At 64.1% G+C, this 85,450-nt stretch carries 80 protein-coding genes and 1 pseudogene; 43 read left to right on the top strand and 38 right to left on the bottom strand.

The features are described from left to right. Positions 1 to 110 precede the first annotated feature (110 nt). Both ACWGS9_RS24010 and ACWGS9_RS24005 read right to left on the bottom strand, forming a co-directional pair. The gene (locus ACWGS9_RS24010) at positions 111 to 809 is read right to left on the bottom strand and encodes a GntR family transcriptional regulator (protein ID WP_454507587.1); all 699 of its coding nucleotides are present in this window, start codon (positions 807 to 809) and stop codon (positions 111 to 113) included. A 160-nt stretch (positions 810 to 969) separates the two neighbouring features. After that, a complete protein-coding gene (locus ACWGS9_RS24005; RefSeq protein ID WP_454507586.1) occupies positions 970 to 1,752 on the bottom strand; it encodes an SDR family NAD(P)-dependent oxidoreductase in 783 nt (260 codons plus the stop codon). Positions 1,753 to 2,001: 249 nt separating this feature from the next. Here ACWGS9_RS24005 and uxuA point away from each other — a divergent pair, with 249 nt between their 5' ends. Beyond that, entirely contained in the window at positions 2,002 to 3,186 is a 1,185-nt protein-coding gene (gene uxuA / locus ACWGS9_RS24000; RefSeq protein ID WP_454507585.1) for a mannonate dehydratase, read from the top strand. Between the two features lie 6 nt (positions 3,187 to 3,192). Here the strand turns inward: uxuA and ACWGS9_RS23995 are convergent, their stop codons facing one another. After that, complete coding sequence (locus ACWGS9_RS23995; protein ID WP_454507584.1) at positions 3,193 to 4,005, bottom strand: helix-turn-helix transcriptional regulator; 813 nt, start codon at positions 4,003 to 4,005, stop codon at positions 3,193 to 3,195. A gap of 118 nt (positions 4,006 to 4,123) precedes the next feature. Here ACWGS9_RS23995 and ACWGS9_RS23990 point away from each other — a divergent pair, with 118 nt between their 5' ends. From ACWGS9_RS23990 to ACWGS9_RS23955, 8 genes are all read left to right on the top strand, one after another. Next, a complete protein-coding gene (locus ACWGS9_RS23990; protein ID WP_454507583.1) occupies positions 4,124 to 5,260 on the top strand; it encodes an ABC transporter ATP-binding protein in 1,137 nt (378 codons plus the stop codon). Beyond that, a complete protein-coding gene (locus tag ACWGS9_RS23985) occupies positions 5,241 to 6,404 on the top strand; it encodes an ABC transporter substrate-binding protein (protein ID WP_454507582.1) in 1,164 nt (387 codons plus the stop codon). The genes ACWGS9_RS23990 and ACWGS9_RS23985 overlap by 20 nt, the downstream gene beginning before the upstream one ends. 77 nt (positions 6,405 to 6,481) lie before the next feature. Next, a complete protein-coding gene (locus ACWGS9_RS23980; protein WP_320310326.1) occupies positions 6,482 to 7,345 on the top strand; it encodes an ABC transporter permease in 864 nt (287 codons plus the stop codon). Next, positions 7,345 to 8,157 carry an ABC transporter permease gene (locus tag ACWGS9_RS23975; RefSeq protein WP_454507581.1) on the top strand — a complete coding sequence of 271 codons (813 nt, stop codon included), beginning with the start codon at positions 7,345 to 7,347 and terminating at the stop codon, positions 8,155 to 8,157. Before ACWGS9_RS23980 ends, ACWGS9_RS23975 begins: the two co-directional genes overlap by 1 nt. Before the next feature lie 11 nt (positions 8,158 to 8,168). Next, the gene (locus ACWGS9_RS23970) at positions 8,169 to 8,930 is read left to right on the top strand and encodes an SDR family NAD(P)-dependent oxidoreductase (protein ID WP_454507580.1); all 762 of its coding nucleotides are present in this window, start codon (positions 8,169 to 8,171) and stop codon (positions 8,928 to 8,930) included. 388 nt (positions 8,931 to 9,318) lie between these two features. Then, on the top strand, positions 9,319 to 10,689 hold the full coding sequence (locus ACWGS9_RS23965) for a glutamine synthetase family protein (protein WP_454507579.1): 1,371 nt from the start codon (positions 9,319 to 9,321) through the stop codon (positions 10,687 to 10,689). A gap of 2 nt (positions 10,690 to 10,691) precedes the next feature. Beyond that, the gene (locus ACWGS9_RS23960) at positions 10,692 to 11,990 is read left to right on the top strand and encodes an NAD(P)/FAD-dependent oxidoreductase (RefSeq protein ID WP_454507578.1); all 1,299 of its coding nucleotides are present in this window, start codon (positions 10,692 to 10,694) and stop codon (positions 11,988 to 11,990) included. Between the two features lie 90 nt (positions 11,991 to 12,080). Then, a complete protein-coding gene (locus ACWGS9_RS23955) occupies positions 12,081 to 12,884 on the top strand; it encodes a DeoR/GlpR family DNA-binding transcription regulator (RefSeq protein WP_454507577.1) in 804 nt (267 codons plus the stop codon). Here ACWGS9_RS23955 and ACWGS9_RS23950 read toward each other — a convergent pair. The 6 genes from ACWGS9_RS23950 to ACWGS9_RS23925 all read right to left on the bottom strand — a co-directional run bounded on the left by ACWGS9_RS23950 (position 12,881) and on the right by ACWGS9_RS23925 (position 18,776). After that, positions 12,881 to 13,384, bottom strand: a complete 504-nt coding sequence (locus ACWGS9_RS23950; RefSeq protein WP_454507576.1) for an L-2-amino-thiazoline-4-carboxylic acid hydrolase — start codon at positions 13,382 to 13,384, stop codon at positions 12,881 to 12,883. The genes ACWGS9_RS23955 and ACWGS9_RS23950 overlap by 4 nt on opposite strands. A gap of 64 nt (positions 13,385 to 13,448) precedes the next feature. Next, positions 13,449 to 14,225: an ABC transporter ATP-binding protein gene (locus tag ACWGS9_RS23945; protein ID WP_454507575.1), complete on the bottom strand. Its 777-nt coding sequence runs from the start codon at positions 14,223 to 14,225 to the stop codon at positions 13,449 to 13,451. Next, positions 14,222 to 15,082 carry an ABC transporter ATP-binding protein gene (locus tag ACWGS9_RS23940; protein ID WP_454507574.1) on the bottom strand — a complete coding sequence of 287 codons (861 nt, stop codon included), beginning with the start codon at positions 15,080 to 15,082 and terminating at the stop codon, positions 14,222 to 14,224. Before ACWGS9_RS23940 ends, ACWGS9_RS23945 begins: the two co-directional genes overlap by 4 nt. Further along, the gene (locus ACWGS9_RS23935) at positions 15,079 to 15,909 is read right to left on the bottom strand and encodes an ABC transporter permease (RefSeq protein WP_454507573.1); all 831 of its coding nucleotides are present in this window, start codon (positions 15,907 to 15,909) and stop codon (positions 15,079 to 15,081) included. Before ACWGS9_RS23935 ends, ACWGS9_RS23940 begins: the two co-directional genes overlap by 4 nt. Next, positions 15,906 to 16,892, bottom strand: coding sequence for an ABC transporter permease (locus tag ACWGS9_RS23930; RefSeq protein WP_454507572.1), 987 nt, complete (start codon positions 16,890 to 16,892; stop codon positions 15,906 to 15,908). The genes ACWGS9_RS23935 and ACWGS9_RS23930 overlap by 4 nt, the downstream gene beginning before the upstream one ends. A 273-nt stretch (positions 16,893 to 17,165) precedes the next feature. Further along, a complete protein-coding gene (locus tag ACWGS9_RS23925; RefSeq protein WP_454507571.1) occupies positions 17,166 to 18,776 on the bottom strand; it encodes an ABC transporter substrate-binding protein in 1,611 nt (536 codons plus the stop codon). Between the two features lie 332 nt (positions 18,777 to 19,108). On the opposite strand from ACWGS9_RS23925, the gene ACWGS9_RS23920 reads away from it, so the two are divergent. Further along, positions 19,109 to 20,299, top strand: a complete 1,191-nt coding sequence (locus tag ACWGS9_RS23920) for a M24 family metallopeptidase (RefSeq protein WP_454507570.1) — start codon at positions 19,109 to 19,111, stop codon at positions 20,297 to 20,299. A 75-nt stretch (positions 20,300 to 20,374) separates the two neighbouring features. Here the strand turns inward: ACWGS9_RS23920 and ACWGS9_RS23915 are convergent, their stop codons facing one another. Genes ACWGS9_RS23915 through ACWGS9_RS23905 form a run of 3 tightly spaced genes read right to left on the bottom strand, consistent with a single transcriptional unit; the run spans position 20,375 to position 22,906 of the window. Further along, positions 20,375 to 20,791: a cupin domain-containing protein gene (locus ACWGS9_RS23915; RefSeq protein WP_454507569.1), complete on the bottom strand. Its 417-nt coding sequence runs from the start codon at positions 20,789 to 20,791 to the stop codon at positions 20,375 to 20,377. Positions 20,792 to 20,795: 4 nt separating this feature from the next. Next, positions 20,796 to 21,698 (bottom strand): phosphoenolpyruvate hydrolase family protein, encoded by a 903-nt coding sequence (locus tag ACWGS9_RS23910; RefSeq protein WP_454507568.1) that lies wholly within the window; start codon positions 21,696 to 21,698, stop codon positions 20,796 to 20,798. Between the two features lie 11 nt (positions 21,699 to 21,709). Further along, positions 21,710 to 22,906: a Tm-1-like ATP-binding domain-containing protein gene (locus ACWGS9_RS23905; RefSeq protein WP_454507567.1), complete on the bottom strand. Its 1,197-nt coding sequence runs from the start codon at positions 22,904 to 22,906 to the stop codon at positions 21,710 to 21,712. Between the two features lie 155 nt (positions 22,907 to 23,061). Between ACWGS9_RS23905 and ACWGS9_RS23900 the strand changes: the two genes are divergently transcribed. The 7 genes from ACWGS9_RS23900 to ACWGS9_RS23870 all read left to right on the top strand — a co-directional run bounded on the left by ACWGS9_RS23900 (position 23,062) and on the right by ACWGS9_RS23870 (position 29,786). Continuing rightward, a complete protein-coding gene (locus ACWGS9_RS23900) occupies positions 23,062 to 23,757 on the top strand; it encodes a TetR/AcrR family transcriptional regulator (RefSeq protein WP_454507566.1) in 696 nt (231 codons plus the stop codon). Positions 23,758 to 24,110: 353 nt separating this feature from the next. Further along, positions 24,111 to 25,427 carry an ABC transporter substrate-binding protein gene (locus tag ACWGS9_RS23895; RefSeq protein WP_454507565.1) on the top strand — a complete coding sequence of 439 codons (1,317 nt, stop codon included), beginning with the start codon at positions 24,111 to 24,113 and terminating at the stop codon, positions 25,425 to 25,427. A 74-nt stretch (positions 25,428 to 25,501) separates the two neighbouring features. Continuing rightward, complete coding sequence (locus tag ACWGS9_RS23890) at positions 25,502 to 26,407, top strand: carbohydrate ABC transporter permease (RefSeq protein WP_454507564.1); 906 nt, start codon at positions 25,502 to 25,504, stop codon at positions 26,405 to 26,407. Between the two features lies 1 nt (position 26,408). Continuing rightward, positions 26,409 to 27,365, top strand: a complete 957-nt coding sequence (locus ACWGS9_RS23885; RefSeq protein ID WP_454507563.1) for a carbohydrate ABC transporter permease — start codon at positions 26,409 to 26,411, stop codon at positions 27,363 to 27,365. Next, positions 27,362 to 27,598: a hypothetical protein gene (locus ACWGS9_RS23880; RefSeq protein WP_454507562.1), complete on the top strand. Its 237-nt coding sequence runs from the start codon at positions 27,362 to 27,364 to the stop codon at positions 27,596 to 27,598. The genes ACWGS9_RS23885 and ACWGS9_RS23880 overlap by 4 nt, the downstream gene beginning before the upstream one ends. Next, on the top strand, positions 27,595 to 28,701 hold the full coding sequence (locus ACWGS9_RS23875; protein ID WP_454507561.1) for an ABC transporter ATP-binding protein: 1,107 nt from the start codon (positions 27,595 to 27,597) through the stop codon (positions 28,699 to 28,701). Before ACWGS9_RS23880 ends, ACWGS9_RS23875 begins: the two co-directional genes overlap by 4 nt. Then, positions 28,701 to 29,786, top strand: coding sequence for an ABC transporter ATP-binding protein (locus ACWGS9_RS23870; RefSeq protein ID WP_454507560.1), 1,086 nt, complete (start codon positions 28,701 to 28,703; stop codon positions 29,784 to 29,786). Before ACWGS9_RS23875 ends, ACWGS9_RS23870 begins: the two co-directional genes overlap by 1 nt. A gap of 37 nt (positions 29,787 to 29,823) precedes the next feature. On the opposite strand, the gene ACWGS9_RS23865 is transcribed toward ACWGS9_RS23870, so the two are convergent. Next, positions 29,824 to 30,255 (bottom strand): DUF4437 domain-containing protein, encoded by a 432-nt coding sequence (locus ACWGS9_RS23865; protein ID WP_454507559.1) that lies wholly within the window; start codon positions 30,253 to 30,255, stop codon positions 29,824 to 29,826. A 108-nt stretch (positions 30,256 to 30,363) separates the two neighbouring features. Further along, a complete protein-coding gene (locus ACWGS9_RS23860; protein ID WP_454507558.1) occupies positions 30,364 to 31,335 on the bottom strand; it encodes an AraC family transcriptional regulator in 972 nt (323 codons plus the stop codon). Between the two features lie 171 nt (positions 31,336 to 31,506). Here ACWGS9_RS23860 and ACWGS9_RS23855 point away from each other — a divergent pair, with 171 nt between their 5' ends. Next, positions 31,507 to 32,721 (top strand): MFS transporter, encoded by a 1,215-nt coding sequence (locus ACWGS9_RS23855; RefSeq protein ID WP_454507557.1) that lies wholly within the window; start codon positions 31,507 to 31,509, stop codon positions 32,719 to 32,721. A 100-nt stretch (positions 32,722 to 32,821) separates the two neighbouring features. Here the strand turns inward: ACWGS9_RS23855 and ACWGS9_RS23850 are convergent. Continuing rightward, positions 32,822 to 33,166: pseudogene (locus ACWGS9_RS23850) on the bottom strand (GFA family protein); the annotation flags it as partial. Between the two features lie 174 nt (positions 33,167 to 33,340). On the opposite strand from ACWGS9_RS23850, the gene ACWGS9_RS23845 reads away from it, so the two are divergent. Beyond that, positions 33,341 to 34,636, top strand: coding sequence for an amidase (locus ACWGS9_RS23845; RefSeq protein ID WP_454507556.1), 1,296 nt, complete (start codon positions 33,341 to 33,343; stop codon positions 34,634 to 34,636). An 83-nt stretch (positions 34,637 to 34,719) separates the two neighbouring features. Here ACWGS9_RS23845 and ACWGS9_RS23840 read toward each other — a convergent pair whose 3' ends face one another. The 4 genes from ACWGS9_RS23840 to ACWGS9_RS23825 all read right to left on the bottom strand — a co-directional run bounded on the left by ACWGS9_RS23840 (position 34,720) and on the right by ACWGS9_RS23825 (position 38,701). Then, positions 34,720 to 35,700 (bottom strand): hydroxyacid dehydrogenase, encoded by a 981-nt coding sequence (locus ACWGS9_RS23840; protein WP_454507555.1) that lies wholly within the window; start codon positions 35,698 to 35,700, stop codon positions 34,720 to 34,722. 167 nt (positions 35,701 to 35,867) lie between these two features. Continuing rightward, positions 35,868 to 36,584, bottom strand: coding sequence for a FadR/GntR family transcriptional regulator (locus tag ACWGS9_RS23835; protein WP_320216915.1), 717 nt, complete (start codon positions 36,582 to 36,584; stop codon positions 35,868 to 35,870). A 2-nt stretch (positions 36,585 to 36,586) separates the two neighbouring features. After that, entirely contained in the window at positions 36,587 to 37,756 is a 1,170-nt protein-coding gene (locus ACWGS9_RS23830) for a mandelate racemase/muconate lactonizing enzyme family protein (protein ID WP_454507554.1), read from the bottom strand. Positions 37,757 to 37,813: 57 nt separating this feature from the next. Next, on the bottom strand, positions 37,814 to 38,701 hold the full coding sequence (locus tag ACWGS9_RS23825; protein ID WP_454507553.1) for a sugar phosphate isomerase/epimerase family protein: 888 nt from the start codon (positions 38,699 to 38,701) through the stop codon (positions 37,814 to 37,816). A 402-nt stretch (positions 38,702 to 39,103) separates the two neighbouring features. Between ACWGS9_RS23825 and ACWGS9_RS23820 the strand changes: the two genes are divergently transcribed. The 3 genes from ACWGS9_RS23820 to ACWGS9_RS23810 all read left to right on the top strand — a co-directional run bounded on the left by ACWGS9_RS23820 (position 39,104) and on the right by ACWGS9_RS23810 (position 42,569). Further along, positions 39,104 to 40,159: a sugar phosphate isomerase/epimerase family protein gene (locus ACWGS9_RS23820; RefSeq protein WP_454507552.1), complete on the top strand. Its 1,056-nt coding sequence runs from the start codon at positions 39,104 to 39,106 to the stop codon at positions 40,157 to 40,159. Positions 40,160 to 40,305: 146 nt separating this feature from the next. Further along, the gene (locus ACWGS9_RS23815) at positions 40,306 to 41,493 is read left to right on the top strand and encodes a Gfo/Idh/MocA family protein (RefSeq protein WP_454507551.1); all 1,188 of its coding nucleotides are present in this window, start codon (positions 40,306 to 40,308) and stop codon (positions 41,491 to 41,493) included. A 224-nt stretch (positions 41,494 to 41,717) separates the two neighbouring features. Next, positions 41,718 to 42,569: a sugar phosphate isomerase/epimerase family protein gene (locus tag ACWGS9_RS23810; RefSeq protein WP_454507550.1), complete on the top strand. Its 852-nt coding sequence runs from the start codon at positions 41,718 to 41,720 to the stop codon at positions 42,567 to 42,569. A 228-nt stretch (positions 42,570 to 42,797) separates the two neighbouring features. Here ACWGS9_RS23810 and phnE (ACWGS9_RS23805) read toward each other — a convergent pair whose 3' ends face one another. The 9 genes from phnE (ACWGS9_RS23805) to ACWGS9_RS23765 all read right to left on the bottom strand — a co-directional run bounded on the left by phnE (ACWGS9_RS23805) (position 42,798) and on the right by ACWGS9_RS23765 (position 51,093). Continuing rightward, complete coding sequence (gene phnE / locus ACWGS9_RS23805; RefSeq protein WP_454507549.1) at positions 42,798 to 44,162, bottom strand: phosphonate ABC transporter, permease protein PhnE; 1,365 nt, start codon at positions 44,160 to 44,162, stop codon at positions 42,798 to 42,800. A gap of 1 nt (position 44,163) precedes the next feature. Continuing rightward, positions 44,164 to 45,123, bottom strand: coding sequence for a phosphonate ABC transporter, permease protein PhnE (gene phnE / locus ACWGS9_RS23800; RefSeq protein ID WP_454507548.1), 960 nt, complete (start codon positions 45,121 to 45,123; stop codon positions 44,164 to 44,166). Between the two features lie 114 nt (positions 45,124 to 45,237). Beyond that, a complete protein-coding gene (phnD, locus tag ACWGS9_RS23795; protein ID WP_224518348.1) occupies positions 45,238 to 46,146 on the bottom strand; it encodes a phosphonate ABC transporter substrate-binding protein in 909 nt (302 codons plus the stop codon). A gap of 140 nt (positions 46,147 to 46,286) precedes the next feature. After that, a complete protein-coding gene (gene phnC, locus ACWGS9_RS23790) occupies positions 46,287 to 47,144 on the bottom strand; it encodes a phosphonate ABC transporter ATP-binding protein (protein ID WP_454507547.1) in 858 nt (285 codons plus the stop codon). Between the two features lie 177 nt (positions 47,145 to 47,321). Beyond that, positions 47,322 to 48,032, bottom strand: coding sequence for a DUF1868 domain-containing protein (locus ACWGS9_RS23785; protein WP_454507546.1), 711 nt, complete (start codon positions 48,030 to 48,032; stop codon positions 47,322 to 47,324). Positions 48,033 to 48,099: 67 nt separating this feature from the next. Next, positions 48,100 to 48,714 carry a DapH/DapD/GlmU-related protein gene (locus ACWGS9_RS23780; protein WP_454507545.1) on the bottom strand — a complete coding sequence of 205 codons (615 nt, stop codon included), beginning with the start codon at positions 48,712 to 48,714 and terminating at the stop codon, positions 48,100 to 48,102. Further along, positions 48,711 to 49,418, bottom strand: a complete 708-nt coding sequence (gene phnL, locus ACWGS9_RS23775) for a phosphonate C-P lyase system protein PhnL (protein ID WP_454507544.1) — start codon at positions 49,416 to 49,418, stop codon at positions 48,711 to 48,713. Before phnL ends, ACWGS9_RS23780 begins: the two co-directional genes overlap by 4 nt. A 2-nt stretch (positions 49,419 to 49,420) precedes the next feature. Further along, complete coding sequence (phnK, locus tag ACWGS9_RS23770) at positions 49,421 to 50,197, bottom strand: phosphonate C-P lyase system protein PhnK (RefSeq protein ID WP_454507543.1); 777 nt, start codon at positions 50,195 to 50,197, stop codon at positions 49,421 to 49,423. After that, entirely contained in the window at positions 50,194 to 51,093 is a 900-nt protein-coding gene (locus tag ACWGS9_RS23765) for an alpha-D-ribose 1-methylphosphonate 5-phosphate C-P-lyase PhnJ (RefSeq protein ID WP_454507542.1), read from the bottom strand. Before ACWGS9_RS23765 ends, phnK begins: the two co-directional genes overlap by 4 nt. A gap of 59 nt (positions 51,094 to 51,152) precedes the next feature. Between ACWGS9_RS23765 and ACWGS9_RS23760 the strand changes: the two genes are divergently transcribed. Beyond that, positions 51,153 to 51,344, top strand: a complete 192-nt coding sequence (locus ACWGS9_RS23760) for a hypothetical protein (protein WP_454507541.1) — start codon at positions 51,153 to 51,155, stop codon at positions 51,342 to 51,344. Positions 51,345 to 51,346: 2 nt separating this feature from the next. On the opposite strand, the gene ACWGS9_RS23755 is transcribed toward ACWGS9_RS23760, so the two are convergent. Genes ACWGS9_RS23755 through phnG form a run of 3 tightly spaced genes read right to left on the bottom strand, consistent with a single transcriptional unit; the run spans position 51,347 to position 53,536 of the window. Beyond that, positions 51,347 to 52,462, bottom strand: coding sequence for a carbon-phosphorus lyase complex subunit (locus ACWGS9_RS23755; protein ID WP_454507540.1), 1,116 nt, complete (start codon positions 52,460 to 52,462; stop codon positions 51,347 to 51,349). Between the two features lies 1 nt (position 52,463). Further along, entirely contained in the window at positions 52,464 to 53,075 is a 612-nt protein-coding gene (gene phnH / locus ACWGS9_RS23750) for a phosphonate C-P lyase system protein PhnH (RefSeq protein ID WP_454507539.1), read from the bottom strand. Continuing rightward, complete coding sequence (phnG, locus tag ACWGS9_RS23745) at positions 53,075 to 53,536, bottom strand: phosphonate C-P lyase system protein PhnG (protein ID WP_454507538.1); 462 nt, start codon at positions 53,534 to 53,536, stop codon at positions 53,075 to 53,077. Before phnG ends, phnH begins: the two co-directional genes overlap by 1 nt. Positions 53,537 to 53,661: 125 nt before the next feature. Here phnG and phnF point away from each other — a divergent pair, with 125 nt between their 5' ends. Next, complete coding sequence (phnF, locus tag ACWGS9_RS23740; RefSeq protein ID WP_454507537.1) at positions 53,662 to 54,408, top strand: phosphonate metabolism transcriptional regulator PhnF; 747 nt, start codon at positions 53,662 to 53,664, stop codon at positions 54,406 to 54,408. A gap of 293 nt (positions 54,409 to 54,701) precedes the next feature. On the opposite strand, the gene ACWGS9_RS23735 is transcribed toward phnF, so the two are convergent. The 5 genes from ACWGS9_RS23735 to ACWGS9_RS23715 form a co-directional block, all read right to left on the bottom strand. Next, positions 54,702 to 55,718, bottom strand: a complete 1,017-nt coding sequence (locus ACWGS9_RS23735) for a zinc-binding alcohol dehydrogenase family protein (RefSeq protein ID WP_454507536.1) — start codon at positions 55,716 to 55,718, stop codon at positions 54,702 to 54,704. A gap of 70 nt (positions 55,719 to 55,788) precedes the next feature. Continuing rightward, the gene (locus tag ACWGS9_RS23730; protein WP_454507535.1) at positions 55,789 to 56,754 is read right to left on the bottom strand and encodes an ABC transporter permease; all 966 of its coding nucleotides are present in this window, start codon (positions 56,752 to 56,754) and stop codon (positions 55,789 to 55,791) included. Beyond that, the gene (locus ACWGS9_RS23725) at positions 56,751 to 58,304 is read right to left on the bottom strand and encodes a sugar ABC transporter ATP-binding protein (protein ID WP_454507534.1); all 1,554 of its coding nucleotides are present in this window, start codon (positions 58,302 to 58,304) and stop codon (positions 56,751 to 56,753) included. Before ACWGS9_RS23725 ends, ACWGS9_RS23730 begins: the two co-directional genes overlap by 4 nt. 159 nt (positions 58,305 to 58,463) lie before the next feature. Next, complete coding sequence (locus ACWGS9_RS23720) at positions 58,464 to 59,459, bottom strand: ABC transporter substrate-binding protein (protein ID WP_454507533.1); 996 nt, start codon at positions 59,457 to 59,459, stop codon at positions 58,464 to 58,466. A gap of 340 nt (positions 59,460 to 59,799) precedes the next feature. Beyond that, positions 59,800 to 61,305 carry a UxaA family hydrolase gene (locus ACWGS9_RS23715; protein ID WP_454507532.1) on the bottom strand — a complete coding sequence of 502 codons (1,506 nt, stop codon included), beginning with the start codon at positions 61,303 to 61,305 and terminating at the stop codon, positions 59,800 to 59,802. 259 nt (positions 61,306 to 61,564) lie between these two features. Here ACWGS9_RS23715 and ACWGS9_RS23710 point away from each other — a divergent pair, with 259 nt between their 5' ends. From ACWGS9_RS23710 to gndA, 6 genes are all read left to right on the top strand, one after another. Then, on the top strand, positions 61,565 to 62,467 hold the full coding sequence (locus ACWGS9_RS23710; protein ID WP_454507531.1) for a GntR family transcriptional regulator: 903 nt from the start codon (positions 61,565 to 61,567) through the stop codon (positions 62,465 to 62,467). A gap of 147 nt (positions 62,468 to 62,614) precedes the next feature. After that, complete coding sequence (locus tag ACWGS9_RS23705) at positions 62,615 to 62,962, top strand: DUF2946 family protein (RefSeq protein WP_454507530.1); 348 nt, start codon at positions 62,615 to 62,617, stop codon at positions 62,960 to 62,962. Positions 62,963 to 63,051: 89 nt separating this feature from the next. Continuing rightward, positions 63,052 to 63,597, top strand: coding sequence for a copper chaperone PCu(A)C (locus ACWGS9_RS23700; protein ID WP_454507529.1), 546 nt, complete (start codon positions 63,052 to 63,054; stop codon positions 63,595 to 63,597). A 34-nt stretch (positions 63,598 to 63,631) separates the two neighbouring features. Then, complete coding sequence (locus ACWGS9_RS23695; protein WP_454507528.1) at positions 63,632 to 64,150, top strand: YcnI family copper-binding membrane protein; 519 nt, start codon at positions 63,632 to 63,634, stop codon at positions 64,148 to 64,150. A gap of 53 nt (positions 64,151 to 64,203) precedes the next feature. Continuing rightward, positions 64,204 to 65,841, top strand: a complete 1,638-nt coding sequence (locus ACWGS9_RS23690) for a copper resistance CopC/CopD family protein (protein ID WP_454507527.1) — start codon at positions 64,204 to 64,206, stop codon at positions 65,839 to 65,841. A 104-nt stretch (positions 65,842 to 65,945) separates the two neighbouring features. Next, positions 65,946 to 67,391, top strand: a complete 1,446-nt coding sequence (gene gndA / locus ACWGS9_RS23685) for an NADP-dependent phosphogluconate dehydrogenase (protein WP_454507588.1) — start codon at positions 65,946 to 65,948, stop codon at positions 67,389 to 67,391. A gap of 315 nt (positions 67,392 to 67,706) precedes the next feature. On the opposite strand, the gene ACWGS9_RS23680 is transcribed toward gndA, so the two are convergent. Further along, on the bottom strand, positions 67,707 to 68,750 hold the full coding sequence (locus tag ACWGS9_RS23680) for a LacI family transcriptional regulator (RefSeq protein ID WP_454507526.1): 1,044 nt from the start codon (positions 68,748 to 68,750) through the stop codon (positions 67,707 to 67,709). A 386-nt stretch (positions 68,751 to 69,136) separates the two neighbouring features. Between ACWGS9_RS23680 and ACWGS9_RS23675 the strand changes: the two genes are divergently transcribed. From ACWGS9_RS23675 to ACWGS9_RS23640, 8 genes are all read left to right on the top strand, one after another. After that, complete coding sequence (locus ACWGS9_RS23675; RefSeq protein WP_454507525.1) at positions 69,137 to 70,375, top strand: ABC transporter substrate-binding protein; 1,239 nt, start codon at positions 69,137 to 69,139, stop codon at positions 70,373 to 70,375. An 85-nt stretch (positions 70,376 to 70,460) separates the two neighbouring features. Then, complete coding sequence (locus ACWGS9_RS23670; protein WP_454507524.1) at positions 70,461 to 71,354, top strand: carbohydrate ABC transporter permease; 894 nt, start codon at positions 70,461 to 70,463, stop codon at positions 71,352 to 71,354. Further along, positions 71,347 to 72,279, top strand: coding sequence for a carbohydrate ABC transporter permease (locus ACWGS9_RS23665; RefSeq protein ID WP_454507523.1), 933 nt, complete (start codon positions 71,347 to 71,349; stop codon positions 72,277 to 72,279). Before ACWGS9_RS23670 ends, ACWGS9_RS23665 begins: the two co-directional genes overlap by 8 nt. After that, complete coding sequence (locus ACWGS9_RS23660) at positions 72,279 to 73,388, top strand: ABC transporter ATP-binding protein (protein ID WP_454507522.1); 1,110 nt, start codon at positions 72,279 to 72,281, stop codon at positions 73,386 to 73,388. Before ACWGS9_RS23665 ends, ACWGS9_RS23660 begins: the two co-directional genes overlap by 1 nt. A 37-nt stretch (positions 73,389 to 73,425) precedes the next feature. After that, positions 73,426 to 74,178: a sugar phosphate isomerase/epimerase family protein gene (locus ACWGS9_RS23655; RefSeq protein ID WP_454507521.1), complete on the top strand. Its 753-nt coding sequence runs from the start codon at positions 73,426 to 73,428 to the stop codon at positions 74,176 to 74,178. A gap of 6 nt (positions 74,179 to 74,184) precedes the next feature. Beyond that, the gene (locus tag ACWGS9_RS23650) at positions 74,185 to 75,327 is read left to right on the top strand and encodes a Gfo/Idh/MocA family protein (protein WP_454507520.1); all 1,143 of its coding nucleotides are present in this window, start codon (positions 74,185 to 74,187) and stop codon (positions 75,325 to 75,327) included. Between the two features lie 110 nt (positions 75,328 to 75,437). Continuing rightward, positions 75,438 to 76,484 (top strand): L-glyceraldehyde 3-phosphate reductase, encoded by a 1,047-nt coding sequence (mgrA, locus tag ACWGS9_RS23645; RefSeq protein WP_454507519.1) that lies wholly within the window; start codon positions 75,438 to 75,440, stop codon positions 76,482 to 76,484. A 150-nt stretch (positions 76,485 to 76,634) separates the two neighbouring features. Further along, positions 76,635 to 77,039, top strand: a complete 405-nt coding sequence (locus ACWGS9_RS23640) for a Fur family transcriptional regulator (RefSeq protein WP_041003614.1) — start codon at positions 76,635 to 76,637, stop codon at positions 77,037 to 77,039. Positions 77,040 to 77,258: 219 nt separating this feature from the next. Here ACWGS9_RS23640 and polA read toward each other — a convergent pair whose 3' ends face one another. Next, on the bottom strand, positions 77,259 to 80,219 hold the full coding sequence (gene polA / locus ACWGS9_RS23635) for a DNA polymerase I (RefSeq protein WP_454507518.1): 2,961 nt from the start codon (positions 80,217 to 80,219) through the stop codon (positions 77,259 to 77,261). A 422-nt stretch (positions 80,220 to 80,641) separates the two neighbouring features. Between polA and ACWGS9_RS23630 the strand changes: the two genes are divergently transcribed. From ACWGS9_RS23630 to ACWGS9_RS23610, 5 genes are all read left to right on the top strand, one after another. Next, positions 80,642 to 82,027: a M20/M25/M40 family metallo-hydrolase gene (locus tag ACWGS9_RS23630; RefSeq protein ID WP_454507517.1), complete on the top strand. Its 1,386-nt coding sequence runs from the start codon at positions 80,642 to 80,644 to the stop codon at positions 82,025 to 82,027. Positions 82,028 to 82,222: 195 nt separating this feature from the next. Continuing rightward, positions 82,223 to 82,846: a ribonuclease D gene (locus tag ACWGS9_RS23625; protein WP_454507516.1), complete on the top strand. Its 624-nt coding sequence runs from the start codon at positions 82,223 to 82,225 to the stop codon at positions 82,844 to 82,846. Between the two features lie 67 nt (positions 82,847 to 82,913). Next, positions 82,914 to 83,114: a hypothetical protein gene (locus ACWGS9_RS23620; protein ID WP_454507515.1), complete on the top strand. Its 201-nt coding sequence runs from the start codon at positions 82,914 to 82,916 to the stop codon at positions 83,112 to 83,114. A 54-nt stretch (positions 83,115 to 83,168) separates the two neighbouring features. Further along, positions 83,169 to 83,315, top strand: coding sequence for a hypothetical protein (locus ACWGS9_RS23615; RefSeq protein WP_320215419.1), 147 nt, complete (start codon positions 83,169 to 83,171; stop codon positions 83,313 to 83,315). Between the two features lie 47 nt (positions 83,316 to 83,362). Then, positions 83,363 to 85,330 carry an acyltransferase family protein gene (locus ACWGS9_RS23610; RefSeq protein WP_454507514.1) on the top strand — a complete coding sequence of 656 codons (1,968 nt, stop codon included), beginning with the start codon at positions 83,363 to 83,365 and terminating at the stop codon, positions 85,328 to 85,330. Positions 85,331 to 85,450: the final 120 nt, after the last annotated feature.

The raw sequence follows: 85,450 nt of genomic DNA, 5'->3' as shown, positions 1-85,450 counted from the left end.
GCGGTCATGCGAAAGATCGTCGTCACCCTAAACGCTAGGCTCAGAGACGCCGCCATTCCTCAGAGTTGATGACGAAGTTGGGACGCTTTCGGCCAATCTCGAAGGCTTTCCTAATTCCGCAGTTCCGTGAACTTGATCTGCTTAAGAATGTGCGCGGCACCCTCGTCGATGTCGCGCACGATGGCCGCGCGGGCCCGCTCGCCGTCCTGGGCCTCGATCGCCGCCACGACTTCCTCGTGATAGTCGATGCCGAGAATGCCGGCGAGGTCGTCCTCGAAGCCGATACGCAGGTTGCGGAGGAAAGGTCCGACCTGCATCCAGACAGTCTCGACCAGGAAGATCATCTGCTCGTTGCCGCAGTGGCGATAGATCGAGAATTTGAAGTCGTGGTTCTTGCGCAGATAGTCGTCGATGTCGCCGCTGCGGGCGGCCTGGGTGAGCTCGGTGCAGTGGCGGCGAATGGCACGCAGATTGTTGCCGTTGATGAGCTTGGTGGCGAGCTCGGTGGCCGTGCCTTCCAGGATCTTGCGGACGTCGGTCAGCTGCCGGAACCGATCGGCCGATATGGTCGGCACCTCGACGCTGCCGTTCGGCATCGGGCTCAGCGCCCTGAGCGCCTGCAGCCGCATGAAGGCGCTGCGCACCGGCATGTCGCTGGTGCCGAGCTCCTTGGCGAGCTTGCGCGAGGTCAGCTTCTGGCCCGGCTGGAGCTGGCCCGACATCAGCGCCCGCACCAGTTCCAGATAGACTTTCTCATGCAGAGGTACTGTGTCGAGGGCAGTCAGTCCGAATTGTGTTTTGTCGGCCATTGGCTATGCGCTACTTCATTCGTCCTGAAATCTTCGTCGCGTTATCCGCCGCCGTGATACCTGGCCGCCAGCTCTTGTCGCCGCACGATAGACGGTTAACGCGCGCCGCCACAAGGGAGAGTACTCCCAGCCTCGCCACCGCTTCATCGCGATTGATGCACTATCTCACGCCGATACCCGCCAAGAGGCCGCCGTCTATTCTGTAATCGGCGCCGGTGCAGAAGCTTGCCTTGGATGAGCAGAGGAAGGCGATCAATTCCGCCACTTCTTCCGGCTCGCCGATGCGGCCGATCGGGTGCGCTTCGCCGAAGCGCCTGAAGGCTGCTTCGACATCCGCGTTGGGGTCGTCGGCGCGCGCGGCCCGTTCGAGGATAGGGGTGCGAATGGATCCCGGGCTGACGGAGTTCACGCGAATGCCCTTTCGGGCATAATCGAGCGCCAGCGAGCGCGTCAGCGTGTGGATGGCGCCCTTGGTGGTGGCGTAGGCGGCGACATTCTCCTGGCAGGCAGTGCCTTGCACCGAGGCGACGTTGACGATGGCGCCGCCGCCGCGCTTGATCATTTCGGGAATGCCGAAACGGGCGGTGAGGTAGATCGACCCGACATTGACGGACATCGCCCGGTTCCAGGTCTCGAAATCCGTCGTCGTCGCCGTGCCGTAGGGATGCACGGCCGCCGAATTGACGATGGCGTCCAGCCCGCCTAATTTCGCGACGCCGGCGGCGATCGCCCTCTCGACCTGGTCGGGCACGGCAACATCCGTGACGAGCACGAGCGCGGCGGCGCCGGCGCGATTGAGCTCGGCCTGCAGCATCGCGTTGGCGCCGGCATCGATGCCCAGCGCGATGATCGCGGCGCCGCCTTCGGCAAGACGGCGCGCGGTTGCCTCGCCGATGCCGGTCGTTCCCGTCACCAGCGCGACCTTGCCGTCGAAATCGTTCATGGACAAACTCCTGCAATGATGGACGAGGCGCCTGTCGGTGGTAAGTCGCAAGGCGCCGCAATCACCTGATTTGACGGCCATTGTCATCCGACAATATGGTCGATCGCAACCACACCAAAGCGCGCCGCGCTGAGATGGATTCGGTTGACGCGCTTTACGTCTTTGTTTTGATGCATGCCAGGTCCCAAAGCCGCCGCGCACTTTAGGCGACGTGCATTGAAGCGCATCGCAATGCTTTGAGAGGCAGTCATGGAACAATGTTGGCGCTGGTACGGTCCGAACGACCCGGTCACGCTCGATCACGTTAAACAGGCGGGTGCTGCAGGCATCGTCACGGCGCTGCACAACATCTATGACGGCAGCGCCTGGCCGCCCGAGGCCATCCTCGAGCGCAAGCGCATCATCGAGGCGGCGGGCCTGACATGGTCGGTGGTGGAAAGCATTCCCGTCCACAACTCGATCAAGACCGGAACGCCTGAACGGGAGCATTACACCGGCTGGTACAAGGACACGATCCGGGCGCTGGCCAAGGCCGGCATCTCCACCATCTGCTACAATTTCATGCCGGTGGTGGACTGGACGCGCACCGATCTGATGTACCGGTTGCCGACCACCGGTTACGCGCTGCGCTTCGATGCCCTCGACTTCGCCGCCTATGACGTCTTCGTGCTGAAGCGACCGAATGCCGAGGCGAGCTATAGCCCGGCCCGGCTCAAGGAGGCGGAAACGCGGCTCAAGACCTTAAGCAGCGAAGACATCGACAGAATAGAGCGCAATCTGATCGCCGGTCTGCCGGCCACCGAGCGCACCTACAATCGCGAGACGATGCGCGATGCGCTCGCCGACTATGCGGCGATCGGCCCGGCCGAACTGCGCGCCAACCTTGCCTGGTTCCTGAAGGAGATCATCCCCGCCGCCGAGGAAGTCGGGGCGCGCATGTGCATCCATCCCGACGATCCGCCCTTCTCGCTCTACGGCCTGCCGCGCGTGGTCTCCACCGCCGATGATGCGCGCTTCATCCTGGGGACGGTCGACAGCCCGTCGAACGGGCTGACCTTCTGCACCGGCTCCTACGGCGTGCGCGCCGACAACGACCTGGTCGCGATGATCGAGGAGTTCGCGCCCCGGATTCATTTCGCGCATCTGCGCAATGTCACGCGCGAAAAGGATGGCTCCTTCTACGAGGCGGAGCATCTGGAAGGCTCGACCGACATGGCCGAGGTCATCCTGGCGCTGATGAAGGAAGAGGCGCGCCGTCGCAAGGAGGGCCGGAGCGACTGGCGCATCCCGATGCGGCCGGACCACGGCCATTTGCTTGCCGACGACATCGGCAAGACCAAAATCAATCCCGGCTATTCGCTGATCGGCAGGCTGAAAGGTCTTGCCGAACTGCGCGGCATCATGCGGGCGGTGGAGCGGTTCAAGTTGACTTGAGGCCGGCTATCCGATCCGCGCGTCGATGATCTCGACGAAGCGCGCGAAGAGGCCGGCCTGCGACTTGATCTTCAGCTTGCGGTAGATGTTACGGCGATGGACCTTCACGGTCCCCGGCACGATCCTGAGCGCCCTGGCAATCGATTCCGTGGAATGGCCCTGAAGCACCAGGTCGACCACCTGCTTTTCGCGTGACGTCAGCGACAGGCTCTTCCAGATATGGGCGCGGTCGAGCTCGTTGGCCATCGTGACGGCTTCGCCGGAGGGTTGGGCCGCAACCTCGTCGGCGGGCAAAGCCGGCCAGCGCTGCTTGCACAAGCCGATCACCGTGGGCGCCATATCGCGCAGCAATCTGGCGTCGGCGGTTCCGAATGGCCCGGTGGCGCGCAGCCGCATCAGCGACAGCACCAGCGCGTCCTTGCCGGCCAGCGGCACGAAGAAGCCGACCTCCTCGGCGAGGCGGGTCTGGCTGTAATAGGAGCGGTAGTATTCGCTGGCATAGAAGCGGTCCGGCGCCAGCTCGCGCATGCGCCAGAAACCTTCCTTGCGCTCGACCGCGGCGTGGTGGAACGGGTCGAGCAGATAAGGCCCTTCCTGGTAAAGCGCGACGAAGATGTGGCTCTCCGCCGGCGAGAAGGTTTCGAACAGCAGCGGCGGCCGCGCAGCACCCCGATAGCCGAAGATCACGCAATGATCGAGCCGGACATGTCCGCGCAGCCAGCCGACGATCGCCTTGCCGAAATGGTCACCGCCGGTCTCGCGCGACGCGGCGATCACGCCGGCTAAAGCGTTGTAGTCGTCACTGCGGGAGGCGGCCAATTCATACCCCTCTAAATGATAAAATCAGCTAAATATACCACCCGCGAGGTATATACTAGGCGCCATTGGCTCTGCTAGCGTCAAGACATTGCCTCACGCTGTCGCTGGAGCCCGTGGCTTGACTGCTGTGCCCGATATCGAGTTTCGCGCGGTCACCAAGCGCTACGGCGCCGTCACGGCGGTCAGCGGCATCGACCTTGCCATCCCGCCTTCCGCCTTCATCGCGCTGCTCGGCCCGTCCGGCTGCGGCAAGACGACGTGCCTGCGCATGATCGGCGGTTTTGAGCAGCCGAGCGAGGGCCAGGTGCTGATCCGCGGCCGCGACATGGCCGGAACGCCGCCCTACCGGCGCCCGGTCAACATGGTGTTCCAGCAATATGCGCTGTTCCCGCATCTCGATGTCGAGGACAACATCTCCTACGGGCTGCGTCAGGCGAGGCCGCGGCTGTCGTCGCGCGAGATCAGCCAGAGGGCGGGCGAGGCGCTTTCGATGGTGCAGCTCGCCGGCTACGGCCGCCGCAAGATCCATGAGCTTTCCGGCGGCCAGCAGCAGCGCGTCGCGCTCGCCCGGGCGCTGGTCAACAAGCCGGCGGTGCTGCTGCTCGACGAGCCGCTGGCCGCGCTCGACAAGAAGCTGCGCACCGACATGCAGATCGAGCTGCAGAACCTGCAGCGCGAGATCGGCATCACCTTCGTGCTGGTCACGCACGACCAGGAGGAAGCGCTGTCGATGAGCGACTTCGTTTGCGTCATGAATGGCGGCCGCGTCGTCCAGCTCGGCCAGCCGAGCGAGATCTATGACGAGCCCGCCGATCTGTTCGTCGCGGATTTCGTCGGCAAGACCAATCTCATCAGCGGCAAGGTGGCCGGTCTTTCCGGCGACCTGGTCGATATCGCGCTTGCCGACGGCACGGTAATTTCGGCGCGCAAGCGGGTACCGCTCAGCCGCGGCGCGGCCGTATCCGTCAGCCTGCGGCCGGAATCGCTCAGCCTCTCGGCGCCGGGAGGCGGCGCCTTGAAAGGCATCGTGCGCAACCGGATTTTCCTGGGCTCGACGGCGGAATACGCGATCGAGGTCCAGGGCATCGGATCGCTGCTCGCCAAGGCCGACCACGTGATCGGCCAGGGCAATCTCTTCAAGCCGGGCGAACCCGTCGCCATCGGCTTTGCCGCCGGAGCGCCGCTGGCGTTTCCGCACGCCAAGAACAACGGGACAAACCAGAGGGAAGACCAACATGCCGAAATCCTATCGTGACGGACTGCCGATAAGCCCCGATAATTTCGTCGATCAGTTGATGCGCCTGAAGCGCGGCTCGATCAGCCGTCGCGACTTCCTCGGGCTCACCGGCCTCGGCGTCGCCACCGCGGTCATGGCGCGCGAGCTAGGCATCATGCCGACGCGGGCCTTTGCCGCCGAGAGCCTGGGCGACCGGATGTCGATCGCTACCTGGCCGAATTACCACGATCCGGCGACCTTCGAGAACTTCAAGGCCGAGACAGGCGTCGCCGTCGAGGTCAACGTCTTCGGGTCGAACGAGGAGATGCTGGCTAAGCTGCAGGCCGGCGGCTCGGGCTGGAGCCTGTTCGTGCCGACCAACTACACCATCTCGACCTACAAGAAGCTCGGCATCATCGAGCCGCTGGACATGGCCAAGCTCGGCAATTTCGACGGCACCAAGGAAGATGCGCGCTTCACCGCCGAAGGCACGGTCGATGGGACGATCTACGCCGTGCCGAAGAATTGGGGCACGACCGGCTTTGCCGTCAACACCAAGAAGCTCGCCAAGCCGATATCGAGCTGGAAGGAATTCTGGGACACGGCCATGGCGGAAGGCGACGGCCGCACCATGGTGCACGACTATCAGCTGACCACCATCGGCAACGCGCTAAAATATTACGGCTATTCCTTCAACTCGCTGAAGCAGGACGAGCTCGCCAAGGCCGAGGAGCTGCTGCTCAAGGTCAAGCCGCATCTGTTCGCGGTGTCGAGCGACTACCAGCCGGGAATGCGTGCCGGCGATGCCTGGATGACGATGTGCTGGACCAATGACGGCGCGCAGCTCCATCGCGACATCCCCGAAATCGCCTATGTGCTCGGCAAGGAAGGCGGCGAGATCTGGACCGACTTCTACGCCATTCCGAAGGATGCGCCGAACAAGCAGGCCGGCTATGCGCTGCTCAACTATCTGATGAACCCGAAGGTCGCGGTGAAGGAGCATCTGGCCAATGGCGCGCCTTCGACCGACGCCCGGGTCAACGCACTGCTGCCCAAGGAAGTGCTCGACAACCCGATCCTTTATCCGGCGGCCGACCTGTTGAAGCCGCTGGAATTCGGCGCCGCCGCGACGCTGACGGATCCCGGCCGCGCCGAGCTGATGGCACGCTTCAAGTCGGCTTGAGCGAGACCGCCCACAAACCAGAACCAGACACTGCGACCGGCGGACGAATGTCCGCCGGCGCCCAACCGGTTTTCCCGATGCGCGGCAGTCTCTTTCGCAAAAATCTCGTGACGGCACTGCTGCTTGCGCCGGCTGCGCTGTGGCTGGTCGTGTTCCTGGTGCTGCCCTTCGTCGCCATCGCCATTTTCAGCGTTGGCGAGCGAGCGCCGGAAGGCGGCTATCAGGCAGCGCTGACGTTCGCGCAATATGCCAACCTGCCGGCGCGAGCGACCGCCTTCTGGAACACGATGGTGCTGGCGCCGGTCGGCGCTTTGGCCTGCCTGCTCGTCGCCTATCCGGTCGCCTACTATCTGGCGCTGCGCGCGCCGCAGCGCTGGCGGCTGATCCTGCTCGCGATGATCGTCATTCCGTTCTGGACCAGCCTTCTGATGCGCACCTATGCCTGGATGTACATTCTCGGCGGGCGCGGCATCCCGGCTTTGCTCGCCTATGTCGGCATCGAGGATCTCAGGCTGATCAACACGCCGGGCGCGGTGCTGCTCGGCATCGTCTATGGCTACCTGCCGCTGATGATCCTGCCGATCTATGTCAGCCTGGAGCGGCTCGACCGCCGCCTGCTGGAGGCTTCTGCCGATCTCGGCGCGACGCCCGTGTCGACCTTCCTCGGCGTGACGCTCCGGCTGTCGCTGCCCGGCGTCATGACCGGCTTCTCGCTGGTGATGATCCTGCTGCTTGGCGAATATCTGATCCCGACGCTGCTCGGCGGCGGCAAGGTGTTCTTCATCGGCAACGCGCTGGTCGACCTCTTCCTGCAATCGCGCAACTGGCCGTTCGGATCGGCCATTGCCATCACGCTGGTGCTGGTCTCGGTCGTGGTGCTGATCGCCGCCAACCGTATCTCGACCCGGCTTTCGGGCGCACGCCGGGTGGACCTGATCTGATGCGCGCCTTCGTCGTCGCCGTCTTCGCCTTCCTCTATCTGCCGATCGCGCTGGTCGTGCTGTTCTCCTTCAATGCCGGCCACCATGCCAGCGAGTTCACCGGCTTTTCGGTGCAATGGTACGGCAAGGCGCTGTCCAATCCCTTCCTGGTCGAGGCGTTGAAGAACAGCCTGTTCATCGCCACCACCAGCGCGCTGCTTGCGGCGTTCTGCGGCACCGCCGCGGCGCTTGGCCTGCAACGGGTCGGCGCGCGGATAAGGGCGCTCTTCGAAGCGCTATTGGGCGCGGCGATCGTCGTTCCGGGCGTCGTCATCGGCATCTCGACGCTGGTCGCGCTGGTGCAGCTCTTCGCGGTCGTCAATCCGTTCCTCGCCTCGCTATGGCCGACCGACCAGCCGCCGCGGCTTTCACTCGGCTACGGCTCGATCATCGCGGCACACGGCCTGTTCTCGATGGCGCTGGTGACTATGATCGTCGGCACGCGGCTCGCGAGCCTCGACCGCAATTTGGTCGAAGCCTCGAGCGATCTCTACGCCACGCCGCTGACGACGTTCCGCTCGATCGTGCTGCCGCAGATCATGCCGGCGGTGATCGCGGGCTTCCTGCTCGCTTTTACCTTCTCCTTCGACGATTTCATCATCGCCTTCTTCGTCGCCGGCGCGCAGACGACGCTGCCGATCTATGTCTTCGCCTCGATCCGGCGCGGCGTGACGCCGGAAATCAACGCCATCGCGACGATCGTGCTCGCCGCGTCGGTCCTGCTCGTCCTGCTTGCCCAATGGCAGCTCGGCCGGCGAAAGCCATCGCCTTGAAAGACAGATCCATGATTTTGAAAGACCGTATCGCCGTTGTGACGGGCGCCGGGTCGGGCATCGGACGTGCCGGCGCGATGATCATGGCCAGGGAAGGGGCGGTCGTGGTCATCGCCGACCGTGATCCGGCGGCGGGCGAAGCCACGGCCTCCGATATCCGCGAGGCCGGCGGCCGCGCCGAGGCGGTCGCCACCGATGTCGGCAACGATACTGCCGTCGAGGGTCTCATCGAGGGAACGCTCGGCAAGCACGGCCGGATCGATATCCTGCATAGCCACGCCGGCATCCAGGTCGGCGGCACGCTGACCGAAGTGGGCACGGACGGGATGGATGCCTCGTGGCGCATCAATGTGCGGGCCCAGTTCCTTGCGGCGAAGACCGTCATGCCCGCCATGATCGCCCAGGGCGGTGGCGTCATCCTCAACACCGCGTCGAATTCCGGGGTTTTCTACGATCGCGAGATGATCGCCTATGCCACCTCCAAGCACGCCGTGGTGGCGATGACCCGGCAGATGTCGCTCGATTTCGCCAGGCACAATGTGCGCATCAACGCGCTCTGCCCCGGCTGGGTCGACACGCCGTTCAACGCGCCGTTCATCGCCCAGATGGGCGGGCGCGATGCGATCGAAAACTATGTCCGCACCAAGATCCCGATGGGGCGCTGGGCGAGTGCGGAGGAGATCGCCGAAGCGATCCTGTTCCTCGTCTCAGACCGTTCATCTTTCATGACCGGACAGGCGCTGGTCGTGGATGGCGGCGAGAGCATCGGCTGAGACACTTCGGCAAACGGTCTTGCGCCGGGACCGATGATCGGTCAAACGTTCAAGTCCCGTTTTCGACGAGACCCGTCATGCAAACTGCAAAACAGCGATACCGCGCAAGGCGTTGGATTTTTGCCCGCGGTATTTCGTTTGCGCGCCCGGGGCACCACTGATCATGCGCTGTTGCCGCCACGAGAACCTGCAGCGTGCGGAGGAGACCAAGGTCGGCTCGCATGTCGTTCGTGACGGCTGGACCGAAGGAGTGCAGGGCGCGCTGAACCCGGCCTTTCGGCCGGTCATCAGGCGGGCGTCCGTCCTCGGATAACGCAGCTTAGATAACGCCCTACCCGGAGCGGACATGCCCGCCGAAGCGATCTCTCCTTCGTACGGACATGACCAAATGCCTGACAATCACGACTCCTCAATCGCCGGCGCGGATACGCAAAGCTGGCTGAAGACGCATGCGATCAGCGAGGTCGAGTGCCTCGTGCCCGACGTCAACGGCGTGCTGCGCGGCAAGACACTGCCGGCGGCCAAATTCCTGAAGTCGCTAGACGACCGCGCGCTTTACCTGCCGAGCAGCGCCTTCCTGGTCGCCATAGATGGCCGCTATTCCGGCTCGATCGACGAGGGCTTTGCCTACTCAGATCCCGACATGCGGATGGTGCCGGACGTTTCGAGCCTATGCCTTGCGCCCGGCAGCGCCGGCAGAGCCTATGTTTTCGCCGACACGTTCCACATGGACGACCGGCCGTGGATGGCTTCGCCACGCCACGTGCTGAGAGCCGTGCTCGACCTCTACCGCCAGCGCGGCTGGCGCGCGGTGATGGCGCCGGAGCTCGAGTTCTATCTCACGGCGCCCAACCCCAACCCGGACCAGCCTTTGACCGCGCCGATCGGGCGCAACGGCCGGCCTGAAAGCGTGCAGCATCCTTACGACATGCAGGCGCTGGAGGAATTCGAGGCGGTGACGCGACGGCTCTACGAACATGCCGCCATGGCCGGCTTGCCGGTCGAGACCCTGATCCATGAATCCGGCACGGCGCAGCTCGAGATCAATCTCCTGCATGGCGATCCGTTGGCGCTTGCCGACAAGGTGCTGTTGTTCAAGCGCCTGGCGCGCCAGGCGGCGCAGGCGAACGGTATGCACGCCACCTTTATGGCGAAGCCGATCGCCGCACAAGCCGGCAGCTCGATGCATCTGCACATGTCGATCGTCGATGAGGGGGGCGAGCCCTTGTTTGCCGGCAAAGAGGGCGAGGACACCAGGATGTTCGCGCATTTCATTGGCGGCCTGCAGAAATACATCCCCGAAATCATGCCGCTGTTTTCGCCCAACGTGAACTCCTACCGGCGCATCCGGCCAAACCACAGTGCGCCGGCCAACATCGAATGGTCGCATGATAACCGTTCCTGCGGGCTGCGCGTGCCGATGGGCGGACGCGCCGCGCGGCGGATCGAAAACCGGCTGCCGGGGGCGGACGCCAATCCATACCTTGCCATGGCCGGCTCGTTGATCGCCGGCTATCTCGGCATCGAGGAGAAGCTTGCCCGCTCGCCGGAAGCCTTCGGCAACGCCTATCGCAGCCAGAGCACGCTGCCGAAAACCATGGAGGAGGCGCTCGACCGCTTCGCCGCCTGCGAGCCCGTCCGGGCGCTGCTCGGCGAGGATTTCTTCCAGACCTATCTGCGCGTGAAGAGCGTCGAGCTCGACCTGTTCCAGAGCGTCGTGACGTCCTGGGAACGCGATCACCTGCTGCTCAAGGTGTGACCATGACTTTGCGTTCAACAGGTTTCAATTCCGGTCTCGATATCGGCAAATCCTACTATGTCGCCACCGCCAACCCGGCGCCCGACCATCCGGCTTTAGCCAGCGATGTCGAGGCCGATCTGGTTGTCGTCGGCGGCGGCTGCACAGGTCTGTCGGCGGCGCTGCATGCGGCCGAGCGCGGCCTGAAAGTGGTGCTGCTCGAAGGCGGCAAGATCGGCTGGGGCGCATCCGGGCGCAATGGCGGCCAGATGATCCCCGGCCTGCGCAAGGGCGCCAGGGGCCTGGTCAACAGCTTCGGGCCGGAGCGTGCGAAAACGCTGTTCGACCTGGCCTTCGAGGCGCGCGGGCTGGTGCTCGACATCATCGAGCGCCACGGCATCGCGTGCGACTTGCGCCAGACCGGTCATCTGGTCGGCGCCGTCAACGGTTCCGACTTGCGCGACTTCGAGGAAGAAGCCGAGTGCCTCGCCAAGGTGATGAAGTTTACCGATGTCGAGATCCTGTCGGCGGCACAGGCGCGGCAGATGGTGGACACACCCTATCGGGGCGCGGTCTTCGAGAGGCTCGGCGGCCACATGCATCCGCTCAACTACACGCTGGGGCTCGCCCGCGCCGCTTCCGCGGCCGGGGTCGTCATCCATGAGAACTCGGTTGCCGTCCGGCTGGAGCGGGAGCCGTCCATCCGGGTGTTCACCGACAAGGGGTCAGTCCGCGCCAGGCATGTGGTGCTGGCCGGCGATGCGCTGCTCCAGGGGTTGGAGCCGCGTGTCAACAGCCGCATCATGCCGGTCGGCAACTATATCGTCGCCACCGAGCCTTTGGGCGAGCGCAATGTCATCCCGGCGAATGTAGCCGTCTCGGACACGCTGTTCGTGGTCAACTACTACCGCATGTCGGCGGACGGCCGTCTGCTGTTCGGCGGCGGCGAGCGCTACACGCCGTCGCCGCCGGCCGACATTGCCGGCTTCGTGCGGCCGCATATGGAAAAGACCTTTCCGCAACTCAAGGGCTGTCGCATCGACCATGCGTGGGGTGGGTTGGTGTCGGTGACGACGTCGCGCCTGCCGCATGTCGGGCATTATGGCGAGGTCTATTTCGCGCATGGCTATTCCGGCAAGGGCGTCATCCTGTCGACGCTGTCGGGCAAGCTCTTGGTGGAAGCGATCACGGGCGATGCCTCCCGTCTCGACCTGTTCTCCACGCTGACGCCGCTGCCGTTCCCGGGCGGCACGGCGCTACGCGGCCCGCTCTATGTGCTCGGCATGCTGTGGTATGCCATGCGCGATCGCCTCAGGCACTGACGCTGGCTTCCCGTCCTTGGCGTGGCTAATGTCTCCGCGCCGGGGACGTCGGCGTCGACGCAGACTGCCGGCCGCAACCAAGGAAGACCAATGAACATCGAGCCGGGCCGACTGACGAAGAAGGAGCGACACGAGCTGATCCTGTCGGAGGTGCGGCGCTCGGCCTCGATCCGCATCTCCAAGCTTGCGCGGCGCATCGGCGTCGCCGGCGAGACCATCCGCCGCGACCTTATCGAGCTTGGAGAGGCAGGGCTGATCAACCGCACCTATGGCGGGGCGACCATCTCGCTGGTGACATCGGAACCGGTGATTGCCGAACGCGGCCTCACCATGGTCGAGGAGCGGGCCCGCGTCGGCCGCGGCGCGGCCGGGCTGATCGAGAAAGGCCGCATCGTGATGATCGATGGCGGATCGACCACCTACGAGGTCGCGCGCAGCCTTTCGCAACTCGGCCGGGACCTGACGATCATCACTAACTCCATCGGCGTCGCCTCGGTGGCCGGCGCCAATCCCAGCTTCCGCGTCATCCTTTGCCCCGGCACCTATGACAGCCGAGAGGCCGCCGTGCTCGGCGAGGACACGGTCGAATTCGTGCGGCGCTACAATGCCGACGTCGCCATCATCGGCGCATCGGCGCTGAACGCCGAGGGGCCGAGCGACATGATCTCGGGCGCGGCGGCGGTGAAGCGCGCGATGATGGGGCGGTCGCTGTCGACGATGCTGGTCGTCACCAACGACAAGTTCGGCCGCAGCGGCCTCGAACGCGTCTGCGCGCTGAGCGAGATTTCCGACGTCGTCACCGATAGCGAGCCGGCAGCGGCGCTGCGCACCGCGATCGACGAAGCGGGCGGTGAGCTGCACGTCTTTCCGGCAAGCTTAAGCATAGCTGGCTAAGCGTCGCGGTTGGTGAGCGCGATGTGGCAGCAGCCGGACCCATGGCCCGGCGTCCAGGTGACGTTGGCGAAGCGCACACCGGTGGCCTCGAAAAGGCCACGGTCGAAGGCGCCGGCGATGCGGCAGAGCGTGGCGAGATTTTCCTCGCCGACGCCGGCCTCGACCCAGGCGTCCTTCAGCGGGCAGCGCTTCACCTTGAAAGCGATGTGGTCCGGTCCGCGCTCGACATGGGTCGGGTACATGCGACCATCATCAGGGCTGACGGCGAGGAACGCTTCGCCGACCGCGGGCGCGTCGTTGGGGCCGAAATCGGCGAAAGCCGTCGCCGCGACCTCCCGGCCGCGCTTTTCGATGGTGCGGATCATCACCGCTTCGGCCTTCTCCGCGCCGAGCTCGGCGGTCAGTTCATCGAGGAAGAGGCGGTAGAGGTCGGCCCTGTTGCGGAAAGCGGAATCGAGCTCTCGCGACAGTTTTTCGGCTCTGGCTGCGGGGTCGGTCATGAGACGTCCTGATTTTGTTCTTTGACCATGATCTTGTCCGCAAACCGGTTGCCACTTTGCGGGATCATGGTCGGTTTCTGATCAGCTTCGGCGTTGCCGCTACAAGCGCCTTGCCGATCGCCGATTGCGGGTTGCCGATAACGGCGCGGGCGTCGCCGCTCTCGGCGATCCGGCCGGCATCGATGATGACGACACGATGCGCCACGGCGCGGATGACGCCGAGGTCATGGGAAATGAACAGATAGGCGATCCGTTCCCGCCGTTGCAGATCGAGCAGCAATTCCAGGATCTGCCCGCGCACCGATACGTCGAGTGCTGAAACCGCCTCGTCGAGCACGATCAGCGACGGCCGCGTGGCAATAGCGCGGGCGATCGCCACGCGCTGACGCTGGCCGCCGGAAATCTCATGGATGGCGCGCGCGGCGAGGTTGGCATCGAGGCCGACACGCTCCAGCAACGCCGCAATCCGGCGCGGGCGCTCGGCGCGCGAAGTAATGCCGTGGATGCGCAAGGGATCGTCCAAGACCCGCGCTACGGTGGCGCGCGGATTGAAGGCGGCGAGCGGGTCCTGGAACACCATCTGCAGGCGGGCGCGGCGCGCGCGCAGCGCAGCACCCGACGATGCGAGGAAGTCCGCGCCTTCGAAGTCGATACGGCCGGCATCGGGCTCGATCAGCCGCAACACCAGCCGCGCAATCGTCGATTTGCCGCTGCCGGATGGGCCGGCCAGCGCCAGCGTTTCGGCCGGGTTGATTTCGAAGGACACGTCGTCGACCGCCGCGAAGGGCTTGCCGCCGCGACGGTAGCGCTTGGCGAGATTGGAGACGATAAGCAGGCTCATGCGGAAACGCCTTGCCGGTCCAGCAAAGGCTTCGCGTCGAGGCCGAGATGAGCGTCGAGCAGGGCGTGTGTGTAGGCATCACGGGGCGCTTCGACGATTTGGCGTGTCTCGCCAAGCTCGACCAATTCGCCATGGCGCAGCACCGCGATGCGCTCGGCAAGCGTGGCGGCAAGGGCGATGTCGTGGCTGATGAAGAGCAGCGTCATGCCGTCCTCGGCCACCAACCGTCGGATCAGGGAAACAATCTCCGCCTGGACGATGGTGTCGAGCGCGCTGGTCGCCTCGTCGGCGATGAGCAGCTTCGGCCCGGCGGCGATTGCGGCGGCAATGGCCACGCGCTGCTTCTGGCCGCCGGAGAGCTGGTGCGGGTAGGCGCGGAGGGTGGCTTCGGGGTCAGGGAGGCGGACGCGTTCGAGGAGGGTTGCGGCTTTCGCGTAGGCTTCGCGCCAGTCTAGGTTGAGATGCGTGCGTACGACTTCGGCGATCTGCTTGCCGACCGGCATGACCGGGTCGAGGCTGGAGGAGGGGTCCTGGAAGACGAAGCCGATATCGCGGCCGCCGATAGGCCGAAAGTGCAGAGGCTGGCGATCCTTCGCACCCCCAGAGGGGGGTGTGACGGAAAGAGGCGTTTGAAAATGCGCCCCGAACCACTCAATCGTCCCACCAACCTTGGCACCCCCCGCCAGCAACCCCGCAATCGCCAACGCCAGCGTGCTCTTGCCCGAGCCGCTTTCGCCGATAATCGCTAACCGCTCGCCGGCCTCGACATCGACACTCACACCTTTGAGCGCCGTTACCTCGACGCCGTCACGCCGATACCGCACCGCAAGATCGCGGATCGAGAGAAGCGCGGTCACGACAGGCTCCTGCGGACCGCGGTGCTTTCAACCACACCCTCGCCAGCGAGGTAGACGCCGAGCACTGTCAGCACGAGCGCGACGCCCGGAACGATCGACAGAAACGGCGCGGTGCGCAGCACCGTACGTCCTTCGGCGATCATGCCGCCCCAGGTGACGCGGTTGGGGTCGCCGAGACCGAGGAAGGAAAGCGCGGCTTCGGTGAGGATGGCCGCCGCCACGATCACAGAGGATAGCGCCAGCACCGGCGGCAGGGCATTGGGCAGCACCTCGCGAAAGGCGATCTCCAGCGGATGCATGCCGATGACGCGGGCGCCGGCGACATAGTCGCGTTCGCGGATCGACAGGACTTCCGCGCGCGCCACCCGCGCCGGTCCAGTCCAGGCGCCGAGCGCGATGGCCGCGACGACGACGCCAAGCGAGGGGCCGACGATGCTGACGAAGGCGAGCGCGAGCAGGAAGCTCGGAACGGTTTGGAAGGCATCGGTGATGCGCATCAGCACTTCGTCGATCAGTCCGCCAGCGAAGCCGGCTAAAGTGCCGACCACGGCGCCGATGAGGAGCGCGGCGGCGGCAGCCGCCAGCCCGACGGCGAGCGAGGTGCGTGCGCCGTGGAAAAGCTCAGCCAGCACGTCGCGGCCGAGCCGGTCGGTGCCGAGCGGCAGCGACCAGTCCTGGAACGGCGGCAGCAGCGCCGGACCGGCGATCGCCTGCGGATCGCCGGGAAACAGCAGCGGCGCCGCCAGCGCCATCACGATGAGCAAGGCGAGGATTGCTGCTCCGGCGCTTGCTTCCGGCGTGCGGAAGAAACGGCGCAGGCGGCTCATGCGCTTGCCTCGCTGGCGCCGACGCGCGGATCGAGGAAAGCGTAGGCGAGATCAACCAGGAGATTGATGACGATGACGAGAACGGCGCTGGCGAGGATGATGCCGAGCAGCAGCGGCGTATCGCGTCCGGCGACGGCTTCCTGCGCCAGCCGGCCGAGGCCCGGCACGGCAAAGACGCTCTCGATGACGACGCTGCCGCCCAGCATCTGTGCCGATTGCAGGCCGAGCATGGTGATCAACGGCAGAAGCGCGTTGCGGGCGACATGGGCAAGCACGATGCGGCGGCGCGTCAGGCCCCTGGCGCGGGAGGCGAGGACAAAATCCTGCCGCCAGGCCTCGGCCATGCCGGCGCGCGTCATGCGCAGATAGAGCGCCAAATAGATGAAACCGAGCGCCGAGACCGGCAGCACGAGATGGGTGGCGATGTCGGCGGCCCGCGCCAGCCCGGTCTTGGCCGACGCGATCGTTTCGATGCCGCCGATCGGCAGCCAGCGGAGGTCGACGGCAAAGACAACGATGAGCACCAGGCCGAGCCAGAAGCCGGGCACGGCATAAAGCGCCAGCGAGCCGATCGAGAGGAAGCGATCGCGGACGCTGCCGGGCCTTGCGCCGGCATAGATGCCGAGCGTCGAGCCGAGGCCGAAGGAGAGCGCGGTGGCACTGCCCATCAGGATCAGCGTCGTCGGCAGGCGCTCGAGGATGACTTCGCGGATCGGCCGCGAGAAGGTGACCGACTGGCCGAGGTCGAGGTGCAGCAGCGCCCAGAGATAGTTTGCTAGCCGCGTCAGCTCCGACTGGTCCAGGCCCCAGCGATGGCGCAGCAGTTCGATCATGCCGGCATCGCCGCCGGTCGAGACGATGTAGGCGTCGACGGCGTCACCGGGGGCGGCTTCAAGCAAGAGGAAGCTGCCGATGACGACGATGAGCAGGATGAAGTTGCTGCCGACCAGACGGCGGCGCAGGAGGGCGAGGGCACGGGTCATGCGCGCCTCGGTGGGTTGGAGGTATGCCGACTATAGGAAATGCCGAGCTTGAGCACCCCCCTCTGGCCTGCCGGCCATCTCCCCCGCAAGGGGGGAGATTGGATGTCATCGACGGCTTCGCCAATCTCCAACATTGCAGAATTGGCGGGACAGAGAGGCTGCTGATCTCTCCCCTTGCGGGGGAGATGTCCGGCAGGACAGAGGGGGGTGTGAAGGAACTCGGCCTCTGGCCAAGTAACCATTGTTTCGCGAACTCTCATCCGCGCGAGTGTGTCACGATTCCAAATAGGTGTCCGCCCAGTTCGACACCGCCCAGCGCGGGTTGTTGGCGATATTACCGACCGTATCGCGGGCGACGGAAATGAAGCTCCATTCGGCGACGTTGATCAGCGGCAGGTCGGCCGCGACTTGTCTCTGGAACCCCTTGTAGAGTTCGGTGCGGGCCGATGTGTCGAGCGTCTCGGATGCCTTGGCGATCAGCGCGTCCAGCTCGGCATTCTTGTAACCGCCTTGGTTGGAGAAGGGCACGCCGTCGGGAATGCCGCTCTGCACCAGGATGGTGGTCGAGATCGCCGGGTCGCCGCGGAACACGGGCGGGCCGACGGCAAGGTCGAAGGCATGGTCGGTGTAGACGGCCTTGATGTGCGCGGCAGAGTCGTTGTTGACGATCTCGGCGTCGATGCCGATCGCGGCAAGGGCCTGGCGCAGATAGTCGCCGAACTGTTTTGTCTCGTTGAAGTAGGGCGCCGGCAGCAGTTTCAGCGCAAAGCGCTTGCCGTCGTCGGCGCGCTTGTAGCCGGCTTCGTCCAGCAGCGCATTGGCCCTGGCGACGTCGAAGGGATAGGTCGGCACGTCGGCGGTGTAGAATTGCGGATCGTTCTTCGGCACCGGGCCGGTGGCGGTCGCGGCGTAGCCGAGGAAGATCGTCTTGACGACGAAATCCTTGTCGATGGCATGGGCGATCGCCTGCCGTACTTTCGGATCGGCGAGCTCCTTTCGGCGGTGGTTGATCTCGACGACGAGCTGGTAGGTCAGCCCCTCATAACCCTTGGCGATGACCTTCAGGCCGGGCACCTTGGAGATGCGGTCGAGGTCGGCGAGCGGCACGGCAGAGAAGGCGGCGAGCTGGATTTCTTCCGCTTCGAGCGCCGCTGCGGCCGACGTGCGGTCCGGCAGCACCTGGTAGACGATCTCGTCGAGATAGGGTTCGTCCTTGCCCCAGTAGGAATCGTTCTTCGCCAGCCGGTAATACTGGCCGGCCTTGTATTCGGCGAATTTGAACGGCCCGGTGCCGACCGGGGCGTTGTTGGCCGGGTTGTCCTCGATCTTGCCGTTCTCATAGACATGCTTCGGCACGACACTCGATAGCGCCGGCAGAGCGTTGCGGATCAGCTGGAACGGCGTCGGCTTGGCGAATTTGAAGACCGCCGTCAGCTCGTCCGGCGTGTCGACGGCCTCCAGGTCCTTGAACACGGTGCGGCCGAGATTCTGCAGCGGCTTCCAGACCTGCAGCGCCGAGAAGGCGACGTCGGCCGAGGTGAAGGGCTTGCCGTCATGCCATTTGACGCCGTCGCGCAATTTGAAGGTCACCGACTGGCCGTCGGCCGCACCTTCCCAGGAAAGCGCCAGGCGTGGCTCAAGCCCGTCCTTGCCGTCGAAGGAGGCCTCGGCCAGCGTTTCGACGACCTTGCTCGAGATGAAGAAGACACCGTTGGAGGCGACGATCGCGGGGTTGAGGTTGCGCGGCTCGGAATCGGCGGCGACGATCAGCCGGCCGCCCTTCTTGGGCGTCTGCGCGAAACCGATGGTCGGCAGCGCGGTCGAGGCCAGAAGCAACGCCGAGCCGGCCAGGAGGCCGCGGCGTGAAATCGTCAATTCGGACATCGTTCAACTCCCCTCTTCGCGCCGTGGCAGGCGCGGCAATCTCGTAATTATGGGCCTTGGCAAAGGTTTCGCCAGAGACGGATTTGGCGCATCATGGCTTGGCTTTGAAATTTTCGTCCGCTGGACCAGCTAGCCGAAAGAGGCATACTATCCTCATCTGGTAGGACCAGATGTTGGCGAAGCTGGGTCAAGATTGAGATGGTTGAGCGCCTTTAGCGCAAAGCGATCAGTTCTGGCTGGACCAGACCGGCCAAAATGATGCAGATTTGGCCGACAGCCAAAGATCATGACGTTCGGCGCCCTCGCGGCCGATGAAAAATAGGGAGAGGCAGATGAACATTGCTCCGGGCAAAACCGAGGTCAGCAGCGTTCCGTTCGACCAGGCGCGGGTGGACCGGCTGATGGAAGAGGCCGGCATCGACGTGCTCTTTGGCACCTCAAAGCACAACACGCAGTATCTGCTCGGCGGCTACAAGTTCATCTTCTTCGCTGCGATGGATGCGATCGGCCACAGCCGCTACCTGCCGATTGTCCTTTACGAGAAGGGCGGGCCGGAACATGCCGCCTATATCGGCAACAAGATGGAAGGCGGCGAGCACCAGAACCATCCGTTCTGGACGCCGACGCTGCATGCCGCCTGCTGGGGCACGCTCGATGCCGCCAATCTTGCGGTGGAGCATCTGCAAAAGATCGGCAAATCGGCGGCTCGCATCGGCATCGAACCCGGCTTCCTGCCGTCGGACGCCTATATGCTGATCCGCAAGGCATTGCCGGATGCGAAGCTGATCGACGCGACCGACATGCTGGAGCGCATGCGCGCCATCAAGACGGAGGCCGAGCTGGAACAGCTGCGCATCGCCTCCGAACTCATCACCGATTCCATGCTGGCAACGATCGCCTGGGCGCGGGAAGGCACGAGCAAGACCGACATCATCGAGCGGCTCAGGCGCGAGGAGACCAATCGCGGCGCGCATTTCGAATATTGCCTGCTGACGCTGGGCTCCAGCCACAACCGCGCCGCTTCAAGCCAGGCGTGGAAGAAGGGCGAGGTGATGTCGATCGATTCCGGCGGCAATTATCACGGCTATATCGGCGACCTTTGCCGTATGGGCGTGCTTGGCGAGCCGGATGCCGAATTGGAGGATCTCTTGGCCGAGGTCGAAACCGTGCAGCAGGCGGCCTTTTCCAAGGCCAAGGCCGGCACGCTTGGCGGCGACATGATCGCGCATGCGCAGAGCGTGTTGAAGGCTTCGAAGGTCGCGGCCTACACGGATTTCTTCGCCCACGGCATGGGGCTGATCACGCATGAGGCGCCGTTCCTGATGACCAACCATCCGGTCGCCTATGAAGGAACCTATGCGGCGAAGCCGCTGGAAAAGAACATGGTGCTCTCGGTCGAGACGACCATGCTTCACCCGACACGCGGCTTCATCAAGCTCGAAGACACCGTCGCGGTGACCGACGCCGGCTATGTGATGTTCGGCGATCGGGGCAGGGGCTGGAACAGAGGCGGGGCTTCGTAGAGCCGAAGGCCGGCTCTGCCCCTCATCCGCCCTTCGGGCACCTTCTCCCCGTGGAACGGGGAGAAGGAAAGTTCGTCACTGCCCCAGCGGCAGCAGCCTGAAATCCGGCAGGTCGCGTAGCACGAGCTCCGGGCCGGCGGGTGAATAGACGACGAAAAGCTGCATCGGCTGGTCACCGGTGTTGAGCGTCGAATGGAAGCGGCTTTCCGGCACGTAGATGGTGCATCCGGGACCGACTTTCGCAATCACCGGATTGCCCTTCTCGTCCTCGACCATTTGCTCGCCATTGCCGGAGATGACGAAGATGATCTCTTCGGCACCCGGATGGTTATGGCGGGTATGCCCCTTGCCCGGCGGCAGGTCGACGACGCCGCCGGAAAAGCGCTCCGAGCCGTTCACTTCCGGGGCAACGGTGAGGGCCAGTCTGCCCCAGTCGAAGCCGAAGGCGCTGACGTCCTGCGGGTAGACGAACACTTTCTCCCTGTCGGCCATTGCCTCATCCCTTCCTTTTCGTTTTTGTCGGAGAATCGGATTTTCCCAAAACCGGCTTCCGCTTTTGGGTCCGATGCTCCGGCGCGACCGCCTTGAAATCCGCCGTCTGCCTGGCGATCGCCGCTTCGGCCGGCAGCCGCTCCATCGAGCTCGCGCCATAAAAGCCGTGCAGTCCCCCGCAGCGCTCGAGGATGTAGCGCGCATCGTCGGGCATCGAGATCGGCCCGCCATGGCAAAGCAGGATGACGTCCTTGCGCACCGAGCGCGCGGCATCGGCAATGGCGTCGATCTCCCTCACGCAGGCGTCGAGCGTTTTCGCCGAGGTGGCGCCGATCGAGCCGCCGGTCGTGACGCCCATATGGGCAACGACGATGTCGGCGCCGGCCGTCGTCATGGCGCGCGCCTCGTCCGGATTGAAAACGTAGGGCGTGGTCAGGAGGTCGAGCTTGTGCGCCTCGGCGATCATGTCGACCTCGAGACCGAAGCCCATCCCGGTCTCCTCGAAGCTCTGGCGCATGGTGCCGTCGAACAACCCGACGGTTGGAAAATTCTGCACGCCGGAAAAGCCCATCGTCTTCAGCTCGGCCAGCAGCAGCGGCATGATGACGAACGGATCGGTGCCGTTGACGCCGGCCAGCACCGGTGTCTTCTTCACCACCGGCAGCACCTCATAGGCCATTTCCTTGACGATCTCGTTGGCGTTGCCATAGGCGAGCAGGCCGGCGGCCGAACCGCGTCCGGCCATGCGGTAGCGGCCCGAATTGTAGATGATGATCAGGTCGATGCCGCCGGCTTCCTCGGCCTTGGCCGACAGGCCGGTGCCGGCGCCGCCGCCGACGATCGGCACGCCGTCAGCGATCATCTTGCGGAATTTTTCGAGGAGTTCCTTGCGCGGAATGGCGGCCATGCTTGTCTGTCTCACCTCTTGGGGAAGTCGAGGAAAGCCTCGGCCGCGGCCGTGGCGAATGCAGGGTCGTTGATGTGCAGCGGCAGGCGCGTCACCGTGCGGTTCTTCGTCGGCTTGATCGTGCGCTCGATCGCGTCGAACAGCACTCGATCGGCCTCCGCGTCGAAGAAGGCGCCACCCTCGATATCGAGCGCCGAGACGCCCTTTTCCGGGATCAGGAAGCGTACCGGGCCCTCGCATCGGGCGAGGCGACCGCCGATCCATTCGCCGATCCGGCGGCATTCGTCGACCGTGGTGCGCATCAGCGTGACGTTGGAATTGTGCTCGTAGAAGAGACGGCCGCGATAGCGCTCGGGGATCGTCGGCGGCGCCCAGAAGTTCACCATGTCGAGCGCGCCGACCGAGCCGACATAAGGCAGCTTCGTGCGTGCGATGGCGCCGAAACGATCCTCGGTCGCGGGCAGCACGCCGCCGAACAGCAAATCGCAGACCTCGGTGGTGGTGATGTCGAGGACGCCGGCAAGCAGGCCCGAATCGGCAAGCTTCTCCATCGAGCGGCCGCCGGTGCCGGTGGCGTGGAACACCATGCAGTCATAGTCGGCGCGCAATTGGTCGACGATCGCCGTCACGCAGGGCGTGGTGACGCCAAACATGGTCAGCCCGAGCGCCGGCTTGCCGGCAGGGGCCGATGCGGGCTTCGCCGCCATGCCTGCGATCGCCTGGGCGGCATTGTGCAGCACGACGCGCGACAGCCGGTTGAGCCCGGCCATGTCCGTCACCGACGGCATCATGATGATGTCGGAGACGTCGACGTAAGGCGCGGTATCGCCCGATGCGAGGGTGGAGACCATGATCTTCGGCAGGCCGAGCGGCAGCGCGCGCATGCCGGCGGTGGCGATCGAGGTGCCGCCGCCACCGCCGATGCCGATCACGCCGGCGATGTCATCACGCGACCGCATGAAATTGGCGAAGGCGGCGCCCATTGCAGCAACGGCGGTGCCGCGATCATCGATGCCGAGAACGGCGCCGGCTCCGTTCGCATGGTGTTCGGCGACCTCGCTGGCAGCGATATCGACCGGGACCGTCGCGGCGCGGGTGCCGATGTCGACACGAGCGACCACGCCGCCGGCCTTGGCGACAGCCTCGGCCAGGAAGGCGAGTTCCTCACCTTTGGTGTCGGCGGTGCCGACCACATAGATGCGCTTCATCCGCGGTTCCCCGTCATCCGGCATGTTCGGCATTGCCGCCCGCCTTTTTGCACCGCCCTTAAGCTCCTCGGCAAAAGCCTCGTCGCTGGTGGGGACCCCATTGTTGCCCGGCATTGCGCCATTGCAAATTTTTGAGACGCGCGTATCGTATTGATATGGATGTCTCACGTCAACAAGCCGCCGCCAATGATGAGGCCGTCCAGGCGCCGGTCATCGAGAAGGGGCCGCGCGCCCGCACCAGGCGACTGATGCTGGAAACGGCGACAAGGCTGATGCAGTCCGGCATGACCCCTTCGGTCAGCGAGGTCGCGGAGGCGGCTGGGGTGTCCCGCGCGACCGCCTACCGCTATTTCCCCAGCCAGGCGGCGCTGGTGCAGGCCGTGGTCGATGAAGGGCTCGGCCCGATCCTCACCTGGAAGTCCGCATCCAACGATGCCGAGCGGCGCGTGGCGGATCTGTTCGCCACCGCGATGCCGCGCATCGAAGCCTTCGAAGCGACGTTCAAGGCGGCGCTGAAACTCTCCCTCGACCAATGGGCGCGGCGCGAGGCGGGTACGCTCGGATCCGAGCCGGCTTTCACGCGCGGCCACCGCGTCGACTTGCTGAAGGATGCGATCGCGCCGCTCAAGGGCCGCTTGAAGCCGCGCCAGTTCAATCGCCTGGCCCAGGCGCTGTCGCTGATGTTCGGCGTCGAGGTGGTCACCGTGCTGAAGGACATCTGGGGGCTGGACAGCGCCGAGATGATGTCCGTGGCGCAATGGGCGGCGGGCGCGCTGGTGTGCGCCGCAATGGCGGAATCGGAGGCTAAATCAGCAGGAATGTCGGCGGCGTCGAAGGCGACAACCGGCTAAATCTGGTTCGACCAGATTGTGGAGGCAGTTTTGAATGTCAATTCTGGTGGGCCCTTCATGACAAGGGGACCACGTATCAATGAGTAGGAAAAGCAAGAGAAAACAGACAGATATCGTAATGTTCGGCTTGTCTGGCTGTTGCCGGTGCCTCAAGAAAGCGCTTGACGCCAAGCTTGAATTGGTAATACCAGATCAAGACCGATTAAGCGGTTCAAGAGTGAAGGCTGCGATCCATTTCCGGCAAGGCGAGGAGGCCTGGAACCGGAGAGATGGCCATCACTGGAGGAACTACCAGGGCCGGCTTCGCCGCCGGCTCGCATGATACGGTAGAATGCGCACAAGGGAGGAAAACTATGCGCAAGATTGTGACCAGCGTGATTGCTGGTATCGGGCTGGCGCTTGCCTGCGGGACATCCGTCCGCGCGCAGGACAAGGAACTCACCATCTTCTGGGCGGAATGGGATCCGGCGAACTATCTGCAGGAACTCGTCAACGACTACACGGCCGAAACCGGCGTGAAGGTTACAATCGAAACCACGCCCTGGCCCGATTTCCAGACCAAGACCTTCGCCGAGCTGAATGCTCACGGCGATGCCTACGACCTGATCGTCGGCGACTCCCAGTGGCTGGGCGTCGGGTCCGAGCAAGGACACTGGGTCAACCTTACCGACTTCTTCAACAAGCATAAGCTCAAGGACGTTTTCCTGCCGGCGACCCTTGCCTATGGCGAGTATCCGCTGAAGAGCAATAAATTCTGGGCGATCCCGCTCGAAGGCGACGTCAACGGCTGGGCCTATCGCAAGGACTGGTTCGAGGATCCCAAGGAAAAGGAAGCGTTCAAGGCCAAATACGGCTACGAACTTGATGTTCCGAAGGACCAGAAAGCGCTTCACGACATCGCCGAGTTCTTCACCCGGCCGGATCAGAACCGCTACGGCATTGCTCTCTACACCGACAATTCCTACGACGCGGTGGCGATGGGGACCGAGCAGACGATCTTCGCCTATGGCGGGAGCCTCGGCGAATACGATACCTACAAGATCAACGGCGTGGTGAATTCGAAGGAGTCGATCGAAGGCCTGCAAGCCTATCACGACCTGTTCAAATTCACTCCTCCCGGCTGGAACAAGGCCTTCTTCCTCGAGAACAATCAGGCGATCACCTCGGGGCTGGCGGCAATGAGCATGAACTTCTTTGCTTTCTTCCCGGCGTTGGCCAATCCGGCGACCAATCCGCACGCCGCCAATACGGGGTTCTTCGCCAATCCTCCCGGCCCATCGGGGGTCCATGTGGCCGCGCTGGGCGGCCAAGGCATTTCCATCGTTTCCTACTCCAAGAAGCAGGATGAGGCGATGAAGTTCCTCGAATGGTTCATCAAGGACGAGACCCAGAAGAAGTGGGCCAAGCTCGGCGGTTACACCTGCTCGAAAGCAGTGCTTGAATCCGCCGAGTTCCAGAATGCCACGCCGTATAACAAGGCCTTCTACGATTCCATGAAGATCGTCCGGGACTTCTGGACGCCGCCGGAATATGCCGAACTGCTGACCCAGTTCAACGACAACGTCTATCCCTTCGTCGTCAACAACAAGGGCACGGCCGAGGAAGCCTTGAATGGCGTCATCAAGGACTGGACCGCGACCTTCAAAAAGTACAACCGGCCCGTTCACTAGGGTCCGCATGACCGGTTTTCGAGGGGAGGTGGAAACCTTCCCTCGAAATTTTGGAAGAATATCTGGAGGACGCTTTGGCAATTTCGGTTCTGAACACGCTCGACCCGCAGTCGCGCGCCGCCAAGCGGGGTTGGAGCGATCTTACCATCCGTAATGTTTTCATCATCCCGACGGTTCTGTTTCTGATCGTTTTCAACATTTTCCCGCTGATTTATTCTCTTGGTTACTCGTTCACCGACTTCGCCGCGAACCGCAACTCGACATGGAGTTTCGTGGGTTTGCAGAATTACCGCGACTTGCTCGGTGATGAGCGCGTCTGGACCAATTTCGTCATCACCGCCAAATACGTGATCGTCTCAGTCGGCGGACAGATGATCATCGGCTTCGGGATTGCGCTTCTGCTCAACAGGGACTTCCCCTTCAAGGGGCTGCTCACGACACTGCTGCTTCTGCCGATGATGTTATCGGCGGCGGTGGTGGGGCTTTTCTGGCAACTTCTCTACAGCCCGTCCTGGGGGCCGATCAACTACATCTTCGGCCTGCGCAACTTCGGTTTGTTGTCCAACGCCGATACCGCGCTCTACGCGGTCGCGATCACCGATATCTGGATGTGGTCGCCCTTCGTGATGCTGCTTTCGCTCGCTGGCCTTTCGGCGGTTCCGAAGCACCTCTACGAGGCAGCCGCGATCGACCGCGCTGGCCGCTGGTACACTTTCACGCGCATAACCCTGCCGTTGGTCGCGCCGATCTTGATGATCGCGGTCATCTTCCGAACCATGGAAGCCTTCAAGACCTTCGATCTTGCCTATGTGCTGAGCGTGCAGCCGACCACCGAATTGATCGCGATCAAGCTTTACCGGCTTGCCTTCCAGCAATGGGACACAGGCAGGTCGTCGGCGCTCGCCTACATCGTTCTGATCATGGTGCTGGCCATCACCAACATCTACGTGAAATACCTCAACAAGGTGAAGGAGCGCTGAGATGGCCGCAGTCCGCACCAGCGGCGAGGTGGCGCTTAACCGCCTCGCCATCGTCGCCGTCCTCGTGGTGACGATCATCTTCCTCGCGCCGATCTACTGGATAGCTTCGACAGCTTTCAAGCCGCGCGCGCTGGCCACCACCGTGCCGCCGACAGTCCTGTTCCAGCCGGAACTGACGGCGTTCGTCAAGCTGTTCACCAAGCGGGTCCAGCAGACCAAGCCGGTCGACCCCGAAACCTACGCCGCTTCGCCATGGTGGGAGAAGGCGGTCTATGATGGCGGCGAGCGCATCCTGAAGGTCGGCAACAGTCCGCAGTTGTCGCCCTATCCCAATCGTTTCGTGAACAGCCTGATCATCGCCATCAGCAGCACGCTTCTGGCCGTCAGCATGGGCACACTGACCGCCTATGGCTTCTCCCGCTTCCGGGTGAAGGGTGAGGCGGACCTGCTCTTCTTCATCCTGTCGACGCGGATGCTGCCGCCGGTGGTGGTCGCTATCCCGATGTTCCTGATGTACCGGGCGGCAGGCCTCAATGACTCCCACATCGGCCTGATCATCCTCTACACTGCCTTCAACCTCTCCTTCTCTGTCTGGCTGATGAAGGGCTTCATCGACGAAATCCCGAAGGAGTACGAGGAGGCGGCGCTCGTCGATGGCTATACGCGCATGGAGGCCTTCTTCAAGATCGTGTTGCCGGAGGCCGCCACGGGCATCGCCGCCACCGCTGTGTTCTGTTTCATCACTGCGTGGAACGAATATGCATTCGCGCTGATGCTGACCAGCCGCAACGCGCAGACCGCGCCGCCATTCATTCCGGCGCAGGTCGGTTCGGGCCTAACCGACTGGACCGTCATCGCCGCCGGCACCTTCCTGTTCCTGCTGCCGGTTGCGATCTTCACTTTCCTGCTCCGCAACCATCTGCTGCGCGGCATGTCTTTCGGAGCGATCCGCAAATGAGCTTCCGCGCCGTCAATCAGAAATATCTGGAACCCGGGTCGCAGGTGCTGATGGTGCTTGGCATCGTCGCGCTTTGCCAACCATGGAGCATGTTGCTGCATAGCTATGGCGTGACGATCATCCTGATCGGCCTGATCGGCTTCAATGTCACATCCAAGATCCCGCGGGAGGAAGGAGCAAGAACAGGGCACGGAGCGGGCGAACAGGCGCGCAACGCGGGGGCACAGCATTGACCCAGATCGAGCTTCGCGGCGTTCAGAAATTCTTCGGCGCCGTCCAGGTCATCAACGACCTGAACCTCAATATCGACGACAACGAGTTCATCGTGCTGCTCGGACAGTCGGGCTGCGGCAAGACGACGACTCTGCGCGCCATCGCCGGTTTGGAAACCATCGACCAGGGCGACATCCTGATCGACGGCAAGCCGGTGCAGCATCTCAAGGCGGCCGACCGCGACATCGCCATGGTCTTCCAGTCGTTCTCGCTCTATCCGCACATGAACGTCTACGAGAACATCGCCTTCCCGCTGCGCGCGACCCGCAAGAGCAGGAGCGAGATCGACACCGAGGTGCGCTCGGTCGCCAAGACGCTGCAGATCACCGATCTCCTCGACAAGAGGCCGTCGGCGCTTTCGGGCGGCGACATGCAACGGGTGGCGATCGGCCGCGCGCTGGTGCGGCGGCCGAAGGCGATGCTGATGGACGAGCCGATCGGCGCGCTGGATGCCAAGCTGCGCGAGGAGATGCGGGCCGAGATCAAGCGCCTGCACGTCAAGCAGGGCTCGACGACGATCTACGTCACCCACGACCAGATCGAGGCCATGAGTCTGGCCGACCGCATCGTCATCATGCATGAAGGCTTCATCCAGCAGGTCGGCACGCCGGACGACGTCTATTCGCATCCGGCGAATTTGTTTGTGGCGCAATTCGTCGGCAGCCCGGTGATGAACATCGCCGAGGCCAGCGTTGCGGATCAGGCCGGTGCCGCCTCCGTAACCGTCGGCGGCGCGCCGGCCGGCTTCGAGTTCCCGTCCCAACTCCTGTCCAAGCTCAACGGGCATGCAGCCAATGGCGGCCTGACGCTCGGCATCCGCCCGGAGGGCGTGCTCGTCCGGCACGATGCGGCGCCGGGCTACATGCCGGTCGAGGCGAACATCATCGAGCCGCTGGGGTCATTCGACATTGTCGACCTCAAGGTCGGCTCCAAGATGATGCGCGCGCGCACCAAGGCCGGTTACGTTTCGGGTCCCGGCGAGAAGGTCCATGTTCGCATCGACCCGGAGCAGGCGCATTTCTTCGACACGGCAAGCGGCAAGTCTCTCGGAGTAAGGCTGTAATGGCCCATATCGAACTCAAGAACATCACCAAGAAGTTCGGCGGCCACACCGCGCTGAGCGGCCTCAACCTCGACATCGCCGACGGCGAATTCTTCGTGCTGCTCGGCGAAACCGGCGCCGGCAAGACGACGGCATTGCGATTGATTGCGGGGCTTGAGAAGCCGACCGAGGGCCAGGTCTTCATCGATGGCGTCGACGTCGCCGGCTGGGGCGCGGCGGAGCGCGACGTGGCGCTGGTGCTGCAGCAATATTCGCTCTATCCGCGCTATACGGTGCGCGAGAATCTCGAATTCCCGCTGAAGCCGAAGATCCGCCGGCTGCCGGATGCCGAGATCAAGGACCGTGTCGCGCGCGCCGCCCGCACGCTTCGTATCGAGCATCTGCTCGACCGAAAGACCGACCGGCTTTCCGGCGGCGAGATGCAGCGCGTCTCGATCGGCCGCGCCATCGTGCGCAAGCCGCGCGTGTTCCTGATGGACGAGCCGCTGTCGGCGCTGGACGCCAAGCTGCGCGAGGCGCTACGCACGGAGCTGAAGAACCTGCAGATGCAGCTCGGCGCCACCTTCCTGTTCGTCACCCACGATCAGATCGAGGCGATGTCGATGGGCGACAAGGTGGGCGTGCTCAACCACGGACGCATCGTCCAGACCGGCACGCCGCAGGATATCTACAACAATCCGCGCGACACCTATGTCGCGAGCTTCGTCGGCTCGCCGCCGATGAACCTCATCGACGGCAAGCTGGTCGACGACCGCGCGGTGATGGCGCCGATGAATTTCGAGCTGCCGCTCTCAGGGGGAGCCAAGACGAGTGGCGCGACCGACGGTCGCCCGCTCGTCTTCGGCATCCGTCCGGAGGATGTCTACCTGGAGAGCGGCGCGCCGGTGGAAGCGCGCGTCCACGATGTCGAGAACCACGGCGTGGAGAAAATCCTGACGCTCAGGGTCGGCGACACGATGCTGCGGGCCACCGTGCCGGCCAGGACCGATGTCGCGATCGAACAGGCGGTGCGCTTTGCCTGGAACCCCGACAAGGTGGTGATGTTCGACAAGGGCAGCGGCGTCAGCCTGCAGCACGCCGGATAGCGGTCCGGCTTCCCGGCTGTTTGCTGTCGGCCTGCACCTATTTCGGCAGGTAAGTCTCGTAGGGGGTGTCGTTGATCAAAAGGATCACGCATTCGGTGTCCGACAAGCAGGCATCGTCATGCATTTCGTCGGCCTTCTGCGTCCAATAGGAGCCCGGCGGCAACTCGGTCTTGGTCGCTTCGCCGCCCTGCATCTGCCAGTGTGCCCAGAGACCCTTGATGACCACGGCGCGGTAATCGGCGGTGTGGGCATGGACGGGCGCGCGCCAGTTGCCTGGAACTTTCAGCAGCGTGCCGGCCGGCCCTTTTGCCCGTTCGCCCCATAGCGGACCAAGGCGCTGCGGCTGGCCTGTGGCTTCGACGGCGTAAGGGATCTTGTCGGCGGGCAAGTAACTGTCTTCGAGCGCGAAAGCCCGGCCCGGCAACATGGCGGCCGCGACAAGCGCAAGCGATGCGAGATGATTGGACATGGCGGTTTCCTCCGCCAGCCAGCTTAGGCGGCTGCAGTCGGCGGGGAATGGCGCGTCGTCCAAAAGATTTGGCAATTCATCCAGCGGGCAGCGGCTGCCCGCTGGATGTCAGGATTGCTCCTCGGCACCAGCGGCGTTGCGGAAATGGCTCGGTGCCACGTTCATCACCCGCTTGAAGGCGCGGCTGAAGGAGGCTTCCGAATCGTAACCCAATCTCGATGCCGCCACCGAAACCCGCATGCCGTCGCGGGTAAGCCATTGCCGCGCCTGATGCATGCGCACGCGCAGCACATATTTAGCCGGCGTCTCGCCTACCACGGTGGCGAAGCGCTGCGCAAAGGCGGAGCGCGAGGCGCCCATCATCCTGGCCAGCGCCTCGACCGTCCAGTCGCGCTCCGGCTGCAGGTGAATGGCGGCGAGCACCTTGCCGATATCCGGATTGCGCACGGCGGCGATCCATCCGGTGGCGTCACCGCAGCCATTTTCCACCCAGGAGCGGATGATGGTGGCGGCGAGCACGTCGGCCAGGCGCGCGAGGATGCCGCCGGAGCCGACACGGTCCATCGTCACCTCGCCGGCCATCGCGTCGAGCAGATGCTGGATGCCGGGCGCATTCGCCATGAGCTTACGCGCCTGCATCAGGTCGGGCATCATCTCCAGCAGCGGATGCGAGCCGTCGAGGTTGAAATGCATCGAGCCGCAAAACAGCAGGGTCTTGCAGCCGTCGCAGCCATTGGAGACGTCGTAGATGTTCTCGCACACAGGCTCGATGGTGTAGCGGCCGATCGGCACGGGCGGCACGCCGGGCGCGCTCGCCAGCACATGCTCGTCGCCGCGCGGGATCAGCAGCGCGTCGCCAACGGAGAGTTGGGTCCATTCCTTCGCCGGCGTAAACAGCCAGCAGCCTTGCTGTCCAATGAAATGGAACCGCGCCGCCTTCTGCGCGGGAAAGGAAACAGCCCAGGGTTCCCCCAGCACGCAGCGGCCGTAATCGACGCCATCGAGGCGCAAGCCGCGCAGCATATCAGTCAGCGGGTCGCCGGAAGCCTGTAGAATTGTTTTGGACGAATTGTAATTCATTTCGGCGTTTCTAGCATGGAAACTCCAGTCCGTCACTCCCTATGTTGCATTGCAGCCAAATGTTGCGCCGCAACCAGATCGAACCGACCGAGCCGCCCGCCAGGCATGTAACGGGTGGAGCCCGAGCTGGTCATCCCTAGGTGGCGCCATAGACAGATCGGAGAATTTGCCATGACCGAACCCGCAACGGGCGCCATCGACGCCGCCGTTCTCGACAGAACCGAACCGGAGGAACGAACAGAGCCGGCGTGGGGCGCGGTGGTGTCGCTGGCGCTCGGCGTTTTCGGCCTGGTAACCGCCGAATTCCTGCCTGCCAGCCTGCTAACGCGACTGGCGCAGGACCTCGGCGTCAGCGAGGGCGCCGCCGGCCAGGCGGTGACGGCGACGGCCGTGGTCGGCGCGATCGCCGCACCGACCATGGCGATCATCACCAAGCGGCTCGACCGCCGGCTGGTGATGTGGATACTCTCCGTGCTCCTGATCGCCTCCAACCTCGTCGCCGCCTTCGCGTCCTCGCTCACCATGCTGCTTCTCGCCCGCGTCGTGCTGGGCGTCGCGCTTGGCGGTTTCTGGTCGATGTCGGCCGCCATGGCGCTGCGGCTTGTGCCGATGCGGCTGATGCCGCGCGCCATGTCGATCATCCTGACCGGCGTCTCGGTCGCCACCGTCACCGCTGCGCCCGTCGGCGCCTATGTCGGCGATATCTGGGGCTGGCGCACCGCCTTCATGATCGCGGCGGTCGTCGGCGCGCTGGCGCTGCTGGTGCAGCTCGCCACGCTTCCCAGCCTGCCGCCAGCCGGTGTGGCAAGCTTCCGCACACTGGTCGAGGTGCTGAAGCGGCCGATGATCCGCGTCGCCCTGCTTGTGGTGCTGCTGGTTGCGTCCGGACAGTTTGCCGGCTTCACCTATGTGCGACCATTCCTGGAGACAGTCCCAGTGATGCCGATCGAGACCATCTCGCTGGTGCTGCTCGCCTATGGCATCGGCGGCTTCTTCGGCAATTTCGCCGGCGCGTTCCTGGCCGAGCGCAATCTCAAGATGGCCGTCGGCCTGGCGCCGCTGCTGATCGCCTTGTCGGCGCTGGCGCTGCTTGTGCTTGGCGCCTCACCGATAACCGCGGCGGTCGCCGTCACCGCCTGGGGCTTTGCCTTCGGCGCCGTGCCGGTCGGCCTGCAGACCTGGCTGGTGCGCGCCGCGCCCGACCAGGCCGAGAGCGCCGGCGGCCTGATGGTCGCGACCTTCCAGGTGGCGATCGCGCTCGGCGCCATCGTAGGCGGCCTCCTGGTCGATCATGCCGGTGTCGCCACCGCCTTCGCCTACAGCGGCGTGGCGACCTTGCTCGCGGCGCTGGTGGCTTTCGCCATGGGACCGAGGCAGGCTGAGTAGGCAAATCCGGTCGCCCTTTCAAGCATCGGCCCGGCGGCTCTCAGGCGCGCTGGGCCGATGTCGTCGTGATGGCCGACACGACTTGCTGTCTGCGGCTACAGGCGGAGCGTCCGTCGAACTCGAAGACTTCGATGGTCGTGAGGTCGACGCCGTCCAGGCAGTTGATATTGATATAGGCCGACCGTTCGTTGCCCTGGCCGACATCTTCGGCAAACGGATGCATGCCGCAGGTCCGGCAGAAGCGATGCGCGATCGAGCCTTTGCCGAAGGTGTAGCGGCCGAGGTCGTCGCCCCAGGCGACCAGATTGAGCTTCTCATGCTGCACGGCCCATAACAGCGCGCCCTTGCGTGAGCAGATCGAGCAGTTGCAACGCACCGCGCCGCCAATCTCACCCTTGACCTCGAACGCCACCTTGCCGCAGTGGCAGCTGCCTTTGTACAGCATCAGCAACTTCCTATCGCTGGCAGGATGCAAAAGCACGCCTGCCGGTTTATCTCTCGGCGCCGGCTTAGCCACCCCAAAGTCTTCGTTTCTGAGCAATTCCGGACGGAAAACCGCTCCACACTTTTCCTGGAATTGCATTAAAGACGTTGCATCCTTGCGGAGTCCGACATCGACATGCAATCCATCCGCGACCGTCTCGAAATCATCCTGTCACGTCTTGCCAATCGCGCCGCCGACGAGAAGGTCTACACCAAGCTCTATACCGAGGCCGCGCGGGCCGCCGCCGCCGCGTCCGATGCCCGCCGGAAAGCCGGTGTGAGCCTGGGGCCGCTCGACGGCTCGATCGTCTCGATCAAGGATCTGTTCGACGTCGCCGGCGAGCCGACGGCGGCCGGGTCGCTGATCCACGCCGGCGGCGCACCGGCGACGCGGGACGCAATAATCGTGCAAAGGTTGCGACAGGCGGGCGCCGTCATCCTCGGCAAGACCAACATGACCGAGTTCGCCTTCACCTCGATCGGCGACAATCCGCATTACGGCACGCCGGGCAATGTGGTTGATGCCAGCCTGATCCCGGGCGGCTCGTCATCGGGAGCGGGCGTTGCGGTCGGCGAGGGCACAAGCGACATCTCGATCGGTTCGGACACCGGCGGCTCGGTGCGCATCCCGGCCTCGCTCAACGGTGTCGTCGGCTTCAAGCCGACGGCGGGACGCGTGCCTTTAACGGGTGCCTTCCCGCTGTCGATGACGCTGGATTCGATCGGTCCGCTTGCCCGCAGCGTTGCCGATTGCGCGACCGCCGATGCGGTCATGGCCGGAGAAGATCCGGCTGCTCTTCAGCCGGCCTCGCTCGCCGGTCTGCGCATCGGCATTCCACGCGGCGTGCTGTTCGGCGAGATGCAAGCCGAGGTCACCGGAGCTTTCGAGGGCTGCATCGACAGGATCGGGCAGGCCGGCGCCCGCGCCACCGATTTGTCGATCGACGATCTCATCGCCGAGATGCGCGCGGCAACCAGGCGCGGTACCATCGCATCCATGGAAGGTGCCGAGGTTCATGCCGATTGGCTGGCGACCGGCGCGCCCGTGCCGGTCGACCCACATGTCACCGGGCCATTGTCGCGCGCGCTGGCCGTTCCCGCCTCAGCCTATATCCGCACGATCCGCCGTCGTGGAGAACTCGTGGCCGCCATGGCGGAACGGCTGGAGACGATCGATGTGCTGGCACTGCCGACCGTGCCGATGGTCGCGCCGTCGATTGCCGCCACGGCCGGCGACGAAGCACTGCGCGACAAGACGGAAGGGCTGCTCTTGCGCAACACGCAGGTCGCCAATCAGTTCGGCCTTTGCGCGATCTCGCTACCGATGCCCGGCACGAAGCTGCCGGCTGGATTGATGCTGGTGGGCAGGCATGGGCTTGATCGTCGTTTGCTAGCGATTGCCGCCGCGGTGGAGGCATTGCTTTGCCGTTAACTGCGCACGCCATCAGGATGCAGATCGGGAAACGCTGTCCCGCCGGAATCTCAGGTCTGCACCGTCGCGATGGTCGCCTGGAGCTAATCGTCGGCCGGAAAGCGTCGCCGGTAATGCTCGATGACTTCCGCATTGCGCAAGTTGACCGGCAGCTTGCCGGCCAGCACCAGCAACGCCTCGCTCGCCGCGCCGACGCCCATGCGCATCATCGATTCCTCGGTGATGCCGGCCATATGCGGGGTGACGATGACATTGTCGAAGCCGAAATAGGGATGGTTCGACGGCAGCGGCTGCGTGGCAAAGACGTCCAGGGCGGCGCCGCCGATACGGCCCCTCCGCAACGCATCTATCAGCGCCTCATCGTCGACCACCGGGCCGCGCGAGACATTGATCAGCAGCGCGTTGGGCTTCATGCGGGCGATGCGCTCGCGGCTAATCAGGCCGCGCGTTTCCTCCGTCAGCGGGCAGCAGAGCACGATGATGTCGCTCTGCTCGACCAGCGCGTCGATCGACAGGAAGCCGACGCGCTCGGGCGCCGGGCGCAGGCTGCGCGTGGTCGCCACGACATTGAGGTCGAAGCCATGGGCGGCGATATGGCCGACGGCCTGGCCGACCGCGCCGAGGCCGACAATGCCGATCGTCTTGCCGGCAAGCTCGCTGGTCGAATTGGCATGCTCGCGCCCGGTAAGCCAGCCCTTGGCGCGCAGGTCGCGGTCCATGATGCGGAAGCGCCGCGAGAGCGCGAGTGCCGCGAACATTACATGCTCGGCGACCGAGCGGGCATTGACCGCAGGCACGTTGGCGACCAGCACGCCGGCGGCGGTCGCGGCTTCGACCGGGATCATGTCCAGTCCGGCACCGTGCCGGATCGCCGCGCGCAGGCTCGCAGCGCCCGCGAACAGCTCCGGCGGCAGCGGCGCGCGCACGATGACGATGTCGGCGTCCCGGGCCTCGGCGGTCAGCGTGTTGGGATCGAGCGCCGAAGCGATTGCAAGCCGCCCGGCGCCGGCCAGCATGGCCGTGGCGCGAGGGTGCAGTTGGTGCGTGGACAGAATCTTGCGCATGAGCCCCGTATGTCTTAGCCGCATTTCCGCGACGCCAGGCGACCCCGCCTGGCTGCGAAATGCCCCCAAGCGCGTCGCGCTGAAAGGGTTCAGGCGGCCCGCTTAGTCTCCTTGTTTTTTGCGCATGTCGTTTTCCCAAAACCGCTACGCACTTTTGGACGAAATGCTCAGGCCTTTTCGAGCGCCGCGCCTTTCGGCTCCATTCCGCGGCCTTCGATGATCCCCTTCCAATAGCTCTCGGCGCCCTGCAAGTGGGCATTCATCAACGCCTGGGCGAGATTGCCGTCGCGGCGCAGCAGCGCCTCGTAGATCTGGATGTGCTCGGCATGCGAGCGCACGCTGCGTTCGGGGTCGTTGAAATAGATCGGCAGGCGCTGCTCGCCCATCAGGTAATAGACGCTGCAGATGTTGTGAAAGACGCTGTTCTTGGTCGCGCGCACGATCTCGAGGTGGAACTCGCGGTCCTCCTTGGCGAGACCTTCGCCGGCGGCGATGCGCTCTTCCGAAGCCTTCAGGATCTCGCGCAGCCGTTCGAAATTCTCTTCCGTAGCGCGCGAGCAGGCAAGCTCGGCCGCCTTGATCTCGTGGATCTTGCGCAGCTCGACGGTTTCGTAGATCTGCACCGGATCGAGCGGCAGGCCGGCGCGTGCGAACAGGGCCAGCGCCTCGACGCTCGCCTGCTTGGTGTCGATATAGATGCCGGATTTGGCGCGCCGCTCGACGATGCGCATGGCCTCGAGGATGGCAAGCGCTTCGCGGATCTGGCCGCGGCTGACGCCGAAATGCTCCGCCAGCTCGCGCTCCGACGGCGTGCGGCCGGACTCCTTGTCCGAGTTGGAGAAGAGATAGGCGGCAAGTTCCGCGAGAAGGTTTTTTTCTTTCATCGTCAAATACGTTGCGCGTGCGCCTCCAGGAATCGCTCGGAGATGGTGAATCCCAATCCAGGCTTTTCAGGGATCGCTATCATACCGTTCTTCGCTTCGACAGTCTCCTCGACAAGGTCGTGGATCATCGGATTGGCGCCGAGCGAGTATTCGATGATGAAGCTGGCGGGCGAGGCGGCACACACATGCAGCCCGGCAAAGAAGCAAGGCGCGCCAGCCCATAAATGCGGCGCGAAGCGCAGGTTGAAGGCGCTGGCGATGGTGCCGATCTTCATCGCCTCGCTGATGCCGCCGCAGAAGGCCGGATCCGGCTGGAAGATGTCGGCCGATTTCAGCACCGCCAGATCGCGGAAGGCGTAGCGCGTCGCCTCGCTTTCGCCGGTGGCGATCGGCGTCGAGCCCGAGGCGCGCACTTCGGCCATGCCCGATTTGTCGTCGGCGATCACCGGTTCCTCAAACCAGGCAAGGTCGAGATCGGCGGTGAGTTTGATGAAGCGCTTGGCCTCGGCGACGGTGTAGGTGCCGTGCGCGTCGACCATCAGTTCGACATCCGGCCCGATCGCCTGCCTTGCGGCACGCACGCGCGCGGCCGAAACATGCGGGGCGCCGTCCATGGCGCCGACGCGCATCTTCAGCGCTTTGAAGCCGCCTTTGGCGATGTACGATTTCAACTGCTCGCCAATGGCCTCAGTGGAGGCCCAGCCGCCCGAGGCATAGGCCTGCATGCGCTCGACCTTGCGGCCGCCGAGCAGCCGCCACACCGGCTGCCCGAGCGATTTGCCAAGAATGTCCCAGAGCGCGATGTCGATGGCGCTGATCGCCGCCACGCTCATGCCGCGTCGCGCCAACCGCGGCATGGCATGGCCGGCATGCGCCGCCGTCTCATGCCGCACGCCGTTATAGAGCATTTCCCAGATGATGCCGATGTCGGCCGGATCGCGGCCGATGAGCCGCGGGCCGATCTCGTGGTTGAGCATATGGACGAGCGCGCCATAGCTGCCGGCGCTGCCGGCGGCGTTCTTGCCTTCGCCCCAACCGACCAGGCCGTCGTCGGTCTCGATCCGCAGAATGGCGGCGTCGAACGTCGTCACCTGACCGAAGTCGCTGCGATGCTGCTTTGCGACTTCGATCGGGATACGAACCCACCAGGCCTGGACGCTTTTGATGCGCATGTTTTCCCTTCGCCCCCTCCGCCTGTCAGGCGGAAGGGGTAAGCTTCGATCGGAGGTCTACTTGATCAGCGGCAGCAGCGTTTCGGCGGTGATGCGCATCTGGTCGGTGTAGAATTTCTCCGTGAGCACGCTGGAGCCGTGGTCCTGGATGAATTTGAGCTGCTCGGGCGAGATGTCGACCGGATTACGCTCGACCATCTCCGGATAGGGCGCGGCCGGCGTGCGATCGACGGGCGCGACGAACTCGTTGGTCAGCGCGCCGTCATAGCCGACGTCCTTCAGCGTGCGCACGATCTTCGGCCAGTCGATCTGGCCAAGGCCGGCGGCGAAGCGGTTGTTGTCGGCAACATGGAAGTCGAACAGGCGCTTTCCGACCTGGCGGATCGCGTCATAGACGTTAAATTCCTCCATGTGGATGTGATAGGCGTCGAGGCAGACGCCGCAGTCAGGGCTCACCGCATCGGCGAGCGCGAGCGCCTGGGCGCCGCGGTTGAAGAGGTAGGTCTCGAAGCGATTGAGCGGCTCGACGGCGATCCTGACGCCGACCTTCTTGGCATGGGTAAAGCACTCACGCGTGGCGTCGACCACCCAGCCCCATTCCTCCGCCTCGGTCCCGTCCGGCACAACCTTGCCGACGGTCGCGGGCACCAGCGTGATGATCTCGCCATCGAGTTCGCTGACCATGGTGAGCACGTCCTTGACGTATTTGACCGAGCGCTCGCGCTGGCCCTGGTCCCTGGCGGCGAGGTTGCGTTGGCCGAGCATCAGCGTCACCGAACCCCAGCAGCGGATGCCGTGCTCCTTCAGGAGCGCACGCGTCTCCCTGGTCTTGTACTGCTCGGGCTCGCCGGAGATCTCGATCGATTCATAGCCGAATTTCTTGATGCGCTTGAGCGTCACCTCCAGCGGCTCCGCCCGCATCCAATTGTGCGTCGAAAGATGCATGGTCTATCCTTCCCAGAATTCGCCTGTCACATTTACCCCGCGATGCCTGCGGTTGGGGCAGCCGCACGATTCCTCCCTCGAGGCGTTGCCAGCATTTTCTTCAAAACTGGTTCGACCAATTGGGCCTTCCATGACCTCTACAGCAAATTTTCATGCGCGGCAAGAAGTGGGCATGGGAGGCCCGACTGTCTGGCCAATACTATGATTTTATAAGGTAATTTCTGACGTTTGACCGCGAGTGTCCCGCTTCTTCGAGGTTTTCGGGTGCTTGACCGAACTATGGGATTTGGTAATACCAGAATGGCATAGCATTTTGATGCCGCTAGAATTGACCAAACAGGCTGGCCCTCACTCCAATCGGCGCTATGCTTTGGTCGGGAAAACAAAAGAGGAAGGATGCCGATGCCGACGACGATGAAGGGCCCCGGCCTGTTTCTAGCGCAGTTCGCGGGCGACGCGGCGCCGTTCAATTCGCTGGCTTCGATAACCAAATGGGCGGCCGGCCTCGGCTACAAGGGCGTGCAGATCCCGACCTGGGACGGACGCCTGTTCGACCTCAAGAAAGCGGCGTCGTCGAAGGCCTATTGCGACGAGGTGAAGGGCATCTGTGCCGACGCCGGTGTCGAGATCACCGAACTGTCGACGCATCTGCAGGGGCAACTGGTGGCGGTGCATCCCGCCTATGACGCGCAGATGGATGGCTTCGCGCCGCCATCGGTGCACAACAATCCCAAGGCGCGGCAGAAATGGGCTGTCGAACAGATGAAGTTCGGCGCCAAGGCATCGCGCAATCTTGGGCTCAACGCTTCGGTGTCGTTCACCGGCTCGCTGGCTTTCCCTTACCTCTATCCCTTCCCGCAGCGGCCAGCCGGCCTCATCGAGGAGGCCTTTGGCGAACTCGGCAAACGATGGAAGCCGATCCTCGATGTCTATGAGGACAATGGCGTCGACGTCGGCTACGAGATTCACCCCTCCGAGGATGTGTTCGACGGCGCGACCTTCGAGATGTTCCTCGACGCGGTCGGCGGCCACAGGCGCTGCAACATCAACTACGACCCGTCGCATTTCCTGCTGCAGCAGCTCGATTATCTCGAGTTCATCGACATCTACCACGAGCGGATCAAGGCGTTTCACGTCAAGGACGCCGAGTTCAACCCGACCGGACGGCAAGGCGTCTATTCCGGCTACCAGGGCTGGGTGAACCGGGCAGGCCGTTTCCGTTCGCTGGGCGACGGACAGGTCGATTTCAGCGGCATCTTCTCCAAGCTGACCCAGTACAATTACGATTCCTGGGCGGTGCTGGAGTGGGAATGCTGCCTGAAACATCCCGAGGACGGCGCCGCCGAAGGCGCACCTTTCATCCAGCACCACATCATCCGGGTGACGGAGAGGGCCTTCGACGATTTCGCCAGCGGCACGAGCGACAAAAAGCTGCTGCGCGCCATGATGGGGATTTGACCTACGAACTCCCGTTGAGGAGGTTCGACCACAGGTCCGGGTGGGGTTGAATCACAAGTCGCAGCAGACTCCTATACCCCCAACCCCGACGCTGCGCGTCGCCCCCAACAAGGGGAGGGTGAGGAGCCAAAGAGAGAGGACAAAAAATGGTCGGCGCATCGAAGTCGGAAGCGGGAGGCGGCCCGATCCGCTACGGCATGGTCGGTGGCGGGCAGGGCGCCTTCATCGGCGCGGTGCATCGCATTGCGGCGCGCATGGACAATGACTTCGTGCTGGTGGCCGGCGCGCTGTCGTCGGACCCGGCGCGGGCGAAGGCCTCGGCCGAGGAACTCGGGCTCGATCCCGCGCGCAGCTACGGCTCCTATGCCGAGATGGCAAAGGCAGAAGCCAAGCGGCCCGACGGCATCGAGGCGGTGGCGATCGTCACGCCCAACAACGTGCATGTGCCGGCGGCCAAAGCCTTCCTCGAGGCCGGCATCCATGTCATCTGCGACAAGCCGCTGGCGACCTCGCTGGCGGAGGCGAAGAAGCTTGCCGCCCTTGTCGAGAAGACCGGCAAGGTCTTCGTGCTCACCCACAACTACACCGCCTATCCGATGATCCGGCAGGCGCGCGAGATGGTGGCCAAGGGCCAGCTCGGCGACATCCGCATCGTGCAATCGGAATATCCGCAGGACTGGCTGACCGAGGATCTCACCGCCACCGGACAGAAGCAGGCATCGTGGCGCTCCGATCCCAAGCAGGCCGGCGCCGGCGGCGCGCTGGGCGACATCGGCACGCATGCCTATAACCTTGCCCGCTTCGTGTCGGGGCTGGAGCTGGATACGCTGTCGGCCGATCTCGACGCCTTCGTTCCGGGCCGCCAGCTCGACGACAATGTCAACGTCATGCTGCGCTTCAAGCCGGTCGGCAAGGCGCATCCGGCCAAGGGCATGATCTGGGCCAGCCAGGTGGCGCCCGGCCATGAGAACGGACTGAAGCTGCGCGTCTACGGCTCCAAGGGTGGGCTGGAATGGGTGCAGGCCGACCCCAACTATCTCTGGTACACGCCGTTCGGTCAGCCGAAGCAGCTTTTGACGCGTGCCGGCGCCGGCGCGATGCCGGTGGCGGCGCGCGTCAGCCGCGTGCCGTCCGGCCATCCGGAGGGCTATCTCGAAGGTTTTGCCAACATCTACCAGGAAGCGGCGCGGGCTATCCGCGCGGCGCGCAAAAAGGGCGGCAAGCCGGCTAAGGACGTGGTGTTTCCGACCATTGCCGACGGCGTCGAAGGCATGGCCTTCATCGAGGCCTGCGTGAAGTCGTCGAAGAAGAATGGGGCGTGGACCAAATTGTAGGTCGCGTCGGCCGGCGAGCGGGAGGCCCCCTCACCCGGATTGCCAGCCGAATTGCGAAGAGCAATTCGGGGCAATCCGACCTCTCCCCAAGGGGAGAGGATGGCGCCGACGTTGGTGCTCGTCTCTTCTCCCCTTGGGGAGAAGGTGGACGCGAAGCGGCCGGATGAGGGGGAGTGTGGCCCGCTAGCGCAAGCGGTTGGCCGCCAAGCTGGGGAGGAGTGTCGATGAAAATCGGCATGTGCATGTTCTTGTGGACGACCAGCGTCTCGAAGAAGCACGAGGCGCTGCTGAAGGACATCAGGGCGACCGGTTTCGACGGCGTCGAGATACCGGTCTTTGTCGGGACACCGGACGACTACAGGAAGCTCGGCGAAATGCTCGACCGTATCGGCCTGGAGCGCACCGCGGTTTCGGCCATGGGCGATCCGGCGATGAACCTGATTTCGCCGGATGCAACAACGCGCAAGGCCGGCGTCGACTATATGAAATGGGCGATCGACTGCAGCGCCGCGCTCGGCGCGGACAGGCTGAGCGGTCCGCTGCATTCGACGCTCGGCGCCTTTTCCGGCAGCGGCCCGACGGCGGCCGAGAAGAAGCGTTCGGTCGCCTCGCAACGCGCCATCGGCGACCATGCCGGCAAGAAGGGCGTGACCATTGGGCTGGAAGCGCTCAACCGCTTCGAATGCTATCTGGTCAACACCATGGCCGACCTGTCGGAGCATATCGACGCGATCGACCGGCCGCATATCAAGGCGATGTACGATACCTTCCATGCCAATATCGAGGAAGCCGATCCGATCGGCGCCTATACAAACAACTGCCGAAATGTCGTGCATATCCACATTTCGGAGAATGACCGCGGCGTGCCGGGACGCGGCAACATTCCCTGGAAGGAGACCTTCGCGGCGATCCGTCAGAGCGGCTATGACGACTGGCTGACCATCGAGTCGTTTGGGCGCTCGCTGAGGGATTTGGCGGCGGCGACCAAGGTGTGGCGCGATTTTGCCGAGAGCCCGGAAGCGGTCTATCGGGACGGGTACAGGCATATCAGGAATGGGTGGAGGAAGGCGGCTTAGACGCGCCTTCCAGCGAGCGTCGGCGTTCCTTCACACCCCCCTCTGTCCTGCCGGACATCTCCCCCGCAAGGGGGGAGATCAGCGCTCGAGGCGCACCGCTCGTCCTGCGACGTTGGAAATTGGCGAAGGTCGAGATGACGGCCAATCTCCCCCCTTGCGGGGGAGATGTCCGGCAGGACAGAGGGGGGTGCTGTCCCGCCGACCTCTCGCAAGAAGGCAGCTGTCCAACTACCCCTGCGCAGCCTGCAGCCTGTTGTAATCGTGCAGCGTGCGGCTGAGCCGGCGGCGCAGGAAGTTTGAGATGTTGTCGAAGATGAAGACGACGAGCAGCGTCAGCAGCACCATGTAGAAGACGTTGGCCCAGTTCGAATTGGTGCGCATCGCTTCCCACAGCTTCAGGCCGATGCCGCCGGCGCCGACGGCGCCGATGATGGTGGCGCCGCGGGTATTCGATTCCCACTGGTAGAGCGTCTGGCTGATGAAGATCGGCACCACTTCCGGCAGCACGCCGTAGCGCTGCACCAGCAGGCCGTTGGCGCCGGTCGAGAGGACGCCTTCGCGCGGCTTGTCGTCGATGTTTTCCAGCGCCTCGGAGTAGGTTTTGCCGAGCGTGCCGATCTCGGTGAAGAAGATCGCGGCACTGCCGGCCAGCGGTCCAGGGCCGAAGGCGCGGGTGAAGAACAGCGCCCAGATCAGCATGTCGACCGAGCGCATGAAATCGAAGAAGCGTTTCAGCACCTGGCTGAGCAGGCCGCTCGGCGTGATGTTGCGGGCGGCGAAGAAGGCGAGCGGGAAGGCGACGATGCCGCCGAGCAATGTGCCCAGGAACGCCATGACGATGGTCTGCAACAGCTTCGTCCAGACGTCGCCATGCTGCCACTGCGCATTGTTCCAGATGTTGTCGGCGGCTAAAGCGAGGTTCGAGGTGCCGGGCTGAAGCTCAGGCCCGGAGACGATCAGCGAGATCACCTCGCCGGCCGACTTGCCGAAAAAGGGCGAGCGGGTGTCGAAGACGAAATTCGCCCAGCCGAGGAAGCGCTTGCGCACCTTGACCCGGTCCACGGTGACGCGCACCTCGCCGGCAAAGCCCATCTTGGCGACGATTTCGTCGTCATGGACGGTCACCCAGTCGGGTACCGGACCAGTCACCACCGGCCTGCCGCCGGTCAGCGATATCGGCACGGTCACGCCATTGGCCGTAATCGTCGCCCTGGCCTTGTCGAAGGTGACGGATTTTGCGTCGCCGTCGATCTGAACTGTGAAAGTGCCATCGGGGTTCTTGATCACCCAGTCGGGATTGGGGTTTTCGCCCAGGGCCGAGAAGCGCGGATATTTCGGCGTGATCTGCGGCTGGTCGAGACGGAATTCCGGTTGCAAGTCATAGCTGATCCACTGCGACAGGAAGAGCGGCAGGCGCTCCCAATGCGACTCGCGCAGCACCTGCGGCAGGCTGAAGAACCACATGGCGTAGATGAGGTACAAAATGGTGCCGGCGACCAGGAACAGCGGCCAGAAGCGCTTGTAGGCCGGGCGCTGAAACACCTGCGGGAAGCGTTCCTCTATCGCCCGTACTTCGTCAGCATTCATAGTCATGTCAGGCGGCTCCCAACAGGAAAGCCTGCTCGCCGACCAGCTTGCGCCGCAGCCACGCGGAGAACTGGTCGATGAGGAAGATGGTCGTGAACAGAAGCAGCACCAGCGCCAGCGTTTTGGCGCCGAAACCGCGCGAGATGGACAGCTTCAACTCCTCGCCGATGCCGCCGCCGCCGACGGCGCCGATGATGGTCGAAGCGCGTACGTTGATCTCCACGCGAAGCAGCGTGTAGGACATGAAATTGGGGAGCACCTGCGGCAAGTCGGCGAAGCGCACGCGCTCGAACCAGTTGGCGCCGACGGCCCGCAGCCCTTCCTCGGCCCGCATATCGATGTTCTCGTTGATCTCATAGAACAGCTTGCCCAGCGCGCCGATCGAATGCAGGCCGATGGCGATGATGGCGGCTATCGGGCCGGTCGAGACGATTGCCGCGAACAGGCCGGCAATGACGATCTCGGGGAAGGCGCGCAGCAGTTCCATAAAGCGCTTGACGACGAGCCTCAGGGTCGGGTGCGGTGTCAGATTGCGCGCGGCGATGAAGGAGAAGGGTACGGCGAAGACGAAGCCGATGAAGGTCGAGACCAGCGCAACGTTGACGGTGGTCAGCATGAGCTCGAAATATTCGGGGATATAGAAGCCGCCCCAGACATGGACACGGCCGAGCGGGAAGTTGAATTCCTGCGTGCCCTTGTCGTTCGGCGAGGCAATATCGAACAGCGCGCGCCAGACGTCGTTCCAGTCCTTCGGGACCAACCAGCTCAGGAAATCGAGGAGATGCGGCAGGCGCTCGAAGAAGTGGCCGGCATTGGCTTCGTCGGCGAACCACATGCTGGCGACCATGGCTGCGAGCAGCAGGCCGACGCCGAGCACCGTGTAGAGCCGGCGCAGCGATGTCTGGCGCTGCCAGGCCTCCGCCTGCTGGCGGGTGGCGTCGGAATGGATTGTCGCTGATGCTGTCATGATCGGAACATGCAAAAAGGGCGGTGCGGCCATCCAAAGTGCTAAAGCGTAGTTTGTGCGTCCAAGTGGACGCACGTCGCTTTGGAGGCACACCGCCCTTTCTGATCTTGTCTTTTAGCCGCCGATAGCAGCTTTGCGGGCTTCGACGATAACGCTGTAGAAGTCCGGCTTCACGGGCACATAGCCGGTAAAATCGCCGCCTTCGACGCCTTCGAAGCAGGCCTTGTCCTTGGCCGGCAGAGCGGTAAAGAAGGCGGTCAGCTTGGCGGTCATGTCGTCGCCGAGCGCGGTGCGAACGACCAGCGGGCCGTTCGGGATCAGGCCCGAGCGCCAGACTTCGACGAAGTCGTTGGGGTCGACGGCGCCCTTGGCGACTTCCTTGTGGAAAGTGCCCGAGGTGTAGCCGTTCTTGAAGTCGCCGATGCCCGAGGAATCATCCACCGCCACGTCAACCTTGCCGTCGCGGACGGCCAGCACGTTGTTCTCATGGCCGCCGTTGAACTGGGTCGAGGCGAAGTAGGTCTCGTTGGAAGCGCCGGTGTCCTTCGGAATCTGGGTCAGCGGGATCAGGTAACCCGAGGTCGAGTCCGGATCGGCGTAGCCGAGCTTCTTGCCCTTGGCCGACTTGATGTCGGTGATGCCGGAAGTCTTGAGCGCGAGGCCGATCGAATAGTAGCCGGTGGAGCCGTCGGTCTGCTTGGTGGTGAGGATCGGGGTGACAGCCTTCGGATCCTTGAGATAGACGCTGGCATAACCCGATGCGCCGAGCTCGGCGAAGTCGAGCGTGCCGCCGAGCAGGCCCTGGATGACGCCGTCATAGTCGGCGGCCGGGAACAGCGAAACCTTCTCGAAGCCGAATTCCGACTTCAGGTGGTCGGCGAGGCACTGGTAGTTGCGCAGGCGGTCGGTCTCGTTCTCACCGCCGAGGATGCCGACGCGGAATTCCTTGATGTCGGCGGCGTGCGCGGCGCTTGCCGCCATGGCGAGCAGCGAAACCGCCCCAAAAACCATCTTCCTGAACATTTTGATCTCTCTCCTGTTGTTCCGGCTGCGCGCCGGCGGCGTTCTGATTTTTCAAGTCTTGCCTTTGACGCTGGCGGGCGATCCGGGTTGCTCTGCTGACTTCCACGATTTGCCCGGACCGCCTGGGGCCGGGGGTGGGTTCAGTAGCCAGGGAATGCTGGCTCGAGCGGTCCGGCGGATGCGGTGATCTTCGGCTTGATGGTGACGCTGGTCGACGTGATGGCCTCGGAGATCTCGGCGCCGCTGGCATCGGCGCCATAGACCGTGCGCACGGCGTCGCGGTCGAGGTCGTCCGGACCGCCGTCGAAGACGACCTTGCCGGCGGCCATGCCGATGATGCGGGTGCAATAGGCGCGGGCGGTGTCCAGCGTGTGCAGGTTGGTGACGACGGTGATGCCTTCGCGCAGGTTGATGTCGCGCAGCGAGTCCATCACCACCTTGGCATTGAGCGGGTCGAGCGAGGCGATCGGCTCGTCGGCCAGAAGCACCTTCGGCTGCTGCATCATGGCGCGGGCGATCGCGACACGCTGCTGCTGGCCGCCGGACAGCGTGCCGGCCGGCTGCAGCGCGGTGCGTGCGATGTCGAGGCGTTCGAGCGCGGCCACCGCTTCGGCACATTCGGTGCGGGTGAACATGCCGAGCAGATTGGACATCGTGGAGCGATGGTTGAGGCGGCCAAGCAGGACGTTGGTCAAAACGTCGAGGCGCGGCACGAGGTTGAACTGCTGAAAGATCATGGCGCAGTCGCGCTGCCAGCGACGCAGCGGCGAACCCTGCAGGCTGGAGACCTCGGCGCCGTCAAAAAAAATCGACCCCTTGCTGGGATCGATGAGACGATTGATCATGCGCAGAAGCGTCGACTTGCCGGCGCCCGAGCGGCCGATGATGCCGACCATCTGGCCGCGCGGGATCGAGACGTTGATGTCGCTGACGGCAGTGTTCTTGCCAAATCGTCGGGTTACGCCGCGGATTTCCAGCGTGGCCGATGATGCTGACATACCAAAGCTCCAGTCCGTCGCGGTTTTGAAGGTCTGTTAACCTTCGCTATCGCAGGCCGATGAAGCTGGGGTGTCGGATTGATGTCAGTTTTGTTACGTCCCACAGGCTGGATTTCTCGTTGATGGATGTCGTCATCCCAAAACCGCTGCGCATTTTTTGGGCGACATGCATCGGTATCATTCAAGCACGAGCAATTCCTCGAAATGCTTCATGTCCTTGAAACTGCAAAAGGCCGGGAGCCTGAGCTCGATCACCGGAGCCTCGCGCTCGAGGAACGACAGGCTGTCGTCGAACAATGCCTGCCACGCTGCGGCCCGCTCGTCGGCGAGACGGCGGACCTGATAGGCAAAGGTAATATGGAAGACGTATGCGTCGTGGTCAGGGTCGCGGTAGCCGAACGGCCCTGAAAGGGCGTCGCGCCAAGCTTTCAGGATCTGGCGGTCCTGTTCGGAAGCGCCGGCGACGGTCAGGCCGGTCGGCACGACTTCGACAATTTTGATCTTGAATGCGCCTCGGCCCTCGAAGCCTTGCAGGCGCTCGAGGTAGAGCCGGGTCATGTCGTCGATGCCGGTGTCGAGCGGCACGTCTGAAGGCCAGTAGGGAAGACGACGCCGGTATTCGATGATGCCCTGGAAGAGCGTCATGTGCAGGCTGGGGATCGGCGTGAAGGCGAGGCGATCCGCGTCGGGCATGGCGAGCATCCGCTCGCGCACTTCGATGACGGCGGCTTGCGAAGGGGAGCCGTCGACCAGGTGGCAGACAACGGTGTTGCCGGGCTCGAGGAGGAAGTTGCCTGACGTGTCATAGCGCGTGCCGAGATGCGTCGGCGGCGTCGGATTGGAGCCTTCGAAGAAGGCGGCGAGCGAGGATCTGACTGTGTCGAGCATGGCGATCTCCTTGGGGGAAACCGCCTCCTGTCCGAGTCATGTGTCAAGGGTATGAACGCAAGCCCTGTCAGCCGCCGTGCTTTTCGAGAAATGCTTCGGCCTCCAATTCACGAAAATCGTCGAGCGCGGAGCGGAGCCTTGCATGGTCCCAATCCCACCAGGCGAGCGCCTGGTAGCGCTCGGCGGTGCGGCGGTCGAAGCGCTCGCGGATCGGCTTGGCCGGCACGCCGCCGACGATGGTGTAGGGCGCGACGTCCTTCGACACCACCGCGCCCGCGCCGACCGCGGCGCCGTCGCCGACCGTCACGCCGGGCAGGATGGTCGAGCCGTGGCCGAGCCAGGTGTCGTGGCCGATCGTGACGCGCTTGGCGCGGCGCTCAGCGAAAAACTCGCTCTCATGCTCGGCATCGTCCCAATAGTCGGAGGCGCGGTAGGTGAAGTGGTGCAGCGTCGGCCGCCAGGTCGGATGGTTGGTGGCGTTGATGCGCACGCTTGCCGCGATGTTGGAGAACTTGCCAATAGTCGCGCACCAGACGGCGCAATCCTGCATCATGTAGGAATAGTCGCCGAGCTCGCATTCGGCGACACGGCTGCGCTCGGCGATTTCGGTCCAGCGGCCGAGCGTCGAGTTTTCGACCTGCGCCGTCGGATGGATCAGCGGCGTCTCCGAAAGCCTCATCATGCGGCTACCTTGCCCGCCGCGAAGGCGGTGACGTCGATGACGCGATCGGCGACCGCGTCACGCACATCGAGATCATGGAAGATGCCGAGCAGGGCAACGCCCGCCGCCTTCTTGCCGGCGATGAGTTCGACCACGACATCGCGGTTCTTCGCGTCAAGCGAAGCGGTCGGCTCGTCGAGCAGCAGGATCGGATGCTCGGTGATGAAGCCGCGCGCGATGTTGACCCGCTGTTGTTCGCCGCCGGAGAAGGTCGCCGGCGGCAGGGCCCAGAGCTTTTCCGGCAGGTTGAGCTGCGCCAATAAGGAACGAGCCTTGGCCCGCGCGATTTCCCTGTCCTCGCCGCGCTCGACCAGAGGCTCGGCGACGACATCCAGGGCCGAGACGCGCGGCACGGTGCGCAGGAACTGGCTGACATAGCCGATGGTGTGGCGGCGCGCGGAGAGCACCGTGCGAGGGCTGGCGGAAGCAAGGTCGATCAGGCCGCCCGCGTGCTGGACGATGATCTGGCCTTCGTCGACGGCATAGTTGCCGTAGAGCATCTTCAGGATCGAGCTCTTTCCCGCGCCGGACGGGCCGCCGAGCACCGCGCATTCGCCAGCGCGGATCGAGAAGGAGACGCCCGCCACCACCGGCAGCGTGACGCCTTCGCGCAGATGCATGGTGAAGCTCTTTGCGACGTCTGAAACGACAAGAGGCGTAGCCATGATCACACCTGCAGGATCGAAGAAACGAGGAGTTGGGTGTACGGCGCGCGCGGATCGTCAAGGACGCGGTCGGTGAGGCCGCTTTCGACGACGCGGCCGTCCTTCATCACCATCATGCGCTGCGACAGGAGCCGTGCCACGGCGAGGTCGTGGGTGACGACGATCGCGGCGAGGCCGAGATCGGTGACCAGCCCGCGCAACAGGTCGAGCAGGCGCGCCTGCACCGAGACATCGAGGCCGCCGGTCGGCTCGTCCATGAACACCAGACGCGGACCTGTCACCAGGTTGCGGGCGATCTGCAGGCGCTGGCGCATGCCTCCGGAAAAGGCGCGCGGCTCGTCGTCGATCCGGTCCACGTCGATCTCGACGCGCGACAGCCAGTCGATGGCGGTGGCGCGGATCTTGCCGTAATGGCGGTCGCCGACCGCCATCAGACGCTCGCCGACATTGGCACCGGCCGATACGGTCATGCGCAGCCCGTCGGCCGGGTTCTGGTGGACAAAGCCCCAATCGGTGCGCATCAGGAAGCGACGCTCGGCCTCGCTCATCCGGTAGAGCTCACGCCACTGGCCATCGCGCATGCGGTAGCTGGCCGTGCCGGAGGATGGCAGCAGCCTGGTCGACAGACAATTGAGCAGCGTCGTCTTGCCGGAGCCGGACTCGCCGACCACTGCCAGCACCTCGCCCGGCCAGAGGTCGAAGGAGATGTTCTCGCAGCCGACGCGCGAGCCGAAGAATTTGGAAAGTGCTGCGACGCGCAGCAGCGGTTCGTCGGTCATTCGGCCGGCTCCGTTTTCTCAGAGGCAAGATTGGTCTCGGGGGCAAGGTGACCGTGATGGCCGTCGGCGCGCCGCTTCTCGCAGTGGTCGGTGTCGGAGCAGACGAACATGTGGCCGCCATGGTCATCGAGGATGACCTCGTCGAGATAGACATTCTCGGCGCCGCAGAGCGCGCAGGGCTGGTCGAAGGTCTGCACCTCGAACGGATGATCCTCGAAATCGAGGCTGACGACGTCGGTGAAAGGCGGCACCGCATAGATGCGCTTCTCGCGGCCGGCGCCGAACAGCTGCAGGGCCGGCGAGCGGTGCATCTTCGGATTGTCGAATTTGGGCGTCGGCGAAGGGTCCATCACATAGCGGCCCTCGACCTTGACCGGATAGGCATAGGTGGTGGCAATGCGGCCGTGCTTGGCGATGTCCTCGTAGAGCTTCACATGCATGAGGCCGTATTCCTCCAGCGCATGCATTTTTCGAGTCTCGGTCTCGCGCGGCTCGAGGAAGCGCAGCGGCTCGGGGATCGGCACCTGGAAGACCAGCACCTGGCCGGCCGTGAGCGGCTGTTCCGGAATGCGGTGGCGGGTCTGGATGATCGTTGCCTTCGCCGTCTCCGTGGTGACGGCGACCTTGGCGACCTTCTTGAAGAAGGCGCGGATCGAGACGGCGTTGGTGGTGTCGTCGGCGCCCTGGTCGATGACCTTGAGCACATCGTCCGGACCGATGATAGAGGCGGTGACCTGGACGCCGCCGGTGCCCCAGCCATAGGGCATCGGCATTTCGCGCGAGGCGAAGGGCACCTGGTAGCCGGGAATGGCGATGCCTTTGAGGATGGCGCGGCGGATCATCCGCTTGGTCTGCTCATCGAGATAGGCGAAGTTGTAGGTGGCGATGTCGGTCATGGCGATCACGTCCGCTCCGTGCTATGGAAATGGCGTCCAGGACGCGGGAGAAGAGCCTGATGGACTCCACCGGTTGGATGCATCTCGGTGTGCTGCTGCTGGTCTTCGCCGTCATTACGGCCTTTGCGCTGCGGAAGATGTTTCTCCCCGCGCCAAAGGAAAGTGCGAGCGGTGAGACTATTGCTGGAAGCAAAGGGTTCAACGAGGCACATAACGGCCACTACAGCGCTGGTGGCGGCGGGAGCGACTGAAGTCATTCCGCAGCCTCCCGCTTTTCCTCAGCCGCCTTGTCCTCGTTTTCCCGCGCGTCGTATTCGGCGCGCATGCGGCGGACCAGGCCGAGCTCGGCCTGGAAGTCGACATAATGCGGCAACTTCAGATGCTCGACGAAGCCGGTCGCCTGCACATTGTCGGAATGCGAGATGACGAATTCCTCGTCCTGCGCGGCGGCGACGACGTCCTCGCCGAGCTCGCCGGCGCGTAGCGCCCGGTCGCACAGCGCCATGGCCATGGCCTTGCGTTCGCTCTGGCCGAAGACAAGGCCGTAGCCGCGGGTGAACTGCGGCGGCGCCTTGGCCGAGCCCTTGAACTGGTTGACCATCTGGCATTCGGTGACGCGGATCGAGCCGAGCGGCACGGCGAAAGGCAGTTCCGGCACGTCCAGCTCCAGCTCGACCTCGCCGATGCGGATCTCGCCGACAAAGGGGTGATTGCGAGCGTAGCCGCGCTGCGTCGAATAGCCGAGCGCCAGCAGGAAACCCTCGTCGCCGCGCGACAGCGCCTGCAGGCGGATGTCGCGCGGCATCGGGAACTGCAACGGCTCGCGCGTGATGTCGCCGGGCACATGGTCCAGCGGCATGTCGCCGTCGGCCTCGATCAGTCCTTCATGGGCGAGGATCGCGGAGACGCGCGGCATGGCCTCGGCCTCGGCCGAACGCTGCGCGGGCGTTTCGACTTCGGCGCCGGCGGCGAGCTCCGGATCGAGCAGGCGGTGGGTATAATCGAAGGTCGGGCCAAGCATCTGGCCGCCGGGCAGGTCCTTGTAGGTGGCCGACACGCGCCGCTCGGCCTGCATGGCGCCGGTATCGACCGGATTGGTGTAGCCGAAGCGCGGCAGCGTGGTGCGATAGGCGCGCACCAGGAAGATCGCCTCGATCATGTCGCCGCGCGCCTGGACGACGGCTAAAGCCGCAAGCTCGCGATCATAGAGCGAGCCTTCGCTCATCACCCGGTCGACGCCGAGCGCCAGCTGCTCGACGATCTGGTCGAGGCGCAGCGCCGGCACCGAGCGGTCGCCGCGGCGGCGATCGGCCAGCAGACGATGGGCGTTGGCAATAGCTGCCTCGCCGCCTTTTACCGCGACATACATGTCATGCCTCCATGGTCTTGGTGCGGGTGGTGCGCGGCAGGCAGGCAAGGCTGCCGGGCGCCGCCAGGATGATGTCGACGCCGCGCGGGAACCGCTGGTTGTTCTGCTTCCACTGCTCGACGAAATGGCGCGGCATGCCTGTCGGCGCGATCATTGCCGTCTTTTCGATGCCGGGGCCTTCGAGCAGCAGCGTTGGACCGGAACCGAGATCGCTGGTGAGCAGGATCAGCGTCGTCGAGCGGTCGGGATACTCCTGCGTGCCTTGCGAGAAACCGTCGAGTGCTGCCATCTCCTTCGGATTGGCGATCAAGGCGAAATGCGCATCGGCCGGCGTGTTGGCCAAAGGCGCGCCGGTGTGAAAGCCGAGCCAGGCCTTGACCGAGGCTTGGGCCTGCAACGGCGGATCGAGCCAGATCGGCGTGTCGTTGTCGCAGAGCGCCAGCGCCACGGCGCCCGCTGTCGCTGACAACGGTGCCGGCGGATGCGCGAGTTGCGGCATGGCCTGGACCGTTCCGGGGCGCGCCATCGCGTCCATGATGGCGCGGAACACGGCCTGGGCATCGAAGACCGGTTCGGCGAAACCGCCGTCGATCGATTGCGTGGCGATATTCATCAATCCTCTCCGCGCACCATGGTGAAGAAATCCACTTTCGTTGCCGCCGTCTCGACGCGCTGCGTCTCGCGCGCTGCATCGAGCGCCGCCCGCAGAGGCGCGACCAGCATCGTCTCGACCGCCTCGCGATGGGTTCGGTCCTGCCACAGCGCGTCGGCGATCGCCGCGAGCTTTGCCTTGCCCTTGTCACGGCCGAGCGCATAGGAATGGCCGACCTGCCCGGATGGCAGCCGCACTGTGGCGCGGGTGACCGTCGCCTCGCCGACATTGAAGGGCGCGCCGCCGCCGCCGATCCGCCCGCGCACCGTCACCAGTCCGGTTTCGGGGCCGCGCAAAAGCTCCGCCTCGGAAGGCAGGCCGGACTCGTTCCACAGACGAGCGATGTCATCGGCCGCAGCATGTGCCAGCGTCGCCATCAAGGCCTTTCGCCCGGCCTGCTCGCGCGCTTCCTGTCCTCGCATGGCATCGCTCCTTGCATCCAAAATTTGTCTATTGATATAGACAACTATACAAATTATACTTACCTCGTACCGAGAGTCCATGACGGGTGGATGACAGGGCGCAAGAAATTGCTTGGGGGCGGCGAATGATCGGACTGGCGAGCAGCATCGAAAGGCGTAACGGCGTATCGCTGTGGCGGCAGATCGCGGACAGGATATTGCAGGGCATCGCGAGCGGCGATTTCGAGGAGAATGCGGCACTGCCGCCTGAAGTCGCGTTGGCGGAGCGCTACGGCGTCAACCGCCACACGGTGCGCAGCGCTATTGCAGCACTTGTGCGGGAGGGCGTGCTGAAGGCCGAGCAGGGACGCGGCACCTTCGTCTTGTCGCGCAAGCGGCTGTCCTATCCGATCGGCGCACGCACGCGCTTCTCGACCGGGCTGCAGGGGCAGACGACCGAGCGGCATATCGCGCTACTGTCGTCATCGACCGAACCGGCCGGGCGGCGAATCGCCGAGGCGCTGGGTATTGCGAAGGGCGCGGCCGTCATCCGCCTGGAGACGCGCGGCGAGGCCGACGGTCACCCCGTGTCGCGGGCAACGATCTGGTTCGACGCCAAACGCTTCACCGGCATCGAAGCGGCAATGGCCGAAACGGGATCGATCACTGCCTCGCTCAAGCGCTTCGGCATCAATGATTATCTCAGGCACTCGACGGTGCTGTCGGCGCGCCATGCCGATGCCGACGATCTCGCCGCGCTGGATCTGCAGCCGGGCGCCATCGTGCTGGTCACCGTCGCCGTCAACGTCACGCTCGACGGCCAGCCGATCCAGTTCGCGGAGTCGCGCTTTTCAGCGGAGCGGGTGGAACTCAGGCTCTCGGCCAACGATTAGTTCTCGACGTCGTCATCTTCGGACGACCCCAGAGGTCGTCATCCACGGGCGGAGCGACGCGAAGCGGAGCGCAGACCCGAGGATCCATGCCGTTACTTTGATAGTACAGTGCAGCGGAGCAGAACTCTGCATTGCTGCGACGCGTCGACGTCACGGAATGGATCCTCGGGTCTGCGCTGCGTCGCTACGCTCCTTGCTCCGCCCGTGGATGACGAGGCGACAAAGGCTTCGGCCAATCGCAAAGGCATGCGCTCTGCCTGTCACCCGCCGAATGCTCGTTTCGAACCGATATCTCACCCGACCTCGATAACCGCCTTGATCAGGCCGGTTTTCTCATGCGTCCACCTGGCGAGGTCGCGCGGCGTTTGGCCAAGCGTCGTGCGATGGGTGACGAGCTTGTTCAACGGTACGGCGCCGTTGCGGATCGAGGCGGCGACATGATCGAAATCGGCTCTCAGCGCATTGCGGCTGCCGACCAGCGTCATCTCGCGCTTGTGGAACTCCGGGTCGGAGAAGGCGATGTCGTCCTTGACGACGCTAACCAGCACCAGCGTGCCGCCATGCGCGACATGGGCGAAGGCCGATTGCACGGATTGGGTGTTGCCGGTCGCGTCGAACACAAGATCGAAACCATCGCCGGCGGTTGCCTGCCGTACCAGCTCGGCAGCCGGTGCCTTGGAACTGTCTAGCGGGGCAAAGCCGAGTTCCTTTTCGGCGAAGCCGAGGCGCTCGGCGCTCATGTCGAGCAGGCTGACCTCCAGCCCGGCGATGCGTGCGAAGATCGCTGTGCCGAGACCGATCGGCCCGGCGCCGATGACCAGCGTGCGCGCGCCGGGCGTTGCGAGCGATCGGCGCACCGCATGCGCGCCGATGGCCAGAAATTCCACCGCGGCGGCGTCGGCCAGCGACAGGCCGTTTGCCGGATAAAGGTTCTGCGCCGGCACCAGGATCTCGTCGCACATGGCGCCGTCGCGATGTACGCCCAGCACTTCGATCTTCACGCAGCAATTCGGCTTGGCGTGCCGGCAGGCGATGCATTTGCCGCAGGCGAGATAGGGGTTGATGATCACCGGCTCGCCGACGCTGATCTCGACGCCTTCACCCTTCTCGACGATCGTGCCCGCAACCTCATGACCCATGATGCGCGGATAAGCGAGGAAAGGGTGCTTGCCTTCGAAGATGTGGTAGTCGGTGCCGCAGATGCCGACATGGCTGACCGCGACGCGCGCCCAGCCGGGCGGCGGCGCGCCGGGGTCGGCGCGGTCTTCGAGGACAAGATCGCCGGGCGAGCGGCAGACGACGGCTTTCATGGGCAATCCAAAGCAAAAAAGCGCGCCGGCCTCGGTCTAGCGGGGCCGGCGCGGAAGTTTCAGGGAGGATTCATTTGCCGCGACGGCGCAGGCCGTCGAAATAGACGATGACGATGATCAGCAGGCCGGTAATGATCCGCTGCCAGAAGGCATTGACGTTAAGCAGGTTGGCGCCGTTGTTGATGGTCGCGAGGATGAAGGCGCCAAGCAGTGGTCCGTGCACCGAACCCACCGCGCCGAACAGCGAGGTGCCGCCGATGACCGACGAGGCAATCGCCTGCAACTCCCAGCCCTCGGCCTGCGTCGGGTTGCCGATGCCGATGCGTGAGGCGAGCAGCACGCCGACGAAGGCCGCGCACAGGCCGGACAGCGTATAGGCCATGTAGATGGTGCGCTGCACGTTGACGCCGGACAGGCGCGACGCCTCGGCATTGGAGCCGACCGAGAACAGATAGCGGCCCCAGCGGCTGTGATGCAGGAAGACGTAGGCCGGAATACCAACCAGGATCACCATCCAGAACAGATTGGGGATGCCGACGAAGGAGTTGCGCGAGAACTCCTGGAAGGCGTCGTTGTTGATCGAGATCGAATTGCCGTTGGTCATCAACAGGCCGATGCCGCGGAGCGATGTCAGCGTCGCCAGCGTGATGATGAAGGGCGGCAGACCCATCTTGACGATGCCGAAACCGTGGAACAGGCCGATGGCGACGCCGACCAGAAGAGTGATCAGGATGGCGGCGAAGATCGGCACGCCGGCATTGATCAGCATGGCGGCGATGACGGTGGAGAAGCCGACCACCGCGCCGACGGAAAGATCGATACCGCCGGTGATGATGACGAAGGTCTGGCCGACTGCCAGGATGGCGATCATCGAACCCTGGCGCAGCAGGTTCGAGATGTTGTTGGCCGAGGCGAAGCTCGGCGTCGCCAGCGACAGGATGACCCACAGCAGAACGAGCAGCGCCAGCAGCGTCAGCCCGAACAGGGCGTTGTAATTTCGCTTGGGCTTTTCGGCGGCGATGGCCTCGGTGCTCATGTCTGACCTCCCTGCTTTTCTTGTTTCTCGGCAAGCGCCTGCGTGAGAATTTCCTCGTGATCGGCGGTGCGGAAGCCATGCGTGGCGACCAGCTTGCCGCGCCGGAACACATGCAGCGCGTCGGCAAGCTCGTAGACTTCCGGCAGATAGGACGAGATCAGGATGATGCCGGCGCCCTTGGACAGAAGCGCGCCGAACAGCCGGTAGATCTCGGCCTTGGTGCCGACATCGACGCCCACCGTCGGCTCGTCGAAGATGAACAGCTTGGCGCCGTGCGCCAGCCATTTGCCGATGACGATCTTCTGCTGGTTGCCGCCGGACAGGCTGGAGGCGAGCGCATGGCGTGTCGGGGTCTTGATGCGCAGGTCGGCGATCTGGCGGTCGGCCTCGGCCTTCTCCTTCGCGCCGGAAATCAGCAGGTTGCTCGAGATGCGCTTGTAGATCGGCAGGTTGAGGTTCGTGCCCACCGGCAGGTTGAGGCACAGGCCCTGGTCGCGACGGCTTTCCGGCGCCAGCGCCATGCCGAGCCGGATCGCGTCGTGCTCGGAATTGACCTGCACCTCCTTGCCTTGCCACAGGATCTGGCCTGCCGATTTCCTGTGGCGCCCGTAGAGCGTGGTGACGAACTCGCTGCGGCCCGCGCCGATCAGGCCGTAGAGGCCGACGATCTCGCCGGCGCGGACGGTCAGCGAGACATTCTCGAAGCCTTTGCCCGAGAGCTTCTTCGTCTCGACGATCGTGGCGCCGGGCGTGAAATGCTCCTTGTGGTAGATCTGCTCGATCGAGCGGTTGATCATCAGCTTGACCAGCTCGGGCTCGTTGGTCTCGGCGATGCTGCGGGTGCCGACGAGCGAGCCGTCACGCAGCACGGAAACGCGGTCGGCGAGTTCGAACACTTCCTCCATGCGGTGGCTGATGTAGATGATGGTGACGCCTTCGCCCTTGAGCCGGCGGATCAGCTTGAAGAGCTGGTCGGCCTCCTTGCGGGTGAGGTAGGCGGTCGGCTCGTCGAAGATCAGGAATTTGGTGCCGCGCACGGTGGCGCGGGCGGCGGCGATCAGCTGCTGCTGGCCGATGGTGAGATCGCCGAGCACGACATGCGCCGGCAGATCGAAGCCCAGGCCGTCGATGATCTTTTGCGCATCCTTGACCATGGCGCGCTGCTGTAAGAGGCCGAAGCGGGACTCCTCCTCGCCGAGGAACATGTTGGCGGCGACGGTGAGATGGCGGCACAGCACCACCTCCTGGTGGACGGCGTTGATGCCCAGCGCCATCGCCTCATGCGGGGTGGCCAAAGCTGCCGGCTTGCCTTCCCAGACGACCTCGCCCGAGGTGCGGGGCATGACGCCGGTCAGAAGCTTGATGAGGGTCGATTTGCCCGCGCCGTTCTCGCCGACAATGGCGTGGATTTCACCCGCCTTGAAGGCAAGGTGCACGGGCTTCAGCGCATGCGTGCCGGGATAGCGCTTTTCCAGCCCGTTGAGTTCGAGGATCGTCCTGCCCGGCTGCAGCGTGGGGGCCGGGTGCAGTTCCTGCGCCGTCGACGTCATGACAATCCTCCCAGATTGGTCTCAATCGTTGGGTACGCAGCGATGCGTCTGACGCGCATCTCGAGGACGGAGCCTAAAGCAAGCCGGCGAATTGCCAAGCCGCCTGTCGACGATGTTTCCGGGGCGCCATGGCCCCGGAAACGACACTCATAGCGGCGCTTACTTGAGCTTCGGGTTGAGCAGCGCGTCGATCTTCGGATCCTTCATGTTGGCCTTGGTGACGAGGTTCGCACCGGTGTCGACATTGGCCTCGACCTTCTCGCCCTTCGAAGCGGCGAGTGCGGTCTTGATGCCGTCATAGCCCATCCGGTACGGGTCCTGGACAACGAGGCCGGAGATGACGCCGTCGTTCAAGAACTTGATCAGCTTCTCGTCGCTGTCGAAGCCGATCAGTCCCACCTTGCCGGCGAGTTTGTTCTCGGCAATCGCCTGGCCTACGCCCTGCGCCATGATCAGGTTGGAGGCGAAGATGCCCTTGAGGTCCGGATTGGCGGTAATCAGGTCGGTGGCGATGTTGAGGCCGGTGGTGGCCTGACCGTCGGCATATTTGTCGGCGACGAGCTCGAGGCCGGGATATTTGGCCTTGAGCTGTTCCTTGAAGCCCTGCGCGCGCTGCTCGAGCGAGCCGGCGCCGGGAAGCGCTGTGATCAACGCCACCTTGCCTTCGACCTTGCCGCCATTGGCGGCGCCGATCGCGGCGGCGAGACCGTCAGCGGCGACGCGACCGCCCTGGACGTTGTCGGTTGTGAGGAAGGAGGTGAAGGCCTTGGAATCGGCGCTGGAGTCGATGCCGATGACCTTGACCTTCGAAGCTGCCTCGTCGATCGGCTTGCCAAGCGCCTTGGCCTCGGTCGGCGCGATCACGACGGCGGCCGGGTTGCCGGCGACGGCATTTTCGAGGATCGAGATCTGTCCATTGACGTCGGTTTCGGCCTGGGCGCCGAGTTCCGGCACATTGACGCCGAGATCCTTGCCCGCCTTGCGGGCACCGGCCAGAACGATCTGCCAGTAAAAGGAGGTGGTATCCTTGACAATGATCGGAATGGTCACGTCGGCGGCCGAGGCGGGTGCGGAATGCATCGCGCCGGCAAGCATCGACGCAGCGGCCAAAGCCACGAAAGCACGGCGGTTGAGATGGCTGGTCACGAATTTCATTAGGTTCCTCCCTAAAATCGCCTGGTGAAGGTTTCGGAAGCTCCATCTGGATAGGCGCGGCCCAAATAGAACTTTATCAATAAAAAACAGATGCCGTTTTTTGATAGTGCAACGCTGCGGCCGATGCAAGCGGCGTCTTGGTGCCGCTTGCGTGATGCCCGGTGGCGATCTCAGCTCAGCCGGTTCCTTGCCGACAACAGTCGGATGCTTCCGTTCCTCCCTTTTGGATATGGAACATTAATTCCACTATTCTGTCAACATGGAATATTTATTCCCTTCGCAAATCGCGGGATGGTTCCTTATCCGGCTGCGTTTTCAGGCCCCGATCTTGCGCAGTCGGCTACAGGGTCGCGCCGAGATGCCAGGGCACGAATTCGTTGTCGCCGTAGCCGAACGCCTCGCTCTTGGTCTTGCGGCCGGACGCCGTCTCGATGATCAGTTCGAAGAGCTCTCGGCCCATGCCGGCAATGGTCTTCTCGCCCGAGGCGATGACGCCGCAATTGACGTCCATGTCCTCTTCCATCTGGTGGTACATGGTGGAGTTGGTGGCGACCTTGATCGACGGCGTCGGCCGGCAGCCGAAGCAGGAACCGCGGCCGGTGGTGAAGACGATGACATTGGCGCCGCCCGCCACCTGGCCTGTGGCCGAGACCGGGTCGTAGCCGGGCGTGTCCATGAACACCAGGCCGCTGCCTGAGACCTTCTCGGCATAGCCGAAGACGCCGTTGAGCGGCGTCTGGCCGCCCTTGGCGACCGCGCCCAGCGATTTCTCGAGAATCGTCGTCAGGCCGCCGCGCTTGTTGCCGGGCGAGGGATTGTTGTCGATCGAGGCGCCATGCTTGGCGGTATGCTCCTCCCACCATTTCACATAGCCGTCGAGCTTGGCGGCGATCTCGGGCGAGGCGGCGCGATAGGCGAGCAGATGCTCGGCGCCATAGATCTCGGTCGTCTCCGACAGGATACCGACACCACCGCAGCCGGCCAGGATATCGACGGCGGCGCCCAATGCCGGGTTTGCCGTGATGCCGGACATGCCGTCCGAGCCGCCGCATTGCAGGCCGACGACGATTTCTGAGACCGGGATCGGCTCGCGCTGCAAATGGCCGACCTCCTCGGCGATCTCGGCCAGCACGCCCATCGCCCTCGCGACGGATTTACGCGAACCGCCGGCTTCCTGGATGTTGAAATGGCGTTTTCCCGCGGCGACGCCCTTTTGGCCGTAAAGGGTGAGCTGGTTGACCTCGCAGCCCAGCCCCACCATCAGGATGCCGCCGAAATTCGGATGGCGCGCATAGCCCGCGAGCGTGCGGTGCAGAACCATCATGCCGTCGCCGGTGGCGCTCATGCCGCAGCCCTGGCCATGCACGATCGGCACGAAGCCGTCGATGCCCGGATATTTCGGCAGCAGGGTGCGGTTGGCTTCGTCGGCAATGGCATGGCAGACGGTCGACGAGCAATTGACGCTGGCGATGATGCCGATGAAGTTACGCGTGCCGGCGCGGCCGTCGGCGCGGCGGTAGCCCATGAAGGTGCGCTTGCGGTCAGCCTCGGTGGCGTGCTCGGCCTCATTCGGCGGCACCACCGGCAGGCGGCCGCTCTCGAACACCAGATTGTGCGAATGGACATGCTCGCCGGCCGCGATGGCTTGCGTGGCGCGGCCGATCGCCTGCGCGTATTTCACCACCGCTTCGCCCGCCGCGATCGGCTTGATCGCCACCTTGTGGCCCGGCTCGATCACCGCCACGGCGGCAGCGCCGCCCGGCAATGTGGTGCCGATCTCGATACGGCCGTTGGCGACGGCGACATTGTCGGCGGGAGAAAGAAGGATGGTGTTTGCAACGTTCACGGCCGGTTGTCCTGGGTGGATCCTGGGAGGGCGGGCGGATTGACTTACGCCCATTTGAGGGTAATGTCTTTTATCGTGAAAAAACAGTTTTGCGTCAATCGTTTTTTCATCGCGGACGGCGTGCCTCACCTGGAGGCGCGGGCGCCCATTTTGCAAGCCGGCGAAAACCGTTCCTGTTTTCAGAAGCTTGGGCTAGGGACATATCTTATTGCGCCTCAAACCGGCCGTCGCAAGCGCCGGCGAGGCAACGGGGCAGGGAATGTCGAAGAGCAACAACGTCTACAAGGACGCCTTCAATCGCTGCCTGCGGCTGCTCGATGAATCGAAAAGCCTGCCGTCGGAGCCCGAGCTCGGCACGCTGCTCGGCGTCAGCCGCACCACGGTGCGCAGCATCCTTGCCCGCATGGAAGAGACCGGGCTGATTGCCTGGAACAAGCGCGACAAGACGGTGCTGAGGGCGCCGCGGCCGGAGGATTTCTTCCCCGAGGAGGAGACCGATACGCTGGCCGAGATCATCGAGCGCTCCTTCATGCGGCGCCTGCTTGCCGAGGGCGCCGAGGCCGGCATGCAGATCAACGAGCTGGAGCTGGCGCGCGAAATCGGCGTCGGCACCACCAGCGTGCGCGAGTTCCTGATCCGCTTCTCGCGCTTCGGGCTGATCGAGAAGCGGCGCAACAGCCACTGGGTGCTGAAGGGTTTCACGCGCGCCTTCGCGCTGGAGCTGACCGAGATCCGCGAGATGTTCGAGCTGCGCTCCGCGGCGGCCTTCGTCGCGCTGCCGGAAGACAGCGCGGTCTGGGTCGACCTCGACATGCTGGAGGTCCAACACCGCCAGCTCGCCAGCGAGATCGCCGTGCGCTTCAACGAATTTTCCGAACTCGACGAGCGCTTCCACCGGCTGATCCACCGTGCTTCGCACAACCGCTTCATCGTCGACTTCTACGACGTGATCGCGATGATCTTCCACTACCACTATCAGTGGAACAAGGCCGAGGAGCGCCAGCGCAACGAGGTCGCGGTCCAGGAGCATCTCGCCTATATCGCGGCGCTCAAATCGCGCGATCCCACCAAGGTGGACGCCGCGTGCCGCAAGCACCTGAAGTCGGCGCGCCAGACGCTGCTGAGCTCCATTCCCGAAGGACGGCAGGCGCAGCCTGCCTGACGGCGCGTTTGTCAGGGCGCGTTTGACGGATATCGCGCCGCGTTGCCGCAGCGCGGTTTTGCCGATTTTGCGGCCGCATCCCCCGTGCTACGGTCGATGCGTTCTGGGAGAGGTTTTCCGTTGGATATCCGGCTGAGACGATGGAGCATGCCGGCCGCGTTCGTCGCGGCGCTGCTTCTGTTGCTTCAGTCCTCTCTCGGCGCGTTCGCGTTTGGCACGCCGTCACAGCTCGATGCTTTCGGCAACGTCATCTGCACGCACGAAGGGGCCGCAAAACTCCCCGGCGGCGATCCGCACCAGCAGCATTTGCCGGCCTGCTGCTCGCTCGGCTGCAACATGGTTTCGCCGGCACATCTGCCGCCGCCGGAAGCGGGCGCGCTGGCCAGAACCCGGGTTTTTGAGGCCGTCGCCTTCCAGCTTCCGGCCTTCCGGCACCAGGACTTCGCCCGCGACCGTTCTCCGGCCAATCCGCGCGCGCCGCCGGCAATGGCCTGATCCGCGGAACCTTTCGCGGGCGCATCCATCCAAAGATCAGACTGTCCGCGGCCGCAAAGCGACGCGATCCTCATTTTCATGGAGCAACCATGTCCAATCTACCTCCCAAGGCGCAGACCCATGCTCTTCGTGACGTCCGGCCGCTCGGCCTGCAAGGTCTCGGCCTTGCCGTGTTCGTCCTTCTTCTCCTGCTTGCCTGCGTTCCCGGCGCCCGCGCGCATGAATTCAAGGTCGGCGATCTCGTGATCGAGCATCCCTGGTCGCGGGCCACGCCACCCGGCGCCAAGGTAGCCGGCGGCTATTTCACCGTGACCAACAAGGGCAGCACGCCGGACCGGCTGCTGTCGATTTCCTCCGACATCTCCGACAAGGCGGAGCTGCATGACATGGGCGTCAAGGACGGCGTCATGACCATGCGGCCGGTCAGCGGCGGGCTGGAGATCCCGGCCGGCGGCAAGGTCGCGCTGAAGCCGGGCGCCTATCACCTGATGTTCACCGGGCTGAAGCGGCAGCCGAAGCAAGGCGAGAAGTTTCCCGCCATACTGACCTTCGAGAAGGCCGGCAGCGTCACCGTCGAGTTTGCCGTCGAGGGCATGGGCGAGACCGGCGAGATGGACATGGATCACGCCGACTGATCCGCCATCCAGACAAAAATCAGAGGGACAATTCATGAAGAACTATCTTGTTGCCACGGGGGCGCTTCTCGCGCTCGGCACGAATGCCGCGTTCGCCCATATCACGCTGGAAACCCGGGAAGCCCCTGTCGGCTCGACCTACAAGGCCGTCCTGCGCGTGGCGCATGGCTGCGAGGGCAAGGCAACCACAGCCGTGCGCGTGCAGATTCCCGAAGGCGTCATTGCGGTGAAGCCGATGCCCAAGCCCGGCTGGACGCTGCAGACCAAGAAGGGCAAGTACGAGAAACCCTACCAGCTCTATGGCGAGACGCTGGCCACCGGCGTGAAGGAGGTGGACTGGAGCGGCGGCAATCTGCCCGACGAGTTCTACGACGAGTTCGTGTTCCGCGCTTGGCTGGCGGCCGATCTGCCGGCCGGCCAGATGCTCTATTTCCCTGTCGTGCAGGAATGCGGCGACGCCACCGATCGCTGGATCGAGATCCCGGCGGTCGGCCAGGATGAAGACGCGTTGGAAAATCCGGCGCCCGGCATCAAATTGCTGCCGAAGAAATGATCTCTTGATGGCGCGCTCCATCTGGGCGCGCCGTCACTTCCCGTTACAAAGGCATGAACGCAGCACAGTCTTCCTCGACGATCCGCACGGCAGGCCGATATGTCGGCCCGCTTGCCTGGCTGTTCGCAGCGCTCGTGGCGCTGGCGGTACTGGCCGTCCCCGGCCGCGGTTTCGCGCATGCGGCGCTTGTCGCGACCGACCCGGCCGATGGTGCCGTGCTGGCGCAGAGTCCAGCGCAATTTTCGCTGACCTTCAGCGAACCCGTCTTGCCGCTGGTGCTGACGCTTGTGCGGCCCGACGGCTCGCAGCTTGCGCTGACATCCTTCCGTCTCAACGACCAGACGGTCGAGATCGACAATCCCGAAACGCTCAAATCCGGCACGCATGTGCTGAGCTGGCGGGTGGTGTCGGTCGACGGTCATCCGGTCGGCGGTTCGGCGCTGTTTTCCATAGGCGCTCCAAGTGCAGCCCCGATGGCGGGCGAAGCCGTCGACTGGACACTGCGCACGGCGATCTGGGTCGCAAAGCTGTTTTTCTATGCCGCCCTCTTTCTCGGCGTTGGGGGCGCCTTCGCGCTCGCCTGGCTGGCCGGGGACCGGCGCTGCGGCCAGCGCTTTGTTGCCGCGGCACTGATTTTCGGCCTGGTCGGGGCGCCGGTGTCGCTCGGCCTGCAGGGGCTGGATGGGCTTGGCGCGCCGCTCGCCCGGTTTGCGACACCGACGGCCTGGAAGACCGCGCTGGAGACGAGCTTCGTCTGGACAGTGCTGGTCGGCCTGATCGCGCTTGGTCTCGCTCTGCTTTCGCTTACCGGACCATCGGGTCTTCGCAAGCTGTCGGCAAGTGCTGCGCTGCTCGGTGTCGGCGCCGCTCTTGCCGCGAGCGGTCACGCCAGCGCCGCCGAACCGCAATGGCTGACGCGGCCCCTGGTGTTTGTCCACGGCACGGCAATCGCCTTCTGGGCCGGGGCGCTGGCGCCGCTCGGCCTTGCGTTGCGGCAGCAGCCGGCTGAAGCGCGCGTGTTCCTTGGCCGGTTTTCGCGCGCGATCCTCCCCGTCGTCGCCGTGCTTGTCGCCAGCGGCATCGTGCTGGCAATCATCCAGGTGCGGGAACCGGCGGCGCTAATCCACACGGCCTATGGCCTCCTGTTGCTGCTGAAGCTCGCTCTGCTGCTATTCCTGTTCACGCTTGCCGCGGTCAACCGCTGGACGCTGACGGCGCCCGCCGAGGCCGGCGATACCGAAGTGCAGCGGCGGCTGGTGCGCTCGATCGGCATCGAGATGCTGTTCGTGCTCGCCATCTTCGGCGTCGCTGCCGGCTGGCGCTTCACGCCGCCGCCGCGCGCGCTGGCGATCGCCGCCGCGCAACCGGTGTCGATCCATATCCACACGCTGAAGGCGATGGCCGATCTCAGCATCACGCCCGGCCATGCCGGCGAGGTCGCAGCTTCGATGGTGATCATGACCGGCGATTTCGGGCCGCTGGACGCCAAGCAGGTGACGCTGGTGCTGTCGAAGCCGGATTCCGGCATCGAGCCGATCAAGCGGCCGGCGACCAAACCCGGCGACGGCACTTGGCGCGTCGACAATATGGTCATCCCAATCCCCGGACGCTGGAATGCCAGGCTCGACATCCTCGTGTCGGACTTCGAGGTGGTGAAGATCGAGGCGCCGATCGACGTCAGGGGCGAGTGATATTCAGGTGAGGCCGGCCTGCGAAGCGGTTGACGCCGCCCCCAAGGCCCGTCATTCATCTTGGGAAGTAGCGGGCATCGCCCCGAAACGCGACCACAACAAGCATTCAAAGCAGGGAGGAAACGATGGAAAAAGCCGAAATCGGCCTGATCGGCCTTGGCACGATGGGTTCCAACCTGGCGCTCAACATCGCCGAGCACGGGCACCGCATCGCCGTCTTCAACCGCACGCCATCGCGCACCGACGCCTTCGTCGAAAGCGCCGGTTCGCTGAAGGACATGGTGGTTCCCTGCTACAGCCTGGAGGAGCTCGCCGCGGCGATCCGGCCGCCGCGCCCGATCATCATCATGGTGCTGGCCGGCAAGCCGGTCGACGAGCAGATCGCGGCACTGCGCGGCGTGCTCTCCGACAACGACATCGTCATCGATGCCGGCAACGCCAATTTCCGCGACACGATGCGGCGCTTCTCGGAGCTGTCCGGCTCGGGCCTGACCTTCATCGGCATGGGCGTGTCGGGTGGCGAGGAAGGCGCGCGGCACGGGCCGTCGATCATGGTGGGCGGCACCGAAGAGTCCTGGAAGCGCGTCGAAAAAGTGCTGACGGCGATCTCGGCCAAGTTCAAGGACGAGCCTTGCGCGGCGTGGCTCGGCACCGATGGCGCCGGCCATTTCGTCAAGACCATCCACAACGGCATCGAATATGCCGACATGCAGATGATCGCCGAGATCTACGGCATCCTGCGCGACGGCCTCGGAATGGGGCCGAAGGAGATCGGCGACGTCTTCGCCGGCTGGAACAAGGGCCGGCTCAACTCCTATCTGATCGAGATCACCGCCAAGGTGCTGGCCGCCGACGATGCCAAGACCGGCAAGCCGGTGGTCGACATCATCCTCGACCGCGCCGGACAGAAGGGCACCGGCAAATGGTCGGTCATCGAGGCGCAGCAGCTCGGCATTCCGGCGACAGCCATCGAGGCGGCGGTCGCGGCGCGCGTGCTGTCCTCGATCAAGGACGAGCGGCAGGCGGCGGAAAAGGCCTATGGCGATATCGGGGTCGAAAAGATTCCCGGCGACAAGGCCGCGCTGCTCAAGGATCTGGAGCTGGCATTGTTCGCGGGCAAGATCGCGGCTTATGCGCAAGGGTTCGCAGTGATGAGCGGCGCCTCGAAGGAGTTCAACTGGAACCTGCCGATGCCGACCATCGCCAAGATCTGGCGCGCCGGCTGCATCATCCGCTCGCAGATGCTGGACACGATGGCGGAGGCTTTCGGTACGGGCAGCGCTTCCACCAATCTTCTGATGGCGCCGGCCTTCATCGCGATGATGAAGGAGGCGCATCCGTCGCTCAAGCGGATCGTGGCGCGCGCTTCCGAAGCCGGCTCGCCGGTGCCGGCGCTGTCCTCGGCGCTCGCCTATTTCGACAGCTACCGCCAGGGCCGCGGCACCTCGAACCTGATCCAGGCGCAGCGCGATTTCTTCGGCGCGCATGGTTTTGAGCGCATTGGCGAGCAGGGGGCATTCCACGGGCCATGGGGCAGCGGCGCTGCCTAGGCCTTGTACCGCTGGGTACGCTGGGCGCTTCTCCCGTGGTCATCCACGGCCGGAGCAAGGAGCGAAGCGACGCGGCGCAGACCCGAGGATCCATGCCGCGACGTCTGACATAGAATGCAGCGGTTTAGAAAGGGTTCTCCGAGGGCACCTTTGTCTGCATCACTGCAGCTCTCGAAATTCACGGAAAGGATCCTAGGGTCTGCGCGTCCGCTTCGCTCCTGCTCCGCCCGTGGATGACGAAGTTGAGGGGCTTCGGCCAATCTCCCCCCGTGGCCACCTAGCCCGACGAAAATCATTTGGTCAGGAAAACCTAAACTAACCCCGGTAGGGCAACACCTCGCTCGGCGTGCTGAGCGACTGCAGCGAGCCGGGGTCGGCGCCGCCGATCCAGCCGAGCACGGCACGGGCGAGCTCGGAGCCGGCGAGCCGGAAGTTCTCGTTGACGACGAGCAATTCCCGCCGGAACAAATGCAGCAGCTCCGACGATTGTTTCGACACCACGTCGACGTCGCGGCCGAGCTTCAGCCCGGCGTCCTCGATGCCGGCGACGATGGCGAGCGTCGCGGCGGCGGCGCTGCTGACAAAACCGTCCGGCCGGTCCTTGCGCCTCATCAATTGCGCGGTCCGCATCCTGATCTGGTCGATCGACTGATCGATCGAGACGGTGTTGAACGGCACCTCGCTGGCACCCACCTCGCTCAGCGCATCGGCAAAGCCGTTCACCGTATGGCCGTAATAGGTGAGGCCAACCGGAGGCGTCACAAGGGCAAGCCGGTTGCGGCCCCTGCCGGCGAGATAGCGGACGGCTTCGCCGGCAAAGGCGTAATTGTCGAAGTCGTGGTAGGGATGCACCAGCCCCATGTCGGTGCGGCCATGCGTGGCGAAGGGAATGCCGCGCTCCAGCATGTAGCGAGCCCGCGGGTCGTTGGGCTGGGTGCGCGAGATGATCACCCCGTCGGCCGAGCCCGTCTCGACCAGATAGCGCACCGGGTCCAGCGGATCCTGCGAGCGCGAATAGGGCGTGACGATCAGGTGGTAGGGCGTGTCGGCGATCACCTCGGTGACGCCGTAGATGATGTCCGAAACGAAGCTCATCAGCTCGTGCTCGGTGTTCAGCACAAGCGAGATGACATTGGTCTTGCCTGTTCTCAAGCGTACGCCGGCGCGGTTCGGGCGATAGCCGATCTGCTTGGCGACGAGCTGGACGCGGCGCCTGGTCTCGGCGCCGATCTCGGGTGCATCCTTCAGGGCGCGCGACACTGTGGTGACGCCAAGCCCGGTCATGAAGGCAAGCGTCTTCAGCGTCGGCCGCTCCTTGCCCGACGCGTCGTCGTCCTTCTTCGTTATCCGTCTATCCATTTGTCCCGCCCGTCAGGCGCATAGCAGCCGCGAGGCTGACCGGCAATCGTGCGGCGTTGACATTTGCGCGACCCTTGGCCTTCGGCCTGGTCCAGTATACTGAAACGTTACAGATTGCCAATATTGGTGAGTGGCGGGCAAGGCCGCGACCCTTGCCTTGCGGGTGAGGAGATGAACCGAAAGTCGCTGGAATCACAAAGAAATATTGGTTTTGGCCCACTTTAGGCACCAATCGCCCGCTTCGGCGCTGACATCGCCGCCTCGGAAGAAGGATTTTGTTCGTGTCTCGAAAAAATCTTCATCGGCTTTGAGGCGAGGGGTTGCTTATGCGGATCATTTGCCTTATCGAAAATCTGTAACGTTTCAGATTCTGGGAGGAAGCCGAAATGCGATACAAATTCCTGACCGCCGCGTTTGCCGCGACGGCTGCGCTCAACTTCGCCAGTCCGGCGGCTGCGACCGACCTGGAAGTCACCCACTGGTGGACTTCGGGCGGCGAGGCGGCGGCGGTGGCCGAGCTTGCCAAGGCCTTCGACGCGACGGGCAATCACTGGGTCGACGGCGCCATCGCCGGCTCCGGCGGCACGGCGCGGCCGATCATGATCAGCCGCATCACCGGCGGCGATCCGATGGGCGCCACGCAGTTCAACCACGGCCGCCAGGCGGAAGAACTGGTGCAGGCCGGGCTGATGCGCGACCTCACCGATATCGCCACCAAGGGTAAATGGACCGAGATCGTGCGGCCGAAGAGCCTGCTCGACTCGTGCACGATCGGCGGCAAGATCTATTGCGTGCCGGTCAACATCCATTCCTGGCAGTGGCTGTGGCTGTCCAACGAGGCTTTCCAGAAGGCCGGCGTGCCGATGCCGAAGGACTGGAATGAATTCGTGGCCGCCGCTCCGGCGCTGGAAAAGGCCGGCATCATCCCGCTCGCGGTCGGCGGGCAGCCCTGGCAGGCCTCGGGCGCCTTCGACGTGCTGCTCGCCGCGGTAGGCGGCACGGACGCCTTCCTCAAGGTCTATAAGGAAAAGGACGCCAAATTCGCCGGCGGTCCCGAGATCGCCAAAGTGTTCAAGGCGGCGGACGATGCCCGCAAGATGGCCAAGAACACCAATGTGCAGGACTGGAACCAGGCGACCAATCTGGTCATCACCGGCAAGGCCGGCGGCCAGATCATGGGTGACTGGGCGCAGGGCGAATTCCAGGTCGCCGGCAAGACCGCCGGCAAGGACTACGCCTGCCTGCCCGGCCTTGGCCTGAACGAGGTCATCGCCACCGGCGGCGACGCCTTCTACTTCCCGCGGCTCAAGGATGCCGACAAATCCAAGGCGCAGGAAGTTCTGGCCGAGACGCTGCTCGATCCGAAGACCCAGGTCGCCTTCAACCTCAAGAAGGGCTCGCTGCCGGTGCGCGGCGACGTCGATCTCAACACGGCGAACGACTGCATGAAGAAGGGTCTCGCCATTCTTGCCAAGGGAGCCGTCATCCCGTGGACGGACCAGCTGCTCTCGCAAGACAGCCAGAAGCAGAAGGAGGACCTGTTCTCCGAATTCTTCGCCAAGCCCGACATGTCGCTCGAAGAGGCGCAGAAGCGCTTCGCCGACATCATCGCTTCGGCCGATTGATCCTCGGCGCCCCCGCCAGCTCCCGGCCCCTGCCCATCGGGGGTCGGGAGCATGATGTCCTCATTGTCCCAGCCCGGCTGCCGAGATGAGCAACAGCGAACGCCCCAACCAGATTTTCCGTAACCTCAACGCGAAAATCGCATCGATCCCGATGATCCTGACCGCGCTTGTGGTCTTCGTCGGCGGCACGGCGTGGACGGTGCTCTATTCCTTCACCAATTCGAAGCTTTTGCCGCGGCTCAACTTCGTCGGGCTCGATCAATATCACCGGCTCTGGTCGACATCGCGCTGGCTGGTCTCGATCGAGAACCTTCTGATCTACGGCGCGATCTCGCTGGTGTTCTCGCTGGTCATCGGCTTCCTGCTTGCCGCTCTTCTCGATCAGAAGATCCGCTTCGAGGACACGTTCCGCACCATCTTCCTCTATCCCTTCGCGCTGTCCTTCATCGTCACCGGGCTTGTCTGGCAGTGGCTGCTCAACCCGGATTTCGGCGTCCAGCGCGTGGTGCGCGACCTTGGCTGGACGACCTTCAGCTTCGACCCGCTCTACAATTCCAGCATCGTCATCTACGGCATTTCGATCGCCGCGCTCTGGCAAGGCACGGGGCTCATCATGTGCCTGATGCTTGCCGGCCTGCGCGGCATCGACGAGGACATCTGGAAGGCCGCGCGGGTCGACGGGATACCGATGTGGAAAACGTATCTCTTCATCGTCATCCCGATGATGCGGCCGGTCTTCATCACCACGCTGGTGATCATCGCCGCCGGCATCGTCAAGGTCTATGACCTGGTCGTGGCGCAGACCAGCGGCGGCCCGGGCATCGCCTCCGAGGTGCCGGCGAAATATGTCTACGATTACATGTTCTTCGCCCAGAATCTCGGCCAGGGTTTCGCTGCCTCGACGATGATGCTGCTTTCGGTGGTGATCGTCATCGTGCCGTGGGCCTATCTCGAATTCGGAGGCCGCAAGCGTGGTTGATGTCGCCTCCCTGTCCACCAGCGCCGAAGCGCTGCGGCGCGACGCCGCCGGCCCGAGCGGGCCGAAGCCGCGGCACGTGTTGTCGCGCCGCAATATCTTCCTTTACGGCACGCTGATCGTCGTGGCGCTCTATTACCTTTTGCCGCTCTACGTGATGATCGTCACGTCGTTGAAGGGCATGCCGGAAATCCGCCTCGGCAACATCTTTTCGCCGCCGGTGGAGATCACCTTCGAGCCCTGGGTGAAAGCCTGGGCGACCGCCTGCACCGGCCTTAACTGCGATGGGCTCTCGCGTGGCTTCTGGAATTCGGTGCGCATCACCGTGCCGTCGGTGATCCTGTCGATCGCGATCGCGTCGGTGAACGGCTATGCCTTGGCCAACTGGCGCTTCAAGGGCGCCGACACCTTCTTCATCATCCTGATCGTCGGCGCCTTCATCCCTTACCAGGTGATGATTTATCCGATCGTCATCATCCTGCGCGAGATCGGCATCTACGGCACGCTGACCGGCCTGGTGATCGTGCATTCGATCTTCGGCATGCCGATCCTGACGCTGCTGTTCCGCAACTATTTCACATCGATGCCGGAGGAGCTGTTCCGTGCGGCGCGTGTCGACGGCGCCGGCTTCTGGGGCATCTATCTGCGCATCATGCTGCCGATGTCCCTGCCGATCTTCGTCGTCGCCATCATCCTGCAGGTGACCGGCATCTGGAACGACTTCCTGTTCGGCGTCGTCTACACGCGCCCCGACACCTATCCGATGACGGTGCAGCTCAACAACATCGTCAACTCGGTGCAAGGCGTGAAGGAATACAACGTCAACATGGCCGCGACCATCCTGACGGGTCTCGTTCCGCTCATCGTCTACTTCATTTCCGGCAAGCTCTTCGTGCGCGGCATCGCCGCCGGCGCGGTGAAAGGATGATGATGGCAGCAGAAACCGCCAGTCCCAGCGTTTCGATCCAGGATTTGTCGCTCAATTTCGGCGCCGTCTCGGTGCTGCAGACGCTCAATCTGGATGTCGCCGAGGGCGAGTTCATCGTGCTGCTCGGACCGTCCGGCTGCGGCAAGTCGACCTTGCTCAACTGCATCGCCGGCCTGCTCGACATTTCGGAAGGCCGCATCTTCATCAAGGGCAAGAACGTCACCTGGGAACAGCCGAAGGACCGCGGCATCGGCATGGTGTTCCAGTCCTACGCGCTCTATCCGCAGATGACGGTCGAGAGGAACCTTTCCTTCGGCCTGCGCGTCGCCGGCGTGCCGAAGGACGAGATCGCCAAACGCATCGCGCGCGCCGCCGAGATCTTGCAGATCGAACCGTTGCTGCTGAGGAAGCCCTCGGCGCTTTCGGGCGGTCAGCGCCAGCGCGTGGCGATCGGGCGCGCGCTGGTGCGCGACGTCGACGTCTTCCTGTTCGACGAGCCGCTCTCCAATCTCGACGCCAAGCTGCGTTCGGAACTGCGCGTCGAGATCAAGCTTTTGCACCGCCGCTTGCAGAACACGATGATCTACGTCACCCATGACCAGATCGAGGCGATGACGCTGGCCGATCGCATCGCGGTCATGAGAGGCGGGGTCATCCAGCAGCTCGACGCGCCGCAAAAGATCTACAACCGGCCAGTCAACCGCTTCGTCGCCGGCTTCCTCGGTTCGCCGGCGATGAATTTCCTCAAAGGCGAGTTGGAGGCGGGCGCCGTCCCCGTCTTCAAAGCGGACGGCGTGTCGGTGCCGCTCGGCCGCTATCAATTCGACGGCGACGGTGGCCGGGCCGCCAAGCCTTGCATCTTCGGCATCCGGCCTGAGCACATCGCTTTCGGCGACGCCGCCGGGGCCATGCCGTTCACCGCCGAGTCGACGGTCGAGATAGTAGATCCGATGGGCTCCGACACGCTGGTGTGGACCAAGCTCGGCGGCCAGATCATCTCCTTCCGCGTGGAAGCGGATAAGACGCTGCGCAACGGCGATGCGATCCGCATCGGCTTCGATCCGGCGCGCGCCTCGCTGTTCGACGCTCAAACCGACAATCGCCTTTAACTCCGAAAAAATCCCCCAAGCAGAACGGACAGGACAGATGAACTGGTCATTCCAACTCTACAGCGCCCGCAATTTCCAGCCATGGAACGGCGTGGTGAAAATGCTCAGCGAGCTCGGCTACAAACAGGTCGAAGGCTTTGGCGGCGTCTATGACGACCCGAAAGCATTTCGCGCCGAACTCGACAAGAACGGGCTTGCAATGCCGACCGGGCATTTTTCGATCGATGCGCTGGAAAATGATTTCGACGGCGTGCGCAGAACAGCCGACGCGCTCGGCATCACGCTCTTGATCTGCCCCTATCTGATGCCCGATCAGCGTCCCGGCGATGCCGCCGGCTGGCGCGGTTTCGGCGCACGGCTGGCCAAGGTTGGCGAGACCGCCAAGAAGGCCGGCTACGGCTTTGCCTGGCACAACCATGATTTCGAGTTCAAGGCGCTTGCCGACGGCTCGCTGCCGCAGGACCACATCCTGGCTTCAGCGCCGGATATCGGCTGGGAAATGGACGTCGCCTGGGTGGTGCGCGGCGGCGCCGATCCGCTGCCCTGGATCGAAAAGCACGGCAAGCGCATTGCGTCGGTTCACGTCAAGGACATAGCCAAGCCCGGCGAAGGGCTTGACGAGGACGGCTGGTCGGATGTCGGCCATGGCACGATCGAGTGGCCTGGTCTGTTCAAGGCGTTGCGGGCTAAAAGCGCGGCGCAGTATTTCATCATGGAGCAGGACAACCCCAACGACATCGAGCGCTTTGCCCGGCGCTCGATCGCGGCAGCCAAGAGCTGGCAGGAGTAATCGAAAATGGCAAACAAGCTAGGCGTCGGCGTCATCGGCTGCGGCAACATCTCGAAGGCGTATTTCTCGCTGGCGCCGCTGTTCCGCGGCATCAAGATGCGGGCCTGCGCGGATATCAACATGGATGCGGCGAAAGCGCGGGCAAGGGAGTTCAAGCTGCGCGCCGAGACCGTCAACGACCTGCTCGAGGACGACGAGATCGATATCGTCGTCAATCTGACGATCCCCGCGGTGCACTATGAAGTGTCGAAAGCGGTGCTCGACGCCGGCAAGCATGTCTATTCGGAAAAGCCGTTCGTGCTGTCGATCGAGGAAGGGCTTGATCTCAAGAAACGGGCCGAGAAGAAAGGGCTACGTATCGGTTCGGCACCGGACACGTTCCTCGGCGGCGCGCATCAGTTGGTGCGCGACCTGATCGACAGCGGCAAGCTCGGTGCGATCACCAGCGGCACCTGCCATGTGATGGGCCACGGCATGGAGCACTGGCATCCCAACCCGGATTTCTTCTTCCAGCCGGGCGCCGGTCCGGTGCTGGATATCGGTCCCTACTACGTGACCAACCTGATCCAGCTGATCGGGCCAGTGAAACAGGTGGCGGCTTTCGCGACGACGCCAGCGAAAGAACGCACCATCAGCTCCAAACCGCGGGCGGGCGAAAAAATCCCGGTGAACACGCCGACCACCATCCATGCGCTGCTCGAATTCGCGAATGGCGCGGTGATTACGCTCAACACCAGCTGGGACGTCTGGAGCCATGGCCACGCGCCGATGGAGCTCTATGGCGAGTTGGGCACGGTCTTTGTGCCGGATCCGAATTTCTTCGGCGGCGAGGTGCGCTTCACCGACAGCGCCAAGCCGGTGAAGAAGCTGCCCAAGTGGAACCATCCGTTCGGTGTGCCGAACGAGATGCATGGCCAAGGCATGATGGCCAATTACCGCACCGCCGGCCTGGCCGACATGGCGGTCGCGATCGCCGAGGGGCGGCCGCACCGCTGCTCGATGGAACTGGCGCTGCACGCCGTCGATGTGATGACCGGCATCCTGCGTTCGGGCGAAAGCGGCAAATATGTCGCCATGCAGACGACCTGCGAGCGGCCGGCCGCACTCGGGATCAATGATGCGAAGGCGCTGCTGGCCAAGAAAAAGTAGGTGGCAAGCCCTCTCCCCGTTTTAGCGGGGAGAGGGTAAGGATGAGGGGCAGGCATCGATTCAATTTCTCTTGCGGCGATCGCTGCGCCGCCCCGATCCCGAGGACTCACATGCCCTATGTCGCCGCCGACAACCGCTACGAGAAAATGATCTATAACCGTTGCGGACGGTCCGGCCTGAAGCTGCCGGCAATTTCGCTCGGGCTGTGGCACAATTTCGGCAACGACACGCCGCACAAGACCAAGCAGGCGATCGTGCGCCGAGCATTCGATCTCGGCATCACCCATTTCGATCTCGCCAACAATTACGGCCCGCCGCCCGGCTCGGCCGAGACGGCATTCGGCGAGATCATGCGCACCGATTTCGCCGCCTATCGCGACGAGATGATCATCTCGACCAAGGCGGGCTACGAGATGTGGGCCGGTCCCTATGGCGAATGGGGCAGCCGCAAATATGTGCTGGCGAGCCTCGACCAGAGCCTGAAGCGCATGGGGCTCGACTATGTCGACATCTTCTATTCGCACCGCTTCGACCCCGAGACGCCGCTGGAAGAGACGATGGCCGCGCTCGACCATGCGGTGCGCTCGGGCAAGGCGCTCTATGCCGGCATTTCTTCCTACAATTCGCAGCGCACGCGCGAGGCGGCGGACATATTGAGGCGGCTCGGCACGCCCTGCCTTATCCACCAGCCGAGTTATTCGATGCTCAACCGCTGGGTCGAGGAAGACGGGCTGCTCGACACGCTGGAGGGACTGGGCATCGGCTCGATCGTGTTCTCGCCGCTGGCGCAAGGCATGCTCACGGACAAATATCTCGGCGGCATTCCGGAGGGCAGCCGCGCATCCCAAGGCAAGTCGCTGCGTCCGGCTTTCATCAACGACAAATCGATCGCCAACATCAAGGCGCTCAACGCCATCGCCGGCCGGCGTGGGCAGACGCTGGCGCAGATGGCGCTGGCCTGGGTGCTGCGCAAAGGCCGCGTGACCACGGCGCTGATCGGCGCCAGCCGGCCGGAACAGGTCGAGGATTGCGTCGGCGCGCTCAAGGCGCTCGACTTCAGCGATGCCGAGCTTGCCGAGATCGACAGCTACGCGCGCGAGTCCGATATCAACCTGTGGGCCGCGTCCGCCGAGCGCAAGGGGCCGCCGCGCAAATAGCGATTAGCCGGCGAACTATTGCCATCCACCGCGAGCCAAGAGCGACGCGCTCCGGAAACAGTGGCAAAATCACTCGTTCGTCGCTATCTCAGGGGAAATTGAAGTCCTTCGCACGCGCGGTCGCGTGCGAGCGTCGATCGGGCCAACAAGATGACTGCAAGAGATGCGCTGACCAAGAACCAGCTCTGCGTGCTCGAGAAGCTCGAGGCGTCCAGCGGGCCGCTCAGCGCCTATACGCTGCTCGACCAGCTGCGCGAGCGTGGTTTCCGCGCGCCGCTGCAGGTCTATCGCGCGCTCGACACGCTGGTGAAGTCCGGCTTCGTGCATAGGCTGGAAAGCCTCAACTCCTTCGTCGCCTGCGCCGAACCGCACGATCACAGCCATTCGATGACAGCCTTCGCCATCTGCGACAATTGCGGCCAGGTGACCGAGATGTCCGACCACGATGTCGACCACCGGCTGGACGAGTGGGTGCGTTCGACAGGATTTGCCGCGAAGAAAGCGGTGATCGAATTTCGCGGGGTTTGCGCGAAGTGCCGGGCTGAGGCAGCCTGATGAGTCAGCCGGCTTGTTGATGCTGGTGCGAGGCACCCCCCTCTGTCCTGCCGGACATCTCCCCCGCAAGGGGGGAGATTGGCAGTTCTGCCGCTCCGCCCATCTCTGCAACGCTAAGATTGGCGAAACCCGAGGTGACGCCTGATCTCCCCCCTTGCGGGGGAGATGGCCGGCAGGCCAGAGGGGGGTGTGAAGGATCGCAGCGCCTGCTAGTCCGACTCAGTGCGCCTCGTCCCAATTGTTCGCCGCCCGCGCGTCGACATGCAGCGGCACCGACATTGAGACCGCCGGCATCGGGGCGTTTTCCATCACGCTCCGCACCACCGGGATCGTCGCCTCGACCTCCGCTTCCACCGTTTCGAAGATCAGCTCGTCATGCACCTGCAGCAGCATGCGGGCGGATAGCTTTGCCTTGTCCAGCGCTTCTTCCATATGCACCATGGCGCGGCGGATGATGTCGGCCGCGGTGCCCTGGAGCCTGGCGTTGATCGAGGCGCGCTCGTTGAAGGCGCGGACCGATGGGTTGGAGGCCCTTATTTCCGGATAGTGGATGCGGCGGCCGAAAATGGTTTCGACGAAGCCGTGCTCGCGCGCATAGGCCTTGGTTTCCTCGATATAGTCGCGGATGCCCGGGAACCGCTCGAAATAGCGCTTGATGTAGGCGCCTGCCTCGTCGCGCGGGATCGACAGCTGGTTGGCGAGGCCGAAGGCCGAGATGCCGTAGATGATGCCGAAATTGATCGCCTTGGCGCGGCGGCGCACTTCCGAAGGCATGCCCTCCACCGGAACGTTGAACATCTCGGAGGCAGTGATCGCGTGGATGTCGGCGCCGTCTGCGAAGGCCTGCTTGAGCTGCGGGATCTCGGCGACATGAGCCAGCACGCGCAGCTCGATCTGGCTGTAATCGGCCGAGACCAGCTTGTAGCCCTTTTCGGCGATGAAGGCGGTCCTGATCTTGCGGCCTTCGGCCGTTCGCACCGGGATGTTTTGCAAGTTGGGATCGGAGGACGACAGCCGCCCGGTCGTCGTCGCGGCGAGCGCATATGAGGTATGAACGCGGTTGGTGCCGGGGTTGATGAAGCCAGGCAGCGCATCGGTGTAGGTCGATTTCAGCTTGGTGAGCTGGCGCCAGTCGACGATCTTGCGCGGCAGTTCGTGGCCTTCGGCTGCAAGGTCTTCCAGAAGCTGCGCCGAAGTCGACCATTGGCCGGTCTTGGTCTTCGAACCGCCCGGCAGGCCCATCTTGCCGAACAGGATGTCGCCGAGCTGTTTCGGCGAGCCGATATTGATGCGCTCGCCAACGATCCCGTAGATCTCTTCCTCGACGCGGGCGGCGCCCTGCGCCAACTCGCCCGACAGCCGCGACAGGATCTGGCGGTCGACCGAGATGCCGCGCTGCTCCATCCGGGCAAGCACGGGCACCAGCGGCCTTTCCAGCCGCTCGTAGACGGAAACCAGGCCCTTGGCGGCGAGCCTTGGCTTCAGCACCTGCCAGAGCTGCAGCGCAATGTCAGCCTGTTCGGCAGCGTATCGCGTCGCGCGCTCGATATCGACCTGGTCGAAGCCGATGGCGTTCTTGCCCGAACCTGCGAGTTCCTTTTTCGCGGCCGGCGCGTGGCCGAGCCACTTCTCCGACAGCGAGGCGAGGTCGTGACCGCCTGAGGTGCCTGCGTCCAGCACGTAGGAAATCAACATCGTGTCGTCGCACGGGGCGACATCGATGCCGTGCCGGCTCATCACGACGATGTCGTATTTCATGTCCTGCACGATTTTCAGGACCGACCGGTCCTCGAGCAGCGGCTTGAGCAGCGCCAGCGCCTCGCGGACCGGGATCTGGTTCTCCAGCAGGCCGCCGCCGAGCAGGTCGCCATTGCCGCTCGTGTGGGCAAACGGCACATAGACGGCGCGGCCGGGCGTGATCGCCATAGAGAGGCCGATGAGATCGGCCTGCATCGGGTCGGACGAAGTGGTCTCGGCGTCGAGGGCGAGAACGCCGGCTTCGCGGGCTTGGGCAATCCAGGCCTTGAGCGCCGCCGCATCGCGAATGGCGCTATAGGCCGAAGGGTCGATCTTGCGTGCCGCCGCCTGTTCCAGCCGCAGCGCAGAGAGCAGGGAAGGGGTGTCGCCCTGCGGCGGAGCGTCTTCGCCTCTTGCCGGTGGCTTCGCCGCGTCGTTTTGCGTGGGCGCGGCCGGCCTCTGCGGCGGTGGCGCGCCGGCGCCGACATCGGGACCATGAGCGGTATCGGCCCGTTCGACGGTAACGGCGGAAGCCTGGACATCGCCGATCTCGGTCGCGGTCGCCTCGGCGACGCGTCGGGTCAGCGTGGTGAATTCCATCGTCTTCAGGAAGCCGATCAGCTTCGGCCCATCCGGCTCATGCAGGACCAGGTCGTCCAACCCCTCCTTCAGCGGCACGTCGTTTTTCAGCGTCACCAACTCGCGCGAAATACGCGCCTTGTCGGCATTGGCGATGATGGTCTCGCGCCGCTTGTCCTGCTTGATCTCGCCGGCGCGCGCCAACAGCCCGTCAAGGTCGCCGAATTGTTCCAGGAGCTGAGCGGCGGTTTTCGGGCCGATGCCGGGCACGCCTGGAACGTTGTCGACCGAGTCGCCGGTCAGCGCCTGCAGGTCGATCATCTTTTCGGGCGGCACGCCCCATTTCTCGATCACCTCGGGAATGCCGATCTGGCGGTCCTTCATCGGGTCGTACATGCCGACCGTCGGGCCGACCAGCTGCATCAGGTCCTTGTCCGACGAGATGACGGTGGTGTCGGCGCCGGCTTCACGAGCGAGCCGGGAATAGGTGGCGATAATGTCGTCGGCCTCAAAGCCTTCCATCTCGATGCAGGGCAGGTTGAACGCCACGGTCGCCTGGCGGATCAGCCCGAATTGCGGGATCAGGTCTTCCGGCGGCGCCGAACGGTTCGCCTTGTATTCGGGATAGAGCTCGCTGCGGAAGGTTTTAGACGAATAGTCGAAGATGACGGCGAAATGCGTCGGCACCACACCTACATTGGTGTTGCGGGCGTCCTGCATCAGCTTCCAAACCATGTTGCAGAAGCCGAGCACGGCATTGGTCGGCAGGCCGTCGGATTTGCGGTTCAGCGGCGGCAGAGCATGATAGGCGCGGAAAATGTAGCCGGAGCCGTCGACGAGGAAGAGATGATCGCCTTTTTTCATGCCGGCAGGGATAGCGCGGCCGGGCTTCGCGGTCCATGCCAAAGGCTTAACAAACCACGCTGTTCCGGCAACACCCTGACAGAAGCTGATCGCCGGCTTTTGGGCGATCACGGGTACGTTACAAAAGTGTAATTTTCGTGCCCTTGAATCGCCACGTTCACAGACCCAAATACACGTCATCGGCAGTTTTCGCCGAAGTCCGGAGTAAGGCCCGTCCCCCGCCTATCCGGGCAACCTGCGGCAGCCTATCCCCCCTCTCCGGGCTGCCGCATCGTTTCGAGTAGAGACCGCCGTGGTATCCCCTCCACCACGGCGGTCTTTTTTTGCCTTTCGGCAAGGCTCCCCGGCTTGGTCCAACGATCGCGGCTTTTCGTTTCCGGTCCGGACCTTTAGGGTCGGCCCGAAAATCGAAAGGCCCCCAAATGTCCAGAATTTCCCCCGTACTCGACCGTCTCGACCACAATCTCGACCAGAGCCTGGAGCGGCTGTTCGGCCTGCTTGGCATCAAGTCGGTCTCCACCGATCCGGCCTTTGCCGCCGACTGCCGCAAGGGGGCCGAATGGCTGGTCGCCGAGCTCAAGCTGATCGGCTTCGACGCCGGCGTGCGCGACACGCCCGGACATCCGATGGTGGTGGCGCATCACGAGGGACCGGCGGGCGCGCCGCATGTGCTGTTCTACGGCCATTACGACGTCCAGCCGGTCGATCCGATCGAATTGTGGGAAACCGATCCGTTCGCGCCGTCGATCAAGGAGATCGAGCCCGGCCGCAAGGTAATCACCGGCCGCGGCTCGGCGGACGACAAGGGACAGCTGATGACCTTCGTCGAGGCATGCCGCGCATGGAAGCAGGTGCATGGTAACCTGCCATGCCGCGTCACCATCCTGTTCGAAGGCGAGGAGGAATCCGGCTCGCCCTCGCTCAAGCCATTCCTGGAAGCGAACGCCGCCGAGCTGAAGGCGGATTTCGCTTTGGTCTGCGACACCAGCATGTGGAACCGCCAGACGCCGTCGATCTGCGTGTCGCTGCGCGGTATGGTCGGCGAGGAGGTCACCGTCAAGGCCGCCAACCGCGACCTGCATTCGGGCCTCTATGGCGGCCCGGCCGCCAATCCGATCCGCATCCTGGCCAAGGTCCTGGCCGATATCCACGACAAGGACGGTCACGTCACCATTCCGGGCTTCTATGACGGCGTCGAGGAGACGCCTTCGCAGGTGCTGAAATCCTGGGAAGGGCTCGGCGAGACGGCTGAAACCTTCCTCGGACCGGTCGGCCTCTCCATTCCGGCCGGCGAAAAGGGGCGCTCGGTGCTCGAGCTCACCTGGGCGCGGCCGACGGCGGAATTCAACGGCATCATCGGCGGCTATACCGGCAAGGGTTTCAAGACGGTGATCGCGGCGGAAGCGTCGGCGAAAGTGTCGTTCCGGCTCGTCCACAAGCAGGATCCGAAGAAGATCCGCGCCGCCTTCCAGGCCTTCGTGCGCGAACGCATTCCCGGCGACTGCTCGGTCGAATTCCACCCGCATGGCGGTTCGCCGGCGATTCAGCTTTCCTACGACTCGCCCTTCCTGACCAAGGCAAAGGACGCACTGTCCGACGAATGGGAGAAGCAGGCGGTCACTACCGGCGGCGGCGGCTCTATCCCCGTGGTCGGCGATTTCCAGACCTATCTCGGCATGGAATCGCTGCTGGTCGGCTTCGGCCTCGACGACGACCGCATCCATTCGCCAAACGAGAAATACGAGCTGACCTCCTTCCACAAGGGGCAGCGGTCCTGGGCGCGCATTCTCGATGCGCTGACCCGCTAAAGCGCGTCGCGCTGAAACGGATTCAGGCGACGCGCTTTAAGTCCTTGTTTTTATGCATGTCGTTGTCCCAGAACCGCGTACACTTCTGGGCGACATGCATTAGGCGAGGTTTCACGCAAGGCGTGACATTCAACTTTCTGTTGATTTTTCCATGGATCGCGGCGAGGACGGGTAAGCCGCGATCCGGAGAAGAGAATGACCGCCGACATCCGTTTCCATAAAAACGATTTGCCTGACCTTTCCCGCTACAATGTCGGGGCGGTGGCCATCGACACGGAAACGCTGGGGCTCAACCCGCATCGCGACCGGCTCTGTGTGGTGCAGATCTCGCCCGGCGACGGCAGCGCCGACGTCATCCAGATCACGCCGGGCCAGAAGGAGGCGCCGAATCTCGTCAGCCTCTTGAGAAACAACAGTGTCACCAAGCTGTTTCACTACGGCCGGTTCGACATCGCCGTGCTCTACCACGCTTTCGGCGTGATGGCGGAGCCGGTGTTCTGCACCAAGATCGCCTCGCGGCTGACCCGCACCTACACCGACCGCCACGGGCTGAAGGACCTCTGCAACGAACTGCTCGGTATCGGCCTGTCAAAAGCGCAGCAATCCTCGGACTGGGCGGCCGAAACGCTCTCGCCCGAACAGCTCGAATATGCCGCCTCCGACGTGCTTTATCTGCACCGCCTGCGCGAGGTGCTTGCGGCGCGCCTGGCGCGCGAAAACCGCACCAAGGAGGCGGACGCCTGCTTCCGTTTCCTGCCGACGCGCGCCAAGCTGGACCTGATGGGCTGGGCAGAGGAAGATATCTTCGCGCATAGCTGACGGAACCCGGAGCCGCGCGGGACGTTTCCGCCAGCCCGATGAGGCGTAGGATTGGGGAGGGAGTGAGATGGCAGAACACAAACCGATCACGAGCGCGCCCAAGGACGGCTCCAAAGTCACGATCATGTGGAAGGACGGCGACGGTGTCGTCAACGAATCCGTCGGGCAATATCGCGACGGCGGCTGGTGGGTCTACACCGACAGCGATACGCAGAAGAAGGTCGATCCGACGAGCTGGCGTCCGGCATCCGATGACGACGACCAGTAGGCGCCGGCGGCCTGCAAGCTCCAAAGCGGGTCTCGACCGGAACGAGGGGACGCAATGAGGCAGAACACGCTCTATCTCATCATCGGGGCGCTGGTCGTAGTGGTCATCGCGCTCGGCATCTACGTCTATCGCGAGCAGACCAAGCCGAAAGGCGTCGAGCTCAAGATCGACGACAAGGGTATTTCGATCCAGCAGAATTGACACGGCGGCCAGCCGGAGCAGGCGGCACTGTGGGGGCTAGACTGGCTTTGCGAGACGAAACTGCGCCGGGGGGATTTCGGCCGGAGATACAGGGGCTGCGCGGACTCGCCGTTGCCTTTGTGGTGATCTTCCACATCTGGCCGTCGGCGCTTCCCGGCGGCTATGTCGGCGTCGACATCTTCTTCGTCATATCCGGCTTTCTCATCACCGGCCTGCTGGCTCGCATGGCGCTCAGCGACAGCGGCATCTCGCTTGTCGGCTTTTACACGCGCCGGGTCAGGCGGCTGCTGCCGGCGGCGATGGTCGTACTCCTCGTCACGCTCGCGGGAACGCTGCTGTTTGTGTCGGACGCCTGGTGGGAAGAAACCGCCAAACAGGTGATGGCAAGCGCGCTCTACGTGCAGAACTGGCGGCTTGCCGAGCAGGCCGTGGATTATCTCGGCGCCGAGGATGCGCCGAGCCCGGTGCAGCACTTCTGGTCGCTGTCGATCGAGGAGCAGTTCTACATCGTCTGGCCGGTGCTGATGATCGCGGCGCTCTGGTGGGCCAGGCGCCGCGGGCACTCACCGGTGCAATTGCTCACCGTCGTGCTCGGCGTAGTCCTGGCGGGCTCGCTCGCGGCTTCCGTCGCTCTCACCCGATCCGATCCGGCATGGGCTTATTTCGTCACCCACACGCGGATCTGGGAACTGGCCCTCGGCGGCCTCCTGGCGCTGACCCTCGACCGGTTCCAGCCGAACGGGCGCGTGCGGACAGCGATGGCTGTCGCCGGCATGCTGGCGGCGCTTGCGTCGGCTACGCTGTTTTCAAGATCGACCGACTTTCCAGGCTTCAAGGCGCTGCTGCCGACGCTCGGCGCGTGCTTGGTCATCGCGGCCGGCGGCATACGCATGGGTCGCTTCCGCGGCCTGGATACCGCCGCGCTGCGCTATATCGGCGATCGATCCTATTCGATCTATCTGTGGCATTGGCCGCTGATCATATTCTATGTGGCGCAGCGCGGCACGATCGGCCCTGTCGATGGCGTTGCGCTGATCATTGCTACCCTTGTCGTCTCCGGTCTCTCCTATCGCTTCGTCGAACAGCCCTATCGCCATTCGCGCTCATCCCTGCAATGGCGGCCGCTGATCGACGGCACGGTAGCCGTGGGGTTGTGCGTGGCGGTGGCCGGCGGACTCGTCTACGCGATCGACCGGCAGCCCATCGACACCAGCCTGATTGGAACGCCGAATTATCCGGGGCCGGCCGCCTTGCTGGCGAACGCCGCCGTCCCCGAGGGTGTCAAGCCACTGCCGCCCCTCAGTAAGATCGGCGCCGACGTGCCCGTCATCTATCGGATGAAATGTCATCAGGAGCAGAAAGGCATCGACGCGACCGGTTGCCGGCTCGGCGATCCGGCGGGGACGAGCACCATTGTCGTGATGGGCGATTCCCACGCGGCGCAATGGGTATCGGCAGTCGACAAAATCGCCAAAGACCGAAAGTGGAAGCTCGTCAGCTTCACCAAGGCGGCATGCCCGGTGACCCGGGTTGCCATCCTTGACGACGGCAAGCCGTATGAGCAATGCACGCTGTGGCGCGAGAGGGTTCTGGCCGAAATTGCGAAATTGAAGCCCGATATCGTGGTCACCAGCCAGAGCAACTACACCAGCATTGCGCAGGATGCGATGATCGAGGGGCTGCGCAGCGTCTGGAGCGAGCTCGCCGGCGAGGGCGTGCGCGTCGTCGCCATCCGCAACACGCCCTCCAGCCTGTTCGATCCGCGCAATTGCCTGGGAACCGACCCGGGCAATTGCGTCAATCCGCGCAGCAAGGTCGAACGGGAAGACATCTACGCGCTCGCCGCCCAGTCCATGACGGGGGTGACCGTGGTCGATATGAACGATGGACTATGCGGCAAGGACAGCTGCCCGGCGGTGGTCGGCAACATCGTCGTCCTGCGCGACAATCATCACCTCACGGCAACCTACGCACTGGCGCTGGCACCCTATCTGGCAAAAGCGGCGGGTTTCTGAGCACTATCCACTAAAGCGCGTCGCGCTGAACCGGATTCAGGCGGCAAGTCGGAATTGGAGTCCAAACGAGAATCGAAAAGCGAACAAAACAGAATCAAAGCCACGAGTCGGCCGGACCAA

The organism is Mesorhizobium sp. Arg314 (assembly GCF_053714275.1).
The sequence above is the reverse complement of the archived record's forward strand: the minus strand, read 5'-3'. Positions and strand labels throughout refer to the sequence as shown.

What these genes read in the sequence shown, in the direction of transcription:
- ACWGS9_RS23780 (WP_454507545.1), bottom strand. Translation starts at nt 48,714, where the DNA reads ATGATGAGGCTTTCGGAGACGCCGCTGATCCATCCGACGGCGCAGGTC.
- ACWGS9_RS23975 (WP_454507581.1), top strand. Translation starts at nt 7,345, where the DNA reads ATGCGCGCCTTCGTCGTCGCCGTCTTCGCCTTCCTCTATCTGCCGATC.
- ACWGS9_RS23855 (WP_454507557.1), top strand. Translation starts at nt 31,507, where the DNA reads ATGACCGAACCCGCAACGGGCGCCATCGACGCCGCCGTTCTCGACAGA.
- mgrA (WP_454507519.1), top strand. Translation starts at nt 75,438, where the DNA reads ATGCCCTATGTCGCCGCCGACAACCGCTACGAGAAAATGATCTATAAC.
- ACWGS9_RS23985 (WP_454507582.1), top strand. Translation starts at nt 5,241, where the DNA reads ATGCCGAAATCCTATCGTGACGGACTGCCGATAAGCCCCGATAATTTC.
- ACWGS9_RS23765 (WP_454507542.1), bottom strand. Translation starts at nt 51,093, where the DNA reads ATGACCGACATCGCCACCTACAACTTCGCCTATCTCGATGAGCAGACC.
- ACWGS9_RS23860 (WP_454507558.1), bottom strand. Translation starts at nt 31,335, where the DNA reads ATGAATTACAATTCGTCCAAAACAATTCTACAGGCTTCCGGCGACCCG.
- ACWGS9_RS23825 (WP_454507553.1), bottom strand. Translation starts at nt 38,701, where the DNA reads ATGCATCTTTCGACGCACAATTGGATGCGGGCGGAGCCGCTGGAGGTG.
- ACWGS9_RS23695 (WP_454507528.1), top strand. Translation starts at nt 63,632, where the DNA reads ATGAAGAACTATCTTGTTGCCACGGGGGCGCTTCTCGCGCTCGGCACG.
- ACWGS9_RS24005 (WP_454507586.1), bottom strand. Translation starts at nt 1,752, where the DNA reads ATGAACGATTTCGACGGCAAGGTCGCGCTGGTGACGGGAACGACCGGC.
- ACWGS9_RS23710 (WP_454507531.1), top strand. Translation starts at nt 61,565, where the DNA reads ATGTCGAAGAGCAACAACGTCTACAAGGACGCCTTCAATCGCTGCCTG.
- ACWGS9_RS23965 (WP_454507579.1), top strand. Translation starts at nt 9,319, where the DNA reads ATGCCTGACAATCACGACTCCTCAATCGCCGGCGCGGATACGCAAAGC.
- phnF (WP_454507537.1), top strand. Translation starts at nt 53,662, where the DNA reads ATGATCGGACTGGCGAGCAGCATCGAAAGGCGTAACGGCGTATCGCTG.
- phnG (WP_454507538.1), bottom strand. Translation starts at nt 53,536, where the DNA reads ATGCGAGGACAGGAAGCGCGCGAGCAGGCCGGGCGAAAGGCCTTGATG.
- phnH (WP_454507539.1), bottom strand. Translation starts at nt 53,075, where the DNA reads ATGAATATCGCCACGCAATCGATCGACGGCGGTTTCGCCGAACCGGTC.
- ACWGS9_RS23920 (WP_454507570.1), top strand. Translation starts at nt 19,109, where the DNA reads ATGAACATTGCTCCGGGCAAAACCGAGGTCAGCAGCGTTCCGTTCGAC.
- phnE (WP_454507549.1), bottom strand. Translation starts at nt 44,162, where the DNA reads ATGACTATGAATGCTGACGAAGTACGGGCGATAGAGGAACGCTTCCCG.
- ACWGS9_RS23810 (WP_454507550.1), top strand. Translation starts at nt 41,718, where the DNA reads ATGAAAATCGGCATGTGCATGTTCTTGTGGACGACCAGCGTCTCGAAG.
- ACWGS9_RS23690 (WP_454507527.1), top strand. Translation starts at nt 64,204, where the DNA reads ATGAACGCAGCACAGTCTTCCTCGACGATCCGCACGGCAGGCCGATAT.
- ACWGS9_RS23895 (WP_454507565.1), top strand. Translation starts at nt 24,111, where the DNA reads ATGCGCAAGATTGTGACCAGCGTGATTGCTGGTATCGGGCTGGCGCTT.
- ACWGS9_RS24010 (WP_454507587.1), bottom strand. Translation starts at nt 809, where the DNA reads ATGGCCGACAAAACACAATTCGGACTGACTGCCCTCGACACAGTACCT.
- ACWGS9_RS23930 (WP_454507572.1), bottom strand. Translation starts at nt 16,892, where the DNA reads ATGACCCGTGCCCTCGCCCTCCTGCGCCGCCGTCTGGTCGGCAGCAAC.
- ACWGS9_RS23670 (WP_454507524.1), top strand. Translation starts at nt 70,461, where the DNA reads ATGAGCAACAGCGAACGCCCCAACCAGATTTTCCGTAACCTCAACGCG.
- ACWGS9_RS23700 (WP_454507529.1), top strand. Translation starts at nt 63,052, where the DNA reads ATGTCCAATCTACCTCCCAAGGCGCAGACCCATGCTCTTCGTGACGTC.
- ACWGS9_RS23730 (WP_454507535.1), bottom strand. Translation starts at nt 56,754, where the DNA reads ATGAGCACCGAGGCCATCGCCGCCGAAAAGCCCAAGCGAAATTACAAC.
- ACWGS9_RS23650 (WP_454507520.1), top strand. Translation starts at nt 74,185, where the DNA reads ATGGCAAACAAGCTAGGCGTCGGCGTCATCGGCTGCGGCAACATCTCG.
- ACWGS9_RS23970 (WP_454507580.1), top strand. Translation starts at nt 8,169, where the DNA reads ATGATTTTGAAAGACCGTATCGCCGTTGTGACGGGCGCCGGGTCGGGC.
- ACWGS9_RS23945 (WP_454507575.1), bottom strand. Translation starts at nt 14,225, where the DNA reads ATGAGCCTGCTTATCGTCTCCAATCTCGCCAAGCGCTACCGTCGCGGC.
- ACWGS9_RS23955 (WP_454507577.1), top strand. Translation starts at nt 12,081, where the DNA reads ATGAACATCGAGCCGGGCCGACTGACGAAGAAGGAGCGACACGAGCTG.
- ACWGS9_RS23820 (WP_454507552.1), top strand. Translation starts at nt 39,104, where the DNA reads ATGCCGACGACGATGAAGGGCCCCGGCCTGTTTCTAGCGCAGTTCGCG.
- ACWGS9_RS23620 (WP_454507515.1), top strand. Translation starts at nt 82,914, where the DNA reads ATGGCAGAACACAAACCGATCACGAGCGCGCCCAAGGACGGCTCCAAA.
- ACWGS9_RS23785 (WP_454507546.1), bottom strand. Translation starts at nt 48,032, where the DNA reads ATGCTCGACACAGTCAGATCCTCGCTCGCCGCCTTCTTCGAAGGCTCC.
- ACWGS9_RS23905 (WP_454507567.1), bottom strand. Translation starts at nt 22,906, where the DNA reads ATGAAGCGCATCTATGTGGTCGGCACCGCCGACACCAAAGGTGAGGAA.
- ACWGS9_RS23845 (WP_454507556.1), top strand. Translation starts at nt 33,341, where the DNA reads ATGCAATCCATCCGCGACCGTCTCGAAATCATCCTGTCACGTCTTGCC.
- ACWGS9_RS23915 (WP_454507569.1), bottom strand. Translation starts at nt 20,791, where the DNA reads ATGGCCGACAGGGAGAAAGTGTTCGTCTACCCGCAGGACGTCAGCGCC.
- phnD (WP_224518348.1), bottom strand. Translation starts at nt 46,146, where the DNA reads ATGTTCAGGAAGATGGTTTTTGGGGCGGTTTCGCTGCTCGCCATGGCG.
- ACWGS9_RS23735 (WP_454507536.1), bottom strand. Translation starts at nt 55,718, where the DNA reads ATGAAAGCCGTCGTCTGCCGCTCGCCCGGCGATCTTGTCCTCGAAGAC.
- ACWGS9_RS23660 (WP_454507522.1), top strand. Translation starts at nt 72,279, where the DNA reads ATGATGGCAGCAGAAACCGCCAGTCCCAGCGTTTCGATCCAGGATTTG.
- ACWGS9_RS23625 (WP_454507516.1), top strand. Translation starts at nt 82,223, where the DNA reads ATGACCGCCGACATCCGTTTCCATAAAAACGATTTGCCTGACCTTTCC.
- ACWGS9_RS23885 (WP_454507563.1), top strand. Translation starts at nt 26,409, where the DNA reads ATGGCCGCAGTCCGCACCAGCGGCGAGGTGGCGCTTAACCGCCTCGCC.
- ACWGS9_RS23935 (WP_454507573.1), bottom strand. Translation starts at nt 15,909, where the DNA reads ATGAGCCGCCTGCGCCGTTTCTTCCGCACGCCGGAAGCAAGCGCCGGA.
- ACWGS9_RS23835 (WP_320216915.1), bottom strand. Translation starts at nt 36,584, where the DNA reads ATGAAAGAAAAAAACCTTCTCGCGGAACTTGCCGCCTATCTCTTCTCC.
- phnL (WP_454507544.1), bottom strand. Translation starts at nt 49,418, where the DNA reads ATGGCTACGCCTCTTGTCGTTTCAGACGTCGCAAAGAGCTTCACCATG.
- uxuA (WP_454507585.1), top strand. Translation starts at nt 2,002, where the DNA reads ATGGAACAATGTTGGCGCTGGTACGGTCCGAACGACCCGGTCACGCTC.
- ACWGS9_RS23755 (WP_454507540.1), bottom strand. Translation starts at nt 52,462, where the DNA reads ATGTATGTCGCGGTAAAAGGCGGCGAGGCAGCTATTGCCAACGCCCAT.
- ACWGS9_RS23615 (WP_320215419.1), top strand. Translation starts at nt 83,169, where the DNA reads ATGAGGCAGAACACGCTCTATCTCATCATCGGGGCGCTGGTCGTAGTG.
- phnE (WP_454507548.1), bottom strand. Translation starts at nt 45,123, where the DNA reads ATGACAGCATCAGCGACAATCCATTCCGACGCCACCCGCCAGCAGGCG.
- ACWGS9_RS23925 (WP_454507571.1), bottom strand. Translation starts at nt 18,776, where the DNA reads ATGTCCGAATTGACGATTTCACGCCGCGGCCTCCTGGCCGGCTCGGCG.
- ACWGS9_RS23900 (WP_454507566.1), top strand. Translation starts at nt 23,062, where the DNA reads ATGGATGTCTCACGTCAACAAGCCGCCGCCAATGATGAGGCCGTCCAG.
- ACWGS9_RS23675 (WP_454507525.1), top strand. Translation starts at nt 69,137, where the DNA reads ATGCGATACAAATTCCTGACCGCCGCGTTTGCCGCGACGGCTGCGCTC.
- ACWGS9_RS23910 (WP_454507568.1), bottom strand. Translation starts at nt 21,698, where the DNA reads ATGGCCGCCATTCCGCGCAAGGAACTCCTCGAAAAATTCCGCAAGATG.
- ACWGS9_RS23630 (WP_454507517.1), top strand. Translation starts at nt 80,642, where the DNA reads ATGTCCAGAATTTCCCCCGTACTCGACCGTCTCGACCACAATCTCGAC.
- ACWGS9_RS23980 (WP_320310326.1), top strand. Translation starts at nt 6,482, where the DNA reads ATGCGCGGCAGTCTCTTTCGCAAAAATCTCGTGACGGCACTGCTGCTT.
- ACWGS9_RS23680 (WP_454507526.1), bottom strand. Translation starts at nt 68,750, where the DNA reads ATGGATAGACGGATAACGAAGAAGGACGACGACGCGTCGGGCAAGGAG.
- ACWGS9_RS23815 (WP_454507551.1), top strand. Translation starts at nt 40,306, where the DNA reads ATGGTCGGCGCATCGAAGTCGGAAGCGGGAGGCGGCCCGATCCGCTAC.
- ACWGS9_RS23640 (WP_041003614.1), top strand. Translation starts at nt 76,635, where the DNA reads ATGACTGCAAGAGATGCGCTGACCAAGAACCAGCTCTGCGTGCTCGAG.
- ACWGS9_RS23725 (WP_454507534.1), bottom strand. Translation starts at nt 58,304, where the DNA reads ATGACGTCGACGGCGCAGGAACTGCACCCGGCCCCCACGCTGCAGCCG.
- ACWGS9_RS23830 (WP_454507554.1), bottom strand. Translation starts at nt 37,756, where the DNA reads ATGCGCATCAAAAGCGTCCAGGCCTGGTGGGTTCGTATCCCGATCGAA.
- ACWGS9_RS23880 (WP_454507562.1), top strand. Translation starts at nt 27,362, where the DNA reads ATGAGCTTCCGCGCCGTCAATCAGAAATATCTGGAACCCGGGTCGCAG.
- ACWGS9_RS23655 (WP_454507521.1), top strand. Translation starts at nt 73,426, where the DNA reads ATGAACTGGTCATTCCAACTCTACAGCGCCCGCAATTTCCAGCCATGG.
- ACWGS9_RS23865 (WP_454507559.1), bottom strand. Translation starts at nt 30,255, where the DNA reads ATGTCCAATCATCTCGCATCGCTTGCGCTTGTCGCGGCCGCCATGTTG.
- ACWGS9_RS23870 (WP_454507560.1), top strand. Translation starts at nt 28,701, where the DNA reads ATGGCCCATATCGAACTCAAGAACATCACCAAGAAGTTCGGCGGCCAC.
- ACWGS9_RS23705 (WP_454507530.1), top strand. Translation starts at nt 62,615, where the DNA reads ATGCCGGCCGCGTTCGTCGCGGCGCTGCTTCTGTTGCTTCAGTCCTCT.
- phnK (WP_454507543.1), bottom strand. Translation starts at nt 50,197, where the DNA reads ATGACCGACGAACCGCTGCTGCGCGTCGCAGCACTTTCCAAATTCTTC.
- phnC (WP_454507547.1), bottom strand. Translation starts at nt 47,144, where the DNA reads ATGTCAGCATCATCGGCCACGCTGGAAATCCGCGGCGTAACCCGACGA.
- ACWGS9_RS23760 (WP_454507541.1), top strand. Translation starts at nt 51,153, where the DNA reads ATGGACTCCACCGGTTGGATGCATCTCGGTGTGCTGCTGCTGGTCTTC.
- ACWGS9_RS23950 (WP_454507576.1), bottom strand. Translation starts at nt 13,384, where the DNA reads ATGACCGACCCCGCAGCCAGAGCCGAAAAACTGTCGCGAGAGCTCGAT.
- polA (WP_454507518.1), bottom strand. Translation starts at nt 80,219, where the DNA reads ATGAAAAAAGGCGATCATCTCTTCCTCGTCGACGGCTCCGGCTACATT.
- ACWGS9_RS23840 (WP_454507555.1), bottom strand. Translation starts at nt 35,700, where the DNA reads ATGCGCAAGATTCTGTCCACGCACCAACTGCACCCTCGCGCCACGGCC.
- ACWGS9_RS23720 (WP_454507533.1), bottom strand. Translation starts at nt 59,459, where the DNA reads ATGAAATTCGTGACCAGCCATCTCAACCGCCGTGCTTTCGTGGCTTTG.
- ACWGS9_RS23960 (WP_454507578.1), top strand. Translation starts at nt 10,692, where the DNA reads ATGACTTTGCGTTCAACAGGTTTCAATTCCGGTCTCGATATCGGCAAA.